This window comes from Actinomyces oris, assembly GCF_006546825.1.
Lineage (GTDB): Bacteria > Actinomycetota > Actinomycetes > Actinomycetales > Actinomycetaceae > Actinomyces > Actinomyces oris.
The window spans coordinates 57,194-172,536 of sequence record NZ_VICC01000007.1; the positions used below are offsets into that span (position 1 = coordinate 57,194).

The 115,343-nt window shown below is 68.9% G+C and carries 83 protein-coding genes and 3 tRNA genes (2 of these 86 running past the window's edge); 49 read left to right on the forward strand and 37 right to left on the reverse strand.

The features are described 5' to 3' along the window. Positions 1 to 1,124, forward strand: partial view of a hypothetical protein gene (locus FK267_RS11075; RefSeq protein WP_141407229.1) — the 3' portion only. Its footprint begins 4 nt before the window's first position; 1,124 of the gene's 1,128 nt are visible here — the last part of the coding sequence; its start codon lies beyond the left edge, outside the window; it ends in the stop codon at positions 1,122 to 1,124. Positions 1,125 to 1,426: 302 nt separating this feature from the next. On the opposite strand, the gene FK267_RS11080 is transcribed toward FK267_RS11075, so the two are convergent. Further along, positions 1,427 to 2,269, reverse strand: a complete 843-nt coding sequence (locus FK267_RS11080) for a 3'-5' exonuclease (protein WP_141407230.1) — start codon at positions 2,267 to 2,269, stop codon at positions 1,427 to 1,429. A 262-nt stretch (positions 2,270 to 2,531) separates the two neighbouring features. Between FK267_RS11080 and FK267_RS11085 the strand changes: the two genes are divergently transcribed. Beyond that, the gene (locus tag FK267_RS11085; RefSeq protein ID WP_141407231.1) at positions 2,532 to 3,383 is read left to right on the forward strand and encodes a serine hydrolase domain-containing protein; all 852 of its coding nucleotides are present in this window, start codon (positions 2,532 to 2,534) and stop codon (positions 3,381 to 3,383) included. A 59-nt stretch (positions 3,384 to 3,442) separates the two neighbouring features. Here the strand turns inward: FK267_RS11085 and FK267_RS11090 are convergent, their stop codons facing one another. Continuing rightward, positions 3,443 to 4,252: an exodeoxyribonuclease III gene (locus tag FK267_RS11090; RefSeq protein WP_141407315.1), complete on the reverse strand. Its 810-nt coding sequence runs from the start codon at positions 4,250 to 4,252 to the stop codon at positions 3,443 to 3,445. A 64-nt stretch (positions 4,253 to 4,316) separates the two neighbouring features. Between FK267_RS11090 and FK267_RS11095 the strand changes: the two genes are divergently transcribed. From FK267_RS11095 to FK267_RS11140, 9 genes are all read left to right on the forward strand, one after another. Beyond that, the gene (locus FK267_RS11095; protein ID WP_141407232.1) at positions 4,317 to 5,090 is read left to right on the forward strand and encodes an SDR family NAD(P)-dependent oxidoreductase; all 774 of its coding nucleotides are present in this window, start codon (positions 4,317 to 4,319) and stop codon (positions 5,088 to 5,090) included. Between the two features lie 264 nt (positions 5,091 to 5,354). Next, positions 5,355 to 5,852 carry a thiol peroxidase gene (gene tpx, locus FK267_RS11100; protein WP_003787762.1) on the forward strand — a complete coding sequence of 166 codons (498 nt, stop codon included), beginning with the start codon at positions 5,355 to 5,357 and terminating at the stop codon, positions 5,850 to 5,852. Between the two features lie 123 nt (positions 5,853 to 5,975). Beyond that, positions 5,976 to 6,545 (forward strand): orotate phosphoribosyltransferase, encoded by a 570-nt coding sequence (gene pyrE / locus FK267_RS11105; protein WP_070510411.1) that lies wholly within the window; start codon positions 5,976 to 5,978, stop codon positions 6,543 to 6,545. Then, a complete protein-coding gene (locus tag FK267_RS11110; protein WP_373693224.1) occupies positions 6,542 to 7,297 on the forward strand; it encodes a TrmH family RNA methyltransferase in 756 nt (251 codons plus the stop codon). The genes pyrE and FK267_RS11110 overlap by 4 nt, the downstream gene beginning before the upstream one ends. Positions 7,298 to 7,494: 197 nt before the next feature. Then, a complete protein-coding gene (fbaA, locus tag FK267_RS11115; RefSeq protein ID WP_075379121.1) occupies positions 7,495 to 8,544 on the forward strand; it encodes a class II fructose-bisphosphate aldolase in 1,050 nt (349 codons plus the stop codon). 410 nt (positions 8,545 to 8,954) lie between these two features. Further along, a complete protein-coding gene (locus FK267_RS11125) occupies positions 8,955 to 10,298 on the forward strand; it encodes an ABC transporter substrate-binding protein (RefSeq protein WP_070510407.1) in 1,344 nt (447 codons plus the stop codon). Between the two features lie 191 nt (positions 10,299 to 10,489). Then, a complete protein-coding gene (locus tag FK267_RS11130) occupies positions 10,490 to 11,335 on the forward strand; it encodes a carbohydrate ABC transporter permease (RefSeq protein ID WP_003787752.1) in 846 nt (281 codons plus the stop codon). After that, positions 11,332 to 12,228 carry a carbohydrate ABC transporter permease gene (locus tag FK267_RS11135; RefSeq protein ID WP_070510404.1) on the forward strand — a complete coding sequence of 299 codons (897 nt, stop codon included), beginning with the start codon at positions 11,332 to 11,334 and terminating at the stop codon, positions 12,226 to 12,228. Before FK267_RS11130 ends, FK267_RS11135 begins: the two co-directional genes overlap by 4 nt. Positions 12,229 to 12,340: 112 nt before the next feature. Then, complete coding sequence (locus FK267_RS11140) at positions 12,341 to 12,997, forward strand: MusI family membrane protein (protein ID WP_141407233.1); 657 nt, start codon at positions 12,341 to 12,343, stop codon at positions 12,995 to 12,997. A gap of 96 nt (positions 12,998 to 13,093) precedes the next feature. Here the strand turns inward: FK267_RS11140 and FK267_RS11145 are convergent, their stop codons facing one another. Next, a complete protein-coding gene (locus tag FK267_RS11145) occupies positions 13,094 to 14,227 on the reverse strand; it encodes an LppM family (lipo)protein (RefSeq protein ID WP_141407234.1) in 1,134 nt (377 codons plus the stop codon). 126 nt (positions 14,228 to 14,353) lie between these two features. Between FK267_RS11145 and FK267_RS11150 the strand changes: the two genes are divergently transcribed. After that, the gene (locus FK267_RS11150; RefSeq protein WP_141407235.1) at positions 14,354 to 15,640 is read left to right on the forward strand and encodes an adenylosuccinate synthase; all 1,287 of its coding nucleotides are present in this window, start codon (positions 14,354 to 14,356) and stop codon (positions 15,638 to 15,640) included. Positions 15,641 to 15,910: 270 nt separating this feature from the next. Here FK267_RS11150 and FK267_RS11155 read toward each other — a convergent pair whose 3' ends face one another. The 6 genes from FK267_RS11155 to FK267_RS11180 form a co-directional block, all read right to left on the reverse strand. Beyond that, complete coding sequence (locus FK267_RS11155) at positions 15,911 to 16,897, reverse strand: hypothetical protein (protein WP_141407236.1); 987 nt, start codon at positions 16,895 to 16,897, stop codon at positions 15,911 to 15,913. A 94-nt stretch (positions 16,898 to 16,991) separates the two neighbouring features. Beyond that, a complete protein-coding gene (locus tag FK267_RS11160; protein WP_141407237.1) occupies positions 16,992 to 17,744 on the reverse strand; it encodes an LppM family (lipo)protein in 753 nt (250 codons plus the stop codon). Positions 17,745 to 18,006: 262 nt separating this feature from the next. Further along, a complete protein-coding gene (locus tag FK267_RS11165) occupies positions 18,007 to 18,855 on the reverse strand; it encodes an LppM family (lipo)protein (protein ID WP_170198634.1) in 849 nt (282 codons plus the stop codon). 69 nt (positions 18,856 to 18,924) lie between these two features. Next, a complete protein-coding gene (locus tag FK267_RS11170; RefSeq protein WP_070510390.1) occupies positions 18,925 to 19,902 on the reverse strand; it encodes a hypothetical protein in 978 nt (325 codons plus the stop codon). A 53-nt stretch (positions 19,903 to 19,955) separates the two neighbouring features. Next, entirely contained in the window at positions 19,956 to 21,056 is a 1,101-nt protein-coding gene (locus FK267_RS11175) for an LppM family (lipo)protein (RefSeq protein ID WP_141407238.1), read from the reverse strand. A gap of 48 nt (positions 21,057 to 21,104) precedes the next feature. Continuing rightward, entirely contained in the window at positions 21,105 to 21,947 is an 843-nt protein-coding gene (locus FK267_RS11180; protein ID WP_141407239.1) for an LppM family (lipo)protein, read from the reverse strand. Between the two features lie 243 nt (positions 21,948 to 22,190). On the opposite strand from FK267_RS11180, the gene FK267_RS11185 reads away from it, so the two are divergent. From FK267_RS11185 to FK267_RS11195, 3 genes are all read left to right on the forward strand, one after another. Further along, a complete protein-coding gene (locus FK267_RS11185) occupies positions 22,191 to 24,038 on the forward strand; it encodes a phosphoenolpyruvate carboxykinase (GTP) (RefSeq protein WP_075379128.1) in 1,848 nt (615 codons plus the stop codon). Between the two features lie 161 nt (positions 24,039 to 24,199). Beyond that, complete coding sequence (locus tag FK267_RS11190) at positions 24,200 to 25,516, forward strand: hypothetical protein (RefSeq protein WP_232622442.1); 1,317 nt, start codon at positions 24,200 to 24,202, stop codon at positions 25,514 to 25,516. 167 nt (positions 25,517 to 25,683) lie between these two features. Then, the gene (locus tag FK267_RS11195; RefSeq protein ID WP_232622441.1) at positions 25,684 to 26,805 is read left to right on the forward strand and encodes a hypothetical protein; all 1,122 of its coding nucleotides are present in this window, start codon (positions 25,684 to 25,686) and stop codon (positions 26,803 to 26,805) included. On the opposite strand, the gene FK267_RS11200 is transcribed toward FK267_RS11195, so the two are convergent. From FK267_RS11200 to FK267_RS11215, 4 genes are all read right to left on the reverse strand, one after another. After that, positions 26,793 to 27,386: a hypothetical protein gene (locus FK267_RS11200; protein WP_075379131.1), complete on the reverse strand. Its 594-nt coding sequence runs from the start codon at positions 27,384 to 27,386 to the stop codon at positions 26,793 to 26,795. The two genes, FK267_RS11195 and FK267_RS11200, sit on opposite strands and share 13 nt — an antisense overlap. An 81-nt stretch (positions 27,387 to 27,467) precedes the next feature. Beyond that, positions 27,468 to 27,845 (reverse strand): type II toxin-antitoxin system VapC family toxin, encoded by a 378-nt coding sequence (locus FK267_RS11205; protein WP_075379132.1) that lies wholly within the window; start codon positions 27,843 to 27,845, stop codon positions 27,468 to 27,470. Continuing rightward, entirely contained in the window at positions 27,842 to 28,039 is a 198-nt protein-coding gene (locus tag FK267_RS11210; RefSeq protein WP_003787711.1) for a type II toxin-antitoxin system VapB family antitoxin, read from the reverse strand. The genes FK267_RS11205 and FK267_RS11210 overlap by 4 nt, the downstream gene beginning before the upstream one ends. A 257-nt stretch (positions 28,040 to 28,296) precedes the next feature. Continuing rightward, positions 28,297 to 30,609 (reverse strand): TerD family protein, encoded by a 2,313-nt coding sequence (locus tag FK267_RS11215; RefSeq protein WP_141407241.1) that lies wholly within the window; start codon positions 30,607 to 30,609, stop codon positions 28,297 to 28,299. A gap of 164 nt (positions 30,610 to 30,773) precedes the next feature. On the opposite strand from FK267_RS11215, the gene purD reads away from it, so the two are divergent. The 6 genes from purD (at position 30,774) to purQ (ending at position 36,955) form a co-directional block, all read left to right on the forward strand. Beyond that, positions 30,774 to 32,081, forward strand: coding sequence for a phosphoribosylamine--glycine ligase (gene purD / locus FK267_RS11220; RefSeq protein WP_075379134.1), 1,308 nt, complete (start codon positions 30,774 to 30,776; stop codon positions 32,079 to 32,081). A gap of 436 nt (positions 32,082 to 32,517) precedes the next feature. Continuing rightward, a complete protein-coding gene (locus FK267_RS11225) occupies positions 32,518 to 33,468 on the forward strand; it encodes a phosphoribosylaminoimidazolesuccinocarboxamide synthase (RefSeq protein ID WP_075379135.1) in 951 nt (316 codons plus the stop codon). Further along, on the forward strand, positions 33,465 to 34,154 hold the full coding sequence (locus FK267_RS11230) for a hypothetical protein (RefSeq protein WP_075379136.1): 690 nt from the start codon (positions 33,465 to 33,467) through the stop codon (positions 34,152 to 34,154). The genes FK267_RS11225 and FK267_RS11230 overlap by 4 nt, the downstream gene beginning before the upstream one ends. Further along, complete coding sequence (locus FK267_RS13500; protein ID WP_075379137.1) at positions 34,151 to 35,887, forward strand: hypothetical protein; 1,737 nt, start codon at positions 34,151 to 34,153, stop codon at positions 35,885 to 35,887. The genes FK267_RS11230 and FK267_RS13500 overlap by 4 nt, the downstream gene beginning before the upstream one ends. Positions 35,888 to 35,974: 87 nt before the next feature. Further along, on the forward strand, positions 35,975 to 36,229 hold the full coding sequence (gene purS / locus FK267_RS11245) for a phosphoribosylformylglycinamidine synthase subunit PurS (protein ID WP_141407242.1): 255 nt from the start codon (positions 35,975 to 35,977) through the stop codon (positions 36,227 to 36,229). 3 nt (positions 36,230 to 36,232) lie between these two features. After that, a complete protein-coding gene (purQ, locus tag FK267_RS11250; RefSeq protein ID WP_141407243.1) occupies positions 36,233 to 36,955 on the forward strand; it encodes a phosphoribosylformylglycinamidine synthase subunit PurQ in 723 nt (240 codons plus the stop codon). A 604-nt stretch (positions 36,956 to 37,559) separates the two neighbouring features. Here the strand turns inward: purQ and FK267_RS11255 are convergent. After that, the gene (locus FK267_RS11255; RefSeq protein WP_060956808.1) at positions 37,560 to 37,910 is read right to left on the reverse strand and encodes a TfoX/Sxy family protein; all 351 of its coding nucleotides are present in this window, start codon (positions 37,908 to 37,910) and stop codon (positions 37,560 to 37,562) included. 264 nt (positions 37,911 to 38,174) lie between these two features. Then, positions 38,175 to 39,587, reverse strand: coding sequence for a glycosyltransferase (locus tag FK267_RS11260; protein ID WP_060956807.1), 1,413 nt, complete (start codon positions 39,585 to 39,587; stop codon positions 38,175 to 38,177). A gap of 227 nt (positions 39,588 to 39,814) precedes the next feature. On the opposite strand from FK267_RS11260, the gene purL reads away from it, so the two are divergent. Further along, positions 39,815 to 42,175: a phosphoribosylformylglycinamidine synthase subunit PurL gene (gene purL / locus FK267_RS11270; protein WP_141407244.1), complete on the forward strand. Its 2,361-nt coding sequence runs from the start codon at positions 39,815 to 39,817 to the stop codon at positions 42,173 to 42,175. Between the two features lie 188 nt (positions 42,176 to 42,363). Here purL and FK267_RS11275 read toward each other — a convergent pair whose 3' ends face one another. After that, complete coding sequence (locus FK267_RS11275; RefSeq protein WP_141407245.1) at positions 42,364 to 42,840, reverse strand: hypothetical protein; 477 nt, start codon at positions 42,838 to 42,840, stop codon at positions 42,364 to 42,366. A gap of 55 nt (positions 42,841 to 42,895) precedes the next feature. Between FK267_RS11275 and FK267_RS11280 the strand changes: the two genes are divergently transcribed. The 3 genes from FK267_RS11280 (at position 42,896) to FK267_RS11290 (ending at position 48,912) form a co-directional block, all read left to right on the forward strand. After that, positions 42,896 to 43,288 (forward strand): VOC family protein, encoded by a 393-nt coding sequence (locus tag FK267_RS11280; RefSeq protein ID WP_141407246.1) that lies wholly within the window; start codon positions 42,896 to 42,898, stop codon positions 43,286 to 43,288. A gap of 651 nt (positions 43,289 to 43,939) precedes the next feature. Continuing rightward, on the forward strand, positions 43,940 to 47,977 hold the full coding sequence (locus FK267_RS11285; protein ID WP_141407247.1) for a WD40 domain-containing protein: 4,038 nt from the start codon (positions 43,940 to 43,942) through the stop codon (positions 47,975 to 47,977). Positions 47,978 to 48,174: 197 nt separating this feature from the next. Further along, complete coding sequence (locus tag FK267_RS11290; protein WP_003787666.1) at positions 48,175 to 48,912, forward strand: CDP-alcohol phosphatidyltransferase family protein; 738 nt, start codon at positions 48,175 to 48,177, stop codon at positions 48,910 to 48,912. On the opposite strand, the gene FK267_RS11295 is transcribed toward FK267_RS11290, so the two are convergent. Beyond that, complete coding sequence (locus FK267_RS11295; protein ID WP_232622440.1) at positions 48,830 to 49,921, reverse strand: hypothetical protein; 1,092 nt, start codon at positions 49,919 to 49,921, stop codon at positions 48,830 to 48,832. The two genes, FK267_RS11290 and FK267_RS11295, sit on opposite strands and share 83 nt — an antisense overlap. A gap of 163 nt (positions 49,922 to 50,084) precedes the next feature. On the opposite strand from FK267_RS11295, the gene FK267_RS11300 reads away from it, so the two are divergent. Further along, positions 50,085 to 51,098, forward strand: coding sequence for a TIGR01777 family oxidoreductase (locus tag FK267_RS11300; protein WP_075374569.1), 1,014 nt, complete (start codon positions 50,085 to 50,087; stop codon positions 51,096 to 51,098). 37 nt (positions 51,099 to 51,135) lie between these two features. Here FK267_RS11300 and FK267_RS11305 read toward each other — a convergent pair whose 3' ends face one another. Further along, positions 51,136 to 51,969: a class I SAM-dependent methyltransferase gene (locus tag FK267_RS11305; RefSeq protein WP_141407248.1), complete on the reverse strand. Its 834-nt coding sequence runs from the start codon at positions 51,967 to 51,969 to the stop codon at positions 51,136 to 51,138. A gap of 187 nt (positions 51,970 to 52,156) precedes the next feature. Between FK267_RS11305 and gdhA the strand changes: the two genes are divergently transcribed. The 9 genes from gdhA to purM all read left to right on the forward strand — a co-directional run bounded on the left by gdhA (position 52,157) and on the right by purM (position 67,273). Further along, positions 52,157 to 53,494 (forward strand): NADP-specific glutamate dehydrogenase, encoded by a 1,338-nt coding sequence (gene gdhA, locus FK267_RS11310; protein ID WP_070513886.1) that lies wholly within the window; start codon positions 52,157 to 52,159, stop codon positions 53,492 to 53,494. A gap of 351 nt (positions 53,495 to 53,845) precedes the next feature. Beyond that, on the forward strand, positions 53,846 to 56,284 hold the full coding sequence (locus FK267_RS11315; RefSeq protein WP_141407249.1) for a bifunctional metallophosphatase/5'-nucleotidase: 2,439 nt from the start codon (positions 53,846 to 53,848) through the stop codon (positions 56,282 to 56,284). Between the two features lie 487 nt (positions 56,285 to 56,771). Continuing rightward, positions 56,772 to 57,536, forward strand: coding sequence for a DeoR/GlpR family DNA-binding transcription regulator (locus tag FK267_RS11320; protein WP_075379148.1), 765 nt, complete (start codon positions 56,772 to 56,774; stop codon positions 57,534 to 57,536). Then, the gene (locus FK267_RS11325) at positions 57,533 to 58,543 is read left to right on the forward strand and encodes a 1-phosphofructokinase family hexose kinase (protein ID WP_141407250.1); all 1,011 of its coding nucleotides are present in this window, start codon (positions 57,533 to 57,535) and stop codon (positions 58,541 to 58,543) included. Before FK267_RS11320 ends, FK267_RS11325 begins: the two co-directional genes overlap by 4 nt. A gap of 237 nt (positions 58,544 to 58,780) precedes the next feature. Continuing rightward, entirely contained in the window at positions 58,781 to 60,943 is a 2,163-nt protein-coding gene (locus FK267_RS11330; RefSeq protein ID WP_141407251.1) for a PTS fructose transporter subunit IIABC, read from the forward strand. Positions 60,944 to 61,457: 514 nt separating this feature from the next. After that, positions 61,458 to 61,901 (forward strand): sterol carrier family protein, encoded by a 444-nt coding sequence (locus FK267_RS11335; RefSeq protein ID WP_141407252.1) that lies wholly within the window; start codon positions 61,458 to 61,460, stop codon positions 61,899 to 61,901. 472 nt (positions 61,902 to 62,373) lie between these two features. Further along, positions 62,374 to 64,035 (forward strand): RNB domain-containing ribonuclease, encoded by a 1,662-nt coding sequence (locus FK267_RS11340; RefSeq protein WP_141407253.1) that lies wholly within the window; start codon positions 62,374 to 62,376, stop codon positions 64,033 to 64,035. Positions 64,036 to 64,096: 61 nt separating this feature from the next. Then, on the forward strand, positions 64,097 to 65,962 hold the full coding sequence (purF, locus tag FK267_RS11345; RefSeq protein WP_141407254.1) for an amidophosphoribosyltransferase: 1,866 nt from the start codon (positions 64,097 to 64,099) through the stop codon (positions 65,960 to 65,962). A 156-nt stretch (positions 65,963 to 66,118) separates the two neighbouring features. Next, the gene (gene purM / locus FK267_RS11350) at positions 66,119 to 67,273 is read left to right on the forward strand and encodes a phosphoribosylformylglycinamidine cyclo-ligase (RefSeq protein ID WP_141407255.1); all 1,155 of its coding nucleotides are present in this window, start codon (positions 66,119 to 66,121) and stop codon (positions 67,271 to 67,273) included. A gap of 266 nt (positions 67,274 to 67,539) precedes the next feature. On the opposite strand, the gene FK267_RS11355 is transcribed toward purM, so the two are convergent. The 3 genes from FK267_RS11355 to FK267_RS11365 form a co-directional block, all read right to left on the reverse strand. After that, positions 67,540 to 67,743 carry a DUF3073 domain-containing protein gene (locus FK267_RS11355; RefSeq protein ID WP_003781441.1) on the reverse strand — a complete coding sequence of 68 codons (204 nt, stop codon included), beginning with the start codon at positions 67,741 to 67,743 and terminating at the stop codon, positions 67,540 to 67,542. Positions 67,744 to 68,183: 440 nt separating this feature from the next. After that, complete coding sequence (locus tag FK267_RS11360) at positions 68,184 to 70,673, reverse strand: 3'-5' exonuclease (protein ID WP_141407256.1); 2,490 nt, start codon at positions 70,671 to 70,673, stop codon at positions 68,184 to 68,186. Position 70,674: 1 nt separating this feature from the next. Beyond that, complete coding sequence (locus FK267_RS11365; protein ID WP_141407257.1) at positions 70,675 to 77,223, reverse strand: DEAD/DEAH box helicase; 6,549 nt, start codon at positions 77,221 to 77,223, stop codon at positions 70,675 to 70,677. A 219-nt stretch (positions 77,224 to 77,442) separates the two neighbouring features. Here FK267_RS11365 and FK267_RS11370 point away from each other — a divergent pair, with 219 nt between their 5' ends. From FK267_RS11370 to FK267_RS11385, 4 genes are all read left to right on the forward strand, one after another. Beyond that, a complete protein-coding gene (locus tag FK267_RS11370) occupies positions 77,443 to 77,703 on the forward strand; it encodes a type II toxin-antitoxin system Phd/YefM family antitoxin (RefSeq protein WP_141407258.1) in 261 nt (86 codons plus the stop codon). Positions 77,704 to 78,204: 501 nt separating this feature from the next. Further along, positions 78,205 to 78,417 carry a hypothetical protein gene (locus FK267_RS11375; protein ID WP_141407259.1) on the forward strand — a complete coding sequence of 71 codons (213 nt, stop codon included), beginning with the start codon at positions 78,205 to 78,207 and terminating at the stop codon, positions 78,415 to 78,417. A 2-nt stretch (positions 78,418 to 78,419) separates the two neighbouring features. Further along, the gene (locus FK267_RS11380; protein ID WP_141407260.1) at positions 78,420 to 78,671 is read left to right on the forward strand and encodes a hypothetical protein; all 252 of its coding nucleotides are present in this window, start codon (positions 78,420 to 78,422) and stop codon (positions 78,669 to 78,671) included. 628 nt (positions 78,672 to 79,299) lie between these two features. Then, positions 79,300 to 83,094 carry a hypothetical protein gene (locus FK267_RS11385; RefSeq protein ID WP_141407261.1) on the forward strand — a complete coding sequence of 1,265 codons (3,795 nt, stop codon included), beginning with the start codon at positions 79,300 to 79,302 and terminating at the stop codon, positions 83,092 to 83,094. A gap of 53 nt (positions 83,095 to 83,147) precedes the next feature. On the opposite strand, the gene FK267_RS11390 is transcribed toward FK267_RS11385, so the two are convergent. After that, complete coding sequence (locus FK267_RS11390) at positions 83,148 to 87,923, reverse strand: DNA methyltransferase (RefSeq protein WP_141407262.1); 4,776 nt, start codon at positions 87,921 to 87,923, stop codon at positions 83,148 to 83,150. Further along, positions 87,923 to 91,003 carry a helicase-related protein gene (locus FK267_RS11395; RefSeq protein ID WP_232622439.1) on the reverse strand — a complete coding sequence of 1,027 codons (3,081 nt, stop codon included), beginning with the start codon at positions 91,001 to 91,003 and terminating at the stop codon, positions 87,923 to 87,925. The genes FK267_RS11390 and FK267_RS11395 overlap by 1 nt, the downstream gene beginning before the upstream one ends. 139 nt (positions 91,004 to 91,142) lie before the next feature. Between FK267_RS11395 and FK267_RS13435 the strand changes: the two genes are divergently transcribed. Then, on the forward strand, positions 91,143 to 91,433 hold the full coding sequence (locus FK267_RS13435) for a hypothetical protein (RefSeq protein ID WP_170198636.1): 291 nt from the start codon (positions 91,143 to 91,145) through the stop codon (positions 91,431 to 91,433). An 814-nt stretch (positions 91,434 to 92,247) separates the two neighbouring features. Here the strand turns inward: FK267_RS13435 and FK267_RS11405 are convergent. The 7 genes from FK267_RS11405 to FK267_RS11435 all read right to left on the reverse strand — a co-directional run bounded on the left by FK267_RS11405 (position 92,248) and on the right by FK267_RS11435 (position 101,183). Then, entirely contained in the window at positions 92,248 to 92,661 is a 414-nt protein-coding gene (locus tag FK267_RS11405) for a DUF3618 domain-containing protein (RefSeq protein WP_141407263.1), read from the reverse strand. Next, positions 92,658 to 93,152, reverse strand: a complete 495-nt coding sequence (locus tag FK267_RS11410; protein WP_141407264.1) for a DUF3618 domain-containing protein — start codon at positions 93,150 to 93,152, stop codon at positions 92,658 to 92,660. Before FK267_RS11410 ends, FK267_RS11405 begins: the two co-directional genes overlap by 4 nt. Then, positions 93,149 to 93,637: a phage holin family protein gene (locus FK267_RS11415; protein ID WP_141407265.1), complete on the reverse strand. Its 489-nt coding sequence runs from the start codon at positions 93,635 to 93,637 to the stop codon at positions 93,149 to 93,151. Before FK267_RS11415 ends, FK267_RS11410 begins: the two co-directional genes overlap by 4 nt. 311 nt (positions 93,638 to 93,948) lie before the next feature. Next, positions 93,949 to 95,685 carry an ABC transporter ATP-binding protein gene (locus FK267_RS11420; RefSeq protein ID WP_141407266.1) on the reverse strand — a complete coding sequence of 579 codons (1,737 nt, stop codon included), beginning with the start codon at positions 95,683 to 95,685 and terminating at the stop codon, positions 93,949 to 93,951. Beyond that, entirely contained in the window at positions 95,685 to 97,553 is a 1,869-nt protein-coding gene (locus tag FK267_RS11425) for an ABC transporter ATP-binding protein (protein ID WP_141407319.1), read from the reverse strand. The genes FK267_RS11420 and FK267_RS11425 overlap by 1 nt, the downstream gene beginning before the upstream one ends. Before the next feature lie 273 nt (positions 97,554 to 97,826). Then, positions 97,827 to 100,409, reverse strand: coding sequence for an ABC transporter permease (locus FK267_RS11430; protein WP_141407267.1), 2,583 nt, complete (start codon positions 100,407 to 100,409; stop codon positions 97,827 to 97,829). A gap of 3 nt (positions 100,410 to 100,412) precedes the next feature. After that, positions 100,413 to 101,183: an ABC transporter ATP-binding protein gene (locus FK267_RS11435; protein ID WP_141407320.1), complete on the reverse strand. Its 771-nt coding sequence runs from the start codon at positions 101,181 to 101,183 to the stop codon at positions 100,413 to 100,415. Positions 101,184 to 101,552: 369 nt separating this feature from the next. Here FK267_RS11435 and FK267_RS11440 point away from each other — a divergent pair, with 369 nt between their 5' ends. Next, positions 101,553 to 104,183, forward strand: a complete 2,631-nt coding sequence (locus tag FK267_RS11440; protein WP_141407268.1) for a variant leucine-rich repeat-containing protein — start codon at positions 101,553 to 101,555, stop codon at positions 104,181 to 104,183. Between the two features lie 84 nt (positions 104,184 to 104,267). On the opposite strand, the gene FK267_RS11445 is transcribed toward FK267_RS11440, so the two are convergent. After that, entirely contained in the window at positions 104,268 to 105,602 is a 1,335-nt protein-coding gene (locus FK267_RS11445) for a glycoside hydrolase family 3 N-terminal domain-containing protein (protein ID WP_075377934.1), read from the reverse strand. A 69-nt stretch (positions 105,603 to 105,671) separates the two neighbouring features. Beyond that, positions 105,672 to 106,103, reverse strand: a complete 432-nt coding sequence (locus FK267_RS11450) for a metallopeptidase family protein (protein ID WP_003789030.1) — start codon at positions 106,101 to 106,103, stop codon at positions 105,672 to 105,674. Between the two features lie 168 nt (positions 106,104 to 106,271). Here FK267_RS11450 and FK267_RS11455 point away from each other — a divergent pair. The 3 genes from FK267_RS11455 (at position 106,272) to FK267_RS11465 (ending at position 106,576) form a co-directional block, all read left to right on the forward strand. Further along, positions 106,272 to 106,344: transfer RNA gene (locus FK267_RS11455), tRNA-Glu, on the forward strand. Between the two features lie 38 nt (positions 106,345 to 106,382). Beyond that, positions 106,383 to 106,456 (forward strand) — tRNA-Asp (locus FK267_RS11460). Positions 106,457 to 106,503: 47 nt separating this feature from the next. Next, positions 106,504 to 106,576, forward strand: a tRNA-Phe gene (locus FK267_RS11465). Positions 106,577 to 106,653: 77 nt separating this feature from the next. Here the strand turns inward: FK267_RS11465 and FK267_RS11470 are convergent. Both FK267_RS11470 and FK267_RS11475 read right to left on the reverse strand, forming a co-directional pair. Continuing rightward, positions 106,654 to 107,166: a permease prefix domain 1-containing protein gene (locus FK267_RS11470; RefSeq protein ID WP_141407269.1), complete on the reverse strand. Its 513-nt coding sequence runs from the start codon at positions 107,164 to 107,166 to the stop codon at positions 106,654 to 106,656. Continuing rightward, a complete protein-coding gene (locus tag FK267_RS11475; RefSeq protein ID WP_010614388.1) occupies positions 107,166 to 107,495 on the reverse strand; it encodes a PadR family transcriptional regulator in 330 nt (109 codons plus the stop codon). Before FK267_RS11475 ends, FK267_RS11470 begins: the two co-directional genes overlap by 1 nt. A 165-nt stretch (positions 107,496 to 107,660) precedes the next feature. On the opposite strand from FK267_RS11475, the gene FK267_RS11480 reads away from it, so the two are divergent. From FK267_RS11480 to FK267_RS11495, 4 genes are all read left to right on the forward strand, one after another. Continuing rightward, positions 107,661 to 109,103, forward strand: coding sequence for a mechanosensitive ion channel family protein (locus tag FK267_RS11480; protein WP_141407270.1), 1,443 nt, complete (start codon positions 107,661 to 107,663; stop codon positions 109,101 to 109,103). Between the two features lie 97 nt (positions 109,104 to 109,200). Then, complete coding sequence (gene msrB, locus FK267_RS11485) at positions 109,201 to 109,686, forward strand: peptide-methionine (R)-S-oxide reductase MsrB (RefSeq protein ID WP_075377937.1); 486 nt, start codon at positions 109,201 to 109,203, stop codon at positions 109,684 to 109,686. Further along, positions 109,683 to 110,654, forward strand: a complete 972-nt coding sequence (locus tag FK267_RS11490) for an endonuclease/exonuclease/phosphatase family protein (RefSeq protein ID WP_141407271.1) — start codon at positions 109,683 to 109,685, stop codon at positions 110,652 to 110,654. The genes msrB and FK267_RS11490 overlap by 4 nt, the downstream gene beginning before the upstream one ends. Before the next feature lie 123 nt (positions 110,655 to 110,777). Continuing rightward, a complete protein-coding gene (locus tag FK267_RS11495) occupies positions 110,778 to 111,914 on the forward strand; it encodes an AEC family transporter (RefSeq protein ID WP_075377939.1) in 1,137 nt (378 codons plus the stop codon). 128 nt (positions 111,915 to 112,042) lie between these two features. On the opposite strand, the gene FK267_RS11500 is transcribed toward FK267_RS11495, so the two are convergent. The 3 genes from FK267_RS11500 to FK267_RS11510 all read right to left on the reverse strand — a co-directional run bounded on the left by FK267_RS11500 (position 112,043) and on the right by FK267_RS11510 (position 114,948). Continuing rightward, positions 112,043 to 112,984 (reverse strand): carbohydrate kinase family protein, encoded by a 942-nt coding sequence (locus tag FK267_RS11500; protein ID WP_075377940.1) that lies wholly within the window; start codon positions 112,982 to 112,984, stop codon positions 112,043 to 112,045. Between the two features lie 607 nt (positions 112,985 to 113,591). Then, a complete protein-coding gene (locus tag FK267_RS11505; RefSeq protein ID WP_232622437.1) occupies positions 113,592 to 113,942 on the reverse strand; it encodes an exodeoxyribonuclease VII small subunit in 351 nt (116 codons plus the stop codon). 268 nt (positions 113,943 to 114,210) lie between these two features. Then, positions 114,211 to 114,948: an ArsR/SmtB family transcription factor gene (locus tag FK267_RS11510; protein ID WP_075377942.1), complete on the reverse strand. Its 738-nt coding sequence runs from the start codon at positions 114,946 to 114,948 to the stop codon at positions 114,211 to 114,213. 112 nt (positions 114,949 to 115,060) lie between these two features. On the opposite strand from FK267_RS11510, the gene FK267_RS11515 reads away from it, so the two are divergent. After that, positions 115,061 to 115,343, forward strand: the beginning of a protein-coding gene (locus FK267_RS11515; protein WP_075377943.1) for an MFS transporter. 1,097 nt of this gene lie beyond the right edge of the window; only the first 283 of its 1,380 coding nucleotides appear in the window; it begins with the start codon at positions 115,061 to 115,063; its stop codon lies off the right edge, out of view.

A 115,343-nucleotide genomic window follows, 5' to 3' on the forward strand; every position in this document is an offset into this window, starting at 1 on the left:
GCGACTCGACCGACTTCGCCGTCTCCCTGCCCACCGACACCGGCACCTTCACCGCCGCCTCCATGCTGCCGGTCGGGCTGCTGGACACCAACCACGTCCTGCTCCTGGCCGACGACGTCGCCCCCGACGAGGTGGAGGCCCTGGCCCTGTCACAGGACATCCAGTCCGGCTGGGTGGGGGTCTCCAGCCTCCAGCTCTTTCCCGGGGTCTCCCTGCTGGGGCCCTGGAAGGTCGACGCCGAGATGCGCAGCCTCCTGGGTGCGCCGGAGTGGACCACCCAGCTGATGATTCTGGACTGCCCCCGCATCCGTGCCGGCGCCCTGCCGGCCGAGCTCGCCGGCCTGGACCCGCTCTCCGACGCCTTCCCCAATGCCCAGCCCACGGGGGCCGAGCTGGTGGCCCTCACCCGCCTGCGCGCCATCGCACGACGCCTGGCCGGGGCCCTGAGGCTCATTCCGGGAGGGGACAACGAGAACCCGGTGCTGGTCGAGCCCAGCCCGGAGGTCTCGGCCTCCCTGACCGTCTACGCCCCGGTGTGGCTCGGCCCGGAGGACCTGGTGGCCGTCCTGCAGCCGGTGGCCCCCGAGGTGAGCGCCGCGCTGGAGGCTGTTCAGCCGCGGGGCGCCGTCGGGCTGGACGCCATCGATCCCGAGCAGCTGGAGAGCCTCGTCGAGCGCATCGGCCCGGATGTTTTCGAGAAGGCCTGGCGCGGCTCGGAGAAGGTCCGCCAGGACACGATGCGCCAGGAGATCGTCGCCGCCGCCACCGGCAATGTCATTGAGGAGGTGCGTGACGGCTACGCGGTCGTCACCCCGGTCGACCCCGAGCACGAGGGCTGGGGGCGCATCGAGGTGCGTGCCGGCGCCACCGACGGGCTGCCCCTGGCCGTGCGCGGCGAGCCGTGGGCGCGCGGGGCGGTTCTGTCCTACGACCTGCGCTGGATCCCGCAGGACCAGGCCGACGCCTACGCCGAAGTGGTCTCCCGCTCCCGGCGCCGCGAGCGCCAGACCGCCCGGGACCTGGTCGAGGAGCTCGCCACCGTCCTGGTGGCCGCCGTCTCCGGGGTGGCCGTGGACGACGACGGATTCCTCGTCTCCCTGGGTGAGGACGCCGAGGAGGCCTGAGGGGCCTCGCCGGGAGGCGTGGCGCCGTGCGGTCCCTTGAAGGCACCGTCGTCGTGACCCACTGAGCGAGGGCCGGGTGCTGGTCGATGAGGCGCGGGGCGCCCCGAGCCGTGGGGCTGCGCCCGTGCGGACAGCCCCGGGGCGGGACGTCCTGTGGGATGTGGAGTAGCCGGCCGGGGCGCGGTCGGCTGAACCGAGGACTGCGTTTCCCGCCCGGAACGTACTTCTCCTCCAGATGACTGAGGCCGTACCCCAGTCGTCTGGAGGAGAACACAGTCCTCGTGGGAGAAGTAAGTCCCCGATCAGGAACGGAGCGGCGACACCCGGCCCGGTGGCCCTGATCCCGAGCGGGCCGGCCCCGAGGACTCGGGCTCGGGACGGGCTCGCTCAGCACCGGGCGTGGTGCGCACCGTGAGACGTTCGATGCCGTTCCTCGCCTTTGCCTCGTCCCAGTGCCAGCCGGTGAAGCGGCGAGCCTCAACGAGCGAGCGGGCCCAGGCCACCGGCTCCTCGCCCCGCTGAGCCCCCACCGCCAGGTAGTGGCGCAGTAGGCCAGCAGCGGCCAGGGCGTCGTCGAGCGCATTGTGGTGGCGGCCGATCTCCACCCCGGCCACCTCGCAGCAGGTGGTCAGTCGGCGTGATGGCGTCGTCATGAAATGGCGCGCCCACTCCATCGTGCACACCCGCGGCACCCGCGCGCCCCGGTCGAGCAGCCCCCGTGTCCCCAGCGCCTGGGTGAGGAATCCGACGTCGAAGCGGGCATTGTGGGCCACCACCGCCCGCCCGGCCAGGTCGGCCACCAGCAGGTCGGCGACCTCATCGAAGCCGGGCGCCCCGATGAGCTCCTCGGCGACAAGACCGTGGATATGGGTGGGGCCCACGTCCACACCCGCGCCGGGGGCGATGAGCGTGGACCAGCTGCGCTCGACGCGCCCGGCGGCGTCGGTCAGTACGAGCGCGACCTCCAGGATCGAGTCCGTTGTGGGGGACAGGCCGGTGGTCTCCAGGTCGACGACGGCGTAGCCGACCCCGGTTGCCTCGGCCAGCTCTGCGGGTGTGGGAGTGGCGTCCGCCTGGCCGGGGGCCATGGGGGAACGGGGGCGCAGTGGGCGGCGGTCGGCGGGTGGGCGGTGGTAGAAGGGCATCGCCCCGATCCTCTCGCGAGCCGGCAGATTTCGCCCAGTCACGGCGCGTCGGGTCGTGGCCGGGGTGCTCCGGGCCGGCTGTGGGCTGGCCTGGGTGGTCCGGGCCGGCTGTGGGCTGGCCCGGGTGGCTCCGGGCGGCCGGCTCTCGCGGCCGTGCCCTACGGTTCGCAGACGGAGGTGGGGGCAGCCCCCGGGCGTAAGGTACGGTCGCGAGGGCGCTCGGCCGGCCGCGTCGAGTGCCGATCCCAGGTGAGGAGGAGCGATGACCACCCCGGATACCCCTCAGGTGCCGGCCCCTGCCCTGCCGGCGCTGGCCGCCTTCCCCTTCCCCACCGCCCTCGTCGTGACCGGTAGGTCCGCCGCCGGTGAGGGCGTGCTCCTCGAGGCCGGGGACGTCGATGAGGTCTTCCCCTTCGCCTCGGTGACCAAGCCGATCGTTGCCTGGGCTGCCCTGGTCGCCGTCGACCGGGGACTGCTGGACCTGGAGGCCCCCGCCGGTTCGCCCGCGCCCGACGGCGCGACCATCGAGAACCTGCTGTCCCACTCCTCGGGGATCGCGGCCGACTCCGACGAGCGCCTGGCGGCCCCAGGCACGCGCCGCATCTACTCCAACCGCGGCATCGAGATCCTGGGGGAGCGGCTCGAGGAGGCCACCGGCACTCCCCTGGAGACCTGGGTGGAGACCACCGTGCTCGAGCCCCTGGGGATGGCCAGCGTCCTCATCCCCGGATCCCCCGCCCACTCCGGGGAGGGCAGCGCCCGCGACCTGTCCCTGTTCGCCCGCGAGCTGGCCGCGCCGAGGCTCGTCTCGCCCGCGCTCGCGCAGCGCGCCCGCACGCCGGTCCTGCCCGGCCTCGACGGCGTTCTACCCGGCTACGGGCGACAGACCCCCAACCCCTTCGGGCTGGGGGTGGAGGTGCGCGGAGCCAAGTCCCCGCACTGGACCGGGGCCGGCAACAGCGAGCAGACCTTCGGGCACTTCGGCCAGTCGGGCTCCTTCATCTGGGTGGATCCGGTCGCCGAGCGCCAGGCCGTCTTCCTGGGGGCCAAGCCCTTCGGGGCGGTTCACCGGCGGACCTGGTCCGAGCTCGGCGACCAGATCCTGGCCTTGTAGGGGACTGTGGGCGAAGGGTGTCTGATGTCCGCCCACTCGCGGGGCCGTCGCCCTCGGCCTCAGTTGACCTCGACAATGACGGGGACGTGGTCGGAGGCGCCCTTGCCCTTGCGCTCGTCGCGGTCGATGGCGGCGCCGGTGACGCGGCCCGCCAGGGCCGGCGAGGCATAGACGAAGTCAATGCGCATGCCCTCGTTCCTCGGGAAGCGCAGCTTCTGATAGTCCCAGTACGTGTAGTTGGTGACCCGCTCGCGCGTGACCTCACGCATGCCCGCCTCGGCGAAGGCGGCGAAGGCCTCCCGCTCCGGCTCCGAGACGTGGGTGGCGCCCTCGAAGACGCTCATGTCCCACACGTCCTCGTCGCGCGGCGCCACGTTCCAGTCGCCCACCAGCGCCAGCGGCAGGTCGGGCTCGGCCTCGAGCCAGGCGGTGACGTCGTCGCGCAGCACCCGCAGCCAGTCGAGCTTGTACGTGTAGTGCGGGTGGGTGAGCTCGCGGCCGTTGGGCACGTACAGGCTCCACAGACGCACCGGCGCCGCATCCGAGGCCGCACCCACCGTCGCCCCCAGCGCCCGGGCCTCCACGACCGGCTCAGCCTCGGGCTTGGCCGCCCAGGCGGGCTGGCCCGGGAAGGAGGTGGTGACGTCGTCGAGGCCCACGCGTGAGGCGATCGCCACCCCGTTCCACTGGTTGAGCCCGTGGATGGCCAGCTCGTAGCCGGCGGCCTCGAAGGGCTCGACTGGGAACTGGTCGGGGCGGCACTTGATCTCCTGCATCGCCAGGGCGTCGATGTCCTCACGCTCCAGGAAGGCCAGGACGCGGTCGACGCGGGTGCGGATGGAGTTGACGTTCCAGGTGGCCAGGCGCATGGCAGCAGAGTAGCCGGTGTCTGATTCCCATTGAGCACTCACCAATCGCTCCTAGTCTGCGGCCATGGGAACAGCACTTGTCACCGGGGCCACGAGCGGTCTCGGCCTGGAGATCGCCTGGCAGCTCGCCCAGGCCCGTCATGACCTCGTCCTCGTGGCGCGCACCCCCGAGCGGCTGCGGGTGGTGGCCGAGGAGATGCGCCAGTTCGCAGGCGTCCAGGTGGAGACTCTGCAGGCCGACCTGTCCAAGCGCGATGAGCTTGAGCGCGTCGCCGAGCGCCTGCAGGAGACGAGCAAGCCCGTGGGACTCCTGGTCAATAACGCCGGCTTCGGGCTGGGGCAGCGCTTCGTCGGGGGAGACCTGGCCCGCGAGGAGGATGCCCTCAACGTCATGGTCCGAGCGGTCATGGTGGCCTCCCACGCGGCGGCCGGCGCCATGGTGGAGCGCGGCCGCGGCGCCATTCTCAACGTCTCCTCCATGACCGCGCACACCGCCATGGGCACCTACGCCGCCCACAAGGCCTGGGTGCTGCGGTTCACCGAGGGGCTGGCCGCCGAGCTCGCCGGCACCGGGGTGAGCGCCACGGCGCTGTGCCCGGGGCTGGTGCACACCGGGTTCCACGCCGCGGCCGGCATCGACGAGACCCAGTGGAAGGCGCCGCTGTGGCTGGACGCCGAGCGAGTGGCCATCGACGGCCTGGCGGCGGTGCGGCGCGGCCAGGTCATCTGCACCCCGAGCTTGCGCTACCGCAGTGCCAACGCCGTGCTGCGGCTGGTGCCCCGCTGGTTCGTGCGCCGGGTGGTCGGGCCGGAACGCTCCGGCCAGGGGCGCGACTGAGGCCGTCGGGGCTCGCCGGTGGCGCAAAGTGTCACAGATGGCGACTATTCGGGGGCGATCACCATTGCTGCCGACCTTCCCAAGGCGCTGACCAGCGCAGATGCGGCGAGGTTGGCGGATGCTGGCGGATACTGCCTCCTAAAAGTCGCCAATCGCGACAGATCCGGGCGCGTGCACCGGCTCGCGGTCCGATCCCGTCGCGGAATCGCCCAGGGCTGAGCGCCCCCGCTGGTCAGGAGCGCCGTGACCTGCAACGATCGCACCATGGCTTCCATTACCTTCCACGGAGACCCCGTCAGCACCGTCGGCGAGCTTCCCGCTGTGGGCTCGGCCGCGCCCGCCTTCGACCTCGTGGGCGCCGACCTCGCCCCGGTCACCAGCCAGTCCCTGGCCGGCCGCCGCGTGGTCCTCAACATCTTCCCCTCGGTGGACACAGGGGTGTGCGCCGCCTCCGTGCGCCAGTTCAACAAGCTGGCCTCCGAGCTGGACAACACGACCGTGGTCTGCGTCTCCGCCGACCTGCCCTTCGCCGGAGCCCGCTTCTGCGGCGCCGAGGGCCTCACCAACGTGGTCACCGGCTCGACCTTCCGCTCCACCTTCGGCGCCGACTACGGCGTCACCCTGGCCGACGGCCCGCTGGCCGGCCTGCTGTCGCGCGCTGTCGTGGTCCTCGACGAGTCCGGCAAGGTCGTCTACACCGAGCAGGTCCCCGAGGTCGGCCAGGAGCCCGACTACGACGCCGCCGTGGCCGCCCTGTCCTGACTCCTTCTTCCGCTGAGCCGCCAGGAGCCCGCCCCGTCCGCACCGCGCGGGCGAGGGCGGGCTCCTGTCCGTAGTGGGTGTCTACCCGGCGCGCAGCCCCCGAGTCCCACTACCATCGGAGCCGTGAGCACCAACGACTCCCACATCACCCGCCTGGCCGAGCTCGTCAACGAGCTGTCCGTCGTCCGTGGCAAGGTCACCCTCGCCTCCGGCCTCGAGTCCGACTTCTACGTGGACATGCGCCGCGCCACCCTCCATCACGAGGCCGCCCCCCTCATCGGCCACGTCATGCTCGACATGCTCGAGGAGGCGGGCCTGGGCACCGACGAGATCGACGCCGTCGGCGGCCTGACCATGGGGGCCGACCCCGTGGCCGCCGCCATGCTGCACGCCGCGGCCTCGCGTGGCCTGGACCTGGACGCCTTCGTCGTGCGCAAGGCCGCCAAGGACCACGGCATGCGCCGGCGCATCGAGGGCCCCGACGTCGCCGGGCGCCGCGTGGTGGTCCTGGAGGACACCTCCACCACCGGCGGCTCGCCCCTGGAGGCCGTCGAGGCCCTGCGCGAGGCAGGTGCCGACGTGCGGGCCGTGGCCGTCATCGTGGACCGGGCCACCGGCGCGCGCGAGCGCATTGAGGCCGCCGGCTTGCCCTACTACGCAGCGCTCGGTCTGGCCGACCTCGGCCTGGAGTGAGCACCCGACGACGCCCGCAGACGGTTGGGGCGGCCCCCGAGGCTCCCGCCGACCTGCCTGAGGGGGAGTACCTGTCCGCGGCGCCCTCAGCAGATTCTGTGGCGGGTCCGGAGGAGGACCGGCCTGCCGACGTCCGTCAGGTGGGGGTCGGCCCCTGGCCCGGCGGCCCCGAGGCCTGGCCCACCGACCCCTGCTATGACCGCGAGCTGCTCGCCGACGGTGACCGGCGCAATGTCGTCGACCGCTACCGCTACTGGACCATCGCGGCCATCCGCGCCGACCTGGCCGCCCGGGCCCACCGGCTGCACATCGCCATCGAGAACGTCAGCCAGGACCTCAACATCGGCTCCATCGTGCGCAGTGCCAACGCCTTCAACGTGGCCGGCGTCCACATCATCGGCCGACGCCGCTGGAACAAGCGCGGCGCCATGGTCACCAACCGCTACCTGGACGTGCGCCACCACCCCGAGCCCGGTGAGCTGCTCGCCTGGGCGCGGGCCGAGGGCTATGAGGTCATCGGCATCGACAACGGCCCCGGGGCCCAGCCCCTGGAGGCCGCCGACCTGCCCGAGCGCTGCCTCATGGTCTTCGGCTCCGAGGGGGAGGGCATCAGCCCCGAGCTGAGCGCCGGCTGCTCCCGGCTGCTGCGCATCGGTCAGTACGGCTCCACCCGCTCCATCAACGTGGCGGCCGCTGCGGCCGTGGCGATGCACTCCTGGATCCTCCAGCACGCGGGGCCGGCGCCCGACTGACCCGGGGCCGTCGCGGCCCGCTGGGACGGCCCGCCCCGTGGGAGGCGGGGCCAAACCGCCCCTGAACAGAGGTCATGCTGCCGGACTGCTGCCTGACCGGCGCCCGACCTGGGACCATGATCCGGTTCACGTGGCCTCGAATTCGTGGAACAATCGGCCCCGCACCACTGACTCATACAGACATCAGGAGGCACCCAGTGGCCATTGCAACCCCGGAGTCCTACGCCGACATGCTTGACCGCGCGAAGGCCGGCAAGTATGCCATCCCCGCGATCAACGTCACCTCATCGCAGACGCTCTCCGCCGCCCTCCAGGGCTTCACCGAGGCCGAGTCCGACGGCATCGTCCAGGTCTCCAACGGGGGCGCCGCCTACTGGTCCGGCTCCTCCCGCGCCGACAGGGTCAAGGGCTCCCTGGCCATGTCCGCCTACGCCTACTCGATCGCCGACCTGTACCCGATCACCTTCGCGCTGCACACGGACCACTGCCCGCGCAAGCTGGTCGACACCTGGCTCAGGCCGCTGCTCGAGATCGAGATCGAGCAGGCCAAGCGCGGCGAGCCCACCGCCTTCCAGTCCCACATGTGGGACGGCTCCGCCGAGACCCTCGACGACAACATCAAGCTCGCCGTCGAGCTGCTGGCCATGAGCAAGAAGGCCAACACCATCCTGGAGATCGAGATCGGCGCCGTCGGCGGCGAGGAGGACGGCATCAAGGGCGAGGAGAACGCCAGCCTCTACACCACGGCCGACGACGCCTGGGCCGCCGTCGAGGCCCTGGGCCTGGGCGAGAACGGCCGCTACACCACGGCGCTGACCTTCGGCAACGTGCACGGCGCCTACAAGCCCGGCCACGTCAAGCTCCGCCCCGAGCTCCTGGGCGAGATCCAGGCCGACGTCGCCAAGCGCCTCGGCGACCGCCTGTCCTCCAAGGTCGGCGACAAGAGCTCGCCCTTCGACCTGGTCATGCACGGCGGCTCCGGCTCCACCGCCGAGGAGATCGCCACGGCCGTGCGCAACGGCGTCATCAAGATGAACGTGGACACCGACACCCAGTACGCCTTCACGCGCCCGGTGGCGGACCACATGTTCAAGAACTACGACGGCGTGCTCAAGATCGACGGCGAGGTCGGCTCCAAGAAGGCCTACGACCCGCGCGCCTGGGGCAAGGCCGCCGAGAAGGGCATGGCCGCCCGCGTCGTCGAGGCCTGCGAGCGCCTCGGCTCCGTCGGCTCCGCCCGCAAGTGAGTCCTCACCCCGTACGGGGTTGAGCGGCGACTGATCGCTGCGCGTGGCCCCGGCACCCCTGTGGTGCCGGGGCCACGTCCTGTTCGCGCAGGGGGTGGTGGGGTCGGTGGAGAGGCTCCCGACGGCGAACTGATCGATCGGTTGCATTCTTGCAAAGGGGGATAAGCGATGATGGTGTCTCCTGGAGGGGAGGCAGGATCTGCGACCTGCCGGGGTGAACGGCCTGTCGAACGAAAGATGTCTGGCTGAGACCCAGGCCACTGATTGCAAACCTTGCAGCAATACGGGCGGAAATGTGCCATGATAGGTCGTCGCCGTTGAGCCGACGGGTCCGCCGCCGGCGACACGGCAGTCGCACCTTGCGGACGCCTCTGTCCGCGCCTGTCCCATGCGTCCAAAGGAGGACCCCAATGCGACTCATCTCCCGCCGCTCCATGCTCGGTGGAACTGCTGCGATCGCCGTCGCCGCGACCCTGGCGGCCTGCTCGAAGGGCTCGTCCGGTTCCGACGGCGCCGGAGGCGTCTACTTCCTCAACTTCAAGCCCGAGTCGGAGCAGGCCTTCAAGGACATCGCGGCCGCCTACACCAAGAAGACCGGTGTGAACGTCAAGGTCGTCACCGCTGCTTCCGGCACCTACGAGCAGACCCTGAAGTCCGAGGTCGCCAAGTCCAACCCGCCCACGCTGTTCAACCTCAACGGCCCTGTGGGCTACGGCAACTGGAAGGACTACGCCTCCGACCTGTCCGACGCCGACTTCACCAAGCAGCTGACGGATGAGTCCATGGCCCTCAAGGGCGACGAGGGCAAGATCGTGGGCGTCCCGCTGGCCATCGAGGGCTACGGCATCATCTACAACGCCGCCATCCTCAAGAAGTACTTCGGCATGGAGGGTGCCAAGGCCACCTCCGTCGACCAGATCAAGGGCTTCGACAAGCTCAAGGAGGTCGTCGAGGACATGCAGGCCAAGAAGGCCGACCTCGGTATTGAGGGCGTCTTCGCCGCGACCTCGCTGTCCCCCGGTGAGGACTGGCGCTGGCAGACCCACCTGGCCAACTACCCCGTCTACTACGAGTACCGCGACGCCAAGGTCGACGACCTCGACGAGGTCAAGCTGACCTACTCGGACAACTACAAGAAGATCTTCGACCTCTACCTCAACAACTCCACCATCAAGCCCACCGAGGCCAGTGCCAAGACGGTCACCGACTCCATGGCCGACTTCGCCCTGGGCAAGGCCGCCATGGTCCAGAACGGCAACTGGGGCTGGTCGCAGATCTCCGAGGTCTCCGGCAACACGGTCAAGGCCGAGGACGTCCACTTCATGCCGATCTACGTCGGCGTCTCCGGAGAGGACAAGTCCAACATCGCCATCGGCACCGAGAACTACCTGACGATCAACTCCCAGGCCGCCGAGGGCGACCAGAAGGCCACCAAGGACTTCCTCACCTGGCTGTTCACCGATGCCGAGGGTTCCAAGATGGCCGCCGAGAAGCTCAGCATCATCGCGCCCTACAAGGCATACGCCGAGCTGGCCCCCTCCGACCCGCTGGGCAAGGAGGTCTCCGCGGCCATCAACAACAAGGACCTCACGCCCGTCAAGTGGGTCTTCCCGACCTTCCCGAGCCAGGACTTCAAGGACCAGCTCGGCCAGCACCTGGCGCAGTACGCCTCCGGCAGCGAAGACTGGGCGAAGGTCAAGGACTTCTTCGTGACCACCTGGGCCTCGGAGAAGAAGGCGTCCAAGGAGGGCTGACATCTCAGAGTCGCTCGAGCCCACCGCCGAGGGTGCTGCTCCAGCGGGCATTGCGACGGCGACTCATCTCCCCATCCCCTCTCCTGTCGGGGCGGCACGTTCGAGCCGTTCGTCTCGCGCGCTGCCGCCCCGGTGGGAGCTCTCTGGTACCCGCCCACGCAGGCGGTTGCCGGTCGCACCTCGAGGTAGTTATGACCAAGGCACTGAAAAAGTTCTTCCCAGTATTTGCAGGGCCAACCCTGTTGGCCTTCATGATCGCGTTCATCGTCCCCTTCTTCATGGGGCTCTATCTCTCCTTCACCAAGTTCAGCACCCTCACCAATGCGCGGTTCGTGGGCACTGACAACTACGCCAGGGCCCTGGGGGAGCGCAGCGACTTCCCGCAGGCTCTCCTCTTCACCGCCGTCGTCTCGATCATCTCGATCATCACGGTGAACCTGGGGGCCTTCGCCCTGGCCTACTTCCTGACCCGCAAGCTGCGCGGCACCAACTTCTTCCGTGCCGTCTTCTTCATGCCCAACCTCATCGGCGGCATCGTCCTGGGCTACACCTGGCAGGTGATGCTCAATGCGCTCCTGCAGCGCTGGGGCCAGACGATCGTCAACGACTGGCGACTGGGGCTGGCCGGACTGGTCATGCTCGTCAACTGGCAGCTCATGGGCTACATGATGGTCATCTACATCGCCGGTCTGCAGAATGTGCCGCCCGAGCTCATCGAGGCCTCGCAGATCGACGGCGCCAGCAGGTGGCAGACGCTGCGCAACGTGACGCTGCCGATGATTATGCCCTCGATCACCATCTGCCTGTTCCTCACTCTGGCCAACACCTTCAAGATGTACGACCAGAACCTCGCCCTGACCAATGGTGCGCCCGCTAAGCAGACTCAGATGGCCGCGCTCAGTATCGTCAACACGATGTACAAGAAGATCGGCCAGGAGGGCGTCGCCCAGGCCGAGGCCGTCATCTTCTTCCTCATCGTCGCCGCCATCGCGCTCATCCAGCTGAGCGCCACTCGTTCCAAGGAGGTCGACGCGTGAGCACCGCCGTCAAGACTCAGTCCCCCGCTTCAGCCGCCCCTGCCGGTCAGAAGGTCGCTCCGCAGACGACGGGGCAGAAGACACTCGTGGGGCTGCTGGCCGTCCTGGCCTTCGTGTGGGTCATCCCGCTGGCCTTCATCGTCATCAACTCCTTCAAGGGCAAGTTCTACATCTCCGACAGCCCCTTCGCCCTGCCGACGGCGAAGACCTTCGCCGGCCTGGACAACTACGCCACCGGCCTGGCCCTGTCGGGCTTCGCCAGCGCCATGGGCTGGTCGCTGTTCATCACCGTGGGCTCCGTCGTCGTCATCGTGTCCCTCACGGCGATGACCGCCTACTACATCACCCGCATCAAGACGTGGTGGACCTCCATGATCTACTACGCCTTCGCCTTCTCCATGATCGCTCCCTTCCAGATGGTCATGTTCCCCACCGTCAAGGTGGCCGACCAGCTCGGCCTGGCCACTCCCTGGGGCATGATCGTCCTCTACCTCGGTTTCGGTGGGGGGCTGTCGGTGTTCCTGTTCGCCGGCTTCATCAAGTCGATCCCCATGGAGATCGAGGAGGCCGCCTACATGGACGGCTGCTCGCCCCTGCAGACCTACTTCAAGGTGGTCATGCCGCTGCTCAAGCCGACGGCGGTCACGGTGGCGATCCTCAACGCCATGTGGGTGTGGAACGACTTCCTCCTGCCCAACCTCGTCATCGGCCAGGACGAGCGCTACAAGACGGTTCCGATCGTCATCCAGTCCCTCGTCGGCTCCAACGGCAACCGGGACATGGGTGCCCAGATGGCCATGCTCGTCTTCGCCATCGTCCCGATCGTCGCCTTCTACCTCTTCGGTCAGAAGCACATCATCGAGGGTGTGGCCGCGGGGGCGGTCAAGGGCTGATCCCCTCATACCTGCTCTGATACGGGCGGTTCTCAAGGCCCCACTTCCGGCCTGGAGAACCGCCCGTATCATGTCCACCTGTTACTGCCCGAGTCCCCACGAAGGAGCCCCTGTGGCGCTGTTCCCCGGCCCTGACAGCCCGGCCTACCGGGCCTGGTCCGCAGCGGCGGATGTTGTCATCCTCAACGTCCTCACCCTGGCGGGCTGCCTGCCGGTGGTGACGGCGGGCGCCTCCCTGACGGCCTGCGCCCGGGTGGCCGGTGAGATGGTGGCCGACGACGATCCGGCGGTCATGAGCACCTGGTGGCGCTCCTTCCGTCTCAACCTGCGCCAGTCCCTGGCCTGGTGGCTGCCGGTACTCGTCCTGGTGGCCCTGAGTGCCTGGGAGTACCTGCTCCTGTCCGACTCCTCCCTGGGGGAGAACAACGGCGGAGTAAGCGGTTCACTGTCCGGGCTGGTGCTGGCCGGGGGAGTGCTCCTGGCCGCGATCCTCGTCTGGCTGCTGCCGCTGGCCGCCTTCTTCGACGCGCCGGTCTCCCGGCACTTGTCCAATGCGCTTCGTCTCGCGGTGGGGCGTCTTGGAGTCACCGTGCTCGCTCTGGTGATCGTGGCGGCGCCCGCGATCGTCTTCTGGGGGCTGGCGGCCTCGCGGGCCGCGGTCGCATGGTTCATGGTTTTGATCGGGCCGGCTTTCCAGGCCTACCTCGTCGCCATGCTGCAGCGCTCCACCATGGTGGCGCTCCGCGGTGCTTCGACGTCGGAGTCCTGAATGATGCGAGCGCGCTTTCGGTGAGTGCGGCGTCATCACGCAGCGTCATGGCCCCGGAATCATTCGATTCCGGGGCCATGCGTCTGGGGGAGCTCGTCAGAACCGGTCGGTGTAAGGCGGCTGGTAGGGCTGGGCAGCGGGGTCGGTGTAGCCGGGCTGGTAGGGCTGCTGGCCTGGCTGACCCAGATGGTAGGGCTGCGGCGTTGGTTGGCTCGGCTGGTAGGGCTCGGCATAGCTGGGCTGGTAGGGCTGCGGCGTCGGCTGGCCTGGCTGGTAGGGCTCGGTGTAGCCGGGCTGGTAGGGCTGTGGCGTCGGCTGGCCCGGCTGGTAGGGCTCGGTGTAGCCGGGCTGGTAGGGCTGGGCAGCGGGCTCGGTGTAGCCGGGCTGGTAGGGCTGGGTGGCGGGCTCGGTGTAGCCGGGCTGGTAGGGCTGTGGCATCGGCTGGCCGAAGGGTGCCTGGTTGGGATCGTAGACCTGAGCGGCAGCCGTGTAGGCAACGAGCTGGGACTGCTTCTTCTTCCTCTGGTTCATGACAAGCACGCCCACAACGCCGCCCACGATGGCCACGGCAAGCGAACCGATCAGGATCCAGATCCACACGGGAGTGGAGCTGCTGTCCTCCTCTGCCGCTGCGCCCTGCGAGCTGCCTGTCGCTGCGCTCTTGGCGGGCTCGTCCTTCCCCTTGACCTCATGCTTGTCGTTGTCCTTGAAGGAGACCTTGGTGCCCTCGACCGTGCCGCCGTCGGCCTCGGTGACCTTACCCGGGAAGGTCACCGACTGAGAGATCTCGGTGACGTCCTCGTCGCTGATGCTGTCGAAATTCAGCGTCTGAACGATGTACTCGTCGCCCTCGTGCTTGATGTTCTTCGAGGACGTGGAGATGGAGTCGGTCCCCTCCATCGTGCATGTGCGGGTGCCGTCCTTCTCCACGAACTTCACCTTGAAGTCATCGTAGGGCGAGTCCTTGACAGTGGATGAGTCCTTGTTGCACATGCTCTTGCTGAGCGCCGGGATAGAGCCGCTCTCCGACATCGTGAGCTTCACGGAGAACGTGTTGTCCTCCTTAATGACGATGTCGCTGGAAATGTGGAAGTTCGTGTCGTCATCAGCCGTGGGGAGGGAGGACGCCGGGGTACCGATCAGAGCCAGGGTGGCGAATACGGTCAGGGCGACGAGGCCCGCCAGCGCAGGGCGCCGTGTGGAGCTGCGGTGGGCGGTGACATGAGGCATGTCCCCACCGTATCGCCTCCTGTATCTGTTGGTGGGGGACACCGGTGGGGACCTCTCCACCCGGCTCCGGTAGGCTAGAGGACGGTGTGTCCACCGGCACGCCGTCACTGAAGTCAGGGAGCAGCCATGCCAGCCGTTGTCGTCGTCGGGACCCAGTGGGGAGACGAGGGAAAGGGCAAGGCGACTGACCAGTTCGGTCAGGACGTCGACTACGTCGTGAAGTTCAACGGCGGCAACAACGCCGGACACACCGTCGTCATCGACGGTGAGAAGTTCGCCTTCCACCTCCTGCCGGCCGGTGTGCTCACTCCCGGGGTCACCCCCATCATCGGTAACGGCGTCGTCGTCGACCTGGAGGTCCTCTTCAACGAGATCGCTGAGATCACCTCCCGTGGCAAGGACGCCTCCAGCCTCCTCATCAGCGCCAACGCCCACATCATCCCCTCCTACAACCGGGTTCTGGACCGCACCACCGAGCGCTTCCTGGGCGCGCGTCAGCTGGGCACCACCGGCCGTGGGATCGGACCCACCTACGCGGACAAGATGAACCGCGTGGGCATCCGCGTCCAGGACCTCTTCGACGAGTCGATCCTGCGTCAGAAGGTGCACTCCGCTCTGGACCAGAAGAACAGCCTCTTCCTCAAGGTCTTCAACCGGGCCGCCATCGATGCCGACGCCGTCGCCGACGAGCTGCTGTCCTACGCCGACCGGGTCCGGCCCATGGTCGTCGACTGCTCCCTGGTGCTCAACCACGCCCTCGATCAGGGCAAGACCGTCCTGTTCGAGGCCGGCCAGGCCACGATGCTCGACATCGACCACGGCACCTACCCCTTCGTCACCTCCTCCAACCCCACTGCCGGCGGCGCCTGCACCGGCACCGGCGTGGGGCCCACCCGGATCGACTCGGTCGTCGGTGTCGTCAAGGCCTACACCACCCGCGTGGGGGAGGGGCCCTTCCCCACCGAGCTGCTCGACGACATGGGGGAGCGTCTTCGCACCGAGGGCGGCGAGTACGGGGTCACCACCGGCAGGCCACGCCGCTGCGGCTGGCACGACGCCGTCGTCACCCGCTACGCAGCACGCGTCAACGGGCTGACCGACCTGGTGATGACCAAGCTCGACGTCCTCACGGGGCACGAGACCATTCCGGTGTGCGTCGCCTATGACATCGACGGCGCCGTCACCCAGGAGATGCCGCTGACCCAGTCCGGCTTCCACCACGCCGTCCCCGTCTACGAGGAGCTGCCCGGCTGGAGCGAGGACATCAGCGAGGTCCGCCGCTTCGCCGACCTGCCTCAGGCGGCCCAGGACTATGTGCTGCGCATTGAGGAGCTGGCCCGCTGCCGCATCTCCGCCATCGGCGTCGGGCCGGGTCGCGAGGCCACGATCTCTCGTCACTCGCTCATCGGGTGACGTGAGGGCGCGGCGTCAGCGATAGCGGCTGCTCGACGTCGCCGTGCTCAGGAAGCGGAATAGAGAGCTTCCGGGAGCGTGTCCACCGTGGGCCGGCCGTGGTGCTACCAGCATGATGACCATTGTGATGCGTGCTGGGGCAGCCCGGGAGCGATGGCCCTTTCCAGGGCCGATCCTTCTCCGATGTCCTCGTCGTGGGCTGCGTCGATCCGGACATGCTGTCGGGGAGTCATCATGCGAGCCGGATTGACGCCCACCCGAGTCTGAGCCTCAGTAGCCGCCGTAACCGTTGTGGTTCGGTGGAAGGTGCGGCGCGGAGGTTGGTCCCTGAGAGTATGGCGGCTGATACTGCTGGGGGGCAGATGAATAGCCGGGCTGGGCGGGAGGTGGGCCTGCCTGCGCTGGAGAGGGGAAGGCGGCCGGATGGGAAGCGGGCATAAGAGTGCTTGCCTGAAGCGACTGCTGCCCCAGCGCATCCAGGTACTTCTTCTCCCGGCTCTTCTTGAGCGTGTTGCTGACGATAGCGACAACTCCTCCGACCACAGCAATCACAATGAGCGTCACGACGATAGCTCCCCTCCCGCCCGATGACTGCGACGAGGACGTAGAACCGGGGGTGGCCGTCGAACTGGATGAGGATGCCGAGCTGGATGCGGGCGTCGAACTGGGCGAGGGTGTCGAGCTGGGCTGAGACGCCGCCTGGGCGGTGTCCTTGCCGCGGGCCTTCTGATTGTAGAAGCTGCTGAAGGAGACCTTGTTCTGTTGATCTCCCTCGACCTTGCCCCCTCCGGATTCCGTCACCTTACCGGGGAAGACGACTGTGAGGGAGAATGTGTCGGCGCTGCCGTCCTTGGGCGCGGAGTCATCATGGGTGTCGACGACGTACTCGTCTCCGTCATGAGTCACGTAGTTGTTCCTGGATACGGGGGTGGTGTACGTGGCCTTGCAGGTCGGAGTCCCGTTGTCGGTGGTGAACGTAATGTCGGGTGGGGTAGCGGCCTGTGAGAACGTCTCTTGGACGCAGTCCTCCTTCAGGCTCTTTTCTCTGGAGGCCGGTGACGTGATCGTGATAGTGGTCGTCAACTCTTCATCGGACTTGATGGCGAGCTCAAAGTTGATTTTCTCCTGGCTCGTCAGCTGTGCAGGTAGCGCGGCGCTGGTGGGGCTTGCCGCCACCGCCAGCAAGAGCGAGGCGGCCAGACAGAGCATCCCGACGAGACTCGTCGCGGGGTTGTGTCTCAGGGCGAGATAACGCATGTACAGCCTTCGAATGGTGCGGGTCGGGTTGACTGCATGGCGGTGCGGAGGGCGTCGCCACTCGGTGCGACGAACTCCGCACCGCCGTCGGAGCTCAGCCCCAGCTGGAGGGCGGGGGTGCTGACGGGTAGCCAGGGGGAGGCGGTACGGCCCCCTGAGGCATCACACCGTTCGGTCCGGGCTGGTTGTACCCCTGGGCGACGAAGTCGGAGGGAGACGGAGGCATGGCGCCGGGAGCCTGCATCTGGCCGGGAGCCTGCATCTGGCCAGGAGCGTAGGGCTGCTGCTGCGGTACGTATCCCGCGGTGCCGACTGCGTAGGCCTGCTGCTGCGCCTTCTTCTTGCGCCTGAGGAACCAGAAGAGGCCGCCGCCGATCGCTCCGACCACCACAACCCCCACGATCACCCATACCCAGGGAAAGGCGGGAGTGTCCTTGCCGCTGACGCGGTACCTTCCCGGCTCGTTGAAGGTCACCGTGCTCCCGCTGACCTTGCCGCCGTCGGCATCCGTGACCTGGCCCGGGAACGTGACGGAGAGCGTGTACTCACTGTCGAGTCCGGAAGAAGAGGAGGGAAGGTTGCCCTTCTTGGTGTCGAGGACGTACTCGTCGTCCTTGTGCTCGATGAAGCCATCGACCTCGGAGATGTCGATCGACTTGCCTGAGAGTGTGCAGGTGGGGAAGCCGTCGCGCTCGGAGTAGGAGGCCTTCAGGTCTTTGAACGGCCCTCCGGAGTCAGAAGAGTTGCAACTCTCCTTGAAGTCCCGCTTGGCGGATGAGGACTTGCTCTTGACTTGCCCGACAACGGTCATGTTGTAGGTGTCGTCCTGGTTGATGACGATCCGCACGGAAATTGAGGGGTTCGAATCGTCGCTCGCCGCGGAGGTGACGGCGTGACTTGGAGGGATCAGGAGTGTCAGAGTCGAGAGAAACGCCAGAAAGACGAGCGTTCCCAAGGAGCGGTGTCTGGTGGTGGTCACGGCCATAGTTCTCACCCTAGATGGTTCGGTGTTGATGGGCTCTCCGCATGGGGAGTGATGACGCGAAGAAAGGTGTTGTGGCCCCGGGATCGTCAGATCTGAGGGCCACAACACCGGGAGGGGTAATGGGTCAGTAGGTGCCTTGGCCGGGAGCGCCGTAGCCGGTCTGCTGGCCGGGTTGAGCTTGGGGGGTGCCGTAGCCGGGCTGTGCCTGGGGGGCGCCGTAGCCCGCCTGCTGGCCGGGCTGAGCCGGGAAGGCCTGGTTTGGGTCATAACCCTGGACGGGAGTCCCGTAGGGCGCCTGGGTCTTGTTCTTCTTACTGCGGATGACGAAGAATGCGGCCGCTCCGCCGATCAGTGCCAGGACGCCGACGCCGACGATGATCCAGACCCACATCGGGATGGAGCCGTCTCCGCCCTTCACGGTGTGGGACTTGATATCAGTAAAGGTGACCTTGTTGCCGTCGACCTCGCCGCCGTCGCCCTCTGTGACCTTTCCAGGGAAGGTGATGGACTGGGTGACGTCGAGCTGGTCCATGTCACCGATTGCCTCGTCGGTGCCGATCTTGACGACGTACTCGCTGCCCTGATGCTTAATTGTGCCGTCGCTGTCCTTGATGGGGGCGGAGCCTTCAATCGTGCAGATGGTCGAGTCGCCATCCTCCTTGAAGGTGGCCTTGGCGTTCTTGCTGTTCTTGCCGAACTTCGCCTGGGAGAAGTCCTCGACTTTGCAGTTGTCTTCGTTGAAGATGCCGAAACCGCTGTTGTCGGTCATCACCGCTTTCACGGAGTAGGTGTCGTCGGACTTGATGACGATGTCTGAGGTGATCTTCAGGCTGGAGGCTGGGGAGTCGTCGTCCATGGGGGCGGCGTGCCCCGGGGCGCCGAGCAGTGCGAGGGGCGCGGACAGAGCGAGCGCCGCAAGAGCCGTCAAGACGGACAGGGGCCTAGGGATGCGGTGGGCGATGGCAGGTGTCATGCCCACACAGTAGCGGGTCCGATGCCAGGTTGTAACCGGATCGTCATGGGTATCGTTCCCCGGGGGCTGTTACTGGAACTGCTGCGGCGGCGGCCAGGTGCCGTGCTGTTGGGGCGGCCAGGTACTGTGCTGCTGGGGCGCCTGCGTGGGGGAGGGCGGGTAGGAGCCGTTGGCGGTGCTGGAGGGGGAGTAGAGCGGTGACGGCTGCCCCGGGTGCTGCTGGTTCGGTTGAGGTGCAACTGGTTGCCCGGGGTACTGCTGAGGAACCGGCTGACCGAGGTGGGATGACTGCGGTTCAGGACCCGGGACGGGGACGGCCTGCATGGCGGCACCCGGAGCGCCCTGCCCGCTTCGCTGACGACGTCGCACAACGACCGCCATCGCGATGAGCCCGATGACCACGAGCGAGCCGACGCCTTCGATGATCCACGGCAACACCTTGCTGGTCGTCGTTTCCGAGGCGGGACGGTCCTTGCCCTTGACGATCCGGCCCTTGAAGTCCGTGAAGGAGACGGTGTTCTTCTCCTCCCCCTCGACCTTTCCGCCTTGGCTCTGGGTCACCTCTCCGGGGAACGTGGCGGCATAGAACAGCTGCAGCTCCGGGGACGGCGTCTTGCGTCTGTCCATGCTGCTGGTGTCGATGGCGTACTCGTCGTTCTCGTGCCTGATCATCCCGTTGGTCTCAGAAATCTTCCCCTTCGTCGCGATGGTGCAGACTCGTTTGTCCTTCCCGTCAACGAATGTCGTCTCAGCGTGGGAAAAGATGTTCGGTTCCACGAGGAAGTAGTCCAGCGTGCAGCTGTTTTTAGTGATGGGAGGAATCAGGCTGTAGTTCGTCTGATCGGTGATGACGAAGGACGCCTCAAAGGTGTCATCGCTCTTGACGGTGACTTTCATGTCGATGGTGATGATGAGCTTATTGTCCTCTCCAAGGAGCGGCACCGCGTGAGCAGGAGGGGAGGCCACGGCCATAGCGGCGATGAAAGCGAGAACGGCCAACGCAGCCAGTACGGCGTGGACTCTCCTGATAACAACGGCACAGCTCATTGCGCCACCCTAGTCGTTGCCTCGGTTCCCCGGCGACTGTTCGAACGGCAGTACTACTCACCCTGATACGGCGGATAGTACTGCCCGTTCTGACCTCCGCCGCCGGTGAGCTCCTGCGGCGGCCGGAAGTCGGCCTGACTGTGCCCTTCCTGGTAGGGCATCTGCGTGTATCCCGGTCCGGGCGACTGGGGTCCCCCCTGCTGGGCGCCATAGGTGCTGAAGACGCCGGCGCCTCCAGGGGACTGAGGCGGAGGGAGAACGCTGGTGTCCTGGCCCGAGTCGACGTAGGGGGCGTAGCCGTCGCGAAGGTTGGTGACGGGATAGGGGTGGGTCGATCCCGGCATCGGCTGCAGGGGGCTCGGGGGCGACTGGTACGGGCCGCCGGTATAGACCTCCGGAGGCATGGTGCTGGTCGCCTCGGCCCCCTGAAAGGCTTGACCATAGACCTGGCCGTAGGGCTGACCGTAGGGCGGTGCTGGAGCCAGCTGCTTGGCCCGACGAGTCTTGAGGAGGTACACCACGACGCCGACAACGATGAGGAGGACGACGGCGACGGCCGTCGCGATCATCCACCACTGCAGATGGAACGTGCCGTCCCCGCCCTCGGCGTGGAGAGCCTCAGAGCTCTCCATCACGTTGTCCCAGGTGACCTTGTTGTCGTCATTCCTCCCGTTGGACTTCGTCACCTCTTCGGGAAAGGTCACGGATACTGAGATCTTCATTCCTCCCGAGGTGCCCGGGGAGGTGGGGAGGGAGTCGTCCTTGCCGAGCTTGCTCAGTGCCTCGGGGGACAGGTCGAAGACGTACTTCCCGCCCTGGTGCTTGATCGTCCAGATGTCGGTCTGCAGGTTGTTGAGGGGAACCGACTTGGCTGTGACCTGGCATGCCGGCTGGCCGTTGTGGGACGTGAAGGTGTAGTTCGCCTTGACTCCCTTGGGCAGGGGGGTGGACTTCTCGAGCTTCGCCTGGGTGCAGCTCTCCCTGCTGATGAGCGACAGCCCCGACGAGTCCCACATGACGTAGGACAGGTCGGCGGTCTCGTTGTCATGAATGACGAAGTCGTAGTGAGCCCCGCATCCGGCCAGCAGCAGTGCGAGGCCCGTCAGTACCGCCACGGCCACTCGTCGCCTGACAGTGCGGGAGTCATGATTCATGTGTCGAGTCTAATTCGGTGCTGTGACAACGTGGAATAGTCGGAATGCTCAGTGTCGCCCCGGCGCCGCCTTGCGGGGTGCGCGTCCGCTGCTGCGCCGTCGTAGGACGGCCACTGTCAGGACGCCGCCGAGCAGGGCCAGCCCCGCGGTCAGCCAGATGCGGGAACGAGTCCACCATGACACCCCCCGGGAGTCTTGGGCGTAGCCCGAGGCGCTCACGCCCTTGGCCACCGTGTCCGGGTCGTCCCAGGTGACCGTGGTGCCCGAGACCTTTCCCCCGCCTGACTGCGTCACCGCGCCGGGAAAGGTGACGGAGACCTTGGTGTCGACCAGGCCCTTGAAGGACGTGCTGCTCGGCTGGGCTCCGCCCGAGTCGCCCGACGGCGCGGCGGGGGCCTGAGATGCGCTGCCCTGCGCACCTGAGGCCCCGTTGGCGTCCTGGGAGGGGTCGGAGGGGAAGGGCTGGATCGTCACCTTGTAGACCTCGCCGTCGCGCACGACGATCGTGTTCGGCTCGGCCTGTGAGGCCTGGGGTACCTTGACCCCGCTGATGCTGACCTGGCAGCCGATTCCGTCGTCGCCGGTGATCGGGGTGGCCTTGACCGTGGTGCCCTCGGGCACGCCCAGGGCGGTGGGGTCGGAGTAGGTCGAGCAGTCGGGGGCCTTTCCCTTCGGGAAGACGGTTCCGCTGGTATCGCGCATCTCCAGGGCGACGTCGTAGCTGCCCTGGGAGCGGATGGTCATGTCCATGTGGGCGGTGCAGGCCGACAGTGCCAGGCAGGCGGTGGTCGCCACGACGGCCGGTCGAAGCGCCCGGAGTGCCGGCGGGCGGGACAGGGGACGCGAGACGGGGCTCGTGGGACTGGACGCGGAGGACGGCGCGACGGACATGCGGGCACGCTACACGCTCGCACTGGACCTTCACTGAGGGCGGAACGACGCCGTTTCAAAGGCGGCAAAAGCCGCCATCCTCCCGAATGTGGCCGATCGCATGCCGGTCCGGCCGGAGAGAGAGGCCCAGTTGGGACCTTCGGCGATGTGACCTGGGGCGCCCGGTGGGGGAGGATTGCTCTTGACCGAGCGAGTCGGCAACGGCGCGCTCACCGGATCAACATACCCAAGGAAGGGACTCGCATGACTGTGTCTGAGAAGGACGTCCGCGCCGCCGCGCCGGCTAACGCCCCTGAGGATGTCATCGAATTCGTCACGCGCATCGCCGAGCTGGCCAAGCCCGAGAACGTCTACTTCGCGGACGGTTCACAGGAGGAGTGGGACCGCCTCACCACCGAGATGGTGGAGTCCGGCGTGTTCACGCGCCTCAACCCCGACAAGCGCCCCAACTCCTTCCTCGCGCGCTCCCTGCCCAGCGACGTCGCCCGTGTGGAGTCCAGGACCTTCATCTGCTCCGAGAAGGAGGAGGACGCCGGCCCGACCAACAACTGGTACGACCCGGCCGAGATGAAGAAGATCCTCCACGAGAAGTTCGATGGCGCCATGCGCGGCCGGACTCTCTACGTGATCCCCTTCTCCATGGGGCCCCTGGGCGGCCCCATCTCCCAGCTCGGCATCGAACTGACCGACTCCCCCTACGTGGTGGTCAACATGCGGATCATGACCCGCATGGGTGCGGCCGCCATGGACCTCATCGCTGAGGGCCGCCCCTGGGTCCCGGCCGTCCACTCCGTCGGCGCCCCGCTGGCCGAGCACGAGAAGGACACCACCTGGCCCTGCAACGACGAGAAGTACATCACCCACTTCCCGGAGACCAACGAGATCTGGTCCTTCGGCTCCGGCTACGGCGGCAACGCCCTGCTGGGCAAGAAGTGCTACGCACTGCGCATCGCCTCGACCATGGCCCGCCGCGACGGCTGGATGGCCGAGCACATGCTCATCCTGCGCCTGACCGACGAGAAGAGCGGCAAGCAGTACCACGTCACCGCCGCCTTCCCGAGCGCCTGCGGCAAGACCAACCTCGCCATGCTCCAGCCCACCATCCCGGGCTACAAGGTCGAGACCGTCGGTGACGACATCGCCTGGATGCGTCCCGGCCCCGACGGCCGCCTGCGCGCCATCAACCCCGAGGCCGGCTTCTTCGGCGTCGCCCCCGGCACCTCCTACGACACCAACCCCATGGCCATGGACACCATGAAGGCCAACACCATCTTCACCAACGTCGCCCTGACCGACGACGGTGACGTGTGGTGGGAGGGCATCGACGCCCCGATGCCGGAGCACCTCATCGACTGGCAGGGCAACGACTTCACCCCGGCCGATGCCGCCGAGGGCAAGAAGGCCGCTCACCCCAACAGCCGCTTCACCACCCCGGCCTCGCAGTGCCCGATCATCTGCCCCGACTGGGAGGCCCCCGAGGGCGTGGCCATCGACGCCATCCTCTTTGGCGGTCGCCGCGCCACCAACGTGCCGCTGGTCGCCGAGCAGTACGAGAACGCCCACGGCGTGTTCATCGGCTCCGCCGTGGCCTCTGAAGTCACCGCCGCCGCCCTGGACGCCAAGGTCGGCTCCCTGCGCCACGACCCCATGGCCATGCTGCCCTTCTGCGGCTACCACATGGCCGACTACTGGTCGCACTGGCTGGAGATGCAGGAAAAGCTGGGCGACAAGTTCCCCAAGGTCTACCAGGTCAACTGGTTCCGCAAGGACGAGAACGGCAAGTTCATCTGGCCCGGTTACGGCGACAACTCCCGCGTGCTCGACTGGATCGTGCGCCGCGCCTCCGGCGAGGTCGAGGCCGTCGACGGCGTCACCGGCCGCTACCCCAAGTTCGAGGACTTCAACCTCGAGGGCCTCGACCTGGGCGAGGAGGAGTGGGCCAAGATGTACGACATCGACCCCGAGGCCTGGACCGCCGAGATGGACGACACCGAGGAGTACTACAAGCAGTTCGGTGACAAGCTGCCCGAGGCCATCAAGGAGCAGCTCGCCAAGTTCCGTGCGCGCATCGATGAGGCCAAGAAGGCCTGATCTCAGCTGAGGTCCTTCCCCACGAGGGACTGAGACGGGGGCTCCGACCGGTTCGCCGGTCGGAGCCCCCGTCTCTCTATCGCACCGAGGTGGTGAGTGGTGCCCATCGTGACGGGCAGATTCCTATGACGTAAAGGAATATAGTGGAAATAATACGGCGGGTGGGCGGGGTATCTATGGTGCTGCATCGAACCGCGGTGCGCAATGCGGAGGTGGTGAGAATGGAACGTCGAGAAAACTTCTACGTAAGTAATGTCCGCGGCATTCTAGGCGAAGATGGTATTGGTCGCTATACCCCAGACGGTTCCTTTGTGCGCCTCAAGAACCCCTTTAGAGGTTGGGCTACTCTCAAGTGTATTCATGAGGGCGACTGCAGACTGATCCTGCGCAGGTCGCTGTTAGTAAGATTGGCTGCGGTGGCAGTGATAATCATCTCTATTGTGTGGCTGTTTTTTCTTAATATGCGCCTGAGCGATTCTCTTTCGCCGGAAGATACTCACTTCCTTCTCTGCCTTACTGTAGGAGCGCTCGCTTGGGCGATGAACACATTGCGGCGCCGAACTGTTCTTAGCGAATCGGGCATTGAGATGCGGGGACTGCTCTTCGTGGAGTTGCGCCCCTGGCCCGCAACTCGATCGCAAATGACCTTCTCCACTATCGAAATTGGCGGGCACTCTCCGTATGGAATGTTTATCTACCGAAATCGATTGATGTTGATCAATGGGGCGCTGGACGACCTTATCAGACTACCGGGAAGCGTGTCCTGTGTGGAAGGCGAATACATGATTGAGCGGATTTGGTCATTCGCCGAGGAGGAGGGCTGGGTGGTCTCCGATCTCGATAATCTTCAGGCGGATCCTGAGATGGTACGGGCTCGCGGAGAGATAGATAGGACGACGATCGCGAATCGAAAGGAGTTGACCTATCGTGCTCCCGCTGTGCGGAAGCTGAAGGAAATGATGTGCAGCTGGGGCGTGATCATGTTCTTCATGGCTGCACTCCCCCTCGCGGGAGCGCAGGACGTGCTCAGGGATGACGCTCGCGATGTTTGGTTTGTAATGCTCGGAGTGACTCTACTCATTCTTGGTGCTATTCCCACGGTGATTCTATTGGTGGGAATAGTGTCCTGCTTTCGGAGGACGTTGGTCCGTCGGGCGGGGATTCAAGTCAAGGGGCGGGTTATTCCGTGGCCGGAGTCCCGCTCTGACTTGTATGTCGCAGGTGATCGAGTCTTCTTAGCGGGGCGCGATGGTTCGCCCGTTCCCCTGCCTGCGACGGGGCTGGGGGCCGGTGGTTTTAAAAAACGGCAGGAGAGGGCGATAGCTCAGTGTGAATCCATATGGCTCTGGGGAGTGACTCATGGTGTCGCAGAAGAGCATGACCGATATATCCGTCTTCGGGACGAAAACATGCAACGAGACAGAGAAGTGTTTGAGATACGTGCAGGATTGAAATCATCGGCTGCATTCAATGGTTGATTGCATTTCCTGGGAGAGGGTGACGTGTGATGATATCTTTTACGAGCCGTTCTGGTGGCGCCGGGAACACCTCTGGAGGTTCCGGAAGCAGGCGCCCAGTCAGGAACAAGTCGCTGCGGGGGTGGACGACTGAGACCTCAGATGGACGCCTGATACTGAGGCGCTCAGTGCTCGTTCGGTACGTCGCGATGGCGGCGGCCGTCGTGGGAGTCGCCTGGATGGCGTCAACGGGGGCGCAATTGCTGGGCTCGCTGATGAGCGGCTTCTATCGCTCCGATGACATGTATGTTCTTATGATGCTCAGCATTCCGACGATCTGGGGGATAAATGTTACGCGACGTAGATCTGTTCTGAGCGAGTCCGGTGTTGAGATGCGGCGTCTTCTGTTCACTGAGCGACGTCCTTGGAGGTCAGTGCTCTCAAGGTTCACGCTTTCGACGCTTGATGTGACTGCGCCTGGATACGAAGGAGGAATCGATCGAACTCGGATCGTACTCGTGAATGGTGATCGTGACGATCTCATCAGGCTTCCAGGTTGTGTTCTCGGCATGACGCTGGATGATTCCAGAAACAGGGGATCTGCTGCTCTCCGGGCCATGTTGAATTATGTTCGCAGACACGGTTGGATCGTCTCTGACGCTGAGTCGGTTCACGAGGATCCTCGGCTGGTGGAGGCTCGTCAGAATCATGGGGCCGACAAGATGACGAGAAAGAGTCGTGTTGTGTTCTGCACCCCGGTCTGGCGCAGAATCAAAGAACATCTCTGCAACGGTGGGCTCTTCCTTATCGGATTGGGGGTACTGTTCATCTTCATTAGCGTTCAGCGGCTATTCTATGAAACAGCCTCGGTGAGTGACTCGGATCGACTCTACGCAATACTGTTCCTTATCCTTGCTCCCGTATCAATGGCCTACCCCTTATACAAGATTTATGGATGCTTCCAGCGAGTCGTCGTGGATGACCGAGGAATCCGTGCCGGGAGGAGGACCTGCGCTTGGCCGGAGTCCCGCTCCGGACTGTTCGTTGCTGGGGACCGGATCTTCGTCGTCTATGGCAACGGGAAGCACCTGGCCCTGGATGGTGCCGGTGTCACGTGGGGGAGCTTTCAGCGCAGGCAGGAGCAGCTGGTCGCCAGGTGTGAGGCGATCTGGCTCTGGGGTGTCGCCCATGGCGCGACCCGGGAGACCGGTCGTTATGTCCCCCTTGGGAATGCCGGCATGCAGGAGGAGCGCGAGATCCTCGAACGCGGGATCGGCTTAGCGGTTCCTCATCGGGGTCAGCCCGCTTGACTCTGTGCGGCCAGGGCTCGGTGGCGCCAGATCAGCAGGATGATGGCAAGGATCCAGCAGATCGCTCCGACGGCCAGACCGACGATGAAGGGCACCACGAACTTGCTGAACGTGAGGGTGGGGCCCACGAGGATCGCGTCAGTGTCATCCAGACCCTCGCATGAGACCCGGTAGTCTCCCGACTTGTCGGCTTTGAACGTGAGAACCGAGCTGAACTCGCCGTCGTTGTTGGAGATGTTCATCCCGCCGTTGGGGGAGGTGGGGACCTCATTGCCGTCTGGGGCGACGACGGTGCAGGTGTTGACGGCGGCGGCGTTGGGAACGTAGAGGGCGCGTTCGTCATTGCTGCTCAGGGTGACCTGCTGCCCGTTGGTGATGACGTCACCACTGGTAGCAATGCTGGCGGCGACGACGGCCGAACCGATGCCCCCGATGAACAGTCCCGTCACTGGGCCGAGGATGAACAGAATGATCGCCACGACCAGCTTTCCGACGTGAGTCTGGCGGGGGCGCTGCTGCCCGTAAGGGGGTACGGCCTGATACTGGGGCTGGTACGGGGGCTGGTTCTGGGGAGTCGACATCGGTTCGTTTTCTGGCTGTGCTTCAACTGCTGCTGTAGCGTAGCAAGTCAGGTACTTGGTGACGTGGCCTGTTTCAGGGCCTCAGCCGGCGGTTCCTTCGGTGAAGGAGACTCCGCGCTCTTCGGCAGCGCGGAGCAATCGCTTGTCGCGTGTCCACAGGCGGGCGCCAGGGACCAGCGTGACGGAGCCGAGCAGGTGCGCATCGACTGGGCTGAGTCCTCGACCCCACAGCGCAGGGGCTGCGACCAGAGTCAGTAGCTCGTCATGTGAGAGGACCGGGAACTGGCGGAGGTGCGCTAAGTGCTTGAGAACGTCATCTCTGGCCCTGAGTGACCCCATCGCCAGCTCCTCCGCCACGAGTGGATGGGATCCGATCTCGTCCTCGTGCAGCAGGCTGACGAGTACTGGGTCCGAGTGGTGGAAGTGATCGATCCATACCGAGGTGTCGACAAGGATCACTGGCTGGCGCTCCGACGTCGTGGAGCGGCGCTCGCCGTCCGATCAGAGCCGCCGAGAGCCGCAAGGCGACGTGCGCTCTCCACTCTGACCAGGGTCTCCAGGCCGGCCCGCAGCAGCTCGGTGCGCTCAGTGATGCCTGTGAGCTCTTGCGCGTTGGCAATGAGGTCATCACTGAGTGTCACGGTGGTTCGCACGGTACCTCCTGCACCAGAATCATCATCAGGTGATGCAGATTCTAGTGTGGTTCAAATGTGATGGCCAGCCTTCGGTGTCGCGACCGGGACGACCAGACCCGCACGGTGCGCGCTTCCTGCTCACGACTTTCTGATCCTCACGCGATAGTCGGGCGGGGCCACTGGTGGTCCCGCCCGACTGCGTCCGGGAAGCGAGGGCGCTGGAGATGCTGTGAAAGAGCAGAAGGAAGCACCCTCATGGCCGGACACGGTTCAGGTTACCCCGCCTGCTGGCTCTCGGCGCCCCCGTTCACGTCGGAGAGCTCCTCCACCGCGGCCTCTGCGGGGCCCAGCAGCGCCAGGATCTGCTCGGTCTGCCACGGCAGGATCCCGCCCTCACCGAAGACCAGCTCGGCCTCATCGGGGTCCTCGACGACATCGTCGGCCAGGAGCCCCAGCAGGTGCGCCAGCGGCATGCGCCGCCCCTCCAGCAGGTCGAGCAGGTGCGCCAGGACCCGGTTGCTGCTGCGATCCAGGTTCGCCACCTGGTGCTCTCCCACCCCCACGGGCAGGTCCCACCAGATGAGCTGGCGCTCGGCGAGGTCGATGACGAAGGGCGTCGCGTTGAACGTGGGAGAGACCAGGTCGAGGCGCTGCATGACGGTGGAGGCCTCGAAGATCTCCCCGCTCTGCGGGTCCGCACCGCGGGCCATCGCCCCCGCCCAGCACTTGGGCACCTCGCTGAGCCGGTGGTGGGAGAAGGAGTGGACCGTCATGACTACGTAGCGCCATTCCTGCCGCAGCGCCTCGGCCAGGGTGACGTCGATGAACTCGGCTGCCCCGTCGGGCGCTGAGGTGAGGTCGCCGGAGTGCACGGCCGCCGTCGAGCGCAGGTTGTAGTAGGCGATCTGCTCGGTGCGCGTGAAGTCCTCGGAGACGAAGAAGGCCGACAGGTCCAGGTCCACGCGGGTGTCCCTGTCCTCGGCTGCAGCAGGTCCGGCAGGCCTCGGGGCCTTGGGAGGGGCCTCCGGCAGGTCGCGCCAGTGTAGGAAGAAGCGGATCGTCTCGCCCTCGGGCAGGGGCAGACGGGTGCCGCGCCCGGCCGTGCGCACACCCGGTGAGGCCGAGTGCAGTCCCACCGGAGCCGTGTAGCCCTCGTACATCCCCTGGTCGACGGCGATCCGCCCCAGGCGCTTCCGCTGCCGTAGGGCTTCCTCGACGGCGCGAACCACCGCCGCGTCGGCCGGGCCGGGTCGGCGGGTGGAGGGGATGAGCGCCGTCTTGGTGCCAGTGGCCGCCTTGATGGCGACGACCCGCCACGGCAGGGCGTCTGGCCCGGGGGAGGAGAAGTACTCCCACAGGCGCACCAGCACCGGCAGGGAGACCACGGGCGCGGCCCGGGCGAACTCGGCGACCACGCGCTCGCGGGCGGCCTCATCGACGCACAGCCGCAGCAGGTGGTTGAGTCGGCGGGCGAAGACCCCGGGGCGGGTGGACAACAGGCGAAGAGCCCCTTCGACGTCGCGGCGCGCCAGCGCCTCCTCCAGGCGGGAGGTGAAACCCGCTTCGGCGTCCCCGGAGGCGACCTGGTGCAGGAGCGCGGCGGCGCGCGGGAAGCGACGCGCGTAGTCGCCGGGGCGCAGGTGGCGGGCCAGCCGCTTCCACCGCTCACAGCGCCGAGCCATCTCCTCGGCGGAGTCCCGGCTGTCCTGGACCTGCCCGACGGCGTCAAGCAGACCCAGCAGACGGCGCCGCTGTGCACGGGAGAAGGAGGGGAACCGGCACGGTTCGGCCAGGGAGACATCGCCGCCCGCCATGGCGACCGCCAGGCGCAGTACATCGGTGACGGTGCGGTAGGAGGCGGAGAAGTCCAGGTCGGGGAAGGTGACGGTGAGGACGGCGAGGTTCTCCTTGACCGCCACGCGTGGCGCCGCCTCAGGGCCGAAGTCGCGCAGGGCCGTCAGGTCTGCGCGGTCCTGCGCGCTGAAGGGGGTCGCCTGGGCGATGAGGTCGGCCACGATCCGCTCCAGGTCCTGCGCCGTGGCCAGGCCCAGCTCGGTGAGGGCGCCGTCGTCTCCCGGCAGGGGCTCGCGGGGGCTGGGCCGGTAGTCCGGCAGGATTCGAACCCCGACGACGTCGCCCAGGTAGTGCAGGGCGGCGTTGACCAGAAGCGTGGCCTCGGAGGCGGTGCGCACCTGGACGGGGAAATCGGGGTAGAAGGGCCGGTACTCGGCGGACGCGGAACCGGAACTGAGGCGGGCGGCGGCATTGACCAGCGCCCAGGCCTGCTCGGGGTGGGTGAGCTCCTCCCGGGCCGGGGCAGAGAGCCGGTAGCCCAGCGAGCGCAGCGTGGTCAGGGCCGCGTCGACACCCGCGTCGCTGCTCCGCTGCGGCGTGGGCTGCGCCTCCTGCGGTGAGGCGGAGCTCGACGGCGCCGGCCTGCCGCCAGCGGGCGGGATATAGACGGCCTCGAGTCGGCGGATCGTCACCGCGTTGAGCTCCGCGGTGGCATAGGTACCAGGGACGCCGCCGACCGCTGCCCCGGCTTCTGTGTCGACCGCCGTCGTCGCAGAGGACTGATTGACTCCCACGGGGCCTCCTGACACCTCGCTGTCCAGGGACTCCGCGCCCCGGAACGACCTGAGGGTACCCGGCTGCGATCCGGGTTTCCCAAGAATCAGCTCACGCCCGCCCGTAGGCACGCGGGGCCCGCGATTCCGGGCCTCATGCGGCCTCCATCATCTAGGCTGTCGCCGTGAAGATCCTGCTCCTCGGCTCCGGCGCGCGCGAGCACGCCCTGGCCCGTGCCCTCGCCCGTGATCCGCAGACCGCTGAGCTCGTCGTCGCCCCCGGCAACCCCGGCACGGCGGCCATTGCCACGAACCTCAACATCGACCCCAGCGTCCCCGAGGAGGTCGTGGCCCTGGCCACGCAGATGAAGGCGGACCTCGTCGTCGTCGGCCCCGAGGCGCCCCTGGTCGCTGGTGTCGCCGACGCTGTGCGCGAGGCCGGGATCCCCTGCTTCGGCCCCGGCGCGGAGGCCGCCCGCCTGGAGGGCTCGAAGGCCTTCGCCAAGGAGATCATGACCGCCGCGGGCGTCCCCACCGCCGAGGCCGCCGTGTGCACCACCGAGGCCGAGCTGACCGCCGCCCTGGACCGCTTCGGGGCCCCCTATGTCGTCAAGGAGGACGGCCTGGCCGCCGGTAAGGGCGTCGTCGTCACCGACGAGCGCCCCGTCGCCCTGGCCCACGGCCACGCCTGCCTGACCCGTGGCAGTGGTCGTGTCGTCGTCGAGGACTACCTCGACGGCCCCGAGGCCTCCGTGTTCTGCGTGTGCGACGGCGCCACCGTCCGCCCCCTGGCCCCCGCCCAGGACTTCAAGCGCCTCCTCAACGACGACGCCGGCCCCAACACCGGCGGCATGGGCGCCTACTCGCCCCTGTCCTGGGCCCCGGCCGATCTCACCGAGCAGGTGGTGCGCGAGGTCGCCCAACCCGTCGTCGACGAGATGGCTCGCCGCGGCACCAGCTTCATCGGCCTGCTCTACTGTGGCCTGGCCCTGACCAGTCGCGGCCTGCGCGTCGTCGAGTTCAACGTGCGTTTCGGCGACCCCGAGACCCAGGCCGTCCTGGCCCGCCTGACCTCCTCCCTGCCCGAGCTGCTCCACGCCGCCGCCACCGGTCGCCTCGCGGAGTCCCCCGAGCCCACCTGGTCCGAGCAGAGCGCCGTCGACGTCGTCATCGCCGCACCCGGCTACCCCGGGACCGTCACTACCGGCGGCACCATCACCGGGATCGAGGCCGCCGAGGAGCTCGACGACGTCCACGTGCTGCACGCCGGCACCGGCACCACCGAGCGCGGGGAGCTGGTCGCCGTCGGTGGGCGGGTCCTGTCCGTCGTCGCCCTGGGGGCAACCCTCGAGGCGGCGCGGGAACGCGCCTACGAGGCCGTCGAGCGCATCGACCTTGAGGGCGCCCAGTACCGCACCGACATCGCCCAGGCGGCCAGTGAAGGCAGAGTCAGCAGCGTCAGCAGCGCTGCCAGCGCCGACGGGGCCGAGTAGCTGAGGAGAGCCTCCTCGCCGTCGCGACCACGGCGCGCGGCTCGCCGTGCGCTGAACCCCAGAAGGCCGCCCTCTGTCCCGGACGCGAGGGACGGGCGGGTGACCCACGCACTTCTTCCGAGACCAAACGCACACCGCTCCTCTCTTTCCTGAGGGACTACTGCGACCTCTCGCCGGATGGGAGGGTGGATTTCGGCACCGGTGTTGACCCACGTCAGCCCGTTGCCCAGCCGGTCGGACGAGGTGTGACATGAGAGCCGTTCCCATCCCGTCGGTGGGATTTACTCCGGTCGCTCCCCGACTCCCCCTGACGACCCGACCCGGACAAATGCGTGCAATGGCGGATCTATCGTGCGATCCTCCAAGGGTGACCCCTGCGGTCACCGCCGCGGCCCGGAACCGGACACAGGGTGCCCGCCGATGGCAGGATGGGGCTATGACTCAGTCCGCGAGCTCCGCCTCAGTCGGCCCCAGTGCCTCAGCAGCCGACTCCCTGCCCCCCACCGTCCCCGGGTGGGAGCACCGCTCCAGCGGCAAGGTCCGGGACGTCTACGCCCCCACCTCCGACGGCCCATGGGGTGGACAGGATGTGCTCCTCGTGGTCGCCTCGGACCGCATCAGCGCCTACGACCACATTCTGGCCACCCCGATTCCGGACAAGGGCAAGGTCCTCACCGCCCTGAGCGCCTGGTGGTTCGAGCAGCTCGCCGACGTCGTCCCGAACCACCTCGTCTCTCTCGACGTTCCCGCCCAGGTCGCCGGACGCGCCATGATCTGCCGGCGGCTGGAGATGTACCCGGTCGAGTGCGTGGCCCGCGGCTACCTCACCGGCTCCGGCCTGGTCGAGTACCGACAGGGCGGCTCCGTCTGCGGCGTCGCCCTGCCCGAGGGCCTGACGGAGGCCTCCCGCCTTCCCGAGCCGATCTTCACCCCCGCCGCCAAGGCCGAGCTCGGCGAGCACGATGAGAACGTCACCTTCGAGCGCGTCGTCCAGATGGTGGGGGACAGCGCCGCCACCGCCCTGCGCGAGACCACGCTGGCCCTCTACTCCCGGGCCGCCGAGATCGCTCGGGACCGCGGCATCATCCTGGCCGACACCAAGTTCGAGCTCGGCACCGACGCCGACGGCGAGCTGATCCTGGGCGACGAGGTCCTCACCCCCGACTCCTCCCGCTTCTGGCCCGCCGACGCCTGGGAGCCCGGTCGGGTCACCCCCTCCTTCGACAAGCAGTACGTGCGCGACTGGCTCACCTCTCCGGCCTCCGGCTGGGACCGGGACGGCGACCAGGAGCCCCCCGCCCTGCCCGGCGACGTCGTCGAACGGACCCGCGCCCGCTACCTCGAGGCCTACGAGCGGCTCACCGGTCACCCTCTGGAGCTGTCATGACCACGACCTCATCCACCTCGGACCTTCCCGATACCGGGAGCGCCACCCGCGCCTTCAAACCGGGGCCGGGCTTCTATGTGCTGGTCGGCCTCATCGTCCTGACGATCGTGCTGGCGCTGTCGGCCGCCATCACCTCCGCCCTCGGGGCCACCGAGACCTCCCGCGTCCTGGGTGGTATCGCCCTGGTCCTCGTGGGGCTGGGCATGCTCGCCTCCTTGAGACTCTCCGCCCGTTCCCTGGTGGTCAACGCCCCCCGCCTGCGTCTGGAGCGCAACCGGGTCCGCGCGGCCCGGGCCCGGCAGGGCGGCGAGTCCTCCAAGAAGGGCGGCAGTGCCAAGGGCGCCCGCGGCAAGGGGGCCAAGGGCTCCCAATCCTCCCAACGGGGCTCGGGAACCGACGGTGCAACCCTGCCCGGCACCGATCTGGCAACGCTCACCGTGCCGGGAACCAAGGTGCTCGTGCCCGAGTCCACAGGCCGGCGCGAGCTGACCACCCTCGACGTGGTCTCCGGCCCCCTCACCACCGCACTGGCCGCGACGTCGTTCGGGCGCGCGGCCGACGAGCGCCTGGCCGGGACCTCCACCGGCGAGACCCTCATCCGTGTCGGCCAGCTCCTGCTCGGCGCCACCGGCTTCGTGCTTGTGGCCCTGGGGCTCGCCTCCATCCTGGGACAGGTGATCTCATGACCCCCCGCGACCGACGTCCCGACAACGAGCAGGGGCCCGTCAACTGGGGCATCATGCCCAAGCGGACCCCACGACCGAAGAGCGCCTCCGCCCGGTCCGGCGGCAACGGGCTGCTGGAGGTCGTCCGCTCCGGCAACAATCCGGCCCCCACCGGCTCGTCCGCCTCGGCCTCTTCGTCCGCCTCGGGAGTCTCCGCGGCCTCCGCCGCCGGCTCGGCCGCCAGTTCCGCCGGCGCCCATGATGCGAGCGGTGCGGCAGTCATGACGGAGGAGGACCTGCGCTCAGCCGCGGCCCAGGCCATCGCCTCAGGAACCGCTGACGCCGTCGACGCCGCCATCGCCATCGACCTGGCCGACGTGCCCGACGAGCCCGCCGGCTGGGCCGGCTCCGCCCTGTCCGCCGGCTCGCCCGCCTCGCCGGTCGCCCTGCGCGCCGTCGGCGGGCCCTCCAACACCCCCGGGGACCATGGCGAGACCGCCCCGACGGGCGCCCCGGACCCGCTCCCTGCCAGCGCCGGCAGTGCCGCCAGCGCTCCCGGCTCCCCCGCCCCTCAGCAGCGGGCCGCGGCCGGCGCCGACGGCCGCTCACCGCGACCCGTCGTGCGACCCACCGCCGTCGACGGGCCCGGCAGCGCACCCCAGACGGGAGCCACCACCACCCGCGTCTTCACCATCTCCCAAGGCAAGCCCGAGGCCGTGCCCAGCAGTGCGTCCACGGCATCCGCTGCATCCGCGGCCTCCGTGGCGGCTGCGCCGTCGGCGACCGCGGCACCGGCCGCACCTGCACCTGCACCAGCGGCACCGGCAGCCTCGGCCCCCAGTGCCGCAGCCCCCTCCGCCCGCGGCTACCAGACGCGCCCCAGTCCCGCCGCCCCCGCCACTACCGCCCCCGCCGCGCCCACGAGCCCGGCGGCCCAGCCCGAGGCCGAGGAGGACGCCGGCATCCTGGCCGAGTCCAGCGCCTGGGAGGCGGCCACCAACGCCCTGGACGCCGAGGAGATCAAAGCCCAGGGAGGCACTGACTGGGGGGTGGGGCGCGGCCCCGCCAAGGGACGCGGACCCCGCCGCCCCTCCTCGGGCACCGACTGGGGCGTGGGGCGCGGAAGCGCCAAGAGCGCCGCTGCCCGAACCCGCTCCCCGTGGCCGGCGGCTGTGCGCCGCCAGCGCCTGGCCGGCGTGGCCTTCGCCCTGCTCGGCCTGGTCCTGGCCACCGCCTCGGCCATGAACCTGGCCCGCAACGCCGAGGCCGGCCACCCGTGGATCCCGCCGTGGCTCGTCGCGGTCCTCGGCGGTGCCGGGCTGGTGGCCGCTGCCGGGTACCTGGCATGGGCCGGAGGCACGCCTGTGCGCCGTGAGGCCGAGCGCTGGAAGCCCGGTGTGCTCGATGCCGCCGCCGGCCTGACCACCGGGTCCGTCAAGGTCCACGACCCCGCCCGGCTGGTGGCCCGCGCTCGCGGACCGCTCCTTCCGGGCACCTCCGAGCGCGGCGACGAGACGGCCCCCACTGTGGACTCCGGCCCCACGCCGGTCATGGGCACCTCCACCGTCGACCAGTCCCTCCACGCCCCCGCCGGTGTTGCCGGTGCCGTGGGCGGGTTCATGCTCGCCAGCGCCGTGGTCTGCGCCGTCGTCGCCCTCATCCTGGGCTCCAGCTGGCTCATCGCCACGGCCGCCCTCACCCTGGGCGGAGTCGTGGCGATTCGGCTGGCCGGCGAGTGGCTCGGCCAAGTCTGAGCCACGTCGAGACGGCAGGCAGTGTCCCGGGCTGCATACAGGTAGTCTTGGGCTGCGCACTCATCCCGCCTGATCCGAGGAGCACCCATGGGACGCATCGTCGTCGAGGTCATGCCCAAGCCCGAGATTCTTGACCCCCAGGGCAAGGCGGTCGTCGGAAGCCTTCCCCGCCTCGGCTTCGAGCAGTTCACCGGGGTGCGGCAGGGCCGTCGCTTCGAGCTGACCGTGGACGGCCCCGTCACCGAGGAGCACCTGGCCGCCGCCCGCCAGGCCGCCGACACCCTCCTGTCCAACCCGATCATTGAGGACGTCGTCTCCGTCGCCGCCGACGAGGAGGCCTGAGCCGTGAGTGAGTCGCTCAGCAGCTCCCCCGCCGCCCGTATCGGCGTCATCACCTTCCCCGGAACGCTCGACGACGTCGATGCCGCCCGCGCCGTGCGCCTGGCCGGGGCCGAACCAGTGAGCCTGTGGCACAAGGACGCCGACCTGCACGGGGTCGACGCCGTCGTCGTGCCGGGAGGCTTCTCCTACGGCGACTACCTGCGCTGCGGCGCCATCGCCCGCTTCGCCCCTGTCATGGAGGAGGTCGTGGCCGCCGCCGAGCACGGCATGCCGGTCCTCGGCATCTGCAACGGCTTCCAGATCCTCGCCGAGGCCCACCTCCTGCCCGGCGCCCTCCTGCGCAACGCGAACCAGCGCTTCATCTGCGTCGAGCAGCGCCTGCGCGTGGAGAACACCCAGACCGCCTGGACCAACCGGTATGCGGAGGGGGAGGAGATCGTCGTTCCCATGAAGAACGGCGAGGGCAACTTCATCGCCTCCCCCGAGGAGCTCGACCGCCTCGAGGGGGAGGGACTCGTCGTCTTCCGCTACGTGGGCAACCCCAACGGCTCGGCCCGCGACATTGCCGGCGTGCGCAACGAACGTGGCAACGTCGTCGGACTCATGCCCCACCCTGAGCACGCCGTGGAGCTCGGTTTCGGTCCCGGCTCGCAGGCCGGCCCGCGCACCGGGACCGACGGTCTGGGAGTCTTCCGCTCCGCCATCGACTCGCTGCTGGCCGTCTGACGACCCCGTATCCGGCACCCACCCCTGACAGCCGTCAGAGGTGGGTGCCGAGTCATTCCCCGTCACGTTATCCACAGATCCGCTTCGAGCCTGTGCAGAACTGTGGAGAGAACCGGGCCGCCCCTCGCTCGGCGGACCTGGTCGTGACCGCGCTCAAGTTGCATGGCGATGAGGAATGTGCTGTGGCAGCTGTCGGGGGCTCTGCCTCGGGATGACCGAGAGGGCGAGCGCGACTGATTGGATGATTATCCCGGATTTTCAGCCAAAACTCGGTGTCCAGGGATGTCATGTCAAGGTGCGTGGCGGCATATGCGGGGCGCTGCCGGCAGGGGTGCTTGCCCGGGGACGGTGGTGCTGAGGGGGCGTTGTGCACAGGTGGAATGGCGACATCCCACAAACCCCCACAGCCATGCACAAGCCTGTGGACACGACCTGTGGATAACTCGGCCTGCGATGTGATGAAGTCCCCTGGGCTGGCTCCCCCAGTGCGCGGCTGTCGGCCGCTCACCGGTCGGGGTGTGCTGCGAGACGTGCTCGTTGCGGCGGGTCTTGAGAAAAACCGCCGTCAGCTCTGGCAAGGCCCTTGTGAGCTCCTGCCTGTTGATTACCTGCCGGTGACGGTGCGGTTGTGGCGCATCGCGACGTCAACCCAGAAGGTGAGGTGGTCGTCGTCGGCGATGGCCTCGGGCGCGACGGTGACCCAGCCGGGCCCCATGACTCGCCCGGCCCCCATCTGAGCTCGCCTCGCACCCGGTTCGCCCAGGAGCGTTTCGTGGCGGTCGGCGGCGACGCGTACCAGGAGGTCCCCGGTCTTCCCGGCGCTGACGATCATCTTGTCGTTGACCATGATCGCGCGGCCTCCGAACATGGGGACCTCGCGCACGTCCGGTTCGTCGTCAACCAGCGTGCGGATGCGCTGAACGAGGTGGTGCTGCTCAGGTGTCATGGCTGCCATCGCTTCGTCTCCTGTGGGCGGTCAGTCGGTCAAGGGCTGCCAGTGCCGGGGTGAGGACGTCTGACTTCCGCGCCTGTGTCCCGGGAGCCGACCAGACCGGCGGCCGGGTGTCCACAGCGCTGACATGAGCGAGATCGCTGCCGAAGTGACCAGTGGAGATCGTTGAAATTCTGCGGTTGTTCCGCGGCACGTGGCGTCTGTGCGGAGTTAATGTCAGCGCCATGGACACTGACGCCCCTGTGGGGCGTCTTTCTCGTCGACTCCTCAGCCCACCAGGTCGGCCACGATCTGCAGGAGGTCCTGCAGGTGCCGGTTGGACAGGAACTCCCGGCGCACGGACTCGTGGGCGGCCAGCCCCATCTCCTGGGCCCGCTCGGGGAAGAGCAGTAGGTCGCGCACGGCCTCGGCCCAAGCGAGGCCGTTGGCCGGGTCGACCAGGACGCCGTCGACGCCGTCGTCGATCTGGTCGCGGATGCCGCCGACTGCGGAGGCGACTACCGGGGCCTTCTTCCACATCGCCTCGGCCACGGTCAGTCCGAAGGCCTCGATGAGGGAGCGCTGGGTGACGACCGAGCTGACTCGCTGGATGGCATTGACGACGGTGGCGTTGACCTCCCGGTCCTCCATGCTCACGGCGGCCACGTGGATCCGCGAGGCGACCGATTCCGGCAGCACCGAGCAGCGCTCCACGATCTGGGTGAGGGTGGCCTGCGACTCGGGCCCATCCGGGGTCGGGCCGACCAGCAGTAGGTGGGCATCCTCGGGCAGCACGGCGATGTTCTCGGCGAAGGCCTCCACCAGCTCTAGGCCGCCCTTGAGGCGGTCCCAGCGGTTGACCTGGGTGACGACCCGGGCCCCCAGCGGCACCTGACCACCGGCCAGGACCGGGTCATCGGCCAGGCCGCGGAAGGCGTCGGCGCGCCCGTCGTGACGCATGAAGGGCACCGCCTCGAAGGGCGGCTCGCCGGCGAAGATCCCGGACAGGCGCGCCACCGACCAGGCCTCGTCCAGGTCCAGGACCCGGTTCTTGGGGGAGTCGGCGTCGATGGAGGGGGCCAGGACCGCGCAGCGCTCGGCCTCGATGTAGGGCGGGCGGTACTCGGGGCGGGAGACGATGACGAGGTCCACGTCCTCCAGGTAGCGGTCCAGGAAGGCCCAGGCGTAGTCGGCGGCCTCGCCTGCGCCCTCGGCCCCGGCGTGGCAGCGCCAGATGACCGTGGCGCCCGCCGCCTTGAGGGCCTTGGCCAGGCCCGCCGTGGGCGGGTCGTGCAGGATGACGACGTCGTCGGGGCGGACCTCCTCGACGATGTTCTCCGCGTTGGAGGCCAGGACGTGCTCGTAGATGTCGCGCTGCTTGTCCCCGAGCTTGCCGCCGTCGCCGTGGTCCCCGTGGATGCCGGCGTGCAGGCGGGCCGCGATCCGGGTGAACTCCTCGGGGGCGTCCAGGGTCAGCCAGCGCACGTTAAGGCCAGCGCCCAGGGAGTAGCCCACGAGGGGGGCGACCGTCTCCGCCGGCCCCGAGCCGGCGGCTGCCGACGGCGTGACCGTCCACACGGTGCGCCCCTCCAGCAGGGCCTCGGCCCCGGTCAGGCTGGTGTGCAGTCGTTTGATGGCCACCTCGTCCAGGTGGCTCTCCAAGTGCGACAGGGGCAGCGGGGCGACGTCGATGTCTCTCATGCCATGATCTTCCCCCGAAATCTTGTGAGGCGCAGCACTTTGGGCTTGGGCGTGGCGTCTTGTTGCTGTTTCGGCATTCTTCTGGCTGGATTCCGCAGAGCGCCGATCGGGCTCGCGTGGGGTGCTCGGGGTGTGCGGGGCGCGGTCCCGCGTGGGTGGTGGTGTGAGGTTCCGTGGGCGTGGGTAGGCTTGGCTCGGCCGCACTCCCTCGTCAACCAGGAGCCCCCATGGCGTCCGAGCCCATGATCCCCGCCGCCCACCCCGACACCGTTGCCGACGCCGCCGCGACGCCCGACAGGGAGATGCCCTGGAAGGAGCTGGGCCTCAAGGCCGACGAGTACGAGTCCATCCGCGAGCTGCTGGGGCGCCGCCCCACCAACGCCGAGCTGGCCATGTACTCGGTCATGTGGTCCGAGCACTGCTCCTACAAGTCCTCCAAGATTCACCTGCGCCAGTTCGGCGCCAAGACCACCCCCGAGATGCGCGAGCACCTCCTGGTCGGCATGGGGGAGAACGCCGGCGTCGTCGACATCGGCGACGGCTGGGCCGTGACCTACAAGGTCGAGTCCCACAACCACCCCAGCTATGTCGAGCCCTACCAGGGTGCCGCCACCGGCGTGGGCGGCATCGTGCGCGACATCATCTCCATGGGCGCGCGGCCCGTGGCCGTCATGGACCAGCTGCGCTTCGGCGCCGTCGACCACCCCGACACCGCGCGCGTCGTCCACGGCGTCGTGGCCGGCGTGGGCACCTACGGCAACTCCCTGGGCCTGCCCAACATCGGCGGCGAGACCGAGTTCGACTCCTCCTACCAGGAGAACCCACTGGTCAACGCCCTGTGCGTGGGCGTGCTGCGCCACGAGGACATCCACCTGGCCAACGCCACCGGCGCCGGCAACAAGGTGGTGCTCTTCGGGGCCCGCACCGGCGGGGACGGCATCGGCGGGGCCTCCATCCTGGCCTCGGAGTCCTTCGAGGACGGCATGCCCGCCAAGCGCCCCAGCGTCCAGGTGGGCGACCCCTTCATGGAGAAGGTCCTTATCGAGTGCTGCCTCGACCTGTTCGGCGCCGGGCTCGTGCTCGGCATCCAGGACCTGGGCGCCGCCGGCATCTCCTGCGCCACCTCCGAGCTGGCCTCCAACGGCGACGGCGGCATGCACGTGGACCTGGAGAAGGTGCTCCTGCGCGACCCCACCCTGACCGCCGGGGAGATCCTCATGAGCGAGTCCCAGGAGCGCATGATGGCCGTCGTCGCGCCCGACAAGCTCGAGGAGTTCATGGCCGTCATCGACAAGTGGGACGTCGAGGCCGCCGTCATCGGGGAGGTCAACGGCTCGGGCCGCCTGACCATCGACCACTTCGGGGAGCGGATCGTCGACGTCGACCCGCGCACCGTGGCCCACGAGGGTCCCACCTACGAGCGTCCCTACGCCCGCCCCGCCTGGCAGGACGCGCTCAACGCCGACACCACCGAGCGCCTGGCCCGCCCCGAGTCCGCCACCGAGCTGGCCGAGCAGGTGCGCGCCGTCGTCACCAGTCCCAACCAGGCCTCCACCGCCTGGGTGACCGACCAGTACGACCGCTTCGTGCGCGGCGACACCGCCCTGTGCCAGCCCGACGACGCCGGCGTCATCCGTGTCGACGAGGCCACCGGCCGGGGTGTGGCCATTTCCACCGACGCCAACGGCCGCTTCACCAAGCTCGACCCCGCCACCGGCGCCGCCCAGGCCCTGGCCGAGTCCTACCGCAATGTGTGCACCGTGGGCGCCCGGCCCCTGGCCGTCACCGACTGCCTCAACTTCGGCTCGCCGGAGGACCCCGACGCCATGTGGCAGCTCGTCGAGGCCATCACCGGCCTGGCCGACGCCTGCGCCGTCATGGGCGTGCCGGTCACCGGCGGCAACGTCTCGCTCTACAACTCCCACGGCAAGGTCAAGGGGCAGATCGACTCCTCGATCAACCCCACGCCCGTCGTCGGCGTCCTGGGCGTCATGGGCGACGTGCGCCGTGCCAACCCCTCGGGCTGGCACGAGGAGGGCCTGGCCATCATGGCCCTGGGCGCCACCGCCGACGAGCTCGACGGCTCGGCCTGGTCCCGTGTGGTCCACGACCACCTCGGCGGGCTGCCCCCGCGCGTCGACCTCGAGGCGGAGATGGCGCTCGGGCGGGTGCTGCTGGCCCTCAGCGAGGCGGAGGGCCCCGGCGGCGAGCCGCTGGTGCGTGCCGCCCACGACTGCTCGACCGGCGGCCTCATCCAGACCCTCGTGGACTCCTGCCTGCGCTGCGGCGTCGGCGCCAGCGTGGACCTGACCGCTATCCAGGAGGAGGGCGTGGACGACTTCACCGCCCTGTTCTCCGAGTCCGGGGCCCGCGTGATCGTTGCCGTGCGCGAGGAGCTCGTGCCCGCCGTCACCGCGGCCGCTGAGGCTGAGGACGTCGCCGTGGCGCGTTTGGGGACCACCGGCGGTGACCTGCTCGTCGTGGCCGGCAGTGACCTGCTCTCCGACGGCGGTGCCGGGCGTCCCCTCGTCCTGGACCTGGCCGAGCTCGGGGCCGACGTCGAGGGCGTCCTGCCGGCGCTGTTCTGAGACCCGTTCGCCGTCGGGGACTTCTCCTCGCGGCCGGGGGCATTCTGGTGCAGTCGGGGACGTTCGACGCCGTCGGGGACGGGAATCCTGTCCCCGGACGCGCAGGATGGCCCCGGCCGGAAGGACGCGCACCCGGCTGCGTGGAATGTCCCCGTCGGTCCGCCCTGCTGCGCCGGCGACGTGCCTCCTTACTGCGCCACCTCAGGTATCGACGTGTGACGGTGGATTATCGCTGCGGAAACAAGCAGCACCACGGCCGGCAGGACGTTCACGAGGTAGATCCAGACGCTTGGGCTGGACGCCTCTGCCGTGACGAGGCAACCGATGGTCAGTGAGACGGACAGGGAGATGCCGGCCAGTGCCACGCTAAGGACTGCCCCGCCCATCTTGTTGTCGGCCGCGACGACGTAGAACGCGGTGATGAAGCCGATGACGGCCAGAATCAGGATGACGCCGTTCATCGTCCGCACGAGACTGACGAGATTGAGGCTAACGTCGGGTGACGAGCTGTCCGTGAAACTCGGCGGCACGAGCGTGGAGGCGTCGAGGACGTGGTTGGACACGATGACGCTCACCACCTGGGCGCCCCAAGCGATGATGGTGATGATGGACTCGATGTCGGCTGATCGTGTGGGGCGTGAGGAGGGGGCTGCGGAAGATGTCATGGCTGGAGCCTGTCAATGCGCCCGCCGTGTATCAACCAGTAGGTAGCCTGGAGGCATGATCGATCATGCCTCTGTGAGTGTCAGTGATCCGGCGGCCTCGAAGGCCTTCTATGAGGCGGCCCTCGCGCCGCTGGGCTACCGCGTCGTCATGGAGTTCGGGCCCGTCACCGGACTGGGCGGGCCGACGCCCGGCGCGCCGGAGGACGCCCCGATCCACGCCGACCTGTGGCTGGCCCCGGCGGAGAACCCGACGCCCTGCCACATCGCCGTCACGGCGTCGTCGACGGCGCGGGTGGACGCCTTCCACGAGGCGGCCCTCGCGGCGGGCGGCACCGACAACGGCGGCCCCGGCGAGCGCCCGCACTACCACCCCGGCTACTACGGGGCCTTCGTCCTCGACCCCGACGGCAACAACCTCGAGGCCGTCTTCCACGGCGCCGGCGACTGACCGCTGTCTGCGTGCCTCACCTCCGCTGCGTGAGCCCGCCGTCGGGGACTTTTCCTCGCGGCCGGGGACACTTCTGTACGGCGGGGGACGTTCGACGCCGTCGGGGACGGGAATCCTGTCCCCGGACGCGCAGGATGGCCCCGCCCGGAAGGACCCGCACCCGACCGCGTGGAATGTCCCCGTCAGTGTTGCTGGCAGGTCCGGAGATGGTGGAGAGGGGGCGACGGTCTGAGATGTGGCGGAGGGAAGGCGGCTGTTCGCCAGGGAGGTGACAGGGCTCGGCGGAGAGGTGGAGAGGGCCCGGAGGCCTGGGCGTGATGGGCAGATGACGACGCTGCGGTGAGGCGGCGGTGTTGGGCTCACGCGGCGCTTGAATTGACATTGAGGCCGCCCCGGCGACAATTCCCGCCAATTCCCCGGGAGTCTCAGGAAGATATCGACGTGGTGGGCGATCCGGTCTCGGCCGATGGTCCAATGCCCTCCCGCGCCCGCCCGAACGGGGCGCCGTGGTGCGGAAGGCAGCCTCTCAGCGTGTCGCGCACCCGGCGTGGCGCCCTCTCCGCCCCGGATTTGCCAGATATCACTCAGGTAACTGCTCGCAATCGGCTCAAGATGCCGCAGATACCTCGCAGAGATCTCTAGACTTCAACCATGACTGTGCCTTCAGAGACCTCGACGACGATCGACCCTCGTGAGGTGTCACTGTATGCCGGCCACTTCGACGCGCTGTGGGGTGTGGCCTGGAGCCCGGACGGCACGCGGCTCCTGTCCGGATCGCACGACGGCACGGCCCGCGTCTGGGACGCGAACCGCGGCACCGAGCTGTTCGCGCTGGCCGGCCCCAGCCTGTCCATCAGCGCGGTGGCCTGGAGCCCCGATGGCACGCGGCTGCTCACTGCGGCGGAGGACCACAGCGTGCGCGTCTGGGACGCGACCACCGGCGCCGACCTGCTGACCCTGGGGGTCGGTGGCTCCGGCGTGGGCGGGGCGGTGGCCTGGAGCCCCGACTCCACCCGCATCCTCACCAGCTTCGACGACGCCTCGGCCCGCATCTGGGACGCCTCCAGCGGTCAGGTGGTGCGTACTCTGTCAGGGCACACCGAGCACCTCACTGCGGTGTCGTGGAGCCCGGACGGGACCCGCGTGGCCACCGCCTCCGACGACGGCACCGCCCGGGTTTGGGACGTCACCACCGGCACCGAGCTGCTGCGCGTGGGCCCCATGGCCTTCGTGGGGCGCGGTGCCACCATGGGCCCCGACGGCAGGCCGACCCACGTCGGCCCGATCGAGCCGATGACCGGCCTGTCATGGAGCCCGGACTCGCGTCGCATCATCACCGCCTTCGACTCGGCCGAGCCCCGGGTCTGGGACGCCGCCACCGGCGAGGAGGTCCTCAGCCTCCACGGCCGCGAGCGCCGCTGGGTCAGCGTCGTCTCCTGGAGCCCCGACGGCAGCCGCATCATCACTGACGACATCTCCGGTACCACCGCCCACATCTGGGACGCCGCCACCGGCGAGGAGCTGCTCAGCCTGCGCGGCCACCACCAGTGGGCCTGCGCCCTGGCCTGGAGCCCGGACTCGAGCCGCGTGGCCACCGGCTCCCACGATGACACCGTGCGCGTCTGGGACGCCGCCACCGGCCAGACCCAGCTCGTCCTGGGGGCCGGTAACTCCGTGGAGACCGTCTCCTGGAGCCCCGACGGCACCAGGCTCAGCATCGGCGCCAAGATCGGTGGCAACCGCGTCTGGGACGCCGCCACCGGTCAGCCGCGCCTGACCGTCGACAACGGTGCCCGGGAGTTGAGCGAGGTCGTCTGGAGCCCGGACGGCACCCGCCTGGCCACCTCCTCCTACCTCTCGCCCCGCGTCCTCATCCTGGATGCCTCCACCGGCGACGTCGTCCAGGCCCTGACCGCCGGGGAGGACGACGTCAACGACATCGCCTGGAGCCCGGACAGCGAGCGCATCCTCACCGGACTGGGGGACGACCGCGCCGCGATCTGGGACGCCGCCCGCGGTGAGCGCCTCCTGACCCTCGAGGGCCACAGCGACATGATTACCTCGGTCGCCTGGAGCCCCAACGGCCAGCGCGCCCTGACCGGCTCCCAGGACGGGACAGCCCGCATCTGGGACGCCGCCACCGGCGAGGTCATCCACACCTACACCGGCAACTGGGTGCGCGACGTCGTGTGGACTCAAGGGGGCCCGCGCGTCGTCACCGGCAGCGCCGACGGCGCCGCCCACGTCTGGGACGTCATCACCTCCGGCGAGCTCGTGACGCTGCGCGACGACGCCGCCATGGTCCGCTCCTACGCCTGGAGCCCCGACGGCACCAAGGTGCTGGCCGGCTTCGACGACGGCGTCGTGCGCGTGTGGGACGAGGTCTCCGGCAAGGTCGTCCTGTCCCTGGCCGGCCACCGTTTCGGCGTCACCGACGCGCAGTGGAGCCCCGACGGCACCCGGATTCTCACCGGCTCCGAGGACGGCACCGTGCGCCTGTGGGACGCCACCACCGGCGAGATGACCGGGCTGTTCCTGTGCTTCCTGCCCGACGGCGGGGTCGCCATCCTCGACGCCCCCTCCCTGAGCCTGCGCTCGGGCCCCGGGGAGGTTTGGGACTACCTTGGCCGCCCCGAGATCCTCGCCGGCCAGCTCACTCGCGTGGGCGTGGAACGGCGCCAGTTCCTCAACCACGACCCGTTGCCCGAGGCCGTCGCGGAGCCGTCCCCGGCCGAGGCCGCTGACGAGGACCCGACGGCGCCCGAGCCGGTTGAGGAGCCCCAGGTTCTCGAGGAGTCTCCGGCTCCCGAGAACACCGAGCCCTCCGAGGCGCCGGAGGTCGACCCGCTCGCCGAGCCCGCCGTTGCCCCCTCCGTCTTCGCTGCACCCGCGCAGCAGGAGACCGAGCCGGCCCCGGCCCAGTCCGGTGCCGACGTCGAGCAGCCCGTCGCTTCCCAGTCCCCTGAGGACGCCCCCGCCCAGGCGGACGCCGCTGTCCAGGCCCCGGGGCCGTCGGCCCCCGCTGGTGATCCCCTCATCGAGGAGGCTCCCGCCCAGGCGCAGGACCCGCAGGTCGAGGAGTCCGGCTCCACCGAGGTCGAGGACTCCGAGATCCCCGCACCGGCCCCCGCCCCCGAGGTGGTGGATCCGGCCGCGGCTCACCAGGCCCGGCACGCGGCGGAGACCGCTCACACACCGGCCGAGGCCGCTGAGACCCCTGAGGCCCCCGATGCCTTCGGGCAGCCGGTCGCGCCGGCCGAGACCGAACCGGTCGCCGCTCCGACGGGGGAGACCCTCCTTGTCCAGCCCTTCCCCGTGGACCAGGGCCTCGTGGACGGTGAGGTGAGCGCCCCGGCCGTGACGCCGCCTGCGATGGTTGAGATGCCGCAGAGCCTGACCGCTCCCGAGAAGGAGCAGCAGCCCGTGCTGAGCACCTCAGAGGCCAGCCAGGAGGTCGACGCTGAGGCCAGTGCCGACGCGCTCGCCGTCCCGGCTCCCGTCACGGAGCCCACCGACAACGCGCGCCGGGCCCGGCACGCCGCCGCCACGGCTCAGACCCCGGCCGACGCCGCCTCGGAGCACGTCGTCGAGGACGGCGCTGAAGCGGCCGTGCCCGCCGAGCCTGAGCTGGCTCTGCCGACCGAGGTGGCCCAGTCCTCCGGCACGGCCGAGTCCGCCTATGAGCCGGTGGCGATCCCCGCCGTCGAGCATGCCGGTGGTGAGCCTGTGGCCGCGCCCACCGGTGAGACTGTCGCCCCCGACCAGCTCGAGTTCTCCCTGACCCCGGCCGACGCCGCCGGCCACGAGGGCGATGAGGTCACCCTCGACCTCTCCGAGGAGGCCGGTGGGCCGGCGCCGAAGCAGGCCCCCGAGGTCGTTGCCCCCGTCGAGGCGACGGTGCCGCCCGTCGCGGACACCGCTGAGACGGTGCGCGCCGCCGGCCCTGTGGACGTCACCGACGTCGCCGAGGCTACCGATGTGGCCGACGCGGCGGCCCCCGAGGTGCCGGTGCCCTCCGGCGCTGAGGCCGCCTCCGCGCCGACCGCCTCAACGCCTGAGGGTGAGCCCGAGGACCACGCGGTGCCGGAGGTCCAGGCTGAGCGGGCCCCGGCCGAGCAGGTCCCCGCCGAACGCCCGCAGGGCCAGGAGCACTCGGACAGGCCGCTCGAGCCCGCGGAGACTGAGGCCGCTCAGATCGCGCAGGCCGAGGCTGCCGCTGAGGACCGGCCGAGCGCCGAGGAAGAGCCGGCCGAGCCGGTTGACTCTGCTGAGCCTGCCGAGCCCGCTGAGGCGGCTGAGCCGACTGAGCCGACCCCGGCGCCCTGGGGGAGTGCGGACCTGCGCCAGCGGATCTACACCGAGGTCCAGGAGTTCGTCGCCGCCATCGCGCGCCGTGACGTCAACGAGCTGGCGAGTCGCTACGGCATGGCCGGCAACGACCTGGCCGGCCTTGATGAGCAGCTGGCGGGCCTGTCGAGCCCTGCGTCGGACCTGACCCTCTACCCCGTGGAGCAGGCCGACGACTACGTTGACGGCCACCATCGCCTCGACCTCAGCGAGCTGGAGGGCGGCGGTGTCGTCATTAGCAGCGAGCTGTGGGCCCACGATCGGCCCTGCGGTGCGCGCCTCATCGCCCACTGGAACCCCATGGGGATCTACCCCTTCGACTTCCGCAACGTGAGCATGTGAGTCATCTCCCGCGCGCCTCCCCGGCGCCCGGCAAGTTTGAGTGCGCCCCCGACCGGCAGGTACGGGGGCGCACTCGCTTCTCGAGCGGTCCGAGGGAGACGGGGATCGCTCGGTAGCTCCCGCCGGGGGATAGGTGCCGGGGCTGTGAACCGCATAGACTTCCCGCCGTCAGTGTTATCCACCGAGAGGGGACGTCTGTGTCGACGGCGCAGTACCCGGCACGGGCCCGTGTCGCCGCCTGGGCAGTGCACATCTTGACCATGTCGGGACTGGTGTGGGCCAGCCTGGCCATGCTCGCCACCATCCACCCCCGCCGGGAGTTCACGTGGATGTGGGTCTGGCTGCTCGTCGCCCTCGTCGTCGACGGCGTTGACGGCACCCTGGCCCGGCGCGCCCGGGTCTCCGAGATCATCCCCTGGTTTGACGGCGGCATCGTCGACATCGTCGTCGACTACCTCACCTGGACCTTCATCCCGGCGGTCTTCATGTACGTGGCCCTGCCAATGGGCCCCAGACCGCTGGCGGGACTGCTCATGGCCCTCGTCCTGAGCTCGTCGATGTTCTGCTACGCCAACAAGCAGTGGAAGTCCACCGACTACTACTTCGTGGGCTTCCCGGCCGCCTGGAACATCGTGGCCCTCATGTTCTACGTGCTTCAGACCCCGGCGGTCTTCAACATCATCGTCACCCTCATCTTCGTGGTGCTGACCCTGGTGCCCACGCACTACGCGCACCCGGCCCGGGTCAAGCGCTTCCGCGCCCTCAACATCGGTGCGGTGGCCGTGTGGTTCCTGGCCACCTGCTGGCTGGTGGCGATCTACCCCCACCGGCCGCTCAGCGCGGTCGCCGTCCTCATTGTCTCGGGCGGGTGGTTCCTGCTCGCCGGGGTGCTGCGCTCGATCCGCGGGGAGGAATCGACTGCGGCAGCGGCGTAGGCCGGACTACCCGTCCCCGGGGGCGCGCAGCCCCCCGGGCGACCGCCACGTCACGCAGCCAGCGGCCGCCCTCCAGCAGGAAGGTGGCCAGCACCAGGCCGATGACCACCATGATGACCCAGCCGGGGTACTGGTTGCCGTGCCCGTCGTCGCCCGCCAGGAAGAAGTACACGTAGGGCGCCACGAAGGTGATGAGGGTGACGAGGAAGCCGGCGAAGCGGATGCGGCGCCGCTTACCCGCCACCATGGCGATGATCCCCCAGGTGTAGGGCACTGCGGTGATGATGTCGATGGCCCACAGCACCCAGGGGTTGCCGCGGAAGCCGGGGGCGTAGACGGCCGGGAGCGCCCGCAGCGAGGAGTAGATGAACACCGTCGCGTAGGCCAGGAAACGGGGGTTGTGCAGCAGACGGACGATGCCGGCGCGCGGCACCAGGTCCACCTTCGCCTCCTGCAGGGCAGCCAGGGTGTGCCGGGAGACGCGCAGCGGGTCCGTCCCCTCCAGCACAGTGCGCAGGTAGCGGATCTGCTCAGGCGTCCCGGTGGCCCACTCGTCCAGGAGACGGCGCGGGCTCACGGCGACGACGACGCTGCCCTCGCCCTGACCGGCCCCGTCGGTCCGCGGTGTCTCGGCGCCGTCGGGCGCCTGCGGGGAGGCGATGTGGACGAGGTGCTCGCCCAGGACGCTCCGCAGCAGCCCCAGCCGTTGCGTGGGAACCTCGCTCAGCCACAGGCGCTGCCCGTGCTCCACGGCCAGGGACAGGGCGTGCCCCAGGGCCCAGCCGCGCTCGTCGGGCGCCAGCAGCTCCTCAGGGGCGGAGAACTGGGCCAGCTCGGGCACCTCAGCGACGTTGAAGCGCGTCAGGTCGCCGACCCTGTCGACGGCCGCCACCGTCCGCAGGACCTCGGGGTCCAGGACATGGCGCCGGGTGACGGGAAGCTCCGTGACGGAGCGCAGAGCCATCAGATCCATCACGGAGGAGCGGGAAGCGGGGGTGTGTTCGGGCATTGGGAAGAGCCTAAAGGAGTGGGTGCCCGTTGTGTGCATCCTGTGAACCGATACGGCTCACTCCTGGCCAGAAGAGAGCGGAAACCCGCCTCCCCTCGCGTCGTCGGTAGGGGCGCGGCCGGGACCGGGGCCCGTGGGGCGGCCGAGCGCCTAGGGTGAGTTCATGAGTACTCACGCCACCCCCTCAGGGCGGTCCAGCCGGCGCGGCGACCCGGGGTTGCTCGTCGTGGCCGGAGCGGGCCTCATCGGATCCCGCCTGGCGGACCTGGCCCGGGACAGCGGCTGGAGGATCCGGATCCTCCACCGCAGCGCAGCGGGCCAGGCGCCGCGGGAGGGCATCGAGGTCGATGACTCCGGCAGGGAGCACGCCTGGTGGGCACCCGCCGAGCGCCTCCTACCGCCCAGCGCCCTGGAGGGCGCCAGGGCCGTGGTCTGCCTGTCGGGCGCCCCGATCGCGCCGCGCCCCTGGACGCCGGCGCGCCGTCGCGAGCTGGCGGCCTCGCGCCTGTCCACCACCGCCCTCATCGCCCGGGTCGCCGCGGGCCTGCCCCCGGCCGGGCGACCCGAGGTCCTGCTGAGCGGATCGGCCACCGGCTTCTACGGGGACCGGGGCGAGGAGATCCTCACCGAGGCCAGCGGCCCGGGTGAGGGATTCCTGTCCGAGCTGTGCCGGCGTTGGGAGTCCGTTGCGGGCCCGGCGGCGAGAGCCGGTCTGCGCACGGTCCAGTCCCGCACGGGCCTGGTGGTCAGCTCCTCGGGCGGGCTGGGGAGGATCCTCGGCGCCGCCTACCGGGTCGGGGCGGGGGCTCGGCTGGGCCGCGGTGACCAGTGGCAGCCGTGGATCGCCCTGGAGGATGCCGCGGCCGGGCTCCTGTGGGCCATCGAGCACGACGACGTCCACGGGCCGGTCAACCTGACCGCGCCCGAGCCGGCGCGCAACCGCGACCTCCACCGGCTGCTGTCGCGCGCCGGCGGCCTGCCCTCGGTGGCGGTGGTGCCCCAGCTCCTGCTGGACCGGGCGGGCAGGGCCGGGGCGGCCGGGGGTGCTGGAAGCATCGGCGGCATGCTCGCCGAGCTGCTCGGTGCCTCCCAGCGAGCGGTGCCTCAGGCGCTGCTCGCCTCCGGCTTTCGCTTCACCGCGCCGGACGCGGCATCGATCTGGGCACTGGGCACCTGACGCCTGCCCGGTGCCGGTCGATCCCGTGCACCCGCACTCAGACGCGGGCCAGGACCTCCCCGTGCACGACGACGAACCAGGCGTCCTTGCTGGCGCCCCACTGCCGCCACGCCTGGGCCATCGCCTCCAGGTCGGCCCCGTCTGCCAGTCCCAGCTCGACGGCCCGCGGACCGAAGGAGGTCAGGCACCGCTGCGCCCAGGTCTGCGACTGCCAGGCCCGGTCGGCGGGCGTGGCGTAGCACCAGGTGGAGGCCGAGGCGCTCACGTCGGCGAAACCCGCCGCCCGGGCCCAGGACAGCAGCCGGCTCCCGGCGTCGGGCTCGCCGCCGTTGGCCCGGGCGGTGGACATGTAGACCGAGCGCCACCGCTCCATGCCCGAGGGCTCGGGGAACCAGGTCATGGCGGAGTAGACGGCGTCGCGCACGGCCACGATCCCGCCGGGGCGGGTGACGCGGCGCATCTCTGCCAGGGCGCCCACCGGGTCCGCGAGGTGCTGAAGGACCTGGTGCGCGTGGACGACGTCGAAGGAGGCGTCCTCGCAGGGCAGGGCCATGACGTCCCCGCGGGTCACCTCCACCTGCTCGGACAGGCCCCGGTCGCGAAGCGTCGCCCGAGCCGCCTCCAGGGCGCCGGCCGTGGCATCGAGGGCGACGACCCGCCCCGGGGCGACGCGTTCAGCGAGATCCGCGGTGATGGACGCCGGCCCGCAGCCGACGTCGAGCAGGTCCATTCCCGCACGCAGGTGGGCAAGCAGGTAGGCGGCCGAGTCCGCCGCGCCGCGCCGCGCGTGCGCGCTGAGCACCGCCGCACTGTGACCGTGGGTGTAGCGGGCCGTCTCGACGGAACCGTCTGAAAGCTGTTCACTACTCATGCCTCCAGATCCTCCAGGAATGTGATCTGTGTTGCGCAAACGTCCGGAATGCGGCCTTTGCGACGGCTATGTTTCCTCCGGATCGCGAGATGTTTCGTCTCAGTGAACGTCTCGGTGGAAGTCTTTTCGCGGCGCCGCGGCGACCAGCCAGGTGCTGAGCTTATTCCGCTAGGCGAAGGAGTCCCCCATGCAGGACGTTGTCGAAAAGGTCTATGAGCAGGTTGTGGCTCGCAACCGTGGAGAGGTCGAGTTCCATCAGGCCGTCCACGAGGTGCTCGAGTCCCTCGATCCGGTCATCGCCAAGCACCCCCACTACGCCGACGGCGCCCTCCTGGAACGCATCGTCGAGCCCGAGCGCCAGATCATGTTCCGGGTCCCGTGGGTCGACGACGCCGGCCAGGTCCACGTCAACCGCGGCTTCCGCATCGAGTTCAACTCCGCGCTGGGCCCCTACAAGGGCGGCCTGCGCTTCCACCCCTCGGTCAACGCCGGCATCATCAAGTTCCTCGGCTTCGAGCAGATCTTCAAGAACGCCCTGACCGCCCAGGGCATCGGCGGCGGCAAGGGCGGCTCCGACTTCGACCCGCACGGCCGCTCCGACGCCGAGGTCATGCGCTTCTGCCAGTCCTTCATGACTGAGCTGGCCCGCCACATCGGCCCCTCCACCGACGTGCCCGCCGGCGACATCGGCGTGGGCGGCCGCGAGATCGGCTACATGTTCGGCCAGTACAAGCGCCTGCGGAACTCCTACGACGCCGGTGTCCTCACCGGTAAGGGCCTGGCCTGGGGCGGCTCCCTCGTGCGCACCGAGGCCACCGGCTACGGCACCGTGCTCTTCGCCCAGTCCATGCTTGCCACCAAGGGCGAGTCCCTCGAGGGCAAAAAGGTCCTCGTCTCCGGTGCCGGGAACGTGGCGATCTACGCCATTGAGAAGGCCCAGCAGCTCGGCGCCACCCCCATCACCTTCTCCGACTCCTCCGGCTACGTCGTCGACGAGGCCGGGGTGGACCTCGAGCTGCTCAAGCAGGTCAAGGAGGTCGAGCGCGGCCGCGTGGCCGACTACGTCGAGCGCCGCCCCGGCGCCCGCCTCGTGACCGGCGGCTCCGTGTGGGACGTCCCCGGTGACGTCGCCCTGCCCTGCGCCACCCAGAACGAGCTCGACGGCGACGCCGCGAACACCCTGCTGCGGGGCGGCTGCGGTGTGGTCTCCGAGGGCGCCAACATGCCCTCCACCCCGGAGGCCGTGGAGGCCTTCCAGAAGGCTGGCATCCTCTTCGGCCCCGGTAAGGCCGCCAACGCCGGTGGCGTGGCGACCTCCGCCCTCGAGATGGAGCAGAACGCCGGCCGCACCCGCTGGGACTTCGCCACCGCCGAGGCCAAGCTGACCGGCATCATGGCCGACATCCACGACTCCTGCGTCGCCGCGGCCGAGGAGTACGGCCGTCCCGGCGACTACGTGCTCGGCGCCAACGCGGCCGGTTTCACCCGCGTTGCCGACGTCATGATCGCCCACGGCATCGTCTGATACCTGGCTGATCCGGGCTCGCACCCACAGCGACGGCGTCCGTCGCCTCTGAGAACGAGGCGGCGGACGCCGTCGTTGTCGCGTGGGACGGGGCGTGGGCATGAAAGGGGAGTGGGATCGACGCTCATGGCAACCATCCGCGCGGCTCGTTCCTCGCTTCGCTCCCGCTGTGGAGGCATGGCCCGACGGCGCGGACGGGCACCCGGGGGAGGCGGGTACGAGCGCCGTCTGATGAATGTCAGTGAGTGCCACGAAAAATAATGCCCCGTATCGCAGGGGCGCATACGGTGACCCATGTTCCTCTCCTCACCTTCTCCCGGGTCACCATCCCTCCGCCTGACAAGGAACGACATGCGACTGCGCCCCACGCGGGCCGTCAGGGTCAGCGCCGTCATGTGCGCGCTGACTCTGACAGCCCTCAGTCCCTTCCCGCTCAACCCTCCCGCCGGTGCTGACGAGCCGGCCGCCCCAGCAGCCCCGGCCGACGCTCCGGCCGCCGGCGCCACCACCATCGACCTGCTGGGCATCACCGACCTGCACGGCCACATCTCCCGGACCACTCAGACGGACAGCGCCACCGGACAGACATCCGTCGAGGACCCCGGTGCTGTCACGCTGGCCTGCGAGGTCTCCTCCGCCCGCGCCGCCAACCCCAACACGCTGTTCGTCTCCGCCGGAGACTCCGTGGGCGGATCGGCCTACGTCTCCTCCATCCTCCAGGACCGCCCCACCATGGAGGCGCTCAACGCGATGTCCCTGGATGTCTCCGCCCTGGGCAACCACGAGCTCGACCAGGGTCTGAGTGACCTGGAGACGCGTATCTTGCCCGCCTCGAACTTCCCGATCCTGGCCGCCAACGTCTCCGGCTCGGCTCCCTTGAGCGCCGAGGGCGGCGGCAAGGGGACCTTCATCAAGGAAGTCGGCGGTGTGCGCGTCGGCTTCGTCGGCGTCGTCACCGATGAGCTTCCCACCCTCGTGTCACCCTCAGCCCTGTCCACCCTCACTCTGAGCCCAGCGGTCGCCGCCGCCAACGCCCGTGCCGCCGAGCTCAAGGACGGCGACCCCGCCAACGGTGAGGCCGACGTCGTCGTCGTGCTCAGCCATGAGGACGCGGCCTCCACGGCCACGAGCTTCTCCAAGAACGTCGACGCCGTCTTCTCCGGGCACACCCACGTGCCCTTCGCCAAGACCGTCACCGGTGCAGAGGGCAACCAGATCGCCGTCGTCCAGGCCGACCACTACGGCTGGGCGCTGGGACGCATCCGCCTGAGCTACGACCCCGCCAGCCGGAAGACCTCAGTGGTCAGCGCCGACAACAAGGACCTGCGCAGCTCGAGCTGCACCACCGATGCCTACGGCGTCGCCGGAATCGTGTCCCAGGCGGAGAAGGACTCCGCCGCCGAGGGCGGCAAGCCGCTGGCCAAGATCGGCTCGGACTTCCTGCGCGGCTCGGACGGCTCCGGCCCCGGCGCCAACCGCGGCACTGAATCCACTGCCTCCAACCTCATCGCCGAGTCCTTCCGCAGCTGGCTCGCCACCGACATCCAGCCGACCGGCTCCACCCGCTACGTGGGCATCATGAACCCCGGTGGCGTGCGCGCCGACCTGCTCTACGCCGCCTCCGGCTCGGAGGGCGATGGGGTCCTGACCTCGGGGGAGGCCTACACCGTCCAGCCCTTCGGCAACGAGATGGCCTACACGACCCTCACCGGCGCCGAGCTCAAGGCTCTGCTGTCCCAACAGTGGCAGCCCGGCTCCAGCCGCCCCGTGCTCACCCTGGGGCTGTCCAGGAACGTCGACGTCCTCACCGAGGCCACCACCGATCCCGCATACGGGGACGAGGCCGGAGCCGCCCCCGCGATCCGCGAGATCCTCGTCGACGGCAAGCCGCTGGCCGACGGCGACAGCGTCGTCGTCGCCTCCAACTCCTTCCTGCTGGCAGGAGGCGACGGCTACACCGTCCTGAAGGACAAGCCCGTGACCAACACCGGCGTCCTCGACCGCGACGTCACCTCCGCCTACCTGGCCTCCTTCGGCGACAAGCCCGTCACAGCCGACTACTCCAAGCGGCAGACCGCGATGACCGTGGGGCCCGTGTACATCAGCTCAGGTGGCGCGCGCAGCACCGACACGGTCTCCGTGACCCTGGACTCCCTGGCCTACACCAACTCCACCGAGCAGGCCGCCGGCGCTCGGCGCGTGCGCGTGAGCGCGGGGGATAAGGAGATCCTGACCAAGGACCTCGACCTCACCGTCAACCCCACCGGCCCGACCACCGGGCGGGTCGACTTCAACCTCACCTTCCCGACCGACGCCCCCACGCGCGCCTGCCGCACGGTCCAGGCCACCACCTGCCGCTGGGCCTCCGTCGAAACCCTCGACGCCGCCGGTACGGTTCTCAATCGCTTCTCGGTCGAGATCGAGGATGAGGATGCGGCCGACCCCGGAGTGGACTCGGGAGACAGCACGGCGACGGGCGCTGACGCTGCGGCGGACGGGGCCGGCGGCAAGGCGGCATCCACCCCACAGGGCGGCCCCGGTGCTGGTGAGACCTCTGTGGGCGGCGGCACCGAGCCGTCTGCGGGGAGCGGCGCGCAGCCCGCAGCCACCGCCGCTCCGGCCGCGTCCGGAGCACCCGCCCAAGCAGCCGGGCCCGAGCGCCCGAACCAGGCGGCCAGTGATAGTCCTCTGGCCCGCACCGGCGCCTCACTTGGCGCGGGGGTACTCGCCCTCGCCCTGCTCGTCGTCGGCGGCTACCTCATCCTGCGCCGCAGACAGCAGGTCGCCTGACGCTGCCTGACGCCGGCTGGGTCGGCCTGACGCAGTCCGCCCCAGGCTGACCCGCAGCGATATGCGGATCGAGACTCGTGCCCGTCATCCCGACTCGGGGAGGCGGGCACGAGTGCTGTCTGCGGGGCGTCGACGACGGGGTGTCACCGGGGACTGTTCGGGCGGCCTGGGCGGCGAGGACTGCGGTTCGCGCCGAGGACGTACTTTCCGATCGGGGACTGCGTTGTCCTCCGGGCTACTGGGGTGCGCCCGCAGTCGTTTGTCGGAGAACGCAGTCCTGGGCGCCGAAGGACGTCCTCGATGGGGCGGTGGTGCCCGTCGGGCGGACCCTGTTCTCAAAACAACCTATGAAATGTATTGTGAGTCACTCTGGGGTAGACATGAATGTCTGAACGGGCATACTCTCATATCTGTTCAGACATTCAGAGTCGAGTGGATGCCCGAACGGGCGTACTGGTTGACGGCACGGACCTTCTAGGAGGTGAACATGCGTATTGAGGACAGGCACCGCCAGATCGTGGAGCAGGTGCGCGGTGCGGGGCGGGTCCTCGTCACCGAGCTCGCCGAGCACTTCGACGTCACCCCTGAGACGATCCGCCGCGACCTGACCGCCCTGGACCGCAGCGGCGCCCTGCGCAAGGTCCACGGCGGCGCCATCCCCGCCCCGGCCCTGCCGGAGACCGGCGTGACCCAGCGCGAGCAGGTCAACCCCACCGCCAAGCAGGCCATCGCCCGAGCCGCCCTGGCGCGGCTCGCACCGAAGTCCGGCACCACCCTCCTCATCGACGCCGGAACCACCACCGGCTCGCTCGCCCGTCTCCTGCCGGGCGACACCGACCTGACCGTCATCACCAACTCCGTCCTGACCGCCGCCTGGCTGGCCGGCGCCGGACGCACCCGGGTGCGGATCCTGGGCGGTCAGCTGCGCGGACTGACCCAGGCCGCCGTCGGCCCCGAAGCCGTCGAGGCCCTGTCCACCCTGAGGGTCGACGTCGCCGTCCTGGGAGCCAACGGCCTGAGCGCAGCCCACGGACTGTCCACGCCCGACCCCGACGAAGCCACCGTCAAACGCGCCATGGTGCGCAGCGCCCGCCAGGTGGTGGCCCTGGTCGACTCCACCAAGATCGGCCAGGAGCACCTGGTCTCCTTCGCCTCCCTCGACGACATCGACCTCCTGGTCACTGACGTCGAGCTCCCGCCCGCACTCATCGACCAGCTCACCGCCACCGAAACCGAGGTCCTTGTCGCATGATCCTGACCCTCACGCCCAACCCGTCCCTCGACCGCACCGTCTCCCTGCCCGGACCCCTCCAGCGCGGCGCCGTCCAGCGCCTGACCGGCGTCGTCATGGAACCGGGAGGCAAGGGCGTCAACGTCGCCCGCGTCCTGTCCAACGCCGGGCGCGCCGCCACCGCCGTCCTGCCCGCCGCCGAGAACGACCCCATCCTCACCGCCCTGGGCGCCCTCGAGCTGCCCGGCCTCACCGTGCGATCCGTGCCCGTGGCCGGACCCGCCCGCATCAACACCGCCGTCACCGAGCCCGACGGCACCACCACCAAACTCAACGAGCTGGGGGCGGGCTTGAGCGAGGAGGAGATCGACGCCGTCGAGCACGCCCTCCTGGAGACTCTGACGCTCACGGGGGTGTCGGCCGGAGCCGACACCCACCACTGGGCGGTCCTGTCCGGCTCCCTGCCGCCGGGTGCGCCGGCCAGGTGGTACGCCCGCCTCGTGGGTCTCCTTCGGGAGGCCGCTCCGGGGCTGCGCATCGCCGTCGACACCTCCGACGAGCCCCTGGCCGCCCTGGCCGCCGAGCTGCCCGCATCGGCCCCCGACCTCATCAAACCCAACGGTGAGGAGCTCGGCCAGCTCGCCGGCCTGCCCGCCGAGCGCGCCATGGCCCTCGAGGAGGGCGCCGTCCAAGGGGACTACGGTCCCGTCGTCGACGCCGCCCGCCTCCTGATGGGCCTGGGGCTCGGTGCCGTCATGGTGACCCTCGGCCCCGCCGGCGCCGTCCTGGTGACCGCCGACGGCGCCTGGCACGCCACCGCCCCCGAGGTCCCGGTGGTCTCCACCGTCGGAGCCGGGGACTCCTCGGTGGCCGGCTACATCCTGGCCGACGTCAACGGCGGTGACGAGGCCGAGCGCCTGCGCACCGCCATGGCCTATGGCTCGGCCGCCGCCTCCCTTCCCGGAACCACCCTGCCCACGCCCGCCGACCTGCCCGAGCAGGCGGCCGTCGTCACCCGGCTCTCCTGAGCTGGGGCGCCCGCAGGCGCCGGGCCGCGGACCCGCGAGTCTGCGGCACCCGCACGCGCCGGCGGCTGCCGGCCGGCCACCGCCCAGCCGGCTCCGCCGTCGACCGGCCACCGACTGTTCACCACCCGCCCACCGATCCGCCACCTGACCACCGCTGACCGCATGCCCACCACCCTTGACCACCTGTGACCCGCCGCAGCCCACCGGGCGACGGCACCTCGGACACCAAGGAAGACCATGACCGAGAACAAGCCCCTCATCATCCCCGAGCTGGTCGCGCTCGACGCCGACGCCGGCCCGGGCAAGGAAGACGTCATCGAGTTCCTGGCCGCCACCGTGGCCGGCGCCGGCCGGGCCTCCAGCCCCGACGGCCTGGCCGCCGACGCCAAGAAGCGCGAGTCCACTGCCCCCACCGGGATCCCCGGCGGCATCGCCATCCCGCACTGCCGCAGCCCCCACGTCCTGGCCCCCAGCCTCGGCTTCGCCCGCCTGGCGCAGCCGGTCGACTTCGGGGCCGCCGACGGGCAGGCCGCCGACCTCATCTTCATGATCGCCGCCCCCGACGGCGCCGACGACTTCCACCTCCAGCTCCTGGCCAAACTCGCCCGTGGGCTCATGCAGACCGAGTTCACCGACGCCCTGCGCCAGGCCGCCGACGCCGAGGAGATCACCCGCATCGTCACGCAGCAGGTCCAGCCCGAGCTGCTCGACGGCGGGGAGGAGAGCGAGGCCAGCGCGGCCGGTGAGGCCGGAAGCACCGCGGACTCGGCCGCAGGGTCCGGTGCCGCGCAGACCAAGGCCGCTGCGGCGTCGGCGGCCCCGGCGGAGGGCGAGACCGTCATTGTGGGGGTCTCCTCCTGCCCCACCGGCATCGCCCACACCTTCATGGCCGCCGAGGCCCTGGAGCAGGCCGGCAAGGACCGCGGCATCACCGTGGCCATCGAGGGCCAAGGCTCGGGCAAGATCGACGCCCTCGACCCCGAGCTCATCAAACGGGCCAGCGCCGTCATCTTCGCCCACGACCTGCCCGTCAAGGGTCGCGAGCGCTTCGCCGGCAAGCCCGTCATCGACGTCGGCGTCAAGGCGGCCGTCAACGACGCCGGCTCCCTGGTGGACAAGGCCCTGGCCGCGGCCGACGACCCCGGTGCTGCCCGCGTGCCGGCCGGCGGCGAGTCCGCCGAGGAGAGCGAGGAGGGCTCCGAGCACTGGGCCCGGCGCCTGCAGAGGTCCGTCATGACCGGGGTGTCCTACATGATCCCCTTCGTGGCCGCCGGCGGTCTGCTCATTGCGCTGGGCTTCCTCCTGGCCGGGTATGACGTGGCCAACCTCTACGAGAAGATCTCCATCAGCGACTACTCCCTGTGGAACCTGCCCGGCAACGAGTTCGTCCACGAGATCAAGAACTCGGCCGACAACGTCGTGGGAACCGAGACGATCACCGTCTCCCAGTCCGGGCTGCTGCTGTACATCGGGTGGACGCTGTTCCTGCTGGGGCAGGCGGCCATGAGCTTCCTCGTCCCGGCGCTGGCCGGCTACATCTCCTTCGGGCTGGCTGGCAGGCCCGGGATCGCGCCCGGGTTCGTCATGGGGGTCGTCGCGGTCGAGGTCGGGGCCGGGTTCATCGGCGGCCTGGTCGGCGGCATCCTCGCGGGCTACTTCGCGGCCTGGCTCGCCGGGCTCAATGCGCCGGCCTGGCTGCGAGGGCTCATGCCCGTGGTCGTCATCCCGCTGGGCACCACGCTGGTGGTCGGCGCCGTCATGTACCTGGTCCTCGGGCGGCCTCTGGCCGCCCTCATGACCGGGCTGAAGGACGGGCTGACCTCCATGTCCCAGGGTGGCTCCGCCGTGTTCCTGGGTATCATCCTCGGGCTCATGATGTGCTTCGACCTGGGCGGGCCGATCAACAAGGCCGCCTACCTGTTCGGCACCGCGGGCCTGTCCGAGGCCAGCGCCAGCAACACCGCCCCCTACGAGATCATGGCCACCGTCATGGCCGCCGGCATGGTGCCGCCGCTGGCGATGTCGGCCGCGACTTTCCTGCGCTCGCGGCTGTTCACCAAGGCCGAGGTCGAGAACGGGCGCAGCGCCTGGCTGCTGGGGCTGTCCTTCATCTCCGAGGGCGCCATCCCCTTCGCCGCCGCCGACCCGCTGCGCGTCATCCCGGCCACCATGGCCGGCGGCGCGATCACCGGAGCGATGACCATGGCGATGCACGTCGGCTCGCGCGCGCCCCACGGTGGCGTGTTCGTCGCCTTCGCCATCACCCACTTCGGTGGCTTCCTCCTGGCGATCCTGGCCGGGACGGTGGTGAGCACCGCGCTGGTCATCGTCCTCAAGGGGCTGGGGCGCAACGCCGACGGCAAGAAGGGTGTTGAGGCGCAGGCCGCGGCTGCCGCCTGATCCGGCAAGCCTCATCACCGCGTCGTGCGGGGTTCCACCAGGTGCGGGGCCCCGCACGATGTGTGTGAGGACCTGAGGGGCCGGGTCCGGGAGGCTCGGTGTCCTTCGGTGGGGACGCTCCACGTGGCCGGGGACTTCTTCTCGCCCACGGGTGCAGTGCGCGCGTGCGGGGACAGGAACCCTGTCCCCGACGGCGTCGAATACCCCCGGCCGGGGCGACATGCACCCGCTCGCGCAGGATGTCCCCGCCCGGGGCGACACGCACCCGGCCGTGAGGAAGTGTCCCCGTTGGCGCGGAACGTCCCTGTGGACTGTGTCGCCTCAGATCGAGGACGTACCTTTCGATCGAGAACTGCGTTCTCCTACAGAAGGTGACGGCCCGGGCGCAGTCGTTTGGGGGAGAAGTACGTCCTGGGCGCAGAACGCAGTCCCCGATGGGCCGGGGCTGCCGCGCGGCGCCGTCGGGCTGGGATCGCCTGCCAGTTCCGGGCTGCTCCGGCATAGGCTTCGCGCCATGGCTGCAAGACGACGCATCGACCCCGACGCCGGCGCCCAGGCCCTGCGCCAGTGGGCCCAGGAGCAGGGCACGTCCGACGACGAACCGGCCGGAGCTGGGAGCGGTGCCGGCCCCGGCTCCGCCAGTCCCACCGACCGGGCCGCCCGACGTCGGGTGACCGCCACCGCCGTGCGCTACACCCTCGAGGAGCTTGCCGCCTGCGCGCCCGGGCGCTCGGTCGAGGTGCGGGTCCCGCCCTTCGGCGTCACCCAGGCCGTCGCCGGTACCGTCCACCGCCGGGGCACCCCGCCCAGCGTCGTCGAGACCGACGCCGTCACCTGGCTGGCCCTGGCCACCGGCCGACTCACCTGGCAGGACGCCCTGGCCGACGGCACCCTGCACGCCTCCGGTGAGCGCTGCGACCTGTCCGCCTACCTGCCTCTGGTCCGGCTCCCCGGGTAGACATCAACATTTTCTTCAAAATCGACCCGGAGCCGCGTCGATTCTGAAGTTTTGGTCGATGTGTGGGGGTGGGCTGGGGGCTGCGCGCGCCTGTTGGTCACTGCCCCGAGGGCCGGCGCAGGTATGGCCGTCGCCGTGCTGCCGTAGCGCCGCCGCTCCGATTCTGACTGTCGCTTTGGAGCCGGGCCTGCTCCGCGGACTCGTTGGGGTCGGTCACCCCATGTCCTGAGGCGTCGCGGACTGTTGTGCCAACCGCGCAGAGGACGAAAGTGTCACAAATGGCGACTTTTCAACGCGCGCTGTCGGGGCGGGCGTCAGGGCGCAAGGTCCTGACCAGCGTCAACGCGTTCTGACTGGTCGTCTGCGGAGCGCACTCGGTCCTAAAAGTCGCCGCTCGTGACAGATCGGGCCGATTCCGCCCCATCCGCCCGTTGGTTGCTGCACCAAGGGTCCGCGCCGGTAGGTTCATCCCATGAGTCGCACGCGCCTGAGCACCTACACCGCCCCGCCCGCCGAGGTCGCCCGGACCTTGGACGCGTTGCGCGCGCACTACGAGGTCCCCACCGCCTTTCCGCCCGAGGCTCTCGTCGAGGCGGAGGCCGCCGCCGGCGCCTGGGCCCAGGACGGCCCCGCCCGTCTCCTGGCCGACGGCGCCCGCGACGCCCGCGACCTGGAGTTGGTCACCATCGACCCGCCCGGCTCCATGGACCTCGATCAGGCGGTGCTCCTGGAGCGCCTGCCCGCACAAGCGGACCATGCTGACCAGGCCGGCACGGCTGCTGGGGAGGTTGGGGATGCCCCCGAGCCCGCGGCCACCTACCGAGTCCACTACGCCATTGCCTCCCTGGCCACCTTCGTCACCCCCGGCGGCGCCCTGGACACCGAGCTGCGCAGCCGCGGCGAGACCATCTACGCCCCCGATGCCGCCACGCCCCTGCACCCCGAGGTCCTCTCCCACGGCGCCGCCTCCCTGCTTCAGGACGCCGAGCGCCCGGCCTGCCTGTGGACCATCGACCTCGACGAGCGCGGTGAGGTCGTCTTCGCCCGCGTCGAGAGGGCCCTCGTGCGCTCGCGGGCGCGCCTCAGCTACGCCCAGGTCCAGGCCGCCATCGACGGACAGGGCGCCCTGCCCCAGGAGGCGCCGGACGACCTGCCCGAGCTCCTGGCCGAGATCGGCCGCCTGCGCCTGGAGCGCGAGGCCGCCCGCGGCGGCATCAGCATGACCACGCCCGAGCAGGTCGTCGAGGTGACTGAGGCGACTGCGGTCACCGAGACGGAGGAGACGGCGGAGCCGGCCGTCCCCGACGGACCGTCGAGCCCGGCCGGCTACCGGCTCGCCTACCGCGTGCCCGTGCCCGCCGAGCAGTACAACGCCCAGATCTCCCTGCTCACCGGCATGTGCGCCGCCCGGATCATGGTCGAGTGCGGCATCGGCATCCTGCGGACCCTGCCGCCGGCGCGCCCCGAGGACTACGCCCGCCTGCGGCGCGTCGCCGCGGCCCTGGGCATCGACTGGCCGGCCGCCCAGCCCTACCCCGAGCTCGTGCGCGGCCTGGACCACGCCATCCCCGCCCACGCGGCCTTCATGGAGCAGGCCATGTCCCTCTTCCGCGGATCGGGCTATCTCGCCTTCGGGGTGGGCGGGGTCGGGGTCCCCGCCGACGACGAGGCCGCCGACTCCGAGGAGGCCGTCCACTCCGCGATCGCCGCCCGCTACGCCCATGTCACCGCGCCGCTGCGCCGACTCGTGGACCGCTACGGCGAGGAGGTCTGCATCGCTGCCTGCGCCCAGGCGCCCGTGCCCGAGTGGGTCCTTGACGCCCTCCCCGACCTGCCCGGCGTCATGGAGCAGACCGGCAAGCGCGCCCGCGCCATCGGCCGCGGAGCCCTGACCGCCCTGGAGGCCCTGGTCCTGCGTGGACACGAGGGCGAGGTCTTCGACGGCGTCATCACCTCCGAGCGCGATGGTCGCGGCGAGCTCGTCCTGGCCGAACCCGCCGTCGTCACCGAGATCCGCGCCGGTAAGAAGGCCTCCGACGGCGGCCTCCCGGTGGGGGAGCGCGTCCAGGTCCGCCTTTTTTCCGCCGACCCCGCCTCCGGCATCCGCTTCCAGCTCTTGCGAAACCGGCCCTGAGACCGACCGGCTCCGGCGGCCGCAATGGTCAGACGGCGCCCGGGCGTGACAGACTGTGCGTGTGCGCACCGGTGAGAACCCCACGCAGATCACCTCCGACCATCCCGACGGCGCCCGCCCCACACCGCGGGCTGACTCCTTCGAGCCCCTGGGGCGGACCAGCCGTCCGAGCCCGCCCGACCCGGCGGCCCCCGAGGCCCCCGGGGCTCCTGCGGCTCTCGCAGCGCCCGAGGCGCCCGCCGGCGTCCCGGGCCTGAGCGCCCTGCCCGACGACCACTCCGACGAGCTCGAGCCCTCTCCACGCGAGGAGTGCGGTGTCTTCGGCGTCTGGGCCCCCGGCGAGGAGGTCTCCCGCCTGACCTACTTCGGCCTGTACGCCCTCCAGCACCGTGGCCAGGAGTCCGCCGGCATCGCCACCTCCAACGGCTCCCAGATCCTCGTCTACAAGGACCTCGGCCTGGTCTCCCAGGTCTTCGACGACCAGGCCCTGTCCAACCTCACCGGCCACATCGCCGTCGGCCACGTCCGCTACGCCACCCAGGGCGCCACCACCTGGGAGAACGCCCAGCCGATGCTCGGCCCGGCGGCCGGCTCCACCCTCGCCCTGGCCCACAACGGCAACCTCACCAACACCCGTGAGCTCATGGACGCCGTACGCGCCACCTCCGGGGAGGACCTCAGCGGCGAGCTCGGCCGCGGCTCCTCCACCGACACCGCCGTCCTGGCCGCCCTGCTCAACCTCGTCTCCGAGCGTGGCGCCCTGGAGGGCTGGGACTCGGCCGCCGACATCCTCACCTCCGGCATCACCGACGACGCCGAACTCGACGCCGCCTACAGCGCACCGACCCCCCTGAGCGTCCACCAGGCCGCCCGGCGGGTCCTGCCCATGCTGCGCGGCGCCTTCTCCCTGGTCTTCATGGACGAGCGCACCCTCTACGCCGCCCGCGACCCCCACGGGGTGCGCCCCCTGGTGCTCGGGCGCCTGGGCAACGGGTGGGCCGTGGCCTCCGAGACCGCCGCCCTGGACATCGTCGGCGCCACCTTCGTGCGCGAGATCGAGCCCGGCGAGCTCATCGAGATCGACGAGGACGGCGTGCGCTCCACCCGCTTCGCCACCGCCCGCCGGGCCGGCTGCGTCTTCGAGTACGTCTACCTGGCCCGCCCCGACACCCGCATCGCCGGGCGCAGCGTCATCACCTCGCGCAACGAGATGGGGGCGGCCCTGGCCCGTGAGCACCCGGTGGAGGCCGACCTCGTCATCGCCACGCCCGAGTCGGGCACCCCGGCCGCCATCGGCTACGCCCAGGCCTCCGGCATCCCCTACGGGCAGGGCCTGGTGAAGAACGCCTACGTGGGGCGCACCTTCATCCAGCCCACCCAGACCCTGCGCCAGCTCGGCATCCGTCTCAAGCTCAACCCCCTGCGCGAGGTCATCGAGGGCAAGCGACTCGTCGTCGTCGATGACTCCATCGTGCGCGGCAACACCCAGCGGGCCCTGGTGCGGATGCTGCGCGAGGCCGGCGCCGCCGAGGTTCACGTGCGCATCTCCTCCCCGCCGGTCATGTGGCCCTGCTTCTACGGCATCGACTTCGCAACCCGCGCCGAGCTCATCGCCACCGGCATGAGCGTGGAGGAGATCGGTCAGTCCATCGGCGCCGACTCCCTGGGCTTCCTGTCCGTGGAGGGCATGGTGGCCGCCAGCGGCCAGAAGGCCGAGGACCTGTGCCTGGCCTGCTTCACCGGCGACTACCCGATCCCGCCGCCCGTGCGCAGCCTGACGGGCGCCGCCATCCCGGTGCGCCGCGTCCCCACTGCCTACCGCGGTCGGCGCCGCGATCAGGCCGACGACGCCGGCCGCACCGTGCCGCCGGGCAGCATCACCCGCCCGGACCTGACCTCCGGCAGCCCCCTGGGTTCGACGACCTAGTCCGGGGCTCTCGGCGCCCGCATCGCGCCGGCCGATTGGCCCGGTCCGCCGGAGTCCTCCCGGTCCACCGTCGGCGATGCGTACCGGCCACCCGCTGCGCCCTCGCCCTTTCCGCCCGCCACCGCACCTTCGACCCGAGTCCACAAGGAGCCCCACATGACCCAGCAGCCCGAGCAGCCTGAGCAGCCCGCCCCCGCCATCACCTACGCCGACGCCGGTGTGGACACCGCCGCCGGGGACCGGGCCGTCGCGCTCATGAAGGACGCCGTGGCCTCCACCATGACCCCGGCCGTCGTCGGCGGCGTCGGGGGCTTCGCCGGGCTCGTGGACGTCTCCACCCTGCGCGACTACCGCCGCCCCCTACTGGCGACATCCACCGACGGCGTGGGCACCAAGGTCGCCATCGCCCAGGCCCTCGACATCCACGACACCATCGGCCAGGACCTGGTGGGCATGGTCGTCGACGACATCGTCGTGGTCGGGGCCCGGCCCCTGCTCATGACCGACTACATCGCCTGCGGGCACGTCGTCCCCGAGCGGATCGCCGACATCGTGCGCGGCATCGCCCAGGCCTGCGCCGCCATCGGCACCCCGCTGCTGGGCGGGGAGACCGCCGAGCACCCCGGCCTCATGGCCCCCGACGAGTACGACGTCGCCGGGGCCGCCACCGGCGTCGTCGAGGCCGACCGGATGCTCGGGGCTGAGAAGGTGCGCGCCGGCGACGTCCTGGTCGCCCTGGGTGCCTCCGGGCTGCACTCCAACGGCTACTCCCTGGTGCGCCGCGTCATCGAGCACGCCGGCTGGGGCCTGGAGCGCGAGGTCCCCGAGTTCGGCCGCACCCTGGGCCAGGAGCTGCTCGAGCCCACGCGCCTGTACACCCGCGTGTGCCTGGCCATGCTGGAGACCCTCTCCTCGCCGGCCGCCCCGGGGCCGATCCACGCCCTGTCCCACATCACCGGTGGGGGGCTGGCCGCCAATGTCGCTCGGGTCCTGCCGGACAGGCTCATCGCCGACGTCGACCGCTCCTCCTGGACGGTGCCGCCGGTCTTCTCCACCGTGCGCGAGCTCGGCTCGGTGCCGTGGGAGGACCTCGAGGGCACCCTCAACCTGGGCGTGGGAATGGTCGCCGTTGTCGAGCCGGGCGTGGTCGACGCCGTCCTGCGGGTCGCCGAGGGCTCTGAGATTCCCGCCTGGGTGCTGGGCGAGGTGCACGAGGCCGGGAAGTATGAGGCTCAGGGCCGGGTCGTCTCCGGCACGAAGGGCGTCGACGGGGGAGCGGTCGACATCCACGGCACCTACCGGACTGCCTGAACCGTGAACGCCCCGCTGGGCCAGCGGGGCGTTCGAGTCGTGAGGTGTCACGGATGGCGACTATTCACACCCCGCCGGGCCGGTTCTGGAGCAACGGGGCAGGGCAGCACCGCCCTGACCTGGGTCGATGCGACACAGGTGTTTCGGTTCGGGAGTGAAAAGTCGCCGAGAGTGACACGGATGGCCGCCCGGCGGCCTCGACGTGCGCGTTCGTAGGCGCGAGGAAGGGCCGGCAGGTGCATTCCTCCGGCCCTCACTGGGGTGGGCTACTTGCCGCCCTCGTCCCAGTCATCGTCGTCAACGGCATACTTGGCGGCCAGTTCCTCGTAGTCGATCTCGTCGTCAGGCTCGGATCCCGAGGACGCTGAGACGAGCTCCCGCTCCAGAGCCTTGTAATCAGTCTCCGGGCTGAAGTACTTGAGCTTACGGGCAACCTTGGTTGCCTTGGCCTTCTGACGGCCGCGCCCCATAGGCTCGACCCCCTCCAACGTGTCACGGCGCGCACGTGGGCGCGCTCTTCCTGGTCAAATATGTCGTGGGGCAACCGTACAACGTCAACGGTCACGAGCACCATTCAGACACCGGGGGAGAGTCGTGGTGACGCACACCCCACATGTTGAACACGAGGTCCAAGAACCCCATAGGGATTGCCCAGAGGGTCTTCGGTAGGCCCTCAGTGGGCCTGCGGATGCTGCCCAATATCGGCCCGACGTTCCTTCAGAGAGGCGGGGATTCTCGAGGTTGCGGGGCTGCTGGCTCGGGGACTCCTGGGAACGGGAAGGGAGGCTGCCTGGTGAGTCGGGGCAGGCACTTCGCCGGGGGCGTACGCGGAGAGCCTGACATGTGCGGGGGTGGCGCCCGCGAGAGGACCGTGTGCCGATGCGACGGAGGGGTTCCCGAGAGGTTGTGCCTACGGCGCGAGGGCGGTGATGAGAGGGCTGGCCTCGCCGCTCCAGGAGATGGCGAGCTGGTCCCGGGCGCGGGTCGCGGCCACGTACAGCAAGGAACGCTCCCGCAGGAGGGCATCGTCGCGGTCCGCATCGGAGTACTGCTGGTCCCGCAGCGGCCGAGGGATCGCGTTCTTCGAGACGTCGAAGAGCAGTACCTTGCGGAACTCCAGCCCCTTGGCACGGTGCATCGTCATGACCACGGGCCTTCCCCGCCCCGCTGCCTCACGGTCCACGGCGCGCACCTCTACCCCGTGCTGCGCCAGACCATTGACGACGGCGTCGCGCTGGTAGCGGTCGCGCACGAGGATGGCGATTGTCTCCGGGGCACTGTCCTCACTGTCTCGATCCTGCTCCAACCACACTGTCAGCAGCTCGGCGGCTTTACTCAGCTCGTCGGCGCGGTCGGTGGCGCGCAGCAGCAGTGGCTCGGGCCCGGAGCGCGGTGAGACGTAGTGGTGCTCCTCTGCCTGCCCCTCCATGTCTTCATAGGTGCCGGCATCGAGGATCCCGAAGGCGACATCGAGGTTCTGACGGGTGGTGCGGTAGTTGCGCGTCAGTCGCCGCGACCTCCCGCGCACCTGGATCCCGTAGTGGCTCAGCGTGATCTTCTTGCCATAGATCCGCTGGTGGGAGTCCTCAGCCAGGAACAGGTCGTCTGGGCCAGGTTCCACCAGCGCCCGCAGCAGCTGGAGGTGAGCGGGCGTGAGGTCTTGCGCCTCATCGACGAGCACGTGCCGGAAAGGTCTGGGTGTGCCGAGCGCCGCCTCCTGGTCGAGCCAGGCGGCGGCCAGCGCGAGCTGTTCGTCAAAGGAGGTCACGCCCAGGTCGGCGCTGCGGTCCCGGTAGCGCTCCATCGCCTTCCACACGGCGGCCCGCTTGGACCGGTCCAGAGCTACGCCCCGCCCGGGGCGGCGCACGCGCAGGTACTGCTTGAGAGTCGTCACGCGCTGGGGCAGCACGATCAGCTCGTACTCGGACTCCAGGAAGTCGGCGGAGCACAGCTTCTCGGGCAGCTCATCGCCCATGAGGGTGAGGACCTCCTGCCACACATTCTCCCTGGGGTAGGTGAGTACTCGCCCGCGCGGCTGGCCGATGACCTCCTGGGCGATGGGGGAGATCCTGGCCCCGGCGTGCTGGAGGATCATGCGCGCCACCCGGTCCAGGCCGCTGACCATGACTCCGGGCTCGCTCAGCTTCTCGGTGAAGGGCAGCCGTGGCTCAAGCTGGGCGACCTGGCGGCGCAGGTCGTCGGCGAGGTTGCGCGTGTAGGTCGTCAGCAGGATCCGCGGCTCCAGTCCGCCAGCCTTATCCCGCTTGGCCAGCTCGACGGCGCGGTGCACGGCAATGACGGTCTTCCCAGTTCCGGCGCCGCCCGAGACACGCATGGGGCCGTTCGCGCGCCGCTCCACGAGGGCCCGCTGCTGGGGGTGCAAGAAGAGCTGCCACTCGGCGAAGCTGAGCCCCTCGATGGCGCGGCGCAGGTCCTCGTCACTTTCCAACCAGGTGAAGGTCGAGCGCGCCGCGCGAGTGCGCAGACCGGCGATGAGGTCGGCGTCGGTGGGCTCTGCGGCGACGTCTCGCGAGGGCCGTAGTCCGAAGTCCTCACGAATCTCCTCGATCGTCGCCCCCGTGGCCAGGTTGAGCAGCGCCTCGCCCTGCCAGGACACCCGGGCGGTGGAAGCCAGGTCGAGGAGCTGGGACTCGCGCTGCGCCGCCAGTGCCGCTGCGCCGAGCCGGACGTCAATACCGAGCTCGTCGTGCAGCATCTCCACGGTGAGCCCGTCGGGCCACACCGGTGCCTGGTCCCGGCTGGGAACGACGACGGCGCCCGGCACGGCAGCGGCCCCGACGGCCGTTCCGGCCGCCGTTCCTCCTTCGCCCCGCTGGCTCCCCGCTGCGACCGACTCGGTGTCGGCTGCCTGGGTGGGCGCAGAACTGGCGTCGGCTCCTCTGGCGGCTTCCTCGTTGCGACGGCGCGCCTCGGCGTTGGCGGCCTGGATGCGGGCCGTCTCGCGGGCGAGCTCGTCGGCCTCGCGCTGGGCGGCGGCGAGCTCGGCCTGGGCTGTGCGCCGCGCCTCCTCGACGGTGCGGGGATCCAGGCCGATGAGGTCCCCGACGTTGACGACCTCGGTGATGCCGTTGCGGGGGTTGACGTGGACGGTGACGGATTCGGCGATCTTGATGGCCTCGTCATGTGGCCAGATGCCGTGAATGACGTAGACGACCTCGCCGTCGGCGGTGAGCTCGAACAGGACGGCCCGGTAGAAGTCGGTGACGCGCGCGGTGCGCACACGCCGGTCCCGCGATCCACGAATGGGCTCCAGGTGCAGGCCTGAGCTCGTGGTCATGGTGGACAGCTTGCTGATGAACGGCCCTAACTTCGCCCTGAGGGAGGGGTCCTTGGCGGTGGCGTCCTTCGTCTTGCTGCTGGGCAACAGGATCGTGGCCATGTCAGTGTCCTTCCAGGAGCTCGGGGATGAGCGCGCAGATATCGGTGACGGTGCGGGCCGGATCGTCGCCGGTGACGATGACGCGCCAGCCGGCCGCCGTCAGGGCCTCCTCGTCGCCGTCCAGCGGATCGGCGAGGACAGCAACCTTGGGTGCGGCCCAGGACAGGTCCGTCATGATGCCGCCGACCTCGACGCCGTCGCCCTCGTGGGGGATGCCGGCCGCGGCCAGGTGGGGCAGAAGGGCCAGGACAGGCTCGGGGGTCAGGTCCTGGTCGACGTCGTCCCAGCCGAGATCGCTCATGGCGGCCGGGCTGCCGGCGACGTCGGCTACAGCGACCTCGGCCTGGGCGCGGGAACGCAGCTCGGCCAGGGCCCGGCTGGTCGTGGTGATGTCCACGGGCACCTGAGTCAGGGCGAGCACGTTGCTGAGCCGCAGCCATGCCAGCCAGGCCTCCGGGTGCTCGGGAGTCCCCAAAGCCTCATCGGAGTCGTCAAGCACGAGGGCCATCCCTGTGGTGGAGGTACCGGTGAGCTGGACCGCTAGGGCAAGGTGGGGGATGGCGAAGACCGAACCGGAGTGCGTCGATGCCGCAGGAGCGCCTGCGGCATCAGCAGCGCCGGCGGGTTCGGGTAAGTCGGTCTTGGGCCGCAGCACACGCAACGCTTCCCACAGCGGGTCCGCCCCGGTGCCCTGGGTGGAGGAGTACCGCAGGGACGCGTTCTGTCCCAGGGGCAGGTGACTGGCGGCGCCGACGATGAGCGGCCCCCAGGCGGAGTCGGCCAGAGCCGCCAGGGCGGCGGCGGTCGCACTGGTATCGGGGTCCTCGACGTCGTCTTTCAGCATCGTTTCCAGCAGCGCCATCGGCCCGCCGCGCCAGGCGTCGATGGCCTGGTCGGTGACGCCGCCGGCACGCGCGGCCCCCAGGGAGCCGTTCTTGAGCTGGGCGACGGTGGCCTCATTCAGCCAGGCCGGGTTCCACGGCCCGTCCAGGTCCTCGACGCTTACGGAGATGACCCGGTAGCCGGCGGCGCGCAGGCGTGCACGTTTGTCGGCGTCGTCGGAGAGGCGGTTGTACTTGCGACTGGCGTGGAAATTGTGGCCGTCGGTGAAGATGGCGATGGGACTGTGGCCGCCGGGGCGCAGGCAGGTGAAGTCGGGGCGGGTGCCGCGGGCGTCGAGCTGGGGACGGATCCGCCAGCGGCCCCCGTCAATCTCCAACGCGGGCGCCCCCGAGGGGTCGCTGGTGGTGCGCACGGCCATCTGCTTGCTCAGGAGCTCGGCGAGTGCGGCGCGGAAGCGCACCTCCAGGGGGCTCTCCCCGGTGCCGGCGCGCACTGCCTCGTCGGTGATCTCCCACAGGGGGACCTCCGGGTCGAGCTCGGCGAACACGCCCTCGGTGTCCTGGGCGCCGGTGTCCTCCAGTCCCAGGAGCTGGCCGATGGCGTGCAAAGCCGCGGCGCGGGTGACCTCGGCGGAGACGGCGTGGGGCCGCAGGCAGTCCGGGCACATGTCCTTGCCCTCGGCGCGGCACGGGCAGTTCTCCAGGTGCTGGCCGGTGCGGATGAGGAGGTTCCAGAGCCGGCTGGAGTCGTCATGGTCGGTGAGGTAACCGGTGCCTCCGGGCACGGTGTCGTGCAGCAGGAGGGCGGGACGAGTCTCGCCGGGGGCGCCGCCGGCCACGGGGTGGGGGACGGAGGCGATGCCCAGGTGGTCGGGGGAGCCGCCGGTGGTGATCTCCAGTCCCAGGAGGATCGCGGAGGCCAGCGAGTCCACCCCCACCCGGTCGGTGGCGAAACCCAGCGGCAGGACGAAGGCGAGTGCCTCGGTGCTCAGCTCGCGCATGAGGTCGACGGCGATCACGTGTTCGGCGGAGTCGCTGCGGTAGCGGCACCAGGGTCGGTGCTCACGGGCGGAGGAGGCCCGGGTGTCCGTGTCGAGCTTGCCGCAGGCCTCGCACAGGCGGAAGTCCCGCGAGGAGAGGGCGTTGCCGGAGATTCGGTCGACGCTCTGACCGGCCAGGGGCCGCCCGGTGTTGAGCCAGCGCAGGTTCATGCCGCGGTAGCGGGTCACCCCGAACCCGGAGGCCTCCACGTTCCACTGGCGCACCGCGCGGGTCGGGTCGAAGTCGGCCAGCGGGAGGACCTCGAAGTGGGTGCGGAGCCGCTCGTCGCTGGAGTCCCCGATGCGTGCGTCGTCCTGGGAGACGTCGGCGAAGACCCGGCTCAGGCGCAGGACCCGCCGGGCGCGCCCGACCTCGGCAATGTCGGTGTCACGGCACCTGGGGCACTCCGTGGGCGCGGCGGGCTGGGTCTCCTGCGGTTCGCGCACGTCGATGTAGCCGCAGGCCTTGCAGCAGAACCACCATTGGGCCTGGTTGCTCAGGTCGGAGGCGTCAATACCCTCGATCTCCATCTCCAAGCCGCGGGTGTAGAAGGTGGCGCCGGGGGCGAACTCGTGCAGGGCGTGGACAGAGGCCCTGTCGACGTCGCAGGGCTCGGAGTGGAACTCGTCGTCGTCCGGGTCGCGCCAGGAGACTCGGGCGGACAGGCGCACGGAGTCGTCGATGAGGGTGTAGTTGGGCAGGATGCCGTGGCGCTCCAGGGCCGAGACCCAGTGCTCACGATCCAGGTCGAAGATCCGGGACTCGGCGGCCTTCCGGGCTCCTTCGGCGGAGCGATGGGCTCGCGTGTCCTCCTCGGTGGCGTTGGGGCGATCGGCGGCGACTTTGAGCTCGGGCAGGGCCTCACGGATCTGGCGCTCCTGGCGGTGGAGCTGCTCGGACTCGGCGCGGTGCTCGGCCGCGGCGCGCTGGAGCATCTCGCGAGGCCCGGCACCGGCGTCCTGGGTCACCCAACTGCTCAGGCGGTCGAGCGCCGGCGTGCGCTCCTGGAAGGCGTCGGTGAAGGCCTGCACCAGCAGGGCGCCGTCGCGCTCGATCCGCTCGCACAGCGTGGTGATGAGCGAGCCCTCGCCGGTGGCACCCAGGGCGGTCTTCGCGGTGCCGCCGCCGTGGCCGCCGGAGGGGATGGCCGGGTGGTTCTCGCGGGCGAGGGTGTCAATGACGGAGGCCAGGAACTGGCGGCGCAGAATCTCCTCGGCCCCCAGATAGGTCGACGGCGGCGCGACAGAGCCGTTGAGCAGCCGATCCGGGGCGTCGAGGATCGGGAGCTGGCTGCGCCTGCCGGGCACGTAGGCCAGGGCGAGCGCCGAGCCGCTGCGGCGGCCTGCGCGGCCCACCCGCTGCACGTAGGAGGCGACGGTGGCCGGCAGGGAACCGAGCATGACGGTGGACAGGTCCCCGATATCGATACCCATCTCCAGGGTGGGGGTGGCCACGAGGACGTTGGGGTCCCCGGGCACCTGCGTGGGGCGCTTGAACCCGGTCTCGACCTCGGCACGCTCCTTGGCGTCGAGCAGGGAGGTGTGCTCGTGGGAGTCGACCCGGCGCACATGGGCCCCGGCGTACATGCTGCGGTAAAAGCTCTCCGCCGGGTGTGGCTGGGCCCTCAGGTGGCCGGGGCAGGTGGCGGCCAGGCAAGGGGCGCCGTCGAGCTGGTCGACGGTGGCGGTGGCGGCGGGCAGCTGGGTGCGGCAGGTGTCGCACACCAGGAGGAGGGCCTCGCGCGTGGTCTCGCGCAGCGGGGAGACGACGACGCGGCCGGCCGGCAGCCCGTAGACGGTGCCGCCGGAGTCGGTGGTGGTGACGCTGAGGATCCCGGCCTCGGCCAGGTGGGCCAGGAGCACGCAGGCCAGACGGGAGGCGTGGGTCGGCACGACCCCCAGGCACTTACGGGCCCAGGTGGCGTACCAGGACTTCGAGGAGCTCACCGGCGTGAAGGCCGACTTGCGGGTGTCGAGGCCGCCGCCGACCTGGGGGAAGGCTGGGGCGGCGCGCCCGGTGGGGAAGGCCGGCTGGCCCTGATCGCGGTCGCGCTTGTACCAGATCCACAGGCGCTTGCCGTCGTGGCGCTTGTAGCGCGAGAGCCACTCGTGGTCGATGGCGCCTTCGCGGCGCATGTGCTCCAGGGTGCCGCGCACCCAGGTGAGCAGGGCCGTGTCGCTGGTGTCCTTGAAGCCGTCGAGGACGCCCTGCTGGTCGGTGCCGAGGGCCTGACGGGCCAGGGCCACCAGGGTGTTGACGCGCCCGGCGCTGACGTGGACGGTGACCGAGCCGGTGGCCTCCAGGGTGCGCCCGTAGGTGGACTGCAGGCCCACCTCCAGGGCGATGTCGAACAGGAGCCGACGGCGCACGTGCGGCTTGGCCCGGCTGCGCTTGGAGGCCGGGGCCTTCGGGTCCCAGTAGGGCTTGAAGCGCTGATGCTCGGACAGGGCCGCGGGGACCAGCCGGTAGCGGTCGAAGGCACTGGCCTGGGCGTCGTCGAGGGTGGCCTCGGCCCACTCCTCGATGGGCATCTCCGCTCGCAGCGCCCCGCGCAGGGCTGAGCGCAGGCTCATCGTGTGGGAGCGCTGGTTGACGTAGCCGGCGCGGTGGGCGGCGTCCTGCACGGAGTCGGTGAAGATGAGGGCGCGTTTCTCGGTGTTGTCGAGGGCGTCGTCGCCGAACAGGGTGGTCAGGGACACCGACAGGAGAGTGGCGACCGCCGAGCCGAGGAAGCGGATGGAGTCCTTGGCGCCGCAGGAGGGGCAGACGTCGTTGGTGGAGTCCTCGGTGATGCTGCGCTCGTCCCCGGTGAGCATGAGGACCGGCAGGACGAGGCCCTCCTTGGCCTCGGTGCTCTCCTGGTCCGGGTGACGGGTGAGGATCTCGCGGCTGTTGATGGAGTACCAGCGCAGCCCGGGGTGGCGGGCCTCCAGGTTGATCTCGCCGGCCTCGGTGCGGGTGCGGTAGTCGGCGTCCTCCCCGGGAGCGTGCAGGAGGGCCCGGAAGCGGGGGTCGCCGGTCTTGCGGTCGCGGCGCACGTGGGTCTGGTCGTCCTTCTCCTTCTGGCCGGTGGGGGCCAGGACGATGCCCCAGCCGGAGCGCCCGCAGGAGCGGCAGTACAGGGCGGGGCGCGCGGGCTCCTCAACCTGTGTCTGCTCGGAGGCGGCGTCGGCCCAGCGGAAGGAGGGCAGGGAGCTCAGGGCCCGGTCGACGCGGGTGACCTCCCGGATCCACAGGGTGACCTCCACGTTGACGGCGCTGCGGTCGGGTTTGCCGTCGAGTCCGGCGCGCACGACGGACAGGGCCGCCAGGATCGCGGAGAGGACCCGCCGGGCTAGACCCGACTCCGGAATGGGGCCCAGGAGGTCCCGGGCGAGGTCGGCCAGCGGCGTGGAGTTCTCGGCGGCGCGCACGAGGTGCAGGACGTCGGGGTGGGCCTGGAGGGCGGAGGCGAGGCCGGCGGCGTCCAGGGTGTCCTCCACTTCTTCGGGCAGGTCGTAGAGGTGGGCGACGACGTCGCGGAGCAGCTCCTCGGGGCCCGGGGAGCCGGCCTCGGCGAGGCGGGCCAGGGCCTGCAGGTTCTCACCGGGCAGGGAACGCAGGCGCAGGGCGCGGCCGGCCAGGCCCTTGGACTGGGCCACCTGGCGGTGCGTGGCGGCCCACTGGTCGAGGTCGGCGCGGGTCTCGGTGACGACGGCGCTCGTGGGCAGGTCGGTTCCAAAGACGTCACGGGCGAAGGCGAGCATCTGGGAGGGGTCTCCGCCGTCGCCGAGGGTGGCGGAGGTGGCCACGGGGCACACGGGGCCGAGCGGGGCGGAGGCGAAGGCCTCCTGGCGGGGGTGGTCGGCGGGCAGGTGGGCGCGCAGGGTCAGGCCCAGGCGCCGCAGCAGCATGGCGACGTCTGTGCCCTGAGCGCCGTCGTAGGTGTGGAACTCGTCGAGGACCAGGTAGGTGAGTGACCCGGCCGAGGCCCGCCACAGCTCGCGGTCCTCGGGGCGCAGGAGGAGCTGGTCGAGCATCTTGTAGTTGGTGAGCAGGATGTCCGGCGGGTTGTCGCGGATGACGTAGCGGTCGGTGATGAGGGAGTCGGCGGTGACGTGCTTGCGGGGGCTGGCGGAGGAGTCCCCGGTGTATATGGCGGCGCGCACACCGGCCAGGGCGGGGTCCTTGGTGATGAGGCTGGCGAGGCGGCTGGCCTGGTCGGCGGCCAGGGCGTTCATGGGGTAGAGAATGAGGGCCTTGATGCCGGTGATGCCCTGGGCGCGGGCGCGCAGGACGTGGTCGAGGACGGGGTGGAGGAAGGACTCGGTCTTACCTGAGCCGGTGCCGGTGGTGACGATGGTCGGCTCGGGGTGGTGGCCGCCCTTGGTGGTCAGGCGCCGGTAGGAGTCCTCCTGATGCTGGTAGGGGGTCAGGCCCGGGTCCCAATCGAGGGGGCGGTCGGTGGGGTGTGCCGGGTCGGTTGTGCCGGGGCGGGCGCTCGCGGCCAGGTAGGGCAGGCGCAGGCGGACGAAGGGGCCGACGAAGACTCCCTGCTTCTCGTCCTCCAGGAAGTCGGTGAGCACGCGCCGCGGCTCGGCATCGGTGAGGGCGAAGGTCGTCGAGAGGTAGTCGACGATGGACCGACGGATGCGTTCGGCCTGGAGGCTAGGGAGGAAGAGCGTCATGGCTGGAGCGTGGTGGTGATGGGCGGTGGGGTGGATGCGGCGAATGGTGTACGGGAGTGGTGTCTGCTGGAGCCGGCGCCACCTCGTGCGGATCGTCGTTGTTCCGGGAGTGATCCCGCAGATCAGAGGCTACCGCAGCGAGGAGAGGGGAGAAGCGGAGCCTGAGTCGCTTCTTGGTGACGAGGCGTGAAAACTGCGACCTTCACTCATACTGGGGTCATGCTCGACTTGCCTGTCTCTGTTGCGTGTAGCCAGCTCGATGAAATCGTCGACGACGTCCGCGCCCGACTTGAGCCTGTCTTCTTGACCCGCCGGGGTCGCCGCGTGGCCGCGGTGATCGACGCGGATGACCTGGAGCGGCTTACCCAGGCTGCGGAGGATCTGGCGGACATCGAGGCGGCCGACACCGCCCGAGCTGAGATCGCAAAGCACGGCACCATCCCCTGGGACGAGCTCAATGCTGACCTCGGGCTCGCATGACTCACCGGATCCAGTTCAGCTCCGCACCGGAGTGCAGGCTTGCCATTCTGCTTGCGTGACCTGCCATCACATCCGACCGCCTGAGATGGCACGGATCAAGCCCAGCGCAACACGACCTGCCGCAGGAGCCACAGACGACCGAAGTGTCCCCGCAGGTGGATCCATGTCAACTGACTTCCTTCGCGGGTACTTGTGATGAGTATCGTCGGGCTGTGGACAGGGGTGAGCGGGGCCAGCCATAATGGTGGGGAGCCACCCGGGTCGCATCCGGGCGACTCCCCTACCAAGGGGATGGTCTAGCCGATCCACTTGCTGGGGGCATCCACAAGGACACCGACGGCCCGGACAAGGCGAGCGATCGAGTTCAGTATGTCGCTCACCTTCCGGGCCGTTACCTTGCCCTTGCGGACGTGTGCGCGTCGGCCTTTCGGCTTGGACACGGCCCTCGTGTGTTGGTAACAAAGGTTGACGCCTGGCTGTGTGGCAAATATAGTTGCCATCATGGGGTTCTTGAAGAGCGCGTGGAAGCACGGCCTCACACGAGAGGACATTGACCATGCTCTGAGCAATCCCGTGGCAGTCCATTATTTCGACGGTTATGTCATCGTCGTCGGCCCTTCTCGGTCCGGTCATCTGATCGAAGTTGGTGTCAATGATGACGACTTCGTCTTTCATGCAATGTCTGCGCGCGAGAAGTTCTTGAGGAGGAAGTGAACATGAAGACCACTGAAGAGATGCTTGACGAGATCGAGAATGCCAACAACGGAGATGGTCCGGCTCCCTTGGCTACGGTCGACGATCCCGATCTCGCAAGAATTACGGTCGCGCAGATACGTCTTCGTGCTGCCGAGCGCGAGCTCGATGAGGCTGTAATGGTTGCACGCGATGTTGGCCTGTCATGGCAAGCGATCGGGGATGTATTGGGCATGACTCGCCAAGGTGCGAACAAACGTTTCCACGCCGCCTGAAGTGGTCCGCGGACGTCGTGGGCAGTTCGACCTGAGGTACCGAGCTTCCTGGTGGGTTTCTTTGACGAGTCTCGTCGTGTCCCTGCGGACATGAGCGCGTCGGTCTTTCGGCTTGGGCAGGCCCTCACCTCCTTCCCAAGCCCTCCCTCCCCGGCAAGGACACATGGACGTTCCGGGAGGAGGTGCCGAAGGGAGGCGGGCTCCATCATGCCAGCCGGCACCGACATCCAGAGTTTGGTACTAGATCGGCTCGGTAGCATAATAACTGGTCGTGCTCTTGGAAATAGCAACCTTGACTCACCCATCCACCAAGTTTACCGAGACTGCGAACAACGACCATCTTGATGCTCTAGCTACCGCCGATCGACTGTTCCCCATTGAAGAGCACGTCGGTGAGTAACACATTCCCGACAAGGTCACCGACGCCACCTGTACCAAGATCGCCGATCATGGTGCTAGCCTCGGCGAGGCAATCAAAACCGACCTTGAACTCTCGTGTCGAGCAACTGGCAATGGCGCCTGCTCGCACCGAGTCAACTCAGGGCCTGTTGTCGCCCGTCACCTAGGCTAACGCTTTGTCGTGTAAACTTGACGGCACCGGCGAAAAATCTGGACTAGTATTGAGGGCGTGAACAGCGGAGCATCCATCGATCCTGAAAAGCAGCTGATCTCACCGTCGTTGCGGTCAAATAATCCTGAACTAGTCACAGCTGTTGAGATCCAACAATGGGCAGATAGAGATCATGCCAAAACTGCATTTCCTGAACTCATGCGTCGTCTTCTCGCGCAGGCCCCGGGAATCACAAATCTCGACATTCGAGCTCACGAAGGTGTAGCTGCGCCTGGATGGGATGGAGCTGCCTCTTCAGCTGGCAGTGCATATCTACCTGCCGGAGAGTTGCGTTTTGAGTTTGGAACGAACAAAGATGTCAAACGTAAAGCTCAAAGCGACTACAATAAACGACTTGCGGAGTTAGGGGATAGGTGTAGCAAGCTAGTATTTGTGTTCGCGACCCCACGAAGTTGGCCGAGTGGACAAAAATGGGCGGAAGATCGACGGTCGGAACAAAGGTTTGCCGACGTTAGAGTAATAGACTCTCAGAGGCTTGAGGGGTGGCTACAGGAAACTCCCTCTGTGCACTACTGGCTGTCAGAACAACTGGGTCGGAATCCTCGTGCAGTGCAGACTCTGCAGGCTTGGTGGATCAACCTACGCCAAAACTCTATTATCCAGATTCCTCCACAATTCTATACTGCGCGACGTGACTCTCAATCTGATGAACTCATCGACGCAGTTCAGAATGGTCAACTGGTCGCACCGGTGTCGATCTTGTCTGTTGATTCACGAGATGTTCTGGCTTTTTTGTATGCGACACTTCAGGAGTATCCAAGTTTGCTCGAGCGTGCGCTGATTGTTAGTGATCGGGCGGCTTGGGATCACTTGGTGGAGTTCAAGACGTCGCTGCTGCTAATACCGAAATTCAACGACCCCGATACGGCAACTGCTCTTGCGCAAGGACACCGGGTGTTGGTGGTCATTGACGGTGAATCGCGCAGTAAAGACGCTAATACGATTGTGTTACCTAAGGTGGGGCGTCATGAATCTGCTGAAATTCTCCGTCAGGGAGGCGTTGATTTTCGGCAAGCTGAGCGTATAGCAGTGCTTGCCCGTAGAAGTATGAGTGCCTTTCTGCGCACGAACTCAAAATATCCAGACGTACAGAATCCTGCCTGGATTCGCGATGTGACGACGGTGTCTATCCTTGCTCCGCTGGTGTTGATCGGCGCCTGGGAGGACGGAGATGATCGGGACAAAGATCATATCGAGTCATTCTGTGGAGTTTGTATGAGTGACATCCGCCTTCGAGTTGATTCGCTTAGTGGTCAGCCTGATTCGCCATTTATTCTATCGGGATCAGTGTGGCGGCTAGCGGATCCAGCAGATGTGGCACGCCTGCTGCTGCCTAAGATTGAAACAGAAGTAATTAAAAAATGGAGAGCCTTGGTGTTCGACGTTCTATTTGCATCAGATCCACGTCGAGGGTTGGGGTTGGCGCAAAGTGTAGTTGCTGAGATTCGTGGAATACGGCCTGGATGTTCGGACACATTGCGTAAGCATGTCGCAGAAGGACTTACTTTGACAGCTGCAACATCGGAAAGGCTTGAGCCTCACGTCAGAGGTATTGTAAAGCAACTGCTTGAGATATCATTTTCCGACCAAACTGGCGATGCTCTGATGTCTCTGGCTTCAGCGCTTCCCCTGCTAGCAGAAGCTGCGCCAAGTGAATTTTTGACTGCAGTATCAGAAGACCTTGACAAGGAAACACCAGTAATCCAGCTACTCTTTCACGAACCGCAATTTGCTAGCTTCTCGATCGGCTCCAATTCACAAGGTCATCACTTGCTGTGGGCGCTGGAATGCCTTTGCTGGTCGGAGGACTATTTTGGCGCGGCTGCTATGCAAATGGCTGCTCTGGCTGCCCGCGATCTGGGTGATCGTAACCAACCTCTCGATAGTCTCCATAAGGTCACTGCAGTTTGGGCTGCGCAGAGCGCATCGAATACGAACGACAAAATTGCCGTCATTGAGCAGGTGATAGAAAAGTATCCTGAGGTCGGTTGGCGTCTGGTAATGATATTACTGAAACCTAACCAGTCAGTTATTGTCAGCTCGATGGGGCCCAGGTTTCGCGATTGGGAACTGCCCGGCACTTGTATTAAGTACAACGAAGTTTGCCAGTTTGAGGAGTTGGTGCTTGATCTGGCAGTTAGTACAGCAGGAGTTAAATCAGAACGCTGGGTTGATCTGATTAGCGTATTGCGCAGTGTGCCAAAAGCAATGCAATCGACACTTGCACACGCAATTTCCGAAGCCATCCGTTCCAATTGTTCGTTTTGGTCTGATGAGGATAGCTATACTGTATGGCGTAAACTGGTGGATGAAATTGCCCGCCATGAAGCGCATCCTGATGCGGGATGGGCTGCGGCTGGCTCGGATTTGAACTTGCTCCGCAATGCTTCTACGTGTCTTCTGAATCCAAGTGATCCGCGACAGTATGCGAACTTGTTCGGTTGGACTATGGACCTCCGTGTTCGTGGACTCCGGTGGAATGACGATGGATATGAGGCCGCACTTAATAGTATGCAGCTTGAAACTCTTAAGAATGTGGCAAAGGGAGGTGGAGTAAGCTCGATTAGGCTGCTCTGTGTCGACGTTGAGCGTCCTGAAACTATCGGCACAATTCTCGCCAGTCTTGATGTCGTGAGCGACACCGACATTATTCGTTGGTTCGAAGAAGACAACGCAGTCAATCTTCAACGTGCAGCTCGGGCCTATTTTCATACCAAGGCAAAGTATCGAGGGGTTGCATGGCTTGAGGAAGTTGTGGCTAGCGCCGGACTTGGCGGTGAAGGACGTTTAGCCCTGGCCGCTTCGATTCCAACTGAAGAAAGATTCTGGAACTGCATCGAAAAATATGATGACGCATTTGTGGCGGCATACTGGAGTAACGTAAACTGTCACGAAATTCCTGAGGATCAGTGTGTCGAGGCAATTAGTTTGTTTTTACTGCATGAACGCCCCTGGCGCGCTTTGGATATACTATTTCGTTTGAAGTGCGGCGGCAAGCTTTCGGTGGACTCTATGACAGTGATCAACGTACTTAATGCATGCTTGGCCGTGCAGGAGGATTTTGACCGATCGCATTATGGTTACGTTGTTTCAGAGCTTCTTAAGTGGCTCGAAGTCGTGGCTCCAGAAGATCTGCTTCTACCTTGGCTTGAGTTTTGTTATTTTGATTTCATCGGGGGAGATCACGACCCTTCCTTTGCATTGTATAATTTGCTTGGAAATGTGCCTGAAGAATTTGTGTCTTTCGTTAGATTTATCTATCACGGTCAGCATCAACTAGGAAAGCCGCGAACCGAAGGAGATGTGGCGCGTGCACAACTGGCTCACAGTGTTCTCTTCCATTGGGGGATTCTGCCTGGCCTTCGTGAGTGTGGGGGGATTGATGGAGACCATCTGAGGTGTTGGGTATCGAAATGCCGTACACTGTTTAGTGAATGTGGTGACGTAGAAATGGGGGATAGGGAGATTGGCAGGGTGCTGGCGTCGAGTCCGGACGGGCAGGACGGAATATGGCCTGCCGAGGAGGTGAGGGTTATCATTGAGTCCTTGAAGAATGAAAGTGTCGATGCTGGCTTCATGACTGGTCGCCATAACCAGCGGGGTGTTTCTGTTCGTCCCGTTTATGATGGTGGAGGATTTGAACGGCTTCAGGCGCAGGAGTTCCGTAGTGCCGCTAGAAAACTTGCTGTTAGGTGGCCTCGAACCTCAATAATTTTGCGGCAGATGGCTGACAATTATGCGCAGGAGGCTAATCATCTTGACAAATGGGATGAGCAGCTTGCGGATGAATAGCAGTCGACTCGGAGGTATGTTTCGAAATTATCTAGAGCTCGTTCAGTGGGCAGTTAGTCCTTTGGAGGTTGAGGACTTGTGTTGGGGGTGGAGCTGGTTAGGCCGAATTGTTGGAGCGAGCGATGGATGCGGCGGAAGTCGGATTCGCGGTCGCGGATGCGGAAGGGGAGGTCGTAGACGTAGGAGACGCCAGAGCCAGGATGGGTGTGAGTACGCTCAGAGAGTGGCATGTCCTCATTGGAGGTCGGGCGCTGGCGCTTCTCCCAGGCCTGGCGGACCGGAGTCGGCAGCTGACGACCATTCGCGTCATAGACATAGGCGCCCTGGCCGCGGCCATGGTCGTAGTCATAGAGAACTGCGAACTGGGTGCGGTAAATCGTGCACAGATCCTCGATCGGCACGCTCAGCATCATCGCCACCATGACATCGATCTCCACCTGAGCATTGCGACGATCCTCCGCTCGACGCAAAGGTGTGTCCGCAGTCCACTCCGGACTAATTGGACGCTCGTCATAACGCTCCAGAATCGGTGAATCAGTCACAAACGAATCATTCCAACACTCTGCCCACAGGTCCGCGTAGGCGTTGGTGACGCAGTTGAGTCGAAGGGCGCGCAGGACGACACGTGTGGTGAGAGGGTGGTTGTGGGGTAGAGCGGGCAGTCTAGAGAAGTCGGGGAAGTAAATACCGGACTTGGGAAGTGCTCGAAGAGTGAAGTCAGCTAAAAGTGACGATAGACTGGCTTGTGCGGCGACAAGGGGTCGACCTGTGATCGTTGCGGAGCCTGAGGAAAAAACACCATTAGGGTGTGCCGTTCCAGGTGGAATGATTGCCGGGATGAGCGTTCTTTCGCCAGTGTTAGCTGCCATGGCGCGCCAGGCGATGCGGTAGTGGTCGCGGGCGGGAGAGCTGTCCCAGTGGGTGTAGAGGCGGTCGTAGGTGGCGCGGTCGCCTGCAGGCTTGTACTGGGTGACGGGTTGTGCGCTCGGGGCAAGCACCTCCAGGTCGGTGGACGTCCAATCCTGGTTGTGCTTCATGGACTCGTTGGGCTGCTTGTACAGCGGGGTTGAGACGTGGAGGTGAGGTCCTTGAAGGATGGCGTCCTCCCAAGATGACTGCCCCCAGCGTTGAATGAAACGTCCTTTCTGCCGATCAATGGACTCGTCCCAACCTCGTGAGAATTGGAGATCGAGGAGGCTGATGCGTGGTTGGACCGCCAGTGTTGATAGCGTTCGTGACGCTGCTGAGTTGACGGTGGAGACCATTGGGGTTGAGCGCCAGTCTTCAGATCCCGTCACCGATTGCCAGGTCTTTAGTGCGGCCTCGTCAATGGATTCGATGCGGGATGCGTGCGGACGGAGGTCCCATGTGCCGGTGTGTGGATCCTTGAAGCCTGGCTCTTCGCCGCTGCCATCGTGCATGAGTGAGCGCAGGACTGTATCTGGATGATATAAAGCTGCGGAGTGTAGGAAATGTGGGGATTGATCTTCCCCGTAGATGTGAATGCCAAAGAAATGCTTGTCATCCATATCGAATAGCAGTAGTTCATTGATGAACTGCCAGTGTCGGCGCAAGTGCCGATATGTGGCGGCGCGGAGTCCTGGGGTTTTGGCGTCGGTGAAGTGCGTCTCCATATGGATGAGGGAGGAAATACCCTGCTGTTTCTGGTGCTCCCACACCTGGCACATGAAGGCTCGGTAGAGATCCGGTTGGCCACTGAGTAGCGGATAGACGGTTGGGTCGCTCAGAAGCTCAGAGAGCACGATGACTTCAACGGTTCCGTCGAGGACTGTGCGCAGGACTCCAGTACGAGCCAAGGTGCGTGGCATGCGCTCGTTTTTTGCGGCGACGGACGGCTTGTTACTGAGTGACCACCAGGGGTCTCCTTCAGAGAGAAGACCAGCAACATCGGTGCGGGGCCTCACCCACGGCGGGTTTCCCACCTGGAGGTCGAAGCCTCCGCGAGCGAAGATGGTGGCGAAGTCCAGCTCCCAGTGGAAGAAGCCCTGGGCTTTCGCTACCTCCCGGACCACGGTGAGCCACTCGTGCTCGTCAACAACTGACTCCACGCGGTGGGCTCCAGCGAGACCGAGTTCAACCTCCTCCATGGTCTCCAGTTCAGCCCAGGAGGAAGCATCCACAAGGGTCCCATCGGTGCCCTTGGCATCCTTGACCTGTTTGCCCAGCAGCCCCTCCAGGGCGCCCAGCCACTCATCCAGGTTCGGCGGCGTCACCTGAGTGGTCAGCGGCCAGAACCACAGGGCGCACCACGCATCCATGACCAGGCGCAACCGCCGGTATGCCGAGTCCGGTGCCGCCAGGTATGCCTCGATGTCCTCACGGGACACCGTTGAACCGGCGTCGTTCTGAGCTTCACGGCCCCACAGGTCGATGCGGCGTGAGGCCTCTGCTTCCGCCACTCGTAGGCGCCGCAGGGTCATCTCCCACAGGACCTCCACGCGCCGAGCCAGGGCCGTCAGCCGCAAGGCCTGGGTGGTGCTCAGCGCCTTTGTGATGTCCTTGCGCCAGGTCTTGAGGGCCTTGAGCCTGCCGGCATCAACCAGGTCCCGCACCTGCTTGGGGACCTCCACCGCGCTGCCCCAGCCCTTGGCCGGCAGGAGGAAATGGTGGATGCTCCCCGAGACGTCCAGCGCCCCGCCGATCCGGTGCCGGGAGGCGGCATCAGCGTCGTCGAGCACGGCCGCCACCTGGCTCAGCGGTTCGGCCACCGGAGCGGCCGACAACCAGGCCCGTTTCTTCAGCTGGGAGGTCGAGTACAGGGCCCGGCGCGCGCCCACCAGGGAGTTACCGCGCCGTAGCCGCAGCCCGAACCACGGGGCCGCCAGCCCCTCCACCATCGTGTCCAGCCACAGGGACACCTCCGCCAGCTCCACCGCCGTCGCATTGAGGTCCACCCCGTAAACCTGGTGCAGAGCGATGAAGGCCTTCACCTTCGCGAGCTCCCGGGGCCGCTCCTCAGGATCTACGCGCCGGCCCAGCTCGCGCTCGCGCCGCGAGAGGTACTGCTCCGCCAGCTGGCGCACCGCCTCAATCGCGAAGGCCCCCGACCCCAGCGCCGGCTCGCACACTGTCAGGTGCAGGATCTCCTCCGCGGTCGTCGTCCGCCCGTCCTGATCCAGCAGCTCCTCCAGCGCCTGCTGCACCGTGAAACGCGTCAGCACCTCCGGGGTGTAGAAGGAAGCCGAGCGCTGCCGGTCCCGGCCGGAAAGCCGGTAGACGAACTGGCCCTTCTCATAGGTGACGTTGCGGCGCTCGCCCGTCACCTCATCCTCAACCGTCACGAAGTCCTTCTCCTCCAGGCCCTTCATGACGTCCTCGGGCACCACCCAGGAGCCCTTCGATGCGTCCCCGCCCGGCGCCACCTCCCACAGGCGCTCGGTGGCGAAGGAACCCGAGTAGCTCATGAGCCCCTCGTAGACGGCACCCAGCTGGTTGATGCCCAGCTCCACATAGGAGATGAAGCCACGGCCGCCCTTGCTGTTCTCCTTAGTCAGCAGCAAGTGGCGCAGTACCCGCAGCAGCGCCCCGTTGCCCAGGCCCACCTCGTCAATGAGGGCGGTCGCCGCCGGGCGGAAAAGGTCGGCGCGCATCGGCCGGAAGACCAGGCCGTCGAAGCTGCCTTCCTGCGCGGCCGGCACCTGCTCGTTGTGGCCCTCATCGACCAGGTGGAACAGGCGGTCCAAGGACTCGTAGATGTGCGTGCCCGCCAGGGCCGACTCCTCATGCAGCTCCCTCAAGGCCAGCTCACGCAGGCGATCCAGGCCGTAGCCGGCGTCGTACTCGGTGGCGCCCACCGGCAGGACCCCCAGCTCAGGGCTCGCCTCCGCATACAGCAGGAAGATGATCCGGTAGATGTAGCGTAGCGACTGCAGGGCCAGGTCCTGCGCCCGCTCCTGGGGCAGCGGCTCCAACCCCCGCGCGGCGCGACGGCGCACCACCTCATTCGCAAGGATCTCAATGGAGGAGCGCACGCCCTCACGCAGATCCTTCGAGACCCCCACCGTGTGGGCCGCCGAGTCCTCCAAGGTCGCCGCCCACCACGTCTCGCCCTCCGCCGTCGGCAGCAGAGAACGGGCATCCAGGCAGGTCAGGGCCCGCTCCACCTCGCCGCCGCGCGTGGCCTCATGACGCTCGACGACGAGCTGCACGTTGACCGCCAGCCAGCGGCCCTCCGGCCACCGCTCCCGCTCCGCCACCAGCGCCCACTGGCCCGCCAGGACCAGGGCGAAGGCCGGGCCATGACCATCCGTCATGAGCGTCGACAGCGCCCGAGACACCGACTCGATCGGCTCAGCCCCCTCCAGCACCGGGGCGTCGGGGTCCCCCAAGTCCACGGGCTGCCACTCCTCAGCGAGCGTGGGGGCGTCCTTGACCAGGAGGTCCTCCACCGTCGTCACCGGGCGGGCCCGCAGCAGCACCAGCGGAGCCGGGCCCTCATCACCCACCGGCCTCACCAGGGTCACCGGGCCCCGCTCGGTCCGGCGGTACTCCGACGACGTGAAGCCCAGAATCTCGCGCAGGAGCGCATCGAGCTCGCCGGCCGCCTCCAGGGCCGCGCCGGTCAGGGAGCCTGCGTCGTCGGCGGGCAGGACCGCCAGCAGCTCCTCCAAGCGGGAGCGCTCGGAACGGAACCGGGAGCGAGGCGTCGGCGTCGGGGCGGTACCAGGATCGGCCGGCTTCTCCAGGGCCTCCCACTCCTTGCGGCGCTCCAGCACGCGCGCCAGGAAGGACTCCTTGGTGGCGTCCGTCGTGAAGTAGTGCTCGCTGATCCAGTCCTCGCCGACGACCAGCGCATCCGACACCGCCATCAGAGATCCCCTTCCATCCCGAAGTCCTGCGGCACCACCACCAGCAGTGGGCGCACCAGCGTGTGCGCGGGCCGGTGCTGTTTCCTGAGCTCGCGCTCCTGAGCCACCGTGATCCGCTGCTCGCGCAGATGGCGGTTCTGGATGAGGCGACCGGCCTCGTCATCCCAGGCATTCGCGCGCTCCGCCCAGGCCTCAACCCGAGCCGTCGCCTGTTCCTCCGCTGCGTCGAGGGTCAGTCTCATGTGGTCCTTAGCCGTATCCACCGCCGGAGGGATGAGCGCCTCCAGCAGGCTGGTCTGCGTCACCGGCCCGGAGTTCCGCAGTTCCCGGGAGATGCCCACCGCCTCGAACATGGCGGCGGGGGAGTCGTGCACCTGCCCGATCGGCACCGCCTCGACCGGCCGGCCCGCATCCAGCTCCGACTGCGCGGCCGCCAGGTCCAGGTAGGGGAAGGCGATACTGACACACACCATCGATACCGTCCGGCCCGCCTGGTTCGTCAGCGTCCCCAGCAGCAGGACGGTCGGTGAGTCGACGTCGCCGCGCACCGCGAACACTGAGGAGCGGCCGAGCTTGGCCAGAACCCGGTCGCCGGCCCAGTCCAGCACCGGGTGCAGCGGTCCCAGATAGTGGGCCTCCGGCCAGGAGGAATCCGAGGAGTCACTCAGGGCCTCCATGAGAAGACGTGCGCCCTTCGCCTGCGTCGTCGCCAGCTTGAGGTGCTCCTGGACGCGGCGCTCACGCAGGTAGGACTGCGGCAGCACCGACAGGCGATGGCGCAGCCCCGCCGGGGGCACCATCTCCACGATGTGCTGCGTGCCGTGCTCGCGCCACGAGACGCCCCCTCCGCCGGTCTGGCGCTGCTCGGCCTCCTCGGGGCGCTCATAGAGCTCGGTGAGGGCCTGGCGCAGATAGTCCAGCTGGGTCTCGTACAGCGTCGACGTCGCCAGCGGGGCAGCGGGTGGGGTGGGGGTGGCCGGACCGGCCGGGTCGCCGGGATTACTCGGATCAACAGGGGAGTCCTCGGTGCCGGTGGGTGCAGCAGCGCCGTCACCCTTGGCCTCGGCCGTGCCCGTCAGCTTCGCGAACAGGGCCGCCATCGGATCCAGGTTGAGTGTGTCGTCGGCGTCGGGGACGACGGCGTCAATGTCCTGCCCGGCCGCCAGCGCCTCGCGGATCGCCTCCTCCTCCTTCTCACCCGAGTACAGGCCCATGAGAGAGGCAGCGTCGCCCAGGGCCCGGTGCGCCTGATCCTCCTTCTCCATCAGGCGCGTGAGCACGCGGACGTCGCCGGAGAAGCGCGGGTCCGACGGGCTCAGCAGCAAGGTCGTGATCTGCGGTGAGACGCTCTGGCCGTAGCGGTCGATGCGGCCGTTGCGCTGCTCGATGCGAATAAGCGACCAGGGGATGTCGTAGTGGATGAGCTCATGGCACTGGGCGTGCAGATTGACGCCCTCCGAGGCGACGTCGCCAGTCACCAGGACGCGCACCGGCGTATGGGCCTGGCGGAACTGCTCGACGATCTCCTGCTGCTCCACGTCCGACAGGCTTCCGTGCATGACCCGCACCGCGTCGGCGGGCAGGCGCAGGTCCTCACGTAGGTGCTCGGCCAGCCAGGTGAGCGTGGCGATGCGCTCGGCGAAGACGACGACGCGCTCGGGCGACCTGGGGCCGATCCCGATGCGGCGCAGCTCGGTCAGCAGCGCCTGGTACTTGCCCGAGGCCGTCGTGTTGGCCTCCACGGCCAGCTCGCGCAAGCGGGCCAGCGCCTCGGACTGCTCCGAGGGCTCCGGGGTGGAGCCAGCTGCTGCTGCCCGGCTGCGGCGTCGGGCCAAGCGCTCGTCGATCGTCTGGATGAGGGCCGCCGGCGAGGACAGGAAGGACTTGGCCAGGGTCCAGGCGAACAGGGAGTCGCCGCCGCGGGCGGCGGGCCTGTGGCCACCCGGTGCCGAGGCACCGTCGGGCCGGTGCAGCCAGGTGCGCGAGAGCTCGCCGGCCACCGCGTCCTCAGCCGGGGAGGGCTCCACCAGCTTGTTGACCGGAGTCAGGCGCTCCTTCCAGCGGCCGCCCACGACGTCGCGCACCTCGTCGGAGTGACGGTGACGACGGATGACGAGACGACGCACCGCCTCCTCATCGAGGGAGCCGTCCGCGCGCACCGCCGTCGGCTCCAGCAGACGGATGAGCTCGGCGAAGGACTTCGGGTTGCCGTTGTGGGGCGTGGCCGAGGCCAGGATGAGGGCGTCGGTCTGGCGGGCCAGAATGTCCGCGAGCCGGTTGTTGAGCGTGCCCTTGTTGGTGACGTTGTGTGACTCGTCGATGACGACCGCGTCCCAGCGCTGCTTGCGCAGATGATTGAGGTAGCGGTCCGACTTCAGCGTGTCGATGGAGATGATCGCGCGGTGGAACACCGAGAACGGGTTGCGTGAGGCCGGCACCGAACGGCGCACCCGCTGGATGCCCACCGAGTCCAGGCGCACGAAGGGCAGCGCGAAGCGCGACCACATCTCGTGCTGCATCTGCTCGAGCACGTGACGGGGCGTGACGATGAGGATGCGGTCGCCCCGGCCGCGGCGCACGAGCTCGGCCAGGATCATGCCGATCTCCAGGGTTTTGCCCAGGCCCACGGTGTCAGCCAGGAGGATGCGCGGGCGCAGGTTTGCCGGGTCCAGGGCCTGGCGGACTGCCGTCAGCTGGTAGGCCAGTGGGTCGGCGAGGACGTCACTGACCACGGCCAGGTCGGTGGATGTCGCCGGGAGGGCCGTCTTGCGCAGCGTCGCCTCCAGCCACAGGCGCGAGAGCCGGTGACGGGTGGAGGTGTCCGCGATGACCCGGGTGTGGCGCGGGTCCACCGGGACGATGTGGTCAAGACCAGCGGAGAACTGCGCCGTCGTGTCCCGAACCAGCTCGGACAGGCCCTGCACCGTCACCAGCATGCCGTCAGACGTGGTGGAGACCTGGGTGACCAGCCAGTCCTCGTCGCGCACCCGGACCACGGAGCCCGGAGCGACATCAAGAGAAGGGAGGGAGGTGGCAGGATCCGTCACCGTATCCGGGGGAGTCGTGGGCGCCGTTGTCACGGAAGTGATTTTAGGACGCCGGTGCAGGTGGTCGAGACCAATTCGGGCCAGTGACCGATCTGTGACCTGCGGGTCGGTGTGGGGCTACAGCGAGCAGAGCTGGCGGGCGAGCTTGGTGATGGGGGAGGGGAGAGAGACTGTGTCAGGCGTAGTCGAGTGGGTCCAGGCTGGAGAGAAAGTGCTGCTCAGTCATGGAAGTGGTCCACAGCCGGCGTTCTGTCTTGATGCGCCCGAACGTGCGGGAATTGCCAGGGTGGTACCACTTGGCCGCTTCAACTTTGGCGCTGCCAGTTCGGGCAGCATTGTCGAAGGCTGGGGCGATGTCCGTGTCCCGGGAGGCGAGAACCACGACGTCGTACAAGCCGCAGCGAGCCAGGTCAACGAGCATCAAGGCGCACAGGACATCGACACCTTTTTCCTGTCTCGATGAGCGGATAGGTCGCTGACCCCAGCGATGTGCTCCCATGAGTACTTCAGTGGCCGCAGCGTCACGTTGACTACTCCGTGGTGCCCTCGGGCCCACTGCGCCTTCTGGGCCTGGTTGCGCCGGTATGCATCGCTGTCATCTTCCGGGATTGGTAGGCCCCGAAAGACCTCAACCCTGGAGACACCTCTACCTGGTGCATATCGTCGTTCGTCGCGTTGCGGGCCTGAGCGAGCTGGCTGGCGAACCGGTAAGGATCGATGAGTGCGTCCTCAGGAGGGCACCCCGGCATGTACAGGCCTGCTGCAGTGAGATGGACGTTCTGGTAGTCAACGACGACTGCCATTTTGAGGGCCACGAGTAGCCTCCTGTAAAGAAAAGTAGACCCCGCCAGTCCCGGAGGACGACGGGGAGTTATGTGATTAGGTTAGGGGCGTGCGGGGTGCGAGACCAGATGACGTAAATGTGTTGTGGAACACATTTCACTCGGTGGCGTATCTCCCCTGATGCCTTGCTCAGGTATGACGGGAAACTGTTCTCCCAGCTATCAGTGCGCGAGGACGCACCCTTGGGGACGAGGACGTACTTTGTGATCGGGGACTGCGTTTTCCTCCAGGTCACTGGGGTTTGAACGCAGTGACCTGGGGGAGAAGTACGTCCCCGGCGGACATCGCAGTTCCCGATGCGGGCCGACTGGCTTCTGGTGCTGGAGTACGGCGGGGTGCCGGTGTGACACGAGGACGCACCATAGGTGCTGAGGACTGATCCTGGGGATGCAGTCCGCGAGCCCGATGGTGCGCCCTCGACGGGTGGTTCTGTGTCAGCGGCGGGCGAGGCGGGTCAGGACGATGCCGGCGGTCACCACGCCCCCGGCGACGGCGGCCGCCTTGGCGAGTTTGGAGGATGCCTCGGAGTCGCCCTGCTTGGCGCGCTCCCAGGTCTCCTCCGCCTGCTCGGCCCAGCGTCGGGCCCCCTCGCGCAGTCGGCCGGCGCCGGCCTCCGCCTGCTCACGCAGATGCTCGGCCTTGGCGCTCGCCTGCTCGCGCAGATGCTCCCCGGCCTCCTTGGCCTGTGTGCGCGGGTCGATCCGGGAGGCGAACTCATCGACGCTCGCCGCCAGGGCCTCGCGCTGGGCGCGCAACCGCTCCTCGATCTGCTCGGGGCTCAGCGACCCGGACCCGGTGGCCCCGGCACCCTCAGTGCCGGAGGTGCCGGCCTGCTGTCCGCTGGTCATGCCCGAGCCGCCCGGGCACGGAAGGCCTTGACCGCGGCGACGGTCGCCGTCACGCTCAGGCCCGCCAGGGCGAGTCCCGCAACCGTGACGATCCCCAGGGAGGCGGGGTCGCCGTCGCGGGCGTCGTCGAACAGACGGGAGACGCGCTGGCCGAGGGTCAGCGTGCTGGGGTCGTAGGTGTCGACCCCGCCCTCGGGATCGGTGCCGCCGCCGGCCAGGGAGGCCAGGCGGTTCTTGACCTGGCCGGCCGTCTCCTGGGCCTTGCTGACGGCCTGGCTGCGCAGCTCCTGGACCTTCTCGCGGGCCTTGAGCTTGGCGACCTTGGCCAGGTTGTTCGGGGCCAGGCGTGCGGCGAGCTCGTCGACGTCGGCGGCCAGCGCCAGACGCCGGGCCGCCAGGTCGGACATGACGTCGTCAGCCGACGGCGCCGCCTGCGCGGCCGGCGTGGCCGGCGCGGCGGGGACGGGCGTGGGTGCGGCGTTGGTGCTCACCGGGCGTTCCCCCTCTGCAGGCCGGAGGTCACGGCCCCCCTGACGGCGTTGACGGACTCCTTCAGCCCCTCCTGCGGCGTCGGCGTGTCGGCCTTGGCGGCCTTGAGGCGCTTGATGCCGATCAGGGCCATCGGCACGGCGATGAGGGTGAGAATCAGCGCCACCACGAGGAAGGCGGCCCACAGCGGCATGACGTGGGACAGACCGGTCGTCATGGCCCCCAGCACCAGCCCGAAGATGAACAGGGCCAGCACCCCGGCGGCGCCGAGCAGCCCGGCCCCCAGCCCCATCTCCTTGGCCATGCGCTGGCCCTTGGCCTTGGCCAGGTCGATCTCGCCGCGCACCAGCGCGGAGATGTTCTCCGAGATGCGTGCGATGAGCTCCCCGAGCGTGGGCTGCGCGCTGCCGGCAGCCCTGCGAGGAGGCGTGGTGGAGGCCGACGGCGTCGCCTGCGACGGCGGGGGAGGTGGCTGGTTGTTGGGCATGAACGAACCTTCTTGTGTGAGGCACGGCGGTGGACGCAGTCAGCTGACTGCGAGGCGGCGGGATCGCGACAGTGGGACGACTCGCCACCCTAAGAATCTCACAGCCTGCGCCCTCGTGGAACAACGCAGGCCCGAGCGGGTTTGTAGGTTTGGGCGATAAGGGCCGGCTTTCGCCACCGGCGATCTGCGAAGGGCTGCTGTCCGCCGCCCTGACCGGCAGCGTGGCTCGAACCGTGCCGACGGCGCGGACCGGCCCGGTGCCCGACGTCGGCACGGCCGCCCACCGGCCGCCCCACCGCACCTCCGCCCGGCTACTCCTGGTTCCAGGCCTGCCAGAGGCTCGCGTACTCCCCGCCGAGGGCCACGAGCTCGTCGTGGCTGCCCAGCTCGACGATCCGCCCGTCCATGACGACGGCGACCCGGTCGGCGTCGGCGGCCGTGTAGAGGCGGTGGGCCACCTCGATGACGGTGCGCCCGGCCAGCGCCGTGGACAGGGTCCGCTCCAGGGTGCGGGCGGCGCGCGGGTCCAGCAGCGAGGTGGCCTCATCCAGGATGAGCGTGTGCGGGTCCAGCAGCACCAGCCGGGCCAGCGCCACCTCCTGGGCCTGGGCGGGGCTGAGCTCGAGGTGCCCCGAGCCAACCATCGTGTCCATCCCCTCGGGCAGCCCGTCCACCCAGGCATCGGCCCCGATGGCCTCGATCGCCTCGCGGATCGTGTCATCGGAGGCGCCCGGCCGCCCCAGGCGCACGTTGTCCGCCACGGTGCCGACGAACACGTGGTGCTCCTGGGTTACCAGGGCCACGTGGCGGCGCAGCTCGTCCTCGGGCAGGTCCGTCAGCGACACCCCTCCCACGGTGACGCTCCCGGAGGTGGGCGGGTTGACGCCCGCCAGCATCCGCCCCAGCGTGGACTTGCCCGACCCCGAGGGCCCGACGACGGCCAGCCGCTCCCCGGGCACGAGCTCCAGGTCGATCCCGTGGAGCACCTCGACGCCCTCCCGGTAGGAGAAGCGCACGTCGTCGAGCACGATCCGCGTGCCCTCGGGCTCCTCGCCGGTGGGGGTGCGGTCGTCGGGGACCTCCTCCACCCCCAGGATGCGGGACAGGGAGGCCTGGGCGATCTGGACCTGGTCGACCCAGAACATGAGCTGGCCCACCGGCTTGCGCAGCTCCATGGAGTAGAGGGCCACGGTGGTGATCGCCCCCAGGGTCGCGTAGCCGCGGCCGGCCAGGAACCCGCCCCACAGGAGGATGACGACGACGGGCGCCCTCCAGGCGACGTCGAGCACCATGAACAGGCGCACCCGCAGCGCAGCCGTGTAGCGCTCCAGAGACCAGGCCTCCTTGATGGAGGCCATGATGGCGCGCTCGCGGCGTGCCCCGATGCCCAGGGCGTCCACGGTCTCGGCATGCTCAACCGTCTCGGAGACCGTCCCGTTGAGGCGGGCCTGGGCGGCCGACTCGGCCCGGTAGGCGGGGATGGAGATCGGCAGGTACCAGCGCATCATCGACCACACGGGCGGGGCGATGACGAGCAGTCCGAGCGCCAGGAGGGGGTCGGCGACGGCGGCGGCCAGAAGCGTGAAGACGATCGTGACCACGCACACGAGGATCTGGGGGATCCCCACCCGCACCAGGAACTCGATGCGGGAGACGTCGGTGGTGGTGCGCCCCACGAGGTCGCCGGTGCCGGCGGACTCCACGGCGCTCAGCGGCAGGTGCACCACCCGGTTCATCATGCGCTCGCGCAGCTCGGCGAAGACCGACTCACCCAGGGTGCGGGCGTGCTTCTGGGCGAAGCGGTTGATGACCGCTCCCACGAGCGTGACCGCGATGATAGTCAGCACGATCCGGTCCACGTAGCCGGCGTCGGCCCGCCCGGCCGAGACCCGACCGACCAGCCGCCCCAGCAGCTGGGGGGCCACGAGCGTGGACAGGACCGCCGTGATCTGGAGGACCAGGACGACGGCGAAGCGCCCCCGGTAGGAGGCCATGATGCGGAAGGTCTTGCGCAGGGCGACGGGCCCGGGTGCGACGGGAAGCGCCATCAGCAGCTCACCTCCGCATCCTCGCCCATGGCCCGTGAGACGACGGCGCGGTAGTCGGCCGCCTGGGCGTGGCCGCTGCGGGCCATCGCCATGAGCTCGCGGTGCGTGGAGCGCAGGAGCTCGGCCCCGCCGGAGTCCAGGAAGACGACCTCGTCGCAGGCCTCCAGGACCAGCGGTGAGGCGGTGACGACGACGGTCGTGCGCCCGGCGCGGGCCCGGTGCACCTGGGCGGCCACCCGGGCCTCGGTGTGGGAGTCCAGGGCGGAGGTCGGCTCGATGAGCACGAGCGTGGGCGCTTCGGTCAGCAGCGCCCGGGCCAGGGCCACGCGCTGGCGCTGCCCGCCGGACAGGGACCGGCCCTTCTCGGTAATCATCCCGGCCAGGCCCTCGCTCAGGGAGGTGAGGACATCACCGGCGTCGGCGATCCCGACGGCCTCGATGAGCCGGTCGTCACCGGGAGCCACGCGCTCCTGGGGGCGGACCTGCTGGTCGACGTCGGCCCCGGTGGTGCGCTCGGTCTCGGCGCGCACGAGGTCCTCCAGTCCCGCCGGTTGCGGGTCGGGGCCGCCGCGCACGTCGAGGGCCTCGCGCAGGGTCCCGGTGAACAGCTGGGCAGTGGCGCCGGCCACGACGATGCTGGCGCGCACCTGCTCCAGGGGCATGGTGGTCAGTGGCCGGCCCGCCAGGGTCACGGTGGGGCCGGCGTCGGTGAAGCGCCCCAGGCGCGTGGCCAGGTCGGCCGAGACCTGTGGGTCGGGGCACACCAGGGCCGTCATACGGCCCTCCTTGAGGCGCAGGCCGCTGCCGGTGTCCACCAGGTCGCCGCTGACGGGGTGGGCGGCGGCCGGGTCCAGGTTGAGGCGCTCCACGAGGCTGCCGGCGGCCGGCGCCACCTCCAGCAGGCGGCTCAGGCGCCGGGCGCCGACGACGGCCCGGGTGTAGTCCTGCACGGAGTTGGTGAACACCCACAGCGGCCAGGACAGGTAGGCGGTGTAGCCGTAGAAGGTGATGAGCCCGCCGGGGGTGAGGCTGCCGGCCACGGCCATGCGCGCCGCCACCCACACGACGATCGCGGCGAAGAGCCCGGGCAGCAGCACCTGGAGGGTCATGAGGGTCGCCTGGGAGGAGGCCACCTCGACGCCGCGGCGCCGCAGCTCCTGGGAGGCGTCCCGGTAGCGGCGGGCGAAGACGTCCTCCCCGCCGATGCCCCGCAGGATCCGCAGGCCCGCCACCGTGTCCGTGGTGATCGTGGTGACCGCGGACTGGGCCTCGCGCTGGACGGCCTGACGCTTTTGCAGGGGGCGGATGACCAGGGTGACGATGGCCGCCACCAGCGGCATGCCCAGGATGACGATGAGCCCCAGGCTCACCGAGGTGCGCAGCATGAGGACGGCGACGACGAGGAAGCTGGCCGCCGCCCCCAGCAGGGCCGGCAGGTGCTCGATGAGCTTGCCCAGGTAGTCGGCGTCGGAGGCGATGATGGTGGCGACCTCGCCGGTGGAGACCTGCCGGGACAGGTCCTTGCCGGTGGCGGAGATCTGCCGGCCCACGAGCCGGTCGACGTCGAAGGCGGTGCGCATCCAGGCCGTCACCCCGAAGTAGGACAGCATCGTGTCCCCGACGGCGTAGACGACGAACAGCACCAGCAGCAGCGCGCCGATGCCCCAGACGCGGCCGTTGAGACCGTTCTCGATGCCGGCGTCCAGGGCCTGCCCCAGGAAGGCCGGCACGATCGCCTGGATGATGTTGGAGGTGCAGGCCGCCAGGGTCGCCAGGGTGACCGGGAAGGCGGCACGGCGCAGCAGCCAGCGCAGAAGCGCCCCGGCCCCCAAGGATGGGGGATGGGGCAGCGGGGCGTCGGGGGTCATGGACTGTGCGGTCAGGGCGGACATCGCGGTCGGGACGGTCGGGAACGACCGGGAGGACGATTCGGGCATGATCGCATGAGGCTATCGGAGGGGAAGCCGGCGCGGCAGAGGCAGAGGCGGTGACAAGGAAGATACCGGGTGCGGGAATACGTGCCGGGCGCGACTCGGGCAGCTGCCGGACGGGCCGCGCAGACGTGCCGGCGCCCCGGCCCGCCCCCGTTGCGGGGGTCGGCCGGGGCGCCGGGCTTGCTGGGCGTGCTCGGCGAACGCCGCTTACTCGGTGGCGATGGCGTCCAGGACCGGAATCCGGGAGGCGCGCAGCGCGGGCCACAGGGCCGCGATGACGCCGACCACCACGGAGAGCACGAGCATGCCCACCATCTGGCCCCAGGGGATGCTGAGGCTCGTCAGCCCCTGATCCTCCAGGACCTCCTTGAGGGCGGCGGCCAGGACCACCCCGGTCGCCCCGCCCAGCACGGTGCCGTACAGGGAGGTGAGGACCGACTCGGTGATGATCTCCCCGGACAGCTGGGCCTTGCCCAGGCCGACGGCGCGCATGAGCCCGATCTCCCGGGTGCGCTCCGAGACCGAGAGCACCAGGGTGTTGACGATGCCCAGGATGGCGATGGCGATGCTCAGCCCCAGCAGGCCGTAGAGGACGGCGAGCATCCGGTTGATCTGCTGACCGACCTGGTCGGAGATCTCGCTGGCGTCGCGCACCGCGTACTGGTAGGTGTCGGCCACGATGTCGCGGGCCTTGCCCCGCACCGTGTCGAGGTCGGTGCCCTCTTTGAGGGTCAGGAGCATGCCCTGCGGCGAGTCCAGGACGTGGGCCGGGTCCGTGGTGGTGCCCGGGGAGTTCCAGGAGCCCACTGCCGCCGCCAGCTCGGGGGCGATGTAGTAGTTCCCGCCGGTTCCCTTCGGGTCGACGACGGCGCTGACCGTGGCCTCAACCGACCCGGTGGGGCCGGTGACGGAGACCTTGTCTCCGAGCTTGAGGCCCTCGTCCTTCTTCGCAGCCACGTGGGTGGCGTCCAGATCCTTCATGGACCCGGCGCTCGCGGAGACGTCGTAGGCCTTGGAGTAGGTGCCGGGATCGACGACGATGACGGTGGCGGTGGGGGTCTGGCTGCCGTCGGGCTTGGTGACGGAGTCGGCGTAGATGGAGTAGGAGGAGGTCTCCTTGACCCCGTCGATGGCGGCGATCTCCTTGGCCTTGTCGGCCGAGAGCCGGGTGCCCAGGCTGCCGATGGTGGCCGGCTGGACCACGAGGTCGGCCTTGAGGGACTTGTCGATCTCGTCGGACGTCGAGGACTGGAAGGAGGCGGCCAGCGTGGCGCCGGCGCACACCAGGGCCATACCCACCATGAGGGCGCCGGAGGTGTTGGCCGTGCGGCGCGGGTTGTGGACGATGTTGCGCACCGCCAGGCGCCCGGCGGGCCGCAGCAGCCGGAAGGGCAGGCCCAGCACCGCCACCACCGGGCGGGCCAGGGTCGGGGAGACGATGAGCAGTCCCAGGATCGTGCCGCCCGCGCCCAGCCCCATGATGAGACCGCGCTGCGTCAGGTCCGCGTTCACCCACGCGGCGGCGATCGCGGCCGCCCCGGCCGCCAGCAGCAGCCCGCCCAGGATCGTGCGCAGCACCAGGGACTTCTCCCGGGATCCTGACACGCCGCGCATGGCCTCGACCGGGTGGGTCAGGGCGGCCTCCCGTGCCGGCAGCAGAGTGCCGACGACGGTGACGGCCAGGCCCACCGCCAGCGAGATCGCGATGATCGTCCCGCTCAGGCCCGTGCCCTCCAGCAGCGGCATGCCGGCTGCGTCGAGCAGCGCGGACAACCCGGCCAGCAGCCCCGCGCCCGCGGCCACGCCCAGGGCGGAGCCGACGACGCCGATGACGACCGCCTGCAGGAACACCACGCCGAACACGGAGGCCGGTGAGGCCCCGACCGCCCGCAGCAGGGCGAACTCCTTGACCCGCTGACGCACGCTCATTGCGAAGGAGTTCATGATGATGAAGGAGCCCACGAACATCGCGACGACGACGAAGACCAGCAGGAAGACCTGAACGAAGCCCAGCTGCTCCTCAATGGCCTTGTTCTGCTCCTTGATGACCTCGGCGCGGGTCTGGACCTGGGCGCCGTCGGGAAGGATCTTGGTGAGCTCGGACTTGACCGTCTCCACCGAGGAGCCCTGGGCGACGTCGACGGAGATGTTCGTCACCTTCCCGTCCGGGGCGGCGATGGGCATGAGCCAGCTCGGATCCACGCCCACGACCGTCGCGCTGGCCATGGAGGACTCGTAGTGGAACTCACCGACCACCGTGACCTCGCTGGGTGAGCCCTGCACCACGATGTGCGTCTTGTCCCCGACCTTGAGGCCGGAGTTCTTCAGGGCCCCGGACTCCAGAGCGATCTCACCGCCTCCTTGAGGCTTGTGACCCTGGACCCAGGTCAGGCCATCCTTGCTGTCGTACAGCGGTATGAAGAGCGTGGGGGCGCCGGTGGTGGTGACCGGGGCGTCGTTGGAGCCCACGAGGACCCCAGCCATCTGGACGCCGGGGTTGGCGGCCTCGACACCGTTGATCTGCTTGATCTGCTCGGTCAGGGAGCTGTCGATGGGCTGGGTCTGCTGCGAACTCGACGAGCTGTCGTCGCCGCTGCCGGCGATCTTGGGGCCTCGGGCGTACAGATCCGAGGTGACGGTGGAGGAGGTCAGATTGGAGAAGGTCTCCGACATGGAGGCGCGCAGGGCGAGCGTGCCCGACAGGAACGCCACCCCGAGCATGACGGCGAAAGTGGTCAGGAAGAACTGTTTGGCGTGGGCGCGCACGGAGCGCCAGGCGACTCGTTTCATGGCTCAGGCCCCCTCGACGGCCGAGCCGGAGTGCGGGGCGGCTGCGGGGGCGGGCTCGGTCTCGCTCAGCTCGCGCAGGGCGTCCAGGACCCGGTCGCGGTCGGGGTCGTCCAGCTGGGCGACGACGTGCCCGTCGCGCAGGAAGATGACGGTGTCGGCCCAGGCGGCCGCCTCCGGCTCGTGGGTCACCATGACCACCGACTGCCCCAGGTCGTCGACGCTGCGGCGCAGGATCTCCAGGACCTGGTCGGTGGAGTGGGAGTCCAGGTTGCCGGTGGGCTCGTCGGCGAAGACGACCGCCGGCTCGCCCACGAGCGCCCGGGCGCAGGCCACGCGCTGGACCTGGCCGCCGGAGAGTTCGGCGGGCCGGTGCGATAGGCGCTCCCTGAGGCCGACGGCGTCGATCACCTGGTCGAAACGCTGCGGGTTGACCTTCTTGCGAGCGATATCCAGGGGCAGGGTGATGTTCTCCGCCGCTGTGAGGGTGGGGACCAGGTTGAAGGACTGGAAGATGAAGCCGATGCGCTCGCGGCGCAGGCGGGTGAGGCGACGCTGGTTCATGGAGGAGATCATGTCGCCGTCGAGCATGATCTCCCCGGAGGTGATCGAGTCCAGGCCGGCCAGGCAGTGCATGAGCGTGGACTTGCCGGAGCCAGACGGCCCCATGATGGCGGTGAAGCGGGCGCGGGCGATGTCGACGTTGACGGAGTCGAGCGCTGTGACGGCGCCCGAGCCGCGCCCGTAGACCTTGGAGAGGTTGCGTGCGGAGACCACGGGGTCATCCACCGGATGGTGAGGTGTGAGGACGGATGAAGCGACGGATGAAGCGGGGGCTGCGGCGGAACTAATCATAGGTTCAGTTTGACAGTGGCATGGGGTACGCGAATCCTCCTGGCGGAGGAAAGGTCCCCTGAGCGTGTGGAGGCTCGACCCTGACCCGGGGTCGGGGAGGTCCCTGAGACGAGGGGCGGACGGGGCGCATAGAAGAAGCGGGCGTTGGCGAGGTGGAGTCCGTTTTCTAACTTTTCCGACGATTCGTGATTACCATCGGGGATGGTCGGAGCCTGGTGAAGGACCCGGGATGGGTTGGCTGCGCGCCCGATCAGTCGAGGTCACCCATACGTTCTCCCGGAAAGGCTCTGCATGGATCCGGTTCAGCTCATGATGGCGGCGCATCAGGCCGATGCGACGGTTGCCGCTCAGACTCCGGACCAGGCCCTGCAGGCCGCCATCGCACAGAGCCGGCCCGACCTGTGGGCGCCGCTGTCGACCAACCCGGCCGCCTATCCCGACCTGCTCGGCTGGCTGGCCAGTACCGGGAACGTCGAGGTCCTCGCCAATCTCCGTGCGCGCGGTTACCTGACCGACGACGCGGCCGCCAGTGCTGCTGGTGGCGTGGGTGACGCGGGGGCTGCGGCTGATAGTGCGGCCGGCGAGCCCACTGTGGACCCTGCTTTCAGTCAGGGGGACCCGGCGCAGACGGAGCCGACCGAGTCGGCGGAGTCGGCGGAGTCGGCCGGAGACGGCGGCACGCCGGTGGACGAGGACGAGGCCGCCGATGAGCCCGGGCCGGTTGACGATGATGAGGCCGAGGATGTGCAGGCCACGGAATCTGTGGCTGAGGCTGCCACTGAGCCCGATGCGGAGACCGCAACCGGCGAAGCTCAGGCGCCGCGCCCCGACGATTCGGGTGACGAGGCAGAGGACGATGCTGAGGATGCCGACTCTGGCGAAGCTGGTGTCGAGCCGGAGACAGAGGAGTCTGACGAGGACTCCGAGGGCACTGAGGGCACTGAGGATGCCGACTCTGGCGAAGCTGGTGTCGAGCCGGAGACAGAGGAGTCTGACGAGGACTCCGAGGGCACTGAGGGCACTGAGGATGCCGAGGCTGAGAGCCCGGCTCCGGAGGACCCGCACGTCGAGGACACCGCCGCCGACGAGTCTGCCGACGAGCGTGGCGTGGAGCCTGCTGATGAGGCCGAGGAACCGGGGACTGACGAGTCTGACGAGGACTCCGAAGACGTTGAGGATGCCGAGGCTGAGAGCCCGGATTCGGAGGACCAGCCTGCCGAGGACTCCGGCGCGGCTGAGGATACTGCCGATGGCGACTCTGGCGAGGCCGGTGTCGAGCCGGAGACAGAGGAGTCTGCCGAGCACTCCGAGGACACCGAGGGGGCCGAGACTGCCGCCGAGCCCGATGCAGAGCCGGAGGACGCCGCTGGCGAGGCTCAGGCGCCGCGCCCCGATGACTCGGGTGACGAGGCAGAGGACGGCGCTGAGGATGCCGGCTCTGGCGAAGCCGGTGTTGAGCCGGAGACAGAGGAACCTGCCGAGGGCTCCAACGCGGCTGAGACTGCCGCCGAGCCCGATGCGGAGGCGGAGACCGCAACCGACGAGGCTGCGGACTCCGACAACAACGACACGACCGTCCTCGCCCCCGCCTTGCAGCGGCACGAGGTGGACTCGGCTGACACGACTGACGTCACGGCGTCAGCCCAGTCCGCGGCCGTGTCCTCCGGCTGGACAGCGGGCTCGGCCGCTCCCGCCGCGGGCTCGGCCGAGTCGGTGGCCTTCCCCGTGCCCCCGCCGCCGTCGGCCGAGGACATCGCCGCCTGGGCCGAGACCCCCACTGGGGCGCCGTCGGGCTTCTCCGCCGCTCAGCCGGCGGTGGAGCTGGACATGTTCGGCCCCCAGATGATGGCCCAGATGCCGCCTCCCCAGCAGAAGCAGCCGTCGAAATCCAGCAGCGGTCGCCTGGTCGCGATCATCGTGGTCCTCCTGCTCGTCATCGTCGGCGGAGGCGGCCTGTGGGCCGGCAGCCACTTCGCCAACAAGGGTAAGAGTGAGGACACCTCCCAGAACAAGGCCGACAGCGACGGGGGCGAGGACGGCAAGCAGAACGGGCAGGCAGACGCCGCGGCCACCTCGACCGCCGCGGCCCTGCCCTCGGGCGCGGTCAAGGCCTGCTCCAGCATGCCGACCTTCACGATCACCTCGGTGGAGGACGGCCAGGGCGAGCTCAAGGTCCACGGCAACATGGCGACCTCCTGCGCCGAGGGCGACTTCCTGGCCGGGTCGTCCAGCCAGGTCCTCGTCTACAGCTCCACCAGCCCCACCGGCGGCGCCGACGTCGACCACCTCGTGGCCTCGGGAACCTTCGACCTCTCCAGCGACCCGCTCATCATCCCCAACGGCGGACGGGCGGTGACGCTGCGCTTCGGCGAGCAGCACTACTTCCGCACCGCCAAGGACCTCGACCTCAAGGGCCTGACGGTCCGGCCCTCCTTCGACCGCGGCAGCTCATCGACCGCCACCGCGAAGAGCTCGACGAACTCCGCGATGACCATCGCCTCCTCCGCGAGCTCCAACGCCAACCAGGAGGCGCAGGACGAGCAGGCCGCCGGAGACGCCATCCAGTGGCAGATCAAGCACGACTACCCCATCGTCATGAACAGCTTGCGGGGCAAGTGGACCCCGCAGCTGTCCTCCAAGCAGGTGGGTCTCGTGGCCGACGGGCAGACCTGGACCAAACGCGCGATCCTCGCCGAGTACCTCAAGACGCAGCAGGCCAACCCGAAGGCCGTCATCATCGACACCAGTCAGTGGCCGGTCTACGACACCGGCGGCTGGTGGGTGACCCTGCAGGGTGATACCTACTCCGACGGCGACCAGGCCAATGCCTGGTGCGACGCCCAGGGCTACGACTCCGACCACTGCCTGGCCAAGCGCATCGAGTCCAACGGAACATCGCAGGGCACCACCAAGCTTCGCTGAGACCTGAGCCGGCTGGCCTGACAACGTGATCGGCCCGTCTCGAGCCACTGGCACAAGGCGGGCCGATGCGCATCTCGGCGTGCGTCAGGACCCCAGGCTCTTCTTCAGGTTCAGCACCCGCGTGGCCGACTCGTCCACCCGCGCCGCGAAGGCCGGATCGGACCGGGCAGTGGCGATGAGGGCCTTGACCATGTCCGCGGCCACCGTCGGGTCCGCCGAGGCCAGCACGATGTCGCAGCCGGCCCGGATCGCCCGCACGGCCCGATCGCCCGCGCTCACGTCCTGGACCTGGACGGCGGCGGAGACGTCGTCGGTGATGACCACCCCGGAGAAGCCCATCTCCCTGCGCAGCATGTCGGTGACGATTGTCGAGGAGAAGACCGCCGGCGCTGAGGGGTCGATGAGGGAGTACGTCGCCGAGGAGACCATGATGACCGGCGCCCCGGCGGCGATGGCGGCGCCGAAGACGACACTGACGGCGGTATCGGCGCCGCGGGTCGTGGTGGAGTCGACGACGCCCGCAGACGTGTCAGTGTTGGCCGTCACCCGCCCCAGGCCCGGGAAGTGCTTGTAAGTGGGGATGACCTTCGAGGCCTGCATCCCCTCAGCGAAGGCACCGGCCTGGGAGGAGACCGTGGCGGCGTCGTGCCCGTACTCCCGCCCCCAGCGGCCGATGGGCTCGTTGGAGGCCGGCCGGGCAATGTCGACCAGGTCGGCGACCGGGGCCAGGTTCATGTTGACGCCGACGTCGGCCAGCTCCTTGCCCCAGGTGCGCGCCGAGGCCACCAGCTGGTCGCGCGGCTGAGCTGACTGGTCCAGCGCCGAGGGGATGTCGGAGAAGCCCGATCCGGCCAGGACCTGGACCTCGCCACCCTCCTGGTCGGTGGCCACGAGCATCGGGGTGGCGTGGGTCGTGCCCGGGCCGACCTTGGAGGTGAAGGAGCTGATGACCTTCTGGGTCGCCTGGCTGCCCGCTGTGGTGCGTCCGGCGATGAAGATGTTGCCGACATGGTGGGTGTCGACGGCCTCGTTGGAGGACTGCTTGGGGGCCTGGGCGTCCACCCCGACCATCATGAGCTGGCCGACCTTCTCCTCCAGGCTCCAGCCCGCCAGCGCTCCGTCGGTGGCCGTCGCGGTCGCCGTGGCCGACGGAGCCGGGCTCGCGGCCGCGGTGGGCGAGGGGGCGGCGCTCGACGCCGCCGGCTCCGGGGTCTGGGGCTTCGCACTGGGGGAGGAGCCGGCCGACGAGGAGCCGGGGATGAGGGAGCATCCCGCCAGGGACCCGGCGCCCACCAGGGCCGCCAGGAGCACTGGTCGTCGACTCATGTGGTGCTGCGGGGACGTGCTCGGGTCGGCGGGGGCGGGAGTCTCCCCGGCATCCGGAGCTGCAGGCCGATGACGGTCGTTCATGTCGGCCACACTAAGACAGGTCCCTGGGTGCTCGCGAGGTCATGACCCTGACGGTCTGTTCACGCACTGTTCGCGGCGCTACTCCCAGCCCAGCTCGTGGAGGCGCTCGTCGGGGATGCCGAAGTGGTGGGCCACCTCGTGGATGACGGTCACGGTGATCTCCTCCTCCAGCTCCTCGCGGCTGGCGCACCAGCGCTCCAAGGGTCCGCGGAAGATGAGGATGCGGTCGGGCAGCACCATGGACCAGCCCTCGTCGCGCTCGGTCAGGGGGACGCCGTCGTACAGCCCCAGGAGCGTGGGCATGCCGGAGTCGTCGTAGTCCTCCTCGGTGAGCATCTCCGGATCGGGCTCGTCCTGAACGAGGACGACGACGTTATCCATCACCTCGGCCAGGTCCTCCGGGATCCGGTCGAGGGCGTCGCCGACGACGTCCTCGAAGTCCTGCTGCGACATCCTGACCGGCTGCGGCTCCCAGGGTCGGTCAGGCTCCTGCTGCTGCTCGTGGCTCACGGGCACAGCCTGCCAGACCGCCCGGCTCCGGTCCGACAGTCCTCGCGGGCCGGAATTCCGCCGAAAACCGAGCGGTGAGGAGGGTCACGCTCCTGGGATTTGCGCTGCGGAAGACTGTCCCCTTAGTGTTCATCCCGGTTCGAGGCGCGACGACGTCGAAGGCCCCTGGCCCCCATCGTCTAGCGGCCTAGGACCCCGCCCTTTCACGGCGGTAGCACGGGTTCGAATCCCGTTGGGGGTACGGATTCGCACAAGTGAATAACACAGTGAATTCACACTGGCCTCGTGGCGCAGTTGGTTAGCGCGCCGCCCTGTCACGGCGGAGGTCGCGGGTTCAAGTCCCGTCGAGGTCGCGGAACGGTCGGTCCGATCAGAAATGGTCGGGCCGATTCCATCCCACGGCTCTGTAGCTCAGTTGGTAGAGCGTTCGACTGAAAATCGAAAGGTCACCGGATCGACGCCGGTCGGAGCCACTGCGAAAGGCCCGGAACCCACAAGGTTCCGGGCCTTCGCTCATGACCGGGTGAGCCTCGCGCCGGGGCGGAGGGACTCACTGGCGGTCGCGCCGGTAGCGGCGCACGGTGGCGAAGATGGCGAAGGCGACGGCGGCCACTGGCCAGAGGATCCAGGAGATGTCCCAGGCGTCGAAGATGAAGCTCCACAGCAGGTAGATGACCACGGCGGCCGGCCAGTAGATCCCGGCCACGAGGTTGGTGAAGGGGTCGTCGTCCTGATTGCCGTCCCAGGAGGCCTGCTGGCTGACGGGTGCGGGGCCAGCGGGACGGCTGGGCTCGGAGGCCACCGGAGCGCCGGCGGGGGCCACCTGCGGGGCGCCGCCGGGCTGGATGTCCTGAGCGATGCCCAGGACTGGGGCCAGCTCGTGAAGGTTGCCGAAGTCAGTGATGACCTGCCCGACCGCCTCATTGTGGGTCTTGCCCTGGGCGATGGCGTCGTTGTAGGCGTCCTCCATCATGGCGCGCAGCTCGGAGCGGGCCTCGATCAGGCGAGGTGTGGCGGGGTAGGGGGCGAACATGTTGTCGAGGAAGGTCTCGATGGTGTCCATCAGTGGGATCCTTTCGCGAAGCGGTCGACGAGGGTCTTGGTGTCCTCCCACTCGGCGACCTTGGCGGTCAGGTGGGTGGTGCCTTCGGAGGTGAGGCGGTAGTAGGTGCGGGACTTGCCGGAGTCGGACACTCCCGAGTAGGAGGCCGCCAGGCCGGTGGACTCCAGGCGCTTGAGGGCCGTGTAGAGCGTGGTCTGCTTGATGGTGTACTCGCCGTCGGAGACCTCGGTGATGGTCTTGGCCAGATCGTAGGCGTAGGACGGCTGTCGCTTGAGCAGGGACAGGACGATGAGGTCGATGTAGCCGCGAATGGCGTCTGCGCTAATCATGTGAACCCTCCTTCCTTGGTTCGTGATGACGGGGCCCTGAGGTCCTTGTGTGCATCTAACGTACTACGGCACACGTAGTACGTCAAGCGGAAGTTGGGAGGGGTGGTTCCCACTGCCAGCCATACGTCACAGCCCAGGCACAGCGGGGCTGCTTAAGGTGGCGTCATGCTCGTCGCAGCCACCACCCCTCCCGCGACCCCCAGCGCAGATCCCAGCGCGAGTCCCTCCGCCACCCCCGCTCCCACGCCCACCAGCACTTTCACCGGCATACCCGAGGTCAACGTGCACCAGACCGTCAAAGTGGTGACCAAGACGACGAACGACCTGGTCACCATCGCCTGGCACGCCGGGCTGGGTGCCGTCATCGGCCTCGTCATCGCTTTCGTGGTGGTGGCGATCCTGACGTTCATGGGCAGGCGCCGCCTCCTGTACCACGAGGTCGTGGAGCTTGGGCGCCGGCCCGTCTTCGCCGTCGGCGCCATGACCGGGGCATTCCTGGGTTCCCAGCTGGCCCTGGCCGGGCTGCGGCTCGACAAGAGCGACTCCACGACGATGGTCATCGTCGAACGCGGGCTCACCATCGCCCTCATCGGCTCGGTGACCTGGCTCGTCGTCGCCTTCGCCAAGTCCACCGAGTCCACCGTCGTCAAGGGGGCACAGGCCGGCGGGGACCAGGGGCGCGCCAACCGGGTGACCACCCAGAGCCAGGTCCTCCGACGCGTCGCCCAGGCCATCATCGTCATCGCCGGGCTCGTCAGCGCCATCATGACCTTCCCCAGCGTCCAGTTCGCCATGGGATCGCTGCTCGCCTCGGCCGGCCTGGCCTCCGTCATCGCCGGTATGGCCGCCCGCTCCATGCTCGGCAACGTCTTCGCCGGCCTCCAGCTGGCCACCACCGACGCCATCCGCGTGGGTGACATCGTCGTCGTCGACGATCAGCAGGGCACCATCGAGGAGATCACCCTGACCTACGTGGTCATGCGCACCTGGGACGACCGGCGCCTCATCCTGCCCTCGACCCACTTCACCGAGAACCCCTTCGCCAACTGGACGCGCGGAGGCTCCCAGGCCACCGGCTTCTTCACCCTCGACCTGGACTGGCGCGTGCCCATCGCCTCGCTGCGCGCCGAGCTGGCCCGCCTCGTGGCCGCCTCCCCGGCCTGGGACGGGCGCCAGGCCTCCCTGGAGGTCTTCGACGCCGTCGGCGGTCACGTCACCGTGCGCATCGTCCTGACCGGGGACAATCCCGGTGATGTCGGCGCCCTCAAGTCCTACGTGCGCGAGGAGCTGGTCACCTGGCTCCAGCGGGAGGCCCCCTACGCCCTGCCGCGCACGCGAGTGGAGGTCGAGCAGGTCGAGGTCACCCATGACCTCGACCCCGAGAAGGTGGCCCGCGCGGCGGCGGAGATCGTCGCCAAGCAGAAGGACGCTCCCGCCGACACCACCCCGGCAGCTACGGGAAGCGGGGACGATGCCGCCGTGACCACGGAGGCCGAGGGGGAGAGCGCGGCCCACGGTCTGGGAGCCCGGCGGGCCGTCACCCTGGGGCGGGCCATGGGGCGCTCCCTGCTGCACCGGGCTCGGCGCGGGGGACTGGGACCCAGGTGAGCCGAGTCGCTACGTGGCCGACGCCCCGGCGGATGGGTGAGTTTTCGCTGCGTGAACGCAGGTCGCCCGGCGTCGTCGGGCGGGTGACGATGAGCCCATGACTACGAACGCCAGCAGCGACCCCTCCGTGACGCCCACCTCTGCGCCCTCCGACCCGGCCCTCGACGGCCCGATCCTCGACCTGGAGGCCGCCGCGCGCACCGACGCCCAGTGGCGCGCCGCCCTGAGCCCCATGGAGTACCACGTGCTGCGCGAGGCCGGCACTGAGCGCCCCTTCACCGGGGCCCTGCTCGACGAGCACCGCGAGGGCGTCTACCGCTGCCGCGGCTGCGGCGCCGAGCTGTTCCGCTCCACCACCAAGTTCGACTCCCACTGCGGCTGGCCCTCCTTCTACGACCCCTCCGACTCCGAAGCGGTCACCCTGAGCACCGACACCTCCCACGGCATGGTGCGCACTGAGGTCCGCTGCGCCACCTGCCACAGCCACCTGGGACACGTCTTCGACGACGCCCCCCAGACCCCCACCGGCCAGCGCTACTGTATGAACTCCGTGAGCCTGACCTTCGAGGAGGAGCAAGCATGATCCGGGTCCTGAGCCTCAACCTCCAGCACGGCCTGCCCGGCGCGGGGGCCGGTGACGGCAGCGCCTCCACCGGCTCGCTGGCCGGCGCCGACATCTCCGACCCCGCCACCGCCCGTGCCGTTATGCGGGCCACGGCCGAGCAGATCGCCGAGCTGGCCCCCGACATCATCGCCCTCCAGGAGGTGGACCTGGGGCAGGCCCGCTCCGGGCGCCTCCACCAGGCGGCCTTCCTGGCAGAGGAGCTGGGCATGCCGACCTGCCGTTTCTCCGCCAGCTACGCCGGGCCGGTGGTGGGGCTGCGCCGTCGGCCCCTGCGCACCGCGCTGAGCTCGCCGACCGACGACGTCCTGGGGCTGCTGCGCGCCGCCGTCGGGGCCGGGCCGATCGGCTACGGTAACGCCCTCCTGTCGCGCTTCCCGGTCTCCGGCTGGCACGTCAAGCGCCTGGGGCGCGGGGCCTCCAGCGTGGAGAAGCGCGGCAAGCGGGCCTGGGACCCGCGCTCCTACCACGTGTCCACCGCCTCCCAGCGCGTCATGGTGGCCGCCACCCTCGAGGTGCCCGAAGGCGCTGGCGGGCCGATCCACCAGCTCTCGGTCGCCTCCACCCACCTGGCGACCCGCGAGTCCATGGCGGCGCGCCAGCTCGCCGCCGCCTGGGGGGCGCTCGCCGGGCTGCCCGGGCCGCACCTGCTCGTGGGCGACTACAACCTCTCCGCCGAGCAGGTCGACGCCCTGGGGCTCGGGCGGACCGTGGGGGAGGGGCTCACCTTCCCAGCAGCCGACCCCAAGCGGCGCATCGACCACGTGCTGACCGACCTGTGGCCCACCGGCCCCGACGGCCTGCCGCTGACCGATGAGGCCGCCGCGTCGGGCGGGAGCCCGCTCCTGCGCGCCGTGGAGTGGGGCACGACCTCCTTCATCATCTCCGACCACGTCGGCACCTGGGTGGACCTCGAGCCGGTCGGCTAAGGCGTACTGCCGTGGCCTCGCCCGCGCGGTCGTACCTTATGCCGCGCGATCGAGGGTTAAGGGTACGACCTCGCGGGTTAACCAACGACCTCGTCGCGGTGGGGCCTATGAGAGGGGGAGACCATGGCTGATGTGGTGGCGGGACTGGCCGTCTTCGGCGCGGTCATCGCCGTCGGCTGGCTGCTGGTGCGCACCCGCGCCGTGCCCGCTGACGCCGACGGGGTCCTCACCCGTGTCTGCTTCTTCGCCGCCACCCCGGCCCTCCTCGTGACCACGCTGAGCCGCGCCGACCTGACGGCGGTCCTCTCCCGCTCCACCGCAGTGGCCGTGGCCGCCGAACTCACGGCCATCGTCTCGGCCTGGTGCCTCCACCGCCTCGTGCTGCGCCGCCCCACCGCCGAGGCCACCATCGGCGCGCTCGCCTCCGGCTACGTCAATGCCGCGAACCTGGGGATCCCGGTGGCCGTCCTCGTCTTGGGGGATGCGGCCACGATCGCCCCGATCCTCCTGCTCCAGCTCCTCGTGCTCACCCCGGCCACCTTCACCGTGCTCGACGCCGTCACCCGCCGCGGCAACCCGTCCCGCCTGGCGACCCTGACTGTCCCGCTGCGCAACCCGCTGCTGTGGGGAGTCGTGGCCGGGACCGCGGCGAACCTGGGTGGGGTGGACCTCAAGGAGTGGGGCGGTGGCTATCCGGCCCAGGGCCTGGAGATGCTCGGGCGCGTCGCCGTGCCGCTCATGATGCTGGCCCTGGGGATGAGCCTGGCCGGGGCGCCCCGGCCCCTGCGGAATCCCGCGCTGGATGAGGCGTCCCCGTCCCCGCAGGGCTCGCAGGCCCAGCCGGTGCAGTCGGCCCAGTCGGCCCGCCAAGGTCAGGAGCCGCCGGTGGCGGAGGCCGGATTGGAGGCGCACGCGGTCGACACCTTGGGAGGCCGACCACCCCGGGTGGAGGAGGAGCCGGCGCACGGGGTGAGGTCGACGTCCCAGCGTGGCGCAGGCTGGCGCAGCGGCCTGTGGCTGGCGGTGGGCTGGAAGCTCGCCGTCATGCCGGGGCTGGCCGTCGTCGTCGGACTGGCGGCGGGACTCAGCGGAGGCCAGCTGCTCGCCCCGGTCGTCACCGCCGCCCTGCCCACGGCGCAGAACGTCTTCATGTACGCCTCGCGCTACGGGGCGGCCAAGGACCTGGCCCGGGATGCCGTCCTGCTGACGACGGCCGGATTCGTGCCCGTGGTCCTGCTGGCCGCCGCGCTCCTGCACTGAGCCCGTGCGGTCGCACTGCCCAGCGCCGGTGCCTCCCTCACCTGCGCAGTCGTGCCTGAGGTCGCGCGTTCGGGCGTTTCAGGAGACGAGCGTGTGGACTGCCCAACGAACTCCTCGCGCCGGACTCCTCAGGGAAGTTCGTCGCGAGTGGGCGGGTTGGCTCCGGCCCGCGAGACCGTGATGTCGGCGATGGCCGCGGCGTGGCGCATGATCCGTTCCAGGGTCTCGGTGTCCACGGCGCGCAGCGCCTCGCGCCGGTCCGCACCCACGAGGTCCTCACTCCACAGGGCATCCTCCAGACCGCCCATGAAGGAGTCGCCGGCGCCCACCGTGTCCGCCACTACGACGCTTGGGTCGGCGGGCACCTCCAGGCGCACCCCCGAGGCGGACAGGGCCAGGGCCCCTTCCTTGCCGCGCGTGACCACCACGACGGCCACGCCCTTGTCCAACCAGGAGCGCAGCACCGTCTCCAGGTCCGCGTCCCGGCCGTAGAGCCAGGCGATGTCCTCATCGGAGCACTTGACCAGGTCGGACAGGCCCACCAGTCGCTCGACGATCTGGCGGGCGTCCTTCGGGTCCCCCATGAGCTGGGGGCGGGCATTGGGGTCGTAGGCAATGGTGGAGGTGGCGCGGGTCTCGCGCAGCACCTGCTCCACGGTGGTGGCGCCGGGGGACAGGATCGCGGCGATCGAGCCGGTGTGCACCAGCAGCGGCGCCTGCCCGTCGGGCAGTGTCGGGCGCGGCGGGTTCCAGTCCAGGTCGAAGACGTAGCTGGCGGCGCGGTCCTCCCCGATCGTGGCCTGTGCCGTGGAGGTGCGCGCCGCACCGTCGGCGCCCGGAGCCAGACGGACCCCGGAGGCCTCCAGGTGGGAGCGCACGGCCCTGCCGCGCTCGTCGGTGCCGATCCAGCAGTGCAGCTCGACGTCGCGACCCAGGCGCGCCAGCCCCAGGGCGACGTTGGCGGGTGCGCCGCCGGGGATGTCCACAGGCTCCTGCCCGGGGTGGATGACGACATCAACCAGGGCCTCGCCGATGACGAGAGCGGATCCTGGGCGGCCGGGTGCGGTCATGGGTGACTCCTTCGTGCAGGACCGGGGTCCGGTGGTGGTGAGCTGAGACGAGACGTAGGAGGGGCGGAGGGCTGGCCGGAGTGGTGGACCGGGAGATGACAAGAGGCGGTGAGGGGACTCGGGCGGATGAGGAACGCGGCGGCGCCACACTGCCTGGAAGTGGCCGGCGCGCTGGTCGATGCGCGTGGCCGGAGGGCGAATGCTCACAGACTACCGATCCGGCGCCGCCCACAGGGCTCATCTCGCCCAAGAATGTCCAAATCGGATACAAAGGGCGTTCAGTGCACAGGTCGCATGAATGAAAACCTTGGAATCATGCGGTTGTGTTCCGTCCGGATGAGAACGACCCAAGCCTTTGTGTCCGATTTGGACATCCACGGCTCCCTCCGGGTTCCTGCTCCGGCTGCCGGAGGTGTTCGATGGGGGCACCACGGCCAGAGGGCCCCGGGCAACTCGGTCAGTCCGCCGCGCAGGCGGGCACCTACCAGGCTTCCGAGCCCATGGCAACGCCCCAAGACGGTCTATCGATTCGTTGCGCGTGCGGGTATGCGCCCGGTCTGGAGCCGCAGCCCCGGGGCGGGTCATACCCAGCCAGCCCCAGGTCGCGTCAGTCCTCAGGGTCCTCCTGCGCGACCGCGGCCAGGCGGGTGCGGGCCTCATCGAGCCAGGTCTGGCAGCGCTGGGCCAGGGCCTCGCCGCGCTCCCACAGCGCCAAGGAGTCCTCCAGAGGGACCGAGCCCGCCTCAAGACGCTGCACGACGGCCACCAGCTCCTCGCGGGCCCGCTCATAGCTGAGCGAGGCGACATCCTCGTTGGCGCCAGAGGCCCCGCCGGCGCCAGGAGCTGATGACGCTGAAGACCCTGACGATGCTGAGGACGCCGAGTAGGGGCTGCTGTGGGGTGAGTACTCCTCTGGGTACTGGTCGGAGTACGGGCCGGGGTTCATCTCGGAGCTCACCCCCCGATTCTCGCACGGGCTGGCCCCGGGCAGGGCGGGCCGGACGGTCTGAGACAGTGTCCGCAGGGTAAAAGTGTCCAAGAGGGACGACTTTGACAGTGCCCCGTCTCAGTGGCGTTCGTATCTGCACTGGTCAGAGCGTTTTAGCGCGGCATCGACTGGTTGTAACGGCTCCAAAGTCGTCCCATCTGGACAAAATCCGGGCCTGAGAGCCTTTCTGACTTTTGCTGGTCCCGGTCGACGTGCACCGATACGTCAGCCCGCACTTCTATCCTGCTGCGTCGTTGGAGGTCGTTTCACCGAGGTGTGTCAGCACTTCCGTCAAACCTGCCTGCGCCAGTGCCTCGCGGCCGGCCTCCGTGAGCTTCACCGCCCGGGTCCGTTCGATGCGTGCGATCCAGGTGCGATCGAACAGCGCCTGCGTCAGTGCGATCCCCAGCGGCCCGCCGAGATGAAACCGTCGCTCAGTGGAGTCCATGCACGCCTCCCCACGGATATGAAGCGGCTTCTCCATCCCCCAGGTAGCCAGGAGGTCCTCGCCGGAACCGGTCAGTCCCCACGAGGGATCCAGGTGACCGCGCTCCTGGAGCTGTTCGGCCAGACTCACGCCGAGCCGTCCCGCTAGGTGGCGGTAGCAGGTACGGGCTGCCAACAGCTGCCGGTTCACCGTCCACGCATTGAGACTGCGCGACGTGGGCAGCGCTGATGCCGCCATCACCCCCAGGGCCTCGATGACCCGAGCCGCCTCGGGCCCTGAGAGCGTGATGTAGCAGTGCCGCCCCTGCCGGACCCTCGTGACAAGACCGCGCGCCGCCAGCACGTCGACATGCTCGCTGGCCGTCGACCGCGTGACCCCGGCGTATGAGCCGAGCTCGCCCACCGTCCACGCCCTGCCGTCCATAAGCGCCGCACACATGGCGGCCCGCGACAGGTCGGCCAGCGCCGCAGCCGTTCCGGCGACGTCAGGAACCGCCTCGGGGAAGAAACGGTCGGAAGTCCGTGACATGCGGCCAGTATGCGCCCGCGCCGGTTCGGTCTGCGCCGAACAATTGTGGCTCTAGCCTGCCGGTGGCCGGCACCAACCGGCAGACGGGGGCAGAGGAGTAAGGAGATCACTCATGAGCGGATACCGACGGCGTGGCGCCCTCATCGCGGCGCTGCTGGGGTTCTTCATCGTCATGCTCGACACGACGGTCGTCAACGTGGCGCTGGCGCGGATCGGCGGGGACCTGGGGGCCCCGGTCGCCTCCCTGCAGTGGGTTGTCGACGCTTACGCCCTCACCTTCGCAGCCCTGCAGCTGTCGGCAGGGGCGGCCTGTGACCGGCTGGGCGCAAAATGCGTCCACCTGCTCGGCCTGCTGGTCTTCGGCCTGTTTTCGACGGCCTGTGCCCTGGCCCCTG

Coding starts and splice junctions, on each gene's coding strand:
- FK267_RS11080 (WP_141407230.1), bottom strand. CDS start 2,269: ATGCCCTTCTACCACCGCCCACCCGCCGACCGCCGCCCACTGCGCCCC.
- FK267_RS11085 (WP_141407231.1), top strand. CDS start 2,532: ATGACCACCCCGGATACCCCTCAGGTGCCGGCCCCTGCCCTGCCGGCG.
- FK267_RS11090 (WP_141407315.1), bottom strand. CDS start 4,252: ATGCGCCTGGCCACCTGGAACGTCAACTCCATCCGCACCCGCGTCGAC.
- FK267_RS11095 (WP_141407232.1), top strand. CDS start 4,317: ATGGGAACAGCACTTGTCACCGGGGCCACGAGCGGTCTCGGCCTGGAG.
- tpx (WP_003787762.1), top strand. CDS start 5,355: ATGGCTTCCATTACCTTCCACGGAGACCCCGTCAGCACCGTCGGCGAG.
- FK267_RS11125 (WP_070510407.1), top strand. CDS start 8,955: ATGCGACTCATCTCCCGCCGCTCCATGCTCGGTGGAACTGCTGCGATC.
- FK267_RS11130 (WP_003787752.1), top strand. CDS start 10,490: ATGACCAAGGCACTGAAAAAGTTCTTCCCAGTATTTGCAGGGCCAACC.
- FK267_RS11145 (WP_141407234.1), bottom strand. CDS start 14,227: ATGCCTCATGTCACCGCCCACCGCAGCTCCACACGGCGCCCTGCGCTG.
- FK267_RS11150 (WP_141407235.1), top strand. CDS start 14,354: ATGCCAGCCGTTGTCGTCGTCGGGACCCAGTGGGGAGACGAGGGAAAG.
- FK267_RS11155 (WP_141407236.1), bottom strand. CDS start 16,897: ATGCGTTATCTCGCCCTGAGACACAACCCCGCGACGAGTCTCGTCGGG.
- FK267_RS11165 (WP_170198634.1), bottom strand. CDS start 18,855: ATGACACCTGCCATCGCCCACCGCATCCCTAGGCCCCTGTCCGTCTTG.
- FK267_RS11170 (WP_070510390.1), bottom strand. CDS start 19,902: ATGAGCTGTGCCGTTGTTATCAGGAGAGTCCACGCCGTACTGGCTGCG.
- FK267_RS11175 (WP_141407238.1), bottom strand. CDS start 21,056: ATGAATCATGACTCCCGCACTGTCAGGCGACGAGTGGCCGTGGCGGTA.
- FK267_RS11180 (WP_141407239.1), bottom strand. CDS start 21,947: ATGTCCGTCGCGCCGTCCTCCGCGTCCAGTCCCACGAGCCCCGTCTCG.
- FK267_RS11185 (WP_075379128.1), top strand. CDS start 22,191: ATGACTGTGTCTGAGAAGGACGTCCGCGCCGCCGCGCCGGCTAACGCC.
- FK267_RS11200 (WP_075379131.1), bottom strand. CDS start 27,386: ATGTCGACTCCCCAGAACCAGCCCCCGTACCAGCCCCAGTATCAGGCC.
- FK267_RS11225 (WP_075379135.1), top strand. CDS start 32,518: ATGACTCAGTCCGCGAGCTCCGCCTCAGTCGGCCCCAGTGCCTCAGCA.
- FK267_RS11230 (WP_075379136.1), top strand. CDS start 33,465: ATGACCACGACCTCATCCACCTCGGACCTTCCCGATACCGGGAGCGCC.
- FK267_RS13500 (WP_075379137.1), top strand. CDS start 34,151: ATGACCCCCCGCGACCGACGTCCCGACAACGAGCAGGGGCCCGTCAAC.
- purS (WP_141407242.1), top strand. CDS start 35,975: ATGGGACGCATCGTCGTCGAGGTCATGCCCAAGCCCGAGATTCTTGAC.
- FK267_RS11255 (WP_060956808.1), bottom strand. CDS start 37,910: ATGGCAGCCATGACACCTGAGCAGCACCACCTCGTTCAGCGCATCCGC.
- FK267_RS11260 (WP_060956807.1), bottom strand. CDS start 39,587: ATGAGAGACATCGACGTCGCCCCGCTGCCCCTGTCGCACTTGGAGAGC.
- purL (WP_141407244.1), top strand. CDS start 39,815: ATGGCGTCCGAGCCCATGATCCCCGCCGCCCACCCCGACACCGTTGCC.
- FK267_RS11275 (WP_141407245.1), bottom strand. CDS start 42,840: ATGACATCTTCCGCAGCCCCCTCCTCACGCCCCACACGATCAGCCGAC.
- FK267_RS11280 (WP_141407246.1), top strand. CDS start 42,896: ATGATCGATCATGCCTCTGTGAGTGTCAGTGATCCGGCGGCCTCGAAG.
- FK267_RS11285 (WP_141407247.1), top strand. CDS start 43,940: ATGACTGTGCCTTCAGAGACCTCGACGACGATCGACCCTCGTGAGGTG.
- FK267_RS11295 (WP_232622440.1), bottom strand. CDS start 49,921: ATGCCCGAACACACCCCCGCTTCCCGCTCCTCCGTGATGGATCTGATG.
- FK267_RS11300 (WP_075374569.1), top strand. CDS start 50,085: ATGAGTACTCACGCCACCCCCTCAGGGCGGTCCAGCCGGCGCGGCGAC.
- FK267_RS11305 (WP_141407248.1), bottom strand. CDS start 51,969: ATGAGTAGTGAACAGCTTTCAGACGGTTCCGTCGAGACGGCCCGCTAC.
- gdhA (WP_070513886.1), top strand. CDS start 52,157: ATGCAGGACGTTGTCGAAAAGGTCTATGAGCAGGTTGTGGCTCGCAAC.
- FK267_RS11315 (WP_141407249.1), top strand. CDS start 53,846: ATGCGACTGCGCCCCACGCGGGCCGTCAGGGTCAGCGCCGTCATGTGC.
- FK267_RS11320 (WP_075379148.1), top strand. CDS start 56,772: ATGCGTATTGAGGACAGGCACCGCCAGATCGTGGAGCAGGTGCGCGGT.
- FK267_RS11325 (WP_141407250.1), top strand. CDS start 57,533: ATGATCCTGACCCTCACGCCCAACCCGTCCCTCGACCGCACCGTCTCC.
- FK267_RS11330 (WP_141407251.1), top strand. CDS start 58,781: ATGACCGAGAACAAGCCCCTCATCATCCCCGAGCTGGTCGCGCTCGAC.
- FK267_RS11335 (WP_141407252.1), top strand. CDS start 61,458: ATGGCTGCAAGACGACGCATCGACCCCGACGCCGGCGCCCAGGCCCTG.
- FK267_RS11340 (WP_141407253.1), top strand. CDS start 62,374: ATGAGTCGCACGCGCCTGAGCACCTACACCGCCCCGCCCGCCGAGGTC.
- purM (WP_141407255.1), top strand. CDS start 66,119: ATGACCCAGCAGCCCGAGCAGCCTGAGCAGCCCGCCCCCGCCATCACC.
- FK267_RS11355 (WP_003781441.1), bottom strand. CDS start 67,743: ATGGGGCGCGGCCGTCAGAAGGCCAAGGCAACCAAGGTTGCCCGTAAG.
- FK267_RS11360 (WP_141407256.1), bottom strand. CDS start 70,673: ATGGCCACGATCCTGTTGCCCAGCAGCAAGACGAAGGACGCCACCGCC.
- FK267_RS11365 (WP_141407257.1), bottom strand. CDS start 77,223: ATGACGCTCTTCCTCCCTAGCCTCCAGGCCGAACGCATCCGTCGGTCC.
- FK267_RS11370 (WP_141407258.1), top strand. CDS start 77,443: ATGCTCGACTTGCCTGTCTCTGTTGCGTGTAGCCAGCTCGATGAAATC.
- FK267_RS11375 (WP_141407259.1), top strand. CDS start 78,205: ATGGGGTTCTTGAAGAGCGCGTGGAAGCACGGCCTCACACGAGAGGAC.
- FK267_RS11380 (WP_141407260.1), top strand. CDS start 78,420: ATGAAGACCACTGAAGAGATGCTTGACGAGATCGAGAATGCCAACAAC.
- FK267_RS11390 (WP_141407262.1), bottom strand. CDS start 87,923: ATGGCGGTGTCGGATGCGCTGGTCGTCGGCGAGGACTGGATCAGCGAG.
- FK267_RS11405 (WP_141407263.1), bottom strand. CDS start 92,661: ATGACCAGCGGACAGCAGGCCGGCACCTCCGGCACTGAGGGTGCCGGG.
- FK267_RS11415 (WP_141407265.1), bottom strand. CDS start 93,637: ATGCCCAACAACCAGCCACCTCCCCCGCCGTCGCAGGCGACGCCGTCG.
- FK267_RS11420 (WP_141407266.1), bottom strand. CDS start 95,685: ATGGCGCTTCCCGTCGCACCCGGGCCCGTCGCCCTGCGCAAGACCTTC.
- FK267_RS11425 (WP_141407319.1), bottom strand. CDS start 97,553: ATGACCCCCGACGCCCCGCTGCCCCATCCCCCATCCTTGGGGGCCGGG.
- FK267_RS11430 (WP_141407267.1), bottom strand. CDS start 100,409: ATGAAACGAGTCGCCTGGCGCTCCGTGCGCGCCCACGCCAAACAGTTC.
- FK267_RS11440 (WP_141407268.1), top strand. CDS start 101,553: ATGGATCCGGTTCAGCTCATGATGGCGGCGCATCAGGCCGATGCGACG.
- FK267_RS11470 (WP_141407269.1), bottom strand. CDS start 107,166: ATGGACACCATCGAGACCTTCCTCGACAACATGTTCGCCCCCTACCCC.
- FK267_RS11475 (WP_010614388.1), bottom strand. CDS start 107,495: ATGATTAGCGCAGACGCCATTCGCGGCTACATCGACCTCATCGTCCTG.
- FK267_RS11480 (WP_141407270.1), top strand. CDS start 107,661: ATGCTCGTCGCAGCCACCACCCCTCCCGCGACCCCCAGCGCAGATCCC.
- msrB (WP_075377937.1), top strand. CDS start 109,201: ATGACTACGAACGCCAGCAGCGACCCCTCCGTGACGCCCACCTCTGCG.
- FK267_RS11490 (WP_141407271.1), top strand. CDS start 109,683: ATGATCCGGGTCCTGAGCCTCAACCTCCAGCACGGCCTGCCCGGCGCG.
- FK267_RS11495 (WP_075377939.1), top strand. CDS start 110,778: ATGGCTGATGTGGTGGCGGGACTGGCCGTCTTCGGCGCGGTCATCGCC.
- FK267_RS11500 (WP_075377940.1), bottom strand. CDS start 112,984: ATGACCGCACCCGGCCGCCCAGGATCCGCTCTCGTCATCGGCGAGGCC.
- FK267_RS11510 (WP_075377942.1), bottom strand. CDS start 114,948: ATGTCACGGACTTCCGACCGTTTCTTCCCCGAGGCGGTTCCTGACGTC.